General features: G+C 58.5%; 116 protein-coding genes and 5 pseudogenes (1 of these 121 running past the window's edge). 74 read left to right on the top strand and 47 right to left on the bottom strand.

Going from position 1 to position 113333, the window contains the following annotated elements; translation table 11 throughout:
* The 4 genes from ABVQ20_RS35640 to ABVQ20_RS35625 all read left to right on the top strand — a co-directional run.
* Nucleotides 1–234: the 3' portion of a DUF3085 domain-containing protein gene (locus ABVQ20_RS35640; protein WP_354464509.1), read on the top strand. It extends 147 nt beyond the left edge of the window; only the last 234 of its 381 coding nucleotides appear in the window; its start codon lies beyond the left edge, outside the window; it ends in the stop codon at nucleotides 232–234.
* 25 nt (nucleotides 235–259) lie between these two features.
* The gene (locus ABVQ20_RS35635) at nucleotides 260–445 is read left to right on the top strand and encodes a hypothetical protein (protein ID WP_354464508.1); all 186 of its coding nucleotides are present in this window, start codon (nucleotides 260–262) and stop codon (nucleotides 443–445) included.
* 14 nt (nucleotides 446–459) lie between these two features.
* Complete coding sequence (locus tag ABVQ20_RS35630) at nucleotides 460–765, top strand: hypothetical protein (protein ID WP_354464507.1); 306 nt, start codon at nucleotides 460–462, stop codon at nucleotides 763–765.
* A gap of 126 nt (nucleotides 766–891) precedes the next feature.
* The gene (locus ABVQ20_RS35625; RefSeq protein ID WP_354464506.1) at nucleotides 892–1260 is read left to right on the top strand and encodes a hypothetical protein; all 369 of its coding nucleotides are present in this window, start codon (nucleotides 892–894) and stop codon (nucleotides 1258–1260) included.
* Between the two features lie 23 nt (nucleotides 1261–1283).
* Here ABVQ20_RS35625 and ABVQ20_RS35620 read toward each other — a convergent pair whose 3' ends face one another.
* A complete protein-coding gene (locus tag ABVQ20_RS35620) occupies nucleotides 1284–1595 on the bottom strand; it encodes a hypothetical protein (RefSeq protein ID WP_354464505.1) in 312 nt (103 codons plus the stop codon).
* Nucleotides 1596–1958: 363 nt separating this feature from the next.
* Between ABVQ20_RS35620 and ABVQ20_RS35615 the strand changes: the two genes are divergently transcribed.
* The 3 genes and pseudogenes from ABVQ20_RS35615 to ABVQ20_RS35605 all read left to right on the top strand — a co-directional run.
* Nucleotides 1959–2144, top strand: coding sequence for a hypothetical protein (locus ABVQ20_RS35615; protein ID WP_354464504.1), 186 nt, complete (start codon nucleotides 1959–1961; stop codon nucleotides 2142–2144).
* A 287-nt stretch (nucleotides 2145–2431) separates the two neighbouring features.
* Nucleotides 2432–2863, top strand: coding sequence for a DUF6878 family protein (locus ABVQ20_RS35610; protein ID WP_354464503.1), 432 nt, complete (start codon nucleotides 2432–2434; stop codon nucleotides 2861–2863).
* Nucleotides 2856–3065 (top strand): annotated as a pseudogene (locus tag ABVQ20_RS35605) (antitoxin of toxin-antitoxin stability system); the annotation flags it as partial. The gene ABVQ20_RS35610 and the pseudogene ABVQ20_RS35605, both read left to right, overlap by 8 nt.
* A gap of 31 nt (nucleotides 3066–3096) precedes the next feature.
* On the opposite strand, the gene ABVQ20_RS35600 reads toward ABVQ20_RS35605, so the two are convergent.
* The gene (locus tag ABVQ20_RS35600; protein ID WP_354464501.1) at nucleotides 3097–3645 is read right to left on the bottom strand and encodes a SprT-like domain-containing protein; all 549 of its coding nucleotides are present in this window, start codon (nucleotides 3643–3645) and stop codon (nucleotides 3097–3099) included.
* Nucleotides 3646–4341: 696 nt separating this feature from the next.
* Here ABVQ20_RS35600 and ABVQ20_RS35595 point away from each other — a divergent pair.
* The 11 genes from ABVQ20_RS35595 (at nucleotide 4342) to ABVQ20_RS35545 (ending at nucleotide 14045) form a co-directional block, all read left to right on the top strand.
* Nucleotides 4342–4668, top strand: coding sequence for a DUF736 domain-containing protein (locus tag ABVQ20_RS35595; protein ID WP_354464499.1), 327 nt, complete (start codon nucleotides 4342–4344; stop codon nucleotides 4666–4668).
* 158 nt (nucleotides 4669–4826) lie between these two features.
* Nucleotides 4827–5111 carry a hypothetical protein gene (locus ABVQ20_RS35590; protein WP_354464498.1) on the top strand — a complete coding sequence of 95 codons (285 nt, stop codon included), beginning with the start codon at nucleotides 4827–4829 and terminating at the stop codon, nucleotides 5109–5111.
* A 114-nt stretch (nucleotides 5112–5225) separates the two neighbouring features.
* Nucleotides 5226–6212: a Fic/DOC family protein gene (locus tag ABVQ20_RS35585; RefSeq protein ID WP_354464497.1), complete on the top strand. Its 987-nt coding sequence runs from the start codon at nucleotides 5226–5228 to the stop codon at nucleotides 6210–6212.
* Between the two features lie 377 nt (nucleotides 6213–6589).
* Nucleotides 6590–6787, top strand: a complete 198-nt coding sequence (locus tag ABVQ20_RS35580) for a hypothetical protein (RefSeq protein WP_354464496.1) — start codon at nucleotides 6590–6592, stop codon at nucleotides 6785–6787.
* 359 nt (nucleotides 6788–7146) lie between these two features.
* Nucleotides 7147–7539, top strand: a complete 393-nt coding sequence (locus tag ABVQ20_RS35575) for a DUF2958 domain-containing protein (RefSeq protein ID WP_354464495.1) — start codon at nucleotides 7147–7149, stop codon at nucleotides 7537–7539.
* A gap of 2 nt (nucleotides 7540–7541) precedes the next feature.
* The gene (locus tag ABVQ20_RS35570) at nucleotides 7542–7835 is read left to right on the top strand and encodes a hypothetical protein (protein ID WP_354464494.1); all 294 of its coding nucleotides are present in this window, start codon (nucleotides 7542–7544) and stop codon (nucleotides 7833–7835) included.
* A 757-nt stretch (nucleotides 7836–8592) separates the two neighbouring features.
* Entirely contained in the window at nucleotides 8593–8766 is a 174-nt protein-coding gene (locus ABVQ20_RS35565; RefSeq protein ID WP_354464493.1) for a hypothetical protein, read from the top strand.
* Nucleotides 8767–10459: 1693 nt separating this feature from the next.
* A complete protein-coding gene (locus ABVQ20_RS35560) occupies nucleotides 10460–11227 on the top strand; it encodes a ParA family protein (RefSeq protein ID WP_354464492.1) in 768 nt (255 codons plus the stop codon).
* A complete protein-coding gene (locus tag ABVQ20_RS35555; protein ID WP_354464491.1) occupies nucleotides 11227–11676 on the top strand; it encodes a hypothetical protein in 450 nt (149 codons plus the stop codon). The genes ABVQ20_RS35560 and ABVQ20_RS35555 overlap by 1 nt, the downstream gene beginning before the upstream one ends.
* A gap of 4 nt (nucleotides 11677–11680) precedes the next feature.
* On the top strand, nucleotides 11681–12076 hold the full coding sequence (locus ABVQ20_RS35550) for a hypothetical protein (RefSeq protein ID WP_354464490.1): 396 nt from the start codon (nucleotides 11681–11683) through the stop codon (nucleotides 12074–12076).
* A gap of 109 nt (nucleotides 12077–12185) precedes the next feature.
* Nucleotides 12186–14045, top strand: coding sequence for a relaxase/mobilization nuclease domain-containing protein (locus ABVQ20_RS35545; RefSeq protein ID WP_354464489.1), 1860 nt, complete (start codon nucleotides 12186–12188; stop codon nucleotides 14043–14045).
* Nucleotides 14046–14123: 78 nt separating this feature from the next.
* Here the strand turns inward: ABVQ20_RS35545 and ABVQ20_RS40705 are convergent, their stop codons facing one another.
* Both ABVQ20_RS40705 and ABVQ20_RS35535 read right to left on the bottom strand, forming a co-directional pair.
* Entirely contained in the window at nucleotides 14124–14372 is a 249-nt protein-coding gene (locus ABVQ20_RS40705) for an HVO_A0114 family putative DNA-binding protein (RefSeq protein WP_494337959.1), read from the bottom strand.
* 23 nt (nucleotides 14373–14395) lie between these two features.
* Nucleotides 14396–14539 carry a hypothetical protein gene (locus ABVQ20_RS35535; protein ID WP_354464488.1) on the bottom strand — a complete coding sequence of 48 codons (144 nt, stop codon included), beginning with the start codon at nucleotides 14537–14539 and terminating at the stop codon, nucleotides 14396–14398.
* Nucleotides 14540–14777: 238 nt separating this feature from the next.
* Between ABVQ20_RS35535 and ABVQ20_RS35530 the strand changes: the two genes are divergently transcribed.
* Nucleotides 14778–15755 carry a 6-hydroxy-3-succinoylpyridine hydroxylase gene (locus tag ABVQ20_RS35530; protein WP_354464487.1) on the top strand — a complete coding sequence of 326 codons (978 nt, stop codon included), beginning with the start codon at nucleotides 14778–14780 and terminating at the stop codon, nucleotides 15753–15755.
* A gap of 747 nt (nucleotides 15756–16502) precedes the next feature.
* Nucleotides 16503–17678 carry an IS110 family RNA-guided transposase gene (locus ABVQ20_RS35525; protein ID WP_354464486.1) on the top strand — a complete coding sequence of 392 codons (1176 nt, stop codon included), beginning with the start codon at nucleotides 16503–16505 and terminating at the stop codon, nucleotides 17676–17678.
* A 333-nt stretch (nucleotides 17679–18011) separates the two neighbouring features.
* On the opposite strand, the gene ABVQ20_RS35520 is transcribed toward ABVQ20_RS35525, so the two are convergent.
* From ABVQ20_RS35520 to ABVQ20_RS35445, 16 genes are all read right to left on the bottom strand, one after another.
* Complete coding sequence (locus ABVQ20_RS35520; RefSeq protein WP_354464485.1) at nucleotides 18012–19421, bottom strand: ISNCY family transposase; 1410 nt, start codon at nucleotides 19419–19421, stop codon at nucleotides 18012–18014.
* 249 nt (nucleotides 19422–19670) lie between these two features.
* The gene (locus ABVQ20_RS35515) at nucleotides 19671–22574 is read right to left on the bottom strand and encodes a type IV secretory system conjugative DNA transfer family protein (protein ID WP_354464484.1); all 2904 of its coding nucleotides are present in this window, start codon (nucleotides 22572–22574) and stop codon (nucleotides 19671–19673) included.
* The gene (virB11, locus tag ABVQ20_RS35510) at nucleotides 22537–23586 is read right to left on the bottom strand and encodes a P-type DNA transfer ATPase VirB11 (RefSeq protein WP_354464483.1); all 1050 of its coding nucleotides are present in this window, start codon (nucleotides 23584–23586) and stop codon (nucleotides 22537–22539) included. Before virB11 ends, ABVQ20_RS35515 begins: the two co-directional genes overlap by 38 nt.
* On the bottom strand, nucleotides 23583–24953 hold the full coding sequence (gene virB10, locus ABVQ20_RS35505; RefSeq protein WP_354464482.1) for a type IV secretion system protein VirB10: 1371 nt from the start codon (nucleotides 24951–24953) through the stop codon (nucleotides 23583–23585). The genes virB11 and virB10 overlap by 4 nt, the downstream gene beginning before the upstream one ends.
* Nucleotides 24954–24961: 8 nt before the next feature.
* Complete coding sequence (gene virB9, locus ABVQ20_RS35500) at nucleotides 24962–25807, bottom strand: P-type conjugative transfer protein VirB9 (protein ID WP_354464481.1); 846 nt, start codon at nucleotides 25805–25807, stop codon at nucleotides 24962–24964.
* The gene (locus tag ABVQ20_RS35495; RefSeq protein WP_354464480.1) at nucleotides 25804–26541 is read right to left on the bottom strand and encodes a VirB8 family type IV secretion system protein; all 738 of its coding nucleotides are present in this window, start codon (nucleotides 26539–26541) and stop codon (nucleotides 25804–25806) included. Before ABVQ20_RS35495 ends, virB9 begins: the two co-directional genes overlap by 4 nt.
* Before the next feature lie 117 nt (nucleotides 26542–26658).
* Nucleotides 26659–27744: a type IV secretion system protein gene (locus ABVQ20_RS35490; RefSeq protein WP_354464479.1), complete on the bottom strand. Its 1086-nt coding sequence runs from the start codon at nucleotides 27742–27744 to the stop codon at nucleotides 26659–26661.
* Between the two features lie 221 nt (nucleotides 27745–27965).
* Nucleotides 27966–28757: a conjugal transfer protein gene (locus ABVQ20_RS35485; protein WP_354464478.1), complete on the bottom strand. Its 792-nt coding sequence runs from the start codon at nucleotides 28755–28757 to the stop codon at nucleotides 27966–27968.
* 24 nt (nucleotides 28758–28781) lie between these two features.
* On the bottom strand, nucleotides 28782–29960 hold the full coding sequence (locus tag ABVQ20_RS35480; protein WP_354464477.1) for a lytic transglycosylase domain-containing protein: 1179 nt from the start codon (nucleotides 29958–29960) through the stop codon (nucleotides 28782–28784).
* On the bottom strand, nucleotides 29935–32457 hold the full coding sequence (locus ABVQ20_RS35475) for a VirB4 family type IV secretion/conjugal transfer ATPase (protein ID WP_354464476.1): 2523 nt from the start codon (nucleotides 32455–32457) through the stop codon (nucleotides 29935–29937). Before ABVQ20_RS35475 ends, ABVQ20_RS35480 begins: the two co-directional genes overlap by 26 nt.
* A 3-nt stretch (nucleotides 32458–32460) precedes the next feature.
* On the bottom strand, nucleotides 32461–32787 hold the full coding sequence (locus ABVQ20_RS35470; protein ID WP_354464475.1) for a VirB3 family type IV secretion system protein: 327 nt from the start codon (nucleotides 32785–32787) through the stop codon (nucleotides 32461–32463).
* A 3-nt stretch (nucleotides 32788–32790) separates the two neighbouring features.
* Nucleotides 32791–33141: a TrbC/VirB2 family protein gene (locus ABVQ20_RS35465; RefSeq protein WP_435528485.1), complete on the bottom strand. Its 351-nt coding sequence runs from the start codon at nucleotides 33139–33141 to the stop codon at nucleotides 32791–32793.
* A 17-nt stretch (nucleotides 33142–33158) separates the two neighbouring features.
* Nucleotides 33159–34172, bottom strand: coding sequence for a lytic transglycosylase domain-containing protein (locus ABVQ20_RS35460; RefSeq protein WP_354464473.1), 1014 nt, complete (start codon nucleotides 34170–34172; stop codon nucleotides 33159–33161).
* Between the two features lie 789 nt (nucleotides 34173–34961).
* A complete protein-coding gene (locus ABVQ20_RS35455) occupies nucleotides 34962–35741 on the bottom strand; it encodes a hypothetical protein (RefSeq protein WP_354464472.1) in 780 nt (259 codons plus the stop codon).
* 25 nt (nucleotides 35742–35766) lie between these two features.
* A complete protein-coding gene (locus ABVQ20_RS35450; protein WP_354464470.1) occupies nucleotides 35767–36033 on the bottom strand; it encodes a hypothetical protein in 267 nt (88 codons plus the stop codon).
* A gap of 82 nt (nucleotides 36034–36115) precedes the next feature.
* A complete protein-coding gene (locus ABVQ20_RS35445) occupies nucleotides 36116–36403 on the bottom strand; it encodes a hypothetical protein (RefSeq protein ID WP_354464469.1) in 288 nt (95 codons plus the stop codon).
* Between the two features lie 412 nt (nucleotides 36404–36815).
* On the opposite strand from ABVQ20_RS35445, the gene ABVQ20_RS35440 reads away from it, so the two are divergent.
* The 3 genes from ABVQ20_RS35440 to ABVQ20_RS35430 all read left to right on the top strand — a co-directional run bounded on the left by ABVQ20_RS35440 (nucleotide 36816) and on the right by ABVQ20_RS35430 (nucleotide 38173).
* Nucleotides 36816–37277, top strand: coding sequence for a hypothetical protein (locus tag ABVQ20_RS35440; protein WP_354464468.1), 462 nt, complete (start codon nucleotides 36816–36818; stop codon nucleotides 37275–37277).
* 10 nt (nucleotides 37278–37287) lie between these two features.
* Nucleotides 37288–37521: a hypothetical protein gene (locus tag ABVQ20_RS35435; protein WP_354464467.1), complete on the top strand. Its 234-nt coding sequence runs from the start codon at nucleotides 37288–37290 to the stop codon at nucleotides 37519–37521.
* Nucleotides 37522–37708: 187 nt separating this feature from the next.
* Entirely contained in the window at nucleotides 37709–38173 is a 465-nt protein-coding gene (locus tag ABVQ20_RS35430; protein WP_354464466.1) for a hypothetical protein, read from the top strand.
* Nucleotides 38174–38207: 34 nt separating this feature from the next.
* On the opposite strand, the gene ABVQ20_RS35425 is transcribed toward ABVQ20_RS35430, so the two are convergent.
* Nucleotides 38208–38702, bottom strand: a complete 495-nt coding sequence (locus tag ABVQ20_RS35425; protein ID WP_354464465.1) for a hypothetical protein — start codon at nucleotides 38700–38702, stop codon at nucleotides 38208–38210.
* An 18-nt stretch (nucleotides 38703–38720) separates the two neighbouring features.
* Here ABVQ20_RS35425 and ABVQ20_RS35420 point away from each other — a divergent pair, with 18 nt between their 5' ends.
* The 6 genes from ABVQ20_RS35420 to ABVQ20_RS35395 are packed head-to-tail and all read left to right on the top strand — an operon-like array spanning nucleotide 38721 to nucleotide 41973.
* Nucleotides 38721–39416: a thermonuclease family protein gene (locus ABVQ20_RS35420; protein WP_354464464.1), complete on the top strand. Its 696-nt coding sequence runs from the start codon at nucleotides 38721–38723 to the stop codon at nucleotides 39414–39416.
* Between the two features lie 17 nt (nucleotides 39417–39433).
* Nucleotides 39434–40069: a thermonuclease family protein gene (locus ABVQ20_RS35415; RefSeq protein WP_354464463.1), complete on the top strand. Its 636-nt coding sequence runs from the start codon at nucleotides 39434–39436 to the stop codon at nucleotides 40067–40069.
* 5 nt (nucleotides 40070–40074) lie between these two features.
* The gene (locus tag ABVQ20_RS35410; RefSeq protein ID WP_354464462.1) at nucleotides 40075–40695 is read left to right on the top strand and encodes a thermonuclease family protein; all 621 of its coding nucleotides are present in this window, start codon (nucleotides 40075–40077) and stop codon (nucleotides 40693–40695) included.
* A gap of 1 nt (nucleotide 40696) precedes the next feature.
* A complete protein-coding gene (locus ABVQ20_RS35405) occupies nucleotides 40697–41026 on the top strand; it encodes a hypothetical protein (protein WP_354464461.1) in 330 nt (109 codons plus the stop codon).
* A 9-nt stretch (nucleotides 41027–41035) separates the two neighbouring features.
* The gene (locus ABVQ20_RS35400; protein WP_354464460.1) at nucleotides 41036–41404 is read left to right on the top strand and encodes a hypothetical protein; all 369 of its coding nucleotides are present in this window, start codon (nucleotides 41036–41038) and stop codon (nucleotides 41402–41404) included.
* 26 nt (nucleotides 41405–41430) lie between these two features.
* Complete coding sequence (locus ABVQ20_RS35395; RefSeq protein WP_354464459.1) at nucleotides 41431–41973, top strand: hypothetical protein; 543 nt, start codon at nucleotides 41431–41433, stop codon at nucleotides 41971–41973.
* A 10-nt stretch (nucleotides 41974–41983) separates the two neighbouring features.
* Here the strand turns inward: ABVQ20_RS35395 and ABVQ20_RS35390 are convergent, their stop codons facing one another.
* The 5 genes and pseudogenes from ABVQ20_RS35390 to ABVQ20_RS35370 all read right to left on the bottom strand — a co-directional run.
* Nucleotides 41984–42337: a helix-turn-helix domain-containing protein gene (locus tag ABVQ20_RS35390; protein ID WP_354464458.1), complete on the bottom strand. Its 354-nt coding sequence runs from the start codon at nucleotides 42335–42337 to the stop codon at nucleotides 41984–41986.
* A gap of 339 nt (nucleotides 42338–42676) precedes the next feature.
* Nucleotides 42677–43075, bottom strand: coding sequence for a hypothetical protein (locus ABVQ20_RS35385; RefSeq protein WP_354464457.1), 399 nt, complete (start codon nucleotides 43073–43075; stop codon nucleotides 42677–42679).
* A gap of 15 nt (nucleotides 43076–43090) precedes the next feature.
* The gene (locus ABVQ20_RS35380; RefSeq protein ID WP_354464456.1) at nucleotides 43091–43252 is read right to left on the bottom strand and encodes a hypothetical protein; all 162 of its coding nucleotides are present in this window, start codon (nucleotides 43250–43252) and stop codon (nucleotides 43091–43093) included.
* Nucleotides 43253–43482: 230 nt separating this feature from the next.
* A complete protein-coding gene (locus ABVQ20_RS35375) occupies nucleotides 43483–44160 on the bottom strand; it encodes a hypothetical protein (RefSeq protein WP_354464455.1) in 678 nt (225 codons plus the stop codon).
* Nucleotides 44161–44394: 234 nt separating this feature from the next.
* Nucleotides 44395–44959: pseudogene (locus tag ABVQ20_RS35370) on the bottom strand (adenosine kinase); the annotation flags it as partial.
* Between the two features lie 220 nt (nucleotides 44960–45179).
* Here ABVQ20_RS35370 and ABVQ20_RS35365 point away from each other — a divergent pair.
* The 3 genes and pseudogenes from ABVQ20_RS35365 (at nucleotide 45180) to ABVQ20_RS35355 (ending at nucleotide 46167) form a co-directional block, all read left to right on the top strand.
* Nucleotides 45180–45338 (top strand): hypothetical protein, encoded by a 159-nt coding sequence (locus tag ABVQ20_RS35365; RefSeq protein ID WP_354464454.1) that lies wholly within the window; start codon nucleotides 45180–45182, stop codon nucleotides 45336–45338.
* Between the two features lie 494 nt (nucleotides 45339–45832).
* Nucleotides 45833–45949, top strand: a pseudogene (locus tag ABVQ20_RS35360) (cold-shock protein); the annotation flags it as partial.
* Nucleotides 45950–45981: 32 nt separating this feature from the next.
* Nucleotides 45982–46167, top strand: coding sequence for a hypothetical protein (locus ABVQ20_RS35355; RefSeq protein WP_354464542.1), 186 nt, complete (start codon nucleotides 45982–45984; stop codon nucleotides 46165–46167).
* A 34-nt stretch (nucleotides 46168–46201) separates the two neighbouring features.
* Here ABVQ20_RS35355 and ABVQ20_RS35350 read toward each other — a convergent pair whose 3' ends face one another.
* Nucleotides 46202–46429: a hypothetical protein gene (locus ABVQ20_RS35350; protein ID WP_354464453.1), complete on the bottom strand. Its 228-nt coding sequence runs from the start codon at nucleotides 46427–46429 to the stop codon at nucleotides 46202–46204.
* Nucleotides 46430–47005: 576 nt separating this feature from the next.
* Here ABVQ20_RS35350 and ABVQ20_RS35345 point away from each other — a divergent pair.
* From ABVQ20_RS35345 to ABVQ20_RS35335, 3 genes are all read left to right on the top strand, one after another.
* A complete protein-coding gene (locus ABVQ20_RS35345; RefSeq protein ID WP_354464452.1) occupies nucleotides 47006–47716 on the top strand; it encodes a thermonuclease family protein in 711 nt (236 codons plus the stop codon).
* 70 nt (nucleotides 47717–47786) lie between these two features.
* A complete protein-coding gene (locus ABVQ20_RS35340) occupies nucleotides 47787–48959 on the top strand; it encodes a hypothetical protein (protein ID WP_354464451.1) in 1173 nt (390 codons plus the stop codon).
* A 480-nt stretch (nucleotides 48960–49439) separates the two neighbouring features.
* Nucleotides 49440–49793, top strand: a complete 354-nt coding sequence (locus ABVQ20_RS35335; RefSeq protein WP_354464450.1) for a hypothetical protein — start codon at nucleotides 49440–49442, stop codon at nucleotides 49791–49793.
* A 361-nt stretch (nucleotides 49794–50154) separates the two neighbouring features.
* Here the strand turns inward: ABVQ20_RS35335 and ABVQ20_RS35330 are convergent, their stop codons facing one another.
* The 8 genes from ABVQ20_RS35330 to ABVQ20_RS35295 form a co-directional block, all read right to left on the bottom strand.
* Nucleotides 50155–50532, bottom strand: a complete 378-nt coding sequence (locus tag ABVQ20_RS35330; protein WP_354464449.1) for an XRE family transcriptional regulator — start codon at nucleotides 50530–50532, stop codon at nucleotides 50155–50157.
* A complete protein-coding gene (locus ABVQ20_RS35325) occupies nucleotides 50529–50795 on the bottom strand; it encodes a helix-turn-helix domain-containing protein (RefSeq protein ID WP_354464448.1) in 267 nt (88 codons plus the stop codon). Before ABVQ20_RS35325 ends, ABVQ20_RS35330 begins: the two co-directional genes overlap by 4 nt.
* A gap of 240 nt (nucleotides 50796–51035) precedes the next feature.
* Entirely contained in the window at nucleotides 51036–51797 is a 762-nt protein-coding gene (locus tag ABVQ20_RS35320) for an ABC transporter ATP-binding protein (protein ID WP_354464447.1), read from the bottom strand.
* Nucleotides 51798–51814: 17 nt separating this feature from the next.
* On the bottom strand, nucleotides 51815–52813 hold the full coding sequence (locus ABVQ20_RS35315) for an ABC transporter substrate-binding protein (RefSeq protein ID WP_354464446.1): 999 nt from the start codon (nucleotides 52811–52813) through the stop codon (nucleotides 51815–51817).
* Between the two features lie 47 nt (nucleotides 52814–52860).
* The gene (locus ABVQ20_RS35310; RefSeq protein WP_354464540.1) at nucleotides 52861–53706 is read right to left on the bottom strand and encodes an ABC transporter permease; all 846 of its coding nucleotides are present in this window, start codon (nucleotides 53704–53706) and stop codon (nucleotides 52861–52863) included.
* Between the two features lie 25 nt (nucleotides 53707–53731).
* Nucleotides 53732–55096 (bottom strand): LLM class flavin-dependent oxidoreductase, encoded by a 1365-nt coding sequence (locus ABVQ20_RS35305; protein ID WP_354464445.1) that lies wholly within the window; start codon nucleotides 55094–55096, stop codon nucleotides 53732–53734.
* 34 nt (nucleotides 55097–55130) lie between these two features.
* The gene (msuE, locus tag ABVQ20_RS35300; protein WP_354464444.1) at nucleotides 55131–55688 is read right to left on the bottom strand and encodes an FMN reductase; all 558 of its coding nucleotides are present in this window, start codon (nucleotides 55686–55688) and stop codon (nucleotides 55131–55133) included.
* Between the two features lie 248 nt (nucleotides 55689–55936).
* On the bottom strand, nucleotides 55937–56101 hold the full coding sequence (locus tag ABVQ20_RS35295; RefSeq protein WP_354464443.1) for a hypothetical protein: 165 nt from the start codon (nucleotides 56099–56101) through the stop codon (nucleotides 55937–55939).
* Nucleotides 56102–56779: 678 nt separating this feature from the next.
* On the opposite strand from ABVQ20_RS35295, the gene ABVQ20_RS35290 reads away from it, so the two are divergent.
* From ABVQ20_RS35290 to ABVQ20_RS35190, 21 genes are all read left to right on the top strand, one after another.
* Nucleotides 56780–57196 (top strand): Ros/MucR family transcriptional regulator, encoded by a 417-nt coding sequence (locus ABVQ20_RS35290; RefSeq protein ID WP_354464442.1) that lies wholly within the window; start codon nucleotides 56780–56782, stop codon nucleotides 57194–57196.
* Between the two features lie 683 nt (nucleotides 57197–57879).
* A complete protein-coding gene (locus tag ABVQ20_RS35285) occupies nucleotides 57880–58071 on the top strand; it encodes a hypothetical protein (protein ID WP_354463403.1) in 192 nt (63 codons plus the stop codon).
* 424 nt (nucleotides 58072–58495) lie between these two features.
* The gene (msuE, locus tag ABVQ20_RS35280) at nucleotides 58496–59053 is read left to right on the top strand and encodes an FMN reductase (protein ID WP_354464441.1); all 558 of its coding nucleotides are present in this window, start codon (nucleotides 58496–58498) and stop codon (nucleotides 59051–59053) included.
* Between the two features lie 176 nt (nucleotides 59054–59229).
* Nucleotides 59230–60555 carry an LLM class flavin-dependent oxidoreductase gene (locus ABVQ20_RS35275; protein WP_354464539.1) on the top strand — a complete coding sequence of 442 codons (1326 nt, stop codon included), beginning with the start codon at nucleotides 59230–59232 and terminating at the stop codon, nucleotides 60553–60555.
* Nucleotides 60556–60623: 68 nt separating this feature from the next.
* Nucleotides 60624–61544, top strand: coding sequence for a TauD/TfdA dioxygenase family protein (locus ABVQ20_RS35270; protein ID WP_354464440.1), 921 nt, complete (start codon nucleotides 60624–60626; stop codon nucleotides 61542–61544).
* A gap of 28 nt (nucleotides 61545–61572) precedes the next feature.
* Nucleotides 61573–62664, top strand: coding sequence for an ABC transporter substrate-binding protein (locus ABVQ20_RS35265; RefSeq protein ID WP_354464439.1), 1092 nt, complete (start codon nucleotides 61573–61575; stop codon nucleotides 62662–62664).
* Between the two features lies 1 nt (nucleotide 62665).
* The gene (locus ABVQ20_RS35260; protein ID WP_354464438.1) at nucleotides 62666–63508 is read left to right on the top strand and encodes an ABC transporter permease; all 843 of its coding nucleotides are present in this window, start codon (nucleotides 62666–62668) and stop codon (nucleotides 63506–63508) included.
* Complete coding sequence (locus ABVQ20_RS35255; protein ID WP_354464437.1) at nucleotides 63505–64329, top strand: ABC transporter permease; 825 nt, start codon at nucleotides 63505–63507, stop codon at nucleotides 64327–64329. The genes ABVQ20_RS35260 and ABVQ20_RS35255 overlap by 4 nt, the downstream gene beginning before the upstream one ends.
* Entirely contained in the window at nucleotides 64326–65159 is an 834-nt protein-coding gene (locus ABVQ20_RS35250; protein WP_354464436.1) for an ABC transporter ATP-binding protein, read from the top strand. Before ABVQ20_RS35255 ends, ABVQ20_RS35250 begins: the two co-directional genes overlap by 4 nt.
* 166 nt (nucleotides 65160–65325) lie before the next feature.
* A complete protein-coding gene (locus ABVQ20_RS35245; RefSeq protein ID WP_354464435.1) occupies nucleotides 65326–65688 on the top strand; it encodes a DUF3088 family protein in 363 nt (120 codons plus the stop codon).
* A gap of 177 nt (nucleotides 65689–65865) precedes the next feature.
* A complete protein-coding gene (locus ABVQ20_RS35240) occupies nucleotides 65866–66852 on the top strand; it encodes an MsnO8 family LLM class oxidoreductase (RefSeq protein ID WP_354464434.1) in 987 nt (328 codons plus the stop codon).
* Between the two features lie 24 nt (nucleotides 66853–66876).
* Nucleotides 66877–68226: an LLM class flavin-dependent oxidoreductase gene (locus tag ABVQ20_RS35235; RefSeq protein ID WP_354464433.1), complete on the top strand. Its 1350-nt coding sequence runs from the start codon at nucleotides 66877–66879 to the stop codon at nucleotides 68224–68226.
* Entirely contained in the window at nucleotides 68226–69455 is a 1230-nt protein-coding gene (locus ABVQ20_RS35230) for a M20 aminoacylase family protein (RefSeq protein ID WP_354464432.1), read from the top strand. Before ABVQ20_RS35235 ends, ABVQ20_RS35230 begins: the two co-directional genes overlap by 1 nt.
* On the top strand, nucleotides 69452–69976 hold the full coding sequence (locus ABVQ20_RS35225; protein ID WP_354464431.1) for a GNAT family N-acetyltransferase: 525 nt from the start codon (nucleotides 69452–69454) through the stop codon (nucleotides 69974–69976). Before ABVQ20_RS35230 ends, ABVQ20_RS35225 begins: the two co-directional genes overlap by 4 nt.
* A 185-nt stretch (nucleotides 69977–70161) precedes the next feature.
* Complete coding sequence (locus ABVQ20_RS35220) at nucleotides 70162–71964, top strand: amino acid ABC transporter permease/ATP-binding protein (protein ID WP_354464430.1); 1803 nt, start codon at nucleotides 70162–70164, stop codon at nucleotides 71962–71964.
* A gap of 93 nt (nucleotides 71965–72057) precedes the next feature.
* A complete protein-coding gene (locus ABVQ20_RS35215) occupies nucleotides 72058–72999 on the top strand; it encodes an ABC transporter substrate-binding protein (protein ID WP_354464429.1) in 942 nt (313 codons plus the stop codon).
* A 131-nt stretch (nucleotides 73000–73130) separates the two neighbouring features.
* A complete protein-coding gene (locus tag ABVQ20_RS35210; protein WP_354464428.1) occupies nucleotides 73131–74069 on the top strand; it encodes an ABC transporter substrate-binding protein in 939 nt (312 codons plus the stop codon).
* Between the two features lie 39 nt (nucleotides 74070–74108).
* Nucleotides 74109–75155 (top strand): LLM class flavin-dependent oxidoreductase, encoded by a 1047-nt coding sequence (locus ABVQ20_RS35205; protein ID WP_354464427.1) that lies wholly within the window; start codon nucleotides 74109–74111, stop codon nucleotides 75153–75155.
* A 1260-nt stretch (nucleotides 75156–76415) separates the two neighbouring features.
* On the top strand, nucleotides 76416–77102 hold the full coding sequence (locus ABVQ20_RS35200; RefSeq protein WP_435528484.1) for a DUF6946 family protein: 687 nt from the start codon (nucleotides 76416–76418) through the stop codon (nucleotides 77100–77102).
* A 29-nt stretch (nucleotides 77103–77131) separates the two neighbouring features.
* Nucleotides 77132–77623, top strand: coding sequence for a hypothetical protein (locus tag ABVQ20_RS35195; protein ID WP_354464538.1), 492 nt, complete (start codon nucleotides 77132–77134; stop codon nucleotides 77621–77623).
* Nucleotides 77624–78233: 610 nt separating this feature from the next.
* Complete coding sequence (locus ABVQ20_RS35190; protein ID WP_354464425.1) at nucleotides 78234–78803, top strand: hypothetical protein; 570 nt, start codon at nucleotides 78234–78236, stop codon at nucleotides 78801–78803.
* A gap of 235 nt (nucleotides 78804–79038) precedes the next feature.
* On the opposite strand, the gene ABVQ20_RS35185 is transcribed toward ABVQ20_RS35190, so the two are convergent.
* The 3 genes from ABVQ20_RS35185 to ABVQ20_RS35175 all read right to left on the bottom strand — a co-directional run bounded on the left by ABVQ20_RS35185 (nucleotide 79039) and on the right by ABVQ20_RS35175 (nucleotide 80012).
* Complete coding sequence (locus ABVQ20_RS35185; RefSeq protein ID WP_354464424.1) at nucleotides 79039–79302, bottom strand: hypothetical protein; 264 nt, start codon at nucleotides 79300–79302, stop codon at nucleotides 79039–79041.
* Between the two features lie 245 nt (nucleotides 79303–79547).
* Entirely contained in the window at nucleotides 79548–79751 is a 204-nt protein-coding gene (locus ABVQ20_RS35180; RefSeq protein WP_354464423.1) for a hypothetical protein, read from the bottom strand.
* Nucleotides 79752–79811: 60 nt separating this feature from the next.
* Entirely contained in the window at nucleotides 79812–80012 is a 201-nt protein-coding gene (locus ABVQ20_RS35175) for a hypothetical protein (protein ID WP_354464422.1), read from the bottom strand.
* A 543-nt stretch (nucleotides 80013–80555) separates the two neighbouring features.
* Between ABVQ20_RS35175 and ABVQ20_RS35170 the strand changes: the two genes are divergently transcribed.
* Nucleotides 80556–80975, top strand: a complete 420-nt coding sequence (locus ABVQ20_RS35170; RefSeq protein ID WP_354464421.1) for a Ros/MucR family transcriptional regulator — start codon at nucleotides 80556–80558, stop codon at nucleotides 80973–80975.
* Nucleotides 80976–81259: 284 nt separating this feature from the next.
* Nucleotides 81260–82915: an MFS transporter gene (locus ABVQ20_RS35165; RefSeq protein WP_354464420.1), complete on the top strand. Its 1656-nt coding sequence runs from the start codon at nucleotides 81260–81262 to the stop codon at nucleotides 82913–82915.
* A 259-nt stretch (nucleotides 82916–83174) separates the two neighbouring features.
* Here the strand turns inward: ABVQ20_RS35165 and ABVQ20_RS35160 are convergent, their stop codons facing one another.
* Entirely contained in the window at nucleotides 83175–83525 is a 351-nt protein-coding gene (locus ABVQ20_RS35160) for a DUF2958 domain-containing protein (RefSeq protein ID WP_258581186.1), read from the bottom strand.
* 910 nt (nucleotides 83526–84435) lie between these two features.
* Nucleotides 84436–84586 (bottom strand): annotated as a pseudogene (locus tag ABVQ20_RS35155) (2OG-Fe(II) oxygenase family protein); the annotation flags it as partial.
* A 656-nt stretch (nucleotides 84587–85242) separates the two neighbouring features.
* On the opposite strand from ABVQ20_RS35155, the gene ABVQ20_RS35150 reads away from it, so the two are divergent.
* The 4 genes and pseudogenes from ABVQ20_RS35150 to ABVQ20_RS35135 form a co-directional block, all read left to right on the top strand.
* A complete protein-coding gene (locus tag ABVQ20_RS35150) occupies nucleotides 85243–86292 on the top strand; it encodes a polysaccharide biosynthesis/export family protein (RefSeq protein ID WP_354464419.1) in 1050 nt (349 codons plus the stop codon).
* A gap of 324 nt (nucleotides 86293–86616) precedes the next feature.
* Nucleotides 86617–88431: a capsular polysaccharide export protein, LipB/KpsS family gene (locus ABVQ20_RS35145; RefSeq protein ID WP_354464418.1), complete on the top strand. Its 1815-nt coding sequence runs from the start codon at nucleotides 86617–86619 to the stop codon at nucleotides 88429–88431.
* Nucleotides 88432–88551: 120 nt separating this feature from the next.
* Nucleotides 88552–90375: a glutamine--fructose-6-phosphate transaminase (isomerizing) gene (glmS, locus tag ABVQ20_RS35140; RefSeq protein WP_354464417.1), complete on the top strand. Its 1824-nt coding sequence runs from the start codon at nucleotides 88552–88554 to the stop codon at nucleotides 90373–90375.
* Between the two features lie 1112 nt (nucleotides 90376–91487).
* A pseudogene (locus tag ABVQ20_RS35135) lies at nucleotides 91488–91718 on the top strand (hypothetical protein); the annotation flags it as partial.
* Between the two features lie 154 nt (nucleotides 91719–91872).
* Here ABVQ20_RS35135 and ABVQ20_RS35130 read toward each other — a convergent pair.
* The gene (locus ABVQ20_RS35130) at nucleotides 91873–92091 is read right to left on the bottom strand and encodes a hypothetical protein (protein ID WP_354464416.1); all 219 of its coding nucleotides are present in this window, start codon (nucleotides 92089–92091) and stop codon (nucleotides 91873–91875) included.
* Between the two features lie 686 nt (nucleotides 92092–92777).
* Between ABVQ20_RS35130 and ABVQ20_RS35120 the strand changes: the two genes are divergently transcribed.
* The 9 genes from ABVQ20_RS35120 (at nucleotide 92778) to ABVQ20_RS35080 (ending at nucleotide 101380) form a co-directional block, all read left to right on the top strand.
* A complete protein-coding gene (locus tag ABVQ20_RS35120; protein WP_354464415.1) occupies nucleotides 92778–93875 on the top strand; it encodes a sugar phosphate nucleotidyltransferase in 1098 nt (365 codons plus the stop codon).
* The gene (locus ABVQ20_RS35115) at nucleotides 93866–94894 is read left to right on the top strand and encodes an NAD-dependent 4,6-dehydratase LegB (RefSeq protein ID WP_354464414.1); all 1029 of its coding nucleotides are present in this window, start codon (nucleotides 93866–93868) and stop codon (nucleotides 94892–94894) included. Before ABVQ20_RS35120 ends, ABVQ20_RS35115 begins: the two co-directional genes overlap by 10 nt.
* Before the next feature lie 2 nt (nucleotides 94895–94896).
* Nucleotides 94897–96096: a DegT/DnrJ/EryC1/StrS family aminotransferase gene (locus tag ABVQ20_RS35110; protein ID WP_354464413.1), complete on the top strand. Its 1200-nt coding sequence runs from the start codon at nucleotides 94897–94899 to the stop codon at nucleotides 96094–96096.
* Complete coding sequence (locus ABVQ20_RS35105) at nucleotides 96093–96869, top strand: acylneuraminate cytidylyltransferase family protein (protein WP_354464412.1); 777 nt, start codon at nucleotides 96093–96095, stop codon at nucleotides 96867–96869. Before ABVQ20_RS35110 ends, ABVQ20_RS35105 begins: the two co-directional genes overlap by 4 nt.
* Nucleotides 96866–97480: a hypothetical protein gene (locus tag ABVQ20_RS35100; protein ID WP_354464411.1), complete on the top strand. Its 615-nt coding sequence runs from the start codon at nucleotides 96866–96868 to the stop codon at nucleotides 97478–97480. The genes ABVQ20_RS35105 and ABVQ20_RS35100 overlap by 4 nt, the downstream gene beginning before the upstream one ends.
* Before the next feature lie 238 nt (nucleotides 97481–97718).
* Complete coding sequence (locus ABVQ20_RS35095) at nucleotides 97719–98990, top strand: tetratricopeptide repeat protein (RefSeq protein ID WP_354464410.1); 1272 nt, start codon at nucleotides 97719–97721, stop codon at nucleotides 98988–98990.
* A 26-nt stretch (nucleotides 98991–99016) separates the two neighbouring features.
* The gene (locus ABVQ20_RS35090) at nucleotides 99017–100063 is read left to right on the top strand and encodes an ABC transporter permease (protein WP_354464409.1); all 1047 of its coding nucleotides are present in this window, start codon (nucleotides 99017–99019) and stop codon (nucleotides 100061–100063) included.
* Nucleotides 100064–100344: 281 nt separating this feature from the next.
* On the top strand, nucleotides 100345–100788 hold the full coding sequence (locus tag ABVQ20_RS35085; protein ID WP_354464408.1) for a hypothetical protein: 444 nt from the start codon (nucleotides 100345–100347) through the stop codon (nucleotides 100786–100788).
* A gap of 97 nt (nucleotides 100789–100885) precedes the next feature.
* Nucleotides 100886–101380, top strand: a complete 495-nt coding sequence (locus ABVQ20_RS35080; protein ID WP_354464407.1) for a hypothetical protein — start codon at nucleotides 100886–100888, stop codon at nucleotides 101378–101380.
* A gap of 209 nt (nucleotides 101381–101589) precedes the next feature.
* Here ABVQ20_RS35080 and ABVQ20_RS35075 read toward each other — a convergent pair whose 3' ends face one another.
* The 4 genes from ABVQ20_RS35075 to ABVQ20_RS35060 all read right to left on the bottom strand — a co-directional run bounded on the left by ABVQ20_RS35075 (nucleotide 101590) and on the right by ABVQ20_RS35060 (nucleotide 106404).
* Nucleotides 101590–103098, bottom strand: a complete 1509-nt coding sequence (locus tag ABVQ20_RS35075; protein ID WP_354464406.1) for a hypothetical protein — start codon at nucleotides 103096–103098, stop codon at nucleotides 101590–101592.
* Between the two features lie 78 nt (nucleotides 103099–103176).
* Nucleotides 103177–104427 carry a UDP-N-acetylglucosamine 2-epimerase gene (gene neuC / locus ABVQ20_RS35070; protein WP_354464405.1) on the bottom strand — a complete coding sequence of 417 codons (1251 nt, stop codon included), beginning with the start codon at nucleotides 104425–104427 and terminating at the stop codon, nucleotides 103177–103179.
* Between the two features lies 1 nt (nucleotide 104428).
* Complete coding sequence (locus ABVQ20_RS35065) at nucleotides 104429–105304, bottom strand: LbetaH domain-containing protein (protein WP_354464404.1); 876 nt, start codon at nucleotides 105302–105304, stop codon at nucleotides 104429–104431.
* Nucleotides 105305–105312: 8 nt separating this feature from the next.
* Nucleotides 105313–106404, bottom strand: coding sequence for an N-acetylneuraminate synthase family protein (locus tag ABVQ20_RS35060; protein WP_354464403.1), 1092 nt, complete (start codon nucleotides 106402–106404; stop codon nucleotides 105313–105315).
* Between the two features lie 210 nt (nucleotides 106405–106614).
* Between ABVQ20_RS35060 and ABVQ20_RS35055 the strand changes: the two genes are divergently transcribed.
* The 3 genes from ABVQ20_RS35055 (at nucleotide 106615) to ABVQ20_RS35045 (ending at nucleotide 111271) form a co-directional block, all read left to right on the top strand.
* Entirely contained in the window at nucleotides 106615–107529 is a 915-nt protein-coding gene (locus ABVQ20_RS35055) for a hypothetical protein (RefSeq protein WP_354464402.1), read from the top strand.
* A complete protein-coding gene (locus tag ABVQ20_RS35050; protein ID WP_354464401.1) occupies nucleotides 107526–108533 on the top strand; it encodes a hypothetical protein in 1008 nt (335 codons plus the stop codon). The genes ABVQ20_RS35055 and ABVQ20_RS35050 overlap by 4 nt, the downstream gene beginning before the upstream one ends.
* 338 nt (nucleotides 108534–108871) lie before the next feature.
* Nucleotides 108872–111271, top strand: a complete 2400-nt coding sequence (locus tag ABVQ20_RS35045) for a CDP-glycerol glycerophosphotransferase family protein (protein WP_354464400.1) — start codon at nucleotides 108872–108874, stop codon at nucleotides 111269–111271.
* 203 nt (nucleotides 111272–111474) lie between these two features.
* On the opposite strand, the gene tnpC is transcribed toward ABVQ20_RS35045, so the two are convergent.
* Complete coding sequence (tnpC, locus tag ABVQ20_RS35040) at nucleotides 111475–112953, bottom strand: IS66 family transposase (RefSeq protein WP_354464537.1); 1479 nt, start codon at nucleotides 112951–112953, stop codon at nucleotides 111475–111477.
* 109 nt (nucleotides 112954–113062) lie between these two features.
* Nucleotides 113063–113333, bottom strand: a 271-nt coding sequence (gene tnpB / locus ABVQ20_RS35035) for an IS66 family insertion sequence element accessory protein TnpB (protein ID WP_354464399.1), incomplete at its 5' end; no start/stop codon positions are given.

The raw sequence follows: 113333 nt of genomic DNA, 5'->3' as shown, positions 1-113333 counted from the left end.
AACGGCATGGCGACCGATGAAAAGCAGATCGTCGTCTACGCCCTGGAGTGCAATCCCGACTCCATGCCCTTCGATCAGTGGTGGGCCGCCAAACAGGCCACCTTCGGCGGTGATGACGGTTGCGAATTCATCGACGCCGCTGTCGTGCGCGATGCCATTGCCGCCAACAGCCCGCTTGTCTTCGAGTTCACCGAAACCACGATTTCGGTTTTCACCGAACAACGCCGGCATTGACCGGCTTCCTGGTTGGAGCATAACCATGAAACGCAAATACACTGTCGTCGAGAACGCCGGATATATCGGCGAGACAGATATAACATCCTTCCCGACATTGCGCGAAGCCATCGGTTGGCGGGATCGGCACTATGAACCCGACGAACTGGAAACGCTTCACGTCCAGATCGCTTGCGATCTGCCCGACGGGTCCCGAACCTACGAATACTAGAGATTGGAGAGAGCATGAGCCGACATATTGCTACTGTCACCAAGGGCGGAAAGTCCGATCCCGAAGCCGTCATCGGCTATGACCCGCCCTTGCGAACCTTTTTCTTGCAGGCGTTTCCCGACGAGGAAACGGACATGTGCGAACTATGGCTTGGAACACTCCTCGAAGAGTTTCCATCGCTGGAAAGCATTGTCACCGCTGCGCGCGCACAAGGCTATGACCTTTCCGGACTGTCGCGCGAAGCCGTCGTTTCCCTGATCAAGGAATCGAGCAAACCGACACCCCCGAGCATCGGTGAACAACTCGGCATAGTCCGATAAGCCTCACGGGCTCCTGACGTCGGTTCGACAGGGCCGCCCTTCTGCTCAAAGGGGGGCCCTTTTTTCCGTGACGGTTCTTCAGACCGCGTGACAGGCACGCGGCCGCTCGTCGCGGAGCACGCAGCCATGACCGACTATACCCCCTATATCCAGAAAGCCCTTGCCACCGAAGGCGGACACTTGTCGATCGGCCGCGGCGGCTTCTCCCTTCACTACGGCCTCGGCTGGCTCAGCGGCTATGATTGCGACACCGTCAAGGCCGAAGCCATCGCCGCAGGGCTGCCCGTCTATGACAGCCGCAAACTCGATTTCGGCGTCGTCGCGAAACTTGCCTGCAACGGGCCTATGATTGCCGTCGGTCGCGCCCCCGATCCCGCGCCCTGGAACAGCCTCTCCTTCGTTCCGCTCTATCACGTGATGGATGCCTACCGACGCGCAGGCGCTGAAATCCACCACATGCCGCCCACGCCGCTCAATTCCGGCCCTGACGCCTGAAGGAGCGCCGCCATGATCGCCTATCAGGACGCCAAGAGCGAACTCCTGCGCATGGAAGAGGCCTGCCGTATCAACTCCGGCATCTGAAGATCATCGATCGCCAGATACTCTGCGCCGCCGAACGCATGACGATCAGGGACCGGAAAAAAGTCCGCCAGTACGGTCGCCATGCTTCCACCTGGACCCCGGCCGATGAGCGGCACTATCGCGATTGCATCGCCACGATCTTCGAAGGTCGACGCAGCGAAGTCGAAGCCTTGCGACGCAAGATCGAACGCCAGACTGACGCGATCAATCGCCTGCGTGCACGCCTCGGCATCAACGAACCCTGCCAAACATCGTCATGATCAGCGGTTGAAGCCCCTTTCCCACTTCATTCCGGATGCCCCGCCATCGAGCAGGCATCGAAGAGATTTTTGCCCTCGACCGGCAACAGCCGCCAACCGAACGCTCGTTGCCCTGGAAAGAGACCCGCAACGGCGTCACCGTTGTCGTCGAGCCCAAACCCATTGGGCCATCGACCTGCTCGCCTTTGTCATGTCGGCGCGATCCTACTGCTACTACGCAGACTGGTGCCTCCATGGGGTCAACGCCCGCTTCTTCCCCCATATTTCGATAAGCGGCTCCGACATCTTGTTCAAGGCTCACGATCTCGTCTCGCAAGAAATCGACGACGGGCGATGGACCGGAGGCCGACCATGAGCGTCGTTTACAGAAAAATCGCCGCCATTCTCTCCGGCTTTGCCGGCGAGCACGGCCTTCCCAACGCAATCGGCGTCACAGAACTCGCTTCAGCTGATGAACGCTGCGAGCGAGTCTGGTTGCAAGCTGATGCTTGGCAAGATTTTCCGCAACGAGCGGATCGGGCTCAACCGGGAGCTTGAGGCATGGATTGGTCGTAACCGCCTACGGCCCATCGAAAGATGGCTCCCACATGGTCGCTTGGCTTGAAGCCACCCATTCCAGGTCGGGCGTTACGCCCGACGAAACGGCCGCCTGACGGCGCCCTCCCCTCCCCACGCGATATCGAGAGCAAGAGGCAGCCCGAAAGAGGTCGGACCGGCGCGGTCGAAAGAGAGCGCCCGCCGATTCCCCTTCATCCGGCTCTCCGGAGGCCTGCCCCATGTCAGCGATAGCACTGCTACAGCGCGCGCCGGCGCGAGATACCGCGTTGGACGAAGCGCTTGCCCGATACGATGCAAATTTGGCCGCGTATCGCGTCCTCTCCGCCAAGATGCGCCTGCCAAACCGCGCCGCACTATTCGAAGCGCTCGCCGCAGCGCGCATCTCTCTCATTATCGTCACCGTCGACCGAGACGACGATGACGGTCGCATCGAGCAAATAGCGCTCATCACCGACGATCGGTCGACGCGGCTTCCCCACGGTCCCATCACCCTCTCAATCCCTCAATGGGGATTGCCGGACCCTGTCCCCCTCGAACTGTCAATTCCTCATGCGATCGCGCGCATGGCCTATGACTGCCTGGAGCAGGCCAACGGCACTTGCGAGGCCGACCTCTCCAGTCCGGACAAACTCGTTTTCAACGTTGCAGCCCGTTCGATCGTGCTCGTGCCCCGCCATGGAGGAAAAGCCAATGCCTGATATCATCGAGACCACAGTGTATCGCCTCGACGAACTGTCCGACGCGGCCAAGGAAAACGCGCGCGCCTGGTATAGGGAAAATGGCTTCGATCATGACTGGTTCGAATTCGTCTATGATGATTTCGAGACCATCTGCGCCATCCTCGGCATTCGCCTCAAAACTCGCCCCGTTCAGCTGATGAGCGGACGATCTCGTTCGGATCGCCCACGCATTCAGTCCGCATGCCGGGCAGCTATAGCATGTCTTGCTCGCCGCCTTCTTGCGACGCGCCGCCTGCTTTTTCGCGTCGTCCCCAACTCGACATAGAGCGCGTCGAAGCCTTCCTTCTCCAGCTTGGCATAAACGGTCTGGAATGGTCCTCACTGAGCAATGAGTGCGTGACACGCTGTCCGGTCTCGTTGCCGCCAGGCTCTCCCGTCGATGACGGAGCGAGCCCCACGGAATGCATTTTCTCCGCCCATTCGCGGTTGTGATAGCCGCCGCGCGACGGCTTGCCGAAATGGTGCTGCCACAGATGCACCATCTCATGCACGAGCGTCGAAAGGGTCTGTTCTGTCGGGCGGACGCTGAAATGCGAGGGGTTCAGCGCAATTTCGTCGGTCACGAACGCGCCGTCCTTCGAGCCGAAACGACCGCCAGCGAAATAGCCGTAGGCCTTTTTCACACGCTGGATGCTTATGAGGTACGACGGCAACTCGTCCCCAAACAATTCCGCATTGAACACCGCATAGGCATGATCGAGCCCGCTATAGGGTTTCTTCGTCGGATTGATCTTCATCATGAGGCCAAATTGTCTGGTACGATACAATTCGGGCGTTTGAGGTCATGGTTCAGCAAGCCCGCCCTTGTGGCCAAAAGGGTTCAAGCGGGCTGACCGGCAGTCGCATGGATTCCAGATCGAGGTGACTTCGCCGCTAGCCTCACGCCATGGCCGTCGCAACGATGCTGGCGAGGCTGATTCACGGGAAACACGGAATGAGCAGGATCCTGCGAGCCGGCGCAGGGGCGAAGGCAGACACAGTCGCGCAGATCGATCGCGCACGAATGCGAAACTCTTCGAACTGTCGCCTGTGCCCGCGCTGCTGCATGGTGCGTTGGCCCCACACCGGCCGCTGCCTGAGATCGGCGAAAGCCGGTCCTACGGCCCTTCCGTTGAGAGGCAAACACGAGGAACGGAGACAACGTTCTCCGTGTCTAATCCGAATTCATCCCCAGTGACGCCCCTTATTCGAACCGCCGCCGTCGGCCGGGTCAACCCACGCCTGACCCTAAAGGGCAAGCCAGCGGGGGGTTCCCCATAATCGCTACGCGATCACGGCGCGCCGGCGCGCCGCCCTTCGGGTGGGTGATCCCCCTCCCCCGCTGGCACAGGCATGGGTCGAGCTCCGGGATAAATCCCGTCGTGACCAGTCCGCCGTCTGGCGCTTTGTCATGGGGCGTTCACGGGAATGATCCCGATCAGCTAAGGAGAACCGCAATGTCCGCCACCATCGCTCGCCTCACTGCCAACGAAAAAGGCTTCACCGGCACCCTCGCCACCCTCGCGATCCGCTGCCCGATCTCGATCGTCGAAAACGTCAAGAGCAGCAACGAAAGCCAGGAACCCGACTACCGCGTGGTCGCATCCCGCAACGGCTTCGAACTCGGCGCAGCCTGGGTTCGCACCTCGCAGCGCACCGGAGCCGAATACATCTCCGTCTCGCTCCGCGCCCCCGAGTTCGGTACCCTCTACGCCAACATCGCACCGGCCCCCGGCGGCAAGGAAGGCGAATTTGTCATGATCTGGAACCCGCCGGCCAACTAATCGGCGCGCTTTGGAAAACCCCGCCCGCAAGGGCGGGGCTTTCTGCGTCGGTGCCCCTCAAACAACCGAAAGGAGTGCTCGCAATGTCCGTCAACAGGCTGCAAAACGTTGAAATTCATGGCAGAAATGTCTATATTGAACGCCGAAAGAGAGGTGCCATGCTCGACAATGTTCCCGACATCATCACCACGCGCGAACAAGCCGACATGGTGATCAATGCCTTCTTCCAGACCGGCGACCTCGACGTGTTTTCGCGTCATCGTCAGGCTATGCTCGATGACGACGATCACGGCAGCCTCGCCATCATGCGCGGCTCTGGCAACGAACTCGGTCCGTTCGAGGAATTCCTCTCCGCGCTCGAGGAGCACGGCGTCCTGACCATGGACGAGGCCTTCACCGTCGGCGATCGCTACCTCGCTTACAAACGATCAAAAGCGGCCTGATCGGCCGTTTTTCTTTTCCCGACCAGAATTTCGAGCAGATCCCCGGCTGTTGACCGGGGGACGCGAGGCGATTCAAATCGCATCTGATTGTTCTAGTTTGGTTATTCGGTGACCATGTCTGATCAAGACCCCTATTGCTATCCCGGCACATCGGTACTGATCAACAAATTCGGTGCGCGCGATCAGGATACGCTTGATCTGCGTGAGCAGGTCACCACGAAGAAAGCTCTCCGCGATCTAGCGAAGAACCCGGTGAAGGGCAATTTCGATACCGAACACCTTATGGAAGTTCATCGCCGAATCTTCGCCGATGTCTATCCCTGGGCCGGGCAACAGCGCATCTACAACATGTCAAAGCCAGAAGCGGTCCTCGGCGGCCATTCGGTCGTCTATGGTGATCACAAGGACATGAAGCAGCTGCTCGATCGCGACACAAAGGATCTCGGCAGGTTACGCTGGGACGACAACAACAAGGCTCAATCCGCGGCTCAGTTTACCAAGCTGATCAGCAACGTCTGGCAGGCTCACCCCTTTCGAGAAGGCAATACCCGCACAATCGGCGTATTCATGCACCAGTTCGCCAAGGAGCGCGGTTTCGAACTCGACCGCGAAACAATGTGGCCGGCTGCGAGCGAAACGCGTGATTTCCTGGCCAAGGCCACCGTTGGCGATGGCAAGGACTTTGCGAAACGCGTTCTGCAGGCTCACCAGATCAACAAAGAGCGCAACCACCCCGAACTCGGACGCATCACCAGCATGACCGCGCAGGCGCTTAGGATGATGGGCAAGCCCGAGATCCAGTTCCCCAAACAGGGTGACGAACTCAAGGGGCAGGTCCTAACCGTCAGCTACAACACCGCACTTGTCGCCAATGCTCGCGGCGTCCACGCCTTCGACGTGAAAAACTTCGCCAAGACGCCGCAATCCAATGATCGCGTCAACGTCTCCATCGAGCACGCCATCACTGCCAGAAGCAAGTCAGATCGTGGCGACGAGAAAGATCGAAGCGATGACAAATCGCAGCGCGCTCAGGACAAAATACCTGCCAAAACGGTCAAGCTCGCGCCTCCGAAATTGTCTGACCGCGACCGCTCCCGCTGATTCCTAGCAAAGCCCCGTATTCACGGGGCTGCCGGTCATTGCGGCTTGTTGTCGTTGTCCCCGTCAAACGACAATGGCTTCGTTCCCGCCCACTACAGTAACAGGGCGACGGAGATCGACCTGGCGGCCGATGGCAATTTACCGATTGATGTAGCGGCAGGCCACTTGGGCTACGAAGCCCGCGGTTCCCCCGGCATCTCCGAAATGGCAGTTCGCAATCCTAACGCTGCGCACGATACCGCTGGAACGGCCAAGCGCAACCCTACGGGTTCTCCTCTCCGCAGCGCTCCGTTCCGACCGCTGCGCGGTGCTGCTTGGCCGTTCCAGCGGTCTTCGAGCTACGCGATTGCGCACAACCACTTTGGAGGATCTACCTCATGAAAACGCTCGTAAGCTTCTGCCAGAAAACCGGTCGCCGTCTTCGCCACTACATCAATCGGCAAATCGCCAAGCTGTCCCATAAGGGCCAGCTGAGAATCTCCGTCGCCTTCTCGCTTCCGCTCCTCGCCAAACTGGAAGTCAGCTACCGAGTCGACTTCGATCGCAAGGCCGACAACGACAATCGACCACACTGACCGACGACGCCTCGCCCTGCGTGAGCAAGGCGAGGCTTGCTGCATCATCTCCACCGCCTGGTGTGCCTTGCTGCTGTCTATGACCGGCCTGCCGGCCGGATGCGGCCACGCCCGCTCGGCGCGGGCGTGCTTCCCCTCTCTCCATGACTTCCCATTTTACTTCTCACTCCTCCCGCCTCAAGGATGAGCGGTCCCCCCGATTTTCTGGCGCCGACCCTCGCTGCGCCCGGGCCGCTTCGCTACGGCGCCAGAAAATCGGTTCCCCCGCTCCCCGGCTCCGCCGGCCGCTGGTGCGGTCCTTGACCCGCTCGTCGGCTCAAAGTGGCCACCTTTCGTCATAGAGACGAAAGGTGATCATCATGACTTACAAGATGTTCTACGAACTGATCCCGGCCGAAGCGCTTGAACGGCTGAAGGAGAACTATCGCAAGAACCTGGCGCGTGAGCGCGAACGCCTCGCGCCGATCGACTTCCATCCGGTCCTGAAGCTTTGGCTGCCGACCGGCCGCGCCATCTGGCTGGTCACGGAGTACGATGAAGACACCGCCTCTCTATTCGGTCTCTGCGATCCTGGCTTGGGGTTCCCGGAATTAGGCTACATATCGCTGGATGAGCTTCAAACCATCGTAGGCCCATGCGGCGTTCATGCCGACCGCGATTCCACATTCATCGCCTCGCGACCCCTCTCGGAATACGCCGAAGAGGCTCGTTGCCGGGGCTACATCGAAACCTTCGAAAAGAAAGGAGCCTGATCATGAAACGCGCTCTCATCATCCTCTCGCTTCTCGTTGTGCCGTCCTGTGCGTTGGCCGGCCAAGCGCCGATCGCCGTCTCCACTTCAGACCGTTGCGGCGCTGGTCACCGAGGCTGCGTTCCGCAGCTCGTCCGTGAGTTCATGCATGTCGGCTATACGCTGCTGCCCGAAACCTCGTCAGCAACCGTCTCGCAATACGCTCATGCCTGCGCATCGCGACCAGACTGGCGTCAGCTGTGCCTCGCCGATCCCGCTACGGTCCTGTCACGTCTCGGATTGACATCGGAGGACTGATATTTGCGATCTCGACACTAAGGCCCCTGCTCACAACGAGCAGGGGCCTTTTTTACTTATGTCGATGTGTTGCTTCACTGCGGTCCGGCCGGCCTGCCGGCCGGATGCGGCGTCGGCGCCTGGTCGGCGCCGACAGGCTTTCCGTCTCGACACTCCAATTATGCCATCCGGCCAAACGCGAGCGTCAAGGACGAGCGGTTAGAATGCATTTCCAAGAAGTGTCCTGATTGTCTCGTTACCGTCTCGTTCACAGGGTAATCTGTCGCCAAGGTGATGGCGTTTGCACGGTGTCCATAGGAGGGACCCGCGCATCGCGGAGTGACCACACGAGTCTGACGCAGCGATGCGCGGGAGGTACCTGTGGTCACCGTCTGGCACACAAGAAGGAGAATGCCGTCGATCTGACAAAGGAGAAAAGCATGGCAACAATTGTCCGTGCGAAGTCCGTCGGCTAAGCTCGACATGATGATCGGGTGCTGAAGAAGGGTCGATGCGGAAATGCCTAGCCCCTCGATTAGCATCTGAGCACTCGGTTGGCGTTCTTTATGTCCGAGCCCGTGGGAACCGAAGGTCAGTTACTTCAGATATCCCATTATACCATGCCGGAACAGCCCGCCTCGAGCACGAGCGGTACCCCCAAAATGCTGCGCATTTTGGCTCCCCCACTCGCCGGCTCCGCCGGTCGCCTACGGCGATCCTCGACCCGATCTGCTCCGGCATCGTGCACGTCTCTCGTCTTCAAACAGAGGAGAGACACATGCTTACGATCTACGACGAAATCCAACAGCTGCGCACCGAGCTTTCCGCTTGCATCCTTACGCCCAACGAACGCGCAGCATCTCGGGCGGAGCTCGCAAAGCTTATTGCAGAGCAGGCAGCGATTGATCGCCAGTTCGACGCTATGATCGCCGAGGAGGAGCCGCCCGAATGACGGCACCTTCTTCCAACAGGACACTTGACTAAGACCTAAGAGCGGTCCCCCCAATTTTCAGCCGTCGCCTTGTGGGCGCCGTCAGAAAATCGGCTCCCCCGCTCGCCGGCTCCACCGGTCGCTTCGCGATCCTTGACCCTCGCTATCCGGATGCCGGGCGTTTCCCGTTCTCGACGAGGAGAACGGATCAACAATGAGGTTCGACCATGTCCATCCAGATCAATTCCGCCGACGACATCATCCGCGTTGAATTCTGCGGCCACTTCTACGCCGAAGAGAGGAGCTGCGCGAAGCGATCTGGCTCATCAACATCGAACTCCGCAACGGTCTTCCGAAGAATGAGCGCGTCGAGGCTCAGAAGCAGACCGCAGAAATGGAGCTGGCCCTGGAGGCGCTGCTCTCTGCGGAGGGTGCGGGGCGGTGACACCCCCTTCCCCCTCCATTCCGCGTCCTCGTCCTTCTATCGCCCCTTGCCATCGAGGCTGCGGGAGCGATTTGAGGGGAGAGACTAGCCGCCTCTCCCCTCAAACTCCCCTCTCCTGTCGGTGCGGGTAAACACCCGCCCGGCCTTTCGGGCCGTTAGATTGACGCTGCCGCGACTTTCCAAAACAATACGGAGGCCGAGCCGGACTCTTCACTTCGCCCTCATTCTTCGGGCTGCGTTCCGACGGCTCTTGCTCTCCTGCGGTGTGCTCGCCGTCTCATCCTTCGTGCGTATCGGCGTCCTTTCCCTTCGGTTCAGGGCGCCTCAACGCACTCACGAGGACGGCTCGCCTCGGCATTAATATTCGCGCGAAACGACTCGCCGTGCTGATCCTGCGCCCCCGATCACAGGCTGCGCCGGTGATCGCTATTGCTATGTCTGAAGACTCGCAACAGCATTGGGGGCTTGGGCACGAGCGGATCGTTTCGCGCGATTATTAATGGCAGGATAGGCTGGCGGTATACCGCCAGCCGTTTCGCCCGAGGGGCGAGTGCGCTTCGCTGTTTTGAGTTAGCTGGAGATTTGGAACGGCCTCTATTTCGGCCAGACCGCTGAGGCACGTCATGGCATGTTGCCCTGGCTTGGAGCGGCCTGCTCGTTCCGGGCGCTGTATGGCCGTTTGTTGGCCAGCAAGGGAAGGTGATTGCGGTGCTAAAACTAGTGAAGTCGGAGCCAAAAACAGCCGGCAGAACTGGAGACCTAGCGTCGTCCATAATGCACGTCGCTACGTCGCTTCGAGTGCCACTCTGCCATTCTGCCATATTGGCGGAGTGGCAGAGTGGCAGAGTGGCAGAGTGGCAGAGTGGCAGTCGCGACAACGCTACAACGTTACAACGCCGCGATTGCACAACTGGCGCACGTGCATTATGGGCGACGCTACGTCTCCACGACTGCCATTCTGCCATCTTGTCACACTGCCATAACGCCACTCTGACATAATGGCATAATGGACAACGCTACGTCGCGATAACTGGCAGAATGGCAGTCGCCACAACGCTACAACGCTGCGATTGGACAACTGGCACATGTGCATTATGGACGACGCTACGTCTCTACGACTGCCATTCTGCCACAATGGCAGTCGCTACCACGCGACGTCTGGCAGTCGCCGCGACTGCCACTTTGTTAATCGTTGAGGGGTAGGGTTGAAGACAGGCTCATTTTCCATGAGCGTGATCGAACCATGGCGTGTGAACACAAGGATCAGCGATGCGACCTCTTTCACTGGCAATATCGACTTTCAAGGGTGGGGCAGGCAAGACAACGTTGTGCGTCAACCTGGCCGCTGAATTTGCCCAGCAGGGACACCGCACTCAACTGGTTGATTGCGACGACCAGCAAACGGCGACCCGTTGGTACGAAGTGTCAAAAAAGCGAAATATGCTTCCTGATGATGGACGGATCTCACATCTGCAGATTTCGTCCGAGGATGACTTCCATGGGAAATTGAAATCGGCCCCGACCGTCGACATTCGCGTGTTTGACGTTGGAGGCTACGTGCACGGCCGCGCCGTCGACGTCTATGAAGAATGCGACGCCGTCATCATTCCGATCATTCTGGAGCCCACCTCGGCCACCCAGGCAATCAATGTGGCAAATATCCTTGAGGAGATATCGAAGAAACGAGGCGGCCGCCGAATTCCGTATGCGGCAATGTGGAACAACGTCGACATGATCGCCCTAAAATCGAACCGCTCGTTAGGGGAGGTGATCAAAATCCTAAACTACGGCAAGATTCCGATCGTCAATTCAATGATCAAGAAGAGCAACCATTATAGCGACGTCGTGGCCGGATACGGTTCGCTCTACACCAAGCTGGAGACTATCCGGAACAATCCTAAACTCACGCCTTCGGCACGTATCCGCGCCTCGGAAAGCGTTCTGGACTCAATCGACTCGATCAAAATGGTCAACAACGAATTCATCAACCTTCTTGCGTCCGAGCAACCGGGCCAGAAGAAAGCGAGTAACGCCTGATGTCCAAAGCACCCAAGGAACGCGAACCCGTTGCAGGCAACATCGTCAGCATGGCTTCATCGAGGTTTCAGGCGGCAGAACCCGTTGCCGACGACGACGCAGCTGTCGCTTTTATGCCGACCGATGTTACGATCGAAAAAGCGAGGCGCACTACGCCGGTGCCTGCCGGAACATCCTCCCGGTCCGAGGCTGAGCCCACCGATCAGGCTATTGGTTCGCCGGTTGGGTCATCGACAACGACGCCAAAGCCAAAAGCCGCAAGCACGCCGCCGCCTCGAAAGACGCAGTCGCCTGAGCCCAAGCCCAAAGCCGGGACACGCCGTGTTTCATTATTCTTTGACGATGAGATGATGCTCCGCGTTTTCAAATACGCTGTCGATGTTGGGCAGGATCCCAACAAAGCACTCCACCGTCTGATCAATGAAGCCTTGTCGGAGAGGGGGTTCTGACTTCATGCGGGAACCAGCCGTTATGTTTCGGCTGCCTGGGCATGTGTTGGCAAATGTCGACGCATTGGCGAGCCGACTGAATTTGTCCGTCAACATGGTCGCAAAGCTGACCGTGATCAGAGAGATCATGAATACGCCAGCCATGCTTGAAGAACATGACAAGCAATTGGCGAATATGCATCAGTTCCTGCGTGAGATGGCCTTCCACAATGAAGAGTTTCTAGCCGATAATGAAGATAGGCGGGATGAAGCGGCGAAAGCCATAATGGCGAAACTTAATGAAGTCATAAACACAATCGACTCTATTCGCGACGCCGCTTTTGTGAGACCATCGACTTATATCGAGGAACTAATTCGACAGCACGATGAACGACCTATCCAAGGGTCGCTCGGGGCCTAGGCCGGAAGAGCGACGACTACCGACATATTTCGATCTGATAGACGACGAGCTCCGCCGCCGCGGTGGCGGGGGAGGGGGCGGAGCGCGCCGCTCTCCCACGGCACCGAACGTGCACAGCGGCGCCGCTACCGCCCTCAGCCGAGCAACTGGCAACAATGCCGTCGTCGTCAAGGTTCTGTCCTACGGTGCTGGATCCGGATCGGCCCGGAACGTTCTTGCCTATCAAAGCAAAGAAGAACGGGCACACGACCAGGACGGCCGTGAAGTTTCGGATCTGAACCGAGCTGTCAGGGAGTGGGAGCGAGAATTCGGAAACCGAAAAGGCAGCAAGGATATCGTCCGCTTCAGCTACGAGCTTGAAAAAACGGATCGCGGAAGTGTCGCTCGAGCCCTGGACTCATTGGCAGGGGAGGGGTTCCGTCACGCCGGCGACACCGATCGAACATACGCATTCAGTGTGAGCGCTGGCGTCAACGGACAGACCCGGCTCCACCTGGCGCTTGTCATCGCTCATGAAAAGAAAAGCCGAGCCGACCGGAGCAGCGACAATCGGATCCCGGCCGAGCTCGATGACATTCGGGCCATCGATGCTCGTCTAGACAGTGCCTTGCGCAAGGAGGGTATCAAGCCGATTTCCCGCTATCCCGTCGACTTTGCATCAGGCCCCAAAGGACTGACGGCAACCCTGCACGCCATGCAGCGCGACGGCGCTGATGTCACCCTGTCGACAAAATCCCATATCAAGCAGCGCGGGGGAAAAAGCGGGGTCTATGAGCGATCCGACGATCGTCGCGAAATCACGACCACGGATCACAAGGAAATCACGACCGAGGGCAAGACCATCGCCGCTCTGATGCAAACGCGCCAACCTCGTGATTTCATGCACCTGTTGCTATCAGGCCCCGCCAATGTCGATCGCGATCAATTCGTCCTGGCCGGCCGAGACTTCTTGAAAGAGCAATTCGCAGGGCACCGATACGCCTATGCCGTTCATAACCGACATGACATGGAAAAGCACCCGCACCTCCATGTCATTGTCTCATTGCGCCATGCTGGCGGGAAGATGATCAACCCAAACATTCGTGACTTTACCGAATGGCGGCTCCGTTTTGCAGATAAGGCGCGCGATCGCGGAATTGCGATCGACAGGCAAAAGCGCGTCGAGAGGGCAGGTCCTCCTCCCGTCAAAAGATGGGAATGGGAAATGTTCCGGCGCATGGGAGCTACTGCGCCGACCAATGTCATCGACAAGGTGATGTCAAAGGTCCGAGATAAGCCGACAGCTCCGAAGCTGGAGATTGCGAGAGAAAAATTCGACCAGACTAAAAGATCTATCAACCGTGTTATTGATATGCTCGAGGGGCTGGCAAAAGACAAAACAGCGCCAAGTACAGCACGTGAGCTGAGCCAAGACCTGTCCGTAGGACTTCGACGGGAGTATAATCGGCTAGAAGCTGCAATTCGCGAGGGCAGGGACCCTACACAAGAGAAAGGTCACGACCACATGTTGAGATCCACACCCATCAGCACCGGACAGGCAAAGACCGCCAAGGAGGCTTTGGCGCAAACGGCAGTCAGCGTTGCCGCAAAAATCGCGAACCCTGCCGATCGGATTATCTTTGAGCAGGCCACCAAGGTGATTGGCAAAGTTGTCGGCCTGCAGCTGGATGCGCGTGCGGCGAAGGAGAAGGATCGCGGCCAGGACAATCGGAAGTCCACGTCGCTCGAGACAAAGTCCGCCGCCGGCCGCGACCACGTCGCGGAGCAGGGGACCCTGAACAAAACCTCGAACAATCGAACAATCGACGCAGCGCGCATCGCCAGCGCCAACGCCAGCCACGATGTTCGCGAGAACGACCGCGAGGAACGCGGCCGCGATCGGCAAGAAGAGCAGCAGCGCGATCGTGAAGTCGCGAAAACCATTAAGTTGCGCCCGCCGCAGGAAAAGGATCGCGACCGGAGCCGGTGAGGAGAGGGCGGTGGCAACTCCCACGCGTCTTGTCGATACCGTCAAGTGCACGCATCAACTGCCGTTTGGAAATTGTCTTCAAGCTTGTTGAGTTCCGCGGCCATGGGGAAACTCTACCCCTTCGGCGTCCGGTCGATCACGCCGCTGTTGATGAGGGTGGGTCATGTCGCGATGCACGGCCTGCACGTCACGACCAACGCGGCGCGCTACCTCGCGAATCGAAAGCGCGCCCTTTCCGGCGAGGGCCTTGACGATGGCAAGGCGGGGAGGGGCACAATACCTTGTGCATATCGTCGTAGCTGGCGAACTCGATGGAGGGAGTTGCATCGACTGCTCCACCGGCCTCCGCGCTACGGATCGCCGTAGCGAACCTCGCCCTTGATGTCAGCCAGGCGCCCATCGGGGTAGTCGCAGACGATGACCTTCTTGCCGGCGAGCCTCTTCGGCAGATCGGTCGGCTCAAGGCTGAACAGCAACGTCTTGAGATCATGCATGATGGTATCGCCCCCTTCAACAGGATTGCGGATGTCGCGTAGATCCGTATTTTAGGTGCATTGAGAACGAAATTGCGCATTGCGGAACAAGCGCGACCCCGTAAACCCGTTGACGAGAGGGTCATCCAACACTATGTTGTGTTCTAACAACTAACCCAGCATCCTGAGAGACACGGGCTCCGGGCGGTTGGGGAAAAAAGCCGGCGCAAGCCGGTTTTTTTATGTCTTGGGGGCAGGGGTGGCGGCGTTACGAACCCGAATCTATATCGACGGTTACAATCTCTACTACGGTTGCCTGCGAACGACCGCCTTCAAGTGGCTCGACGTGCTCACCCTATTCGAGACGCATATCCTGCCCACTATCCTCTACCGGCCCGCGCCTGACGCCGATCCGGCGACCATGATCCTGCATCCAGACTGCGCGATCAAATATTTCACGGCAAAGATCATTGGAAGTGCGGCAAAGGGCGAGGACTCGGTGTCGTCTCAGGCCCAGTACCACAATGCGCTGACGACACATTGCGGTGGCCGGCTGTCCTTCGTGATGGGTCACTACTCGCTCTACAAGGCCAATCAGCATATTGTTCCAGCCGACGATCCGAAGCGCTGGCCGCGCGATTGCGACAAGATCCAGGTCTGGAAGCTCGAGGAGAAGCAGTCCGATGTGAATCTGGCGCTTCAGCTCTACGACGATGCTCTTAGTGGGGAGGTCGATCAAGTGGTGCTCGTCACCAACGACACCGACCTCGCGCCGGCGTTGGACATCCTGAAGGCTCGTTGCCCGCACATCGTCCGCGGCTTGGTGATACCGACGCGCAAAGTCGGGGTGGGCAGTGACCTTGAACGCGAAGCAAACGCCTCGCTGGCCCAACTCGCCCATTGGGTCAGGCGGCATATTTCGCAGGATGAGCTGCGCGCCTCACAATTGCCAGATATCGTTCCCGGCCGCCGCCGCGCCAGCATCAAGCCGCACTCATGGTATGCGAAGCCGCATCACCTTGCGAAAATGCTGGAGATGGCCCGGCCGGTTCTGCGCACCGAAGGCGAAATCCTGAAATGGGCGCGTAAGGAGAGCGACCATCTCGGCTGCCGTCGCCCCATCGATCTGATCGAGACTGATGAGGGTGCGGCGGAGGTCTTCGACTACATAGAGGCATATATCCGCGACCGGCTCGGAAAGGTCGGCGACCAAGCCGATTTATCCTCCAAGTCCTGAACCCGGGGGTCCGCATAGAGTGCGGCCGACCAGGATGGTCGATGTCCGCCAAAGTACAGCCGACACATTTTCGCATAGGTTGCCCCTCGTAAGCCGCGCACCGCCAACCTGTCGCGATTACCCGGTTCTGCAAGCCGGGCTACGCTCTCATAGCCGCCATTGTGGCGACTTTGATGTCCCCCAGCAGATCGACAGTCGAAAACTTCCGCGTGAGCGGCTCCCGCGGATAAAAGAAGAATACCGATGATCTGACTGGGTGGCGAACGCTTGCCGCGACATCTTCCCAGTGTGCCACTCGCGCAAATCGCCAAATGAAACGTCCAACCCCGCATGAACGCTGCCCTCGACCGTCGGCTCCCCAGGCGTGAGGATTTTCTCCATCACATGTCGGCTATTGTAGTGAATCAGCAGCATCCCCGACCGGAGCAGCAACTATGCCAGATTGCTTGCACACATACATTCAATCTATGTTGCAACCAAGTTCGAATGTCGCTTGGCCAGCAAAGTAGAAATGTCGCAACGGGGTAATTCGCACAGCAGGTCGCAGCAATTTAGAAACGCGACAGTGACGCGCTTCTTGGCGCCGACGTTAGCGCCCGATCGGGCGTAAGCTGGTCAGGGTTGCGCAGCCCGATCGGGTGCGGCTCAGCCAAGCTCCCCGGCTTTAGATCCCATGAGGAGTGAACCGCGGTCGGCGCTCTGTCAGAGTGAGGCTGCATAGAAGCACTCGCTCAACAGGAGACGGCCATGGAGAACATATCCTTCCAATCCGAATTGCCGACCGCGATCCGTGTCGATCTTGGCGCAATTTTTGTTTCCCTGGAACTCAGTCGATCGACCTGGCTGATCACGTCGTTGTCGCCGGGTGGCGGCGAGAAGATGTCCAGGCATGTGGTGAGCGGCGGCGATGTTGCCGAGCTGATGAATCTGTTCGACCACATACGGAAGAAGGCCCACTCTCGAACCGGGTGCTCATTTCCGATTGTGACAATTCAGGAAGCAGGGTTGGACGGTTTTTGGATACATCGCGTGTTGGAGGCGAACGGGATCGAGAGCCATGTTGTCGATGCGGCGTCGATTGCCGCTTCGCGTCGCCGCCGGCGTGCGAAGACCGACAGGATCGATGGAGAGGCGTTGGTTCGGGCGCTTCTCGCGTTCAAACGCGGTGAGCCGCGTGTGTGCGCGATGGTCAGAGCGCCGAGCCCGGAAGAGGAAGATCGGCGTCGCGTCTGCCGGGAACGCAAAGTGCTGATTGCGGAGCGGGTGGAGCATGTCAATCGCATAAAGGGCCTGCTCTTTGCCCAGGGCGTCAGCGGTTACGTACCGCTTCGCAAAGACCGGCGCAAACAGCTGGAAAGCCTGAGGACCGGCGATGGCCGTCCGTTGCCGAAGCACATCAGCGCTCAAATAGAACGGGAACTTGATCGGCTTGAATTACTGCTGGAGCATATAGTTGCGGTGGAGCACGCGCGCGATGCGATGATAGCCGTGACCAAAGATGTGATGACCACCGCGTCGACGCCCGCAGCAAGGCTATGCGCCCTCAAGGGCATTGGCGCCGAGTTTGCCGCCATCCTCTGGGGCGAGGGACTGTCTCGCCATTTCGACAACCGGCGCCAGGTTGCTGCCTATGCAGGATTGGCGCCGACACCCTGGCAGAGTGGAACCGTTGATCGCGAACAAGGTGTGTCGAAGGCCGGCAATCCTCGGCTACGCACGACAATGATCCAACTGTCGTGGCTGTGGCTGCGCAATCAACCGATGTCGGCGTTAACCGGCTGGTTTATGGAGCGGGTCCAATCGAATGATGGTCGGATGAAAAAGAGTGCCATCGTGGCGCTGGCGCGAAAGCTCCTGATTGCGCTTTGGAAGTATGTGACTTTCGGCGTTGTCATTGAAGGGGCGGTGATGAAGACCGCATAATGGCGAACGCTCAACCCAATTCAGCAATCTTCCAGGACTGATCAATCCTGGCGGATCCAGGTGAGCGAACCGCCTCAAAGTTTGGCTTCAAATGCCGCGCTTTAGAATGGTCCCGTTCTCCTGAGCCTTTGCCGCAACGCAAGCGGGATGTTGGTGCTGCCGTACAATACGGCAACCGTATGTGAGTTTGAACCGGCATCGGAGACGAGCCGGGTCACGCGAACCGGCTCAGACCATGGACTCCGAAACAATAGAACAAGGAGAAGCTCGTGCTCGCCTGAAACACCTTGACGCCAAATTCCTCATGTGAGCTTTGAGTGCCGGACTGGACGTCTACTCCGCAGCCAACAGCCCCGCCAATGCCTGTTCTCGCCGAGCGATGACGGCGGGATCGTTCATGAAATCCGTCCGTCGACCAGGCTTGCGGCCACGCTTCTGGTAGCCATTGCTCTGGCTGCCATCGGGAATGCCGAACAAGTGGTTCGCCTGGCCTGTGCGCCGCGGTCCGTGTTGGCTGCGTGTCAGCTCACGGCCGGCCTGCATCTCGGCCACCATTGCAAGCGCTTCATCCAGGCGTTTGTTCTCGACGATCTCCGATCTGTGTACCGAGCGCAGCTTGTCAAAAGTTCTATAGGGTAGGGACGTGCTGCCCTCCATGATCTCGAGGCGGCCATCGGGATAGTCGCAGACGACGACCTTCTTACCGGCCAGGCGCTTAGCGAAGACGCTCGGATCGAGAATGAACAGCACCTTGTCGTAGCGCAGTGTCAAAGCCTGGGACAGAGTCCGCATCTCCTTGCGGCACATCGCACTGTCCAGATTCTCATGATCGGCAAGGGGGCGATGCATGTCCTTCGGATTGCGTGGTTCCTTGCCAAAACGGGCATTGAAGTCGGTAGCAAACTCAGCCGCATAGGCATTGGCCGCCTCGATCGTGCTGATGCCGCGAAGGCGCAGCTCCTTCACAAGCCGGTCCTGCAGCGTCTGATTGGCGCGCTCGACGCGACCCTTGGCCTGCGGGCTGTTGGCGCAGATGATGTCGATGTTCAGTTCGTAGAGCGCGCGACCGAACTGCGTCAGGCCAGTCGTTCGATCCTTCTCCGAACCATGCGTCGTGCGAAACACGCCATGCTTGTCGCTGTAGAAGGAGATCGGCTTGCCCCATTCCTGCAAATACGCCTTGGTGGCGATCAGATAGTCGAACGTGTTCTCGGAACCGGCAAAGCGCAGATGCAGCAGCTTGCCGGTGGCGTCATCGATGTAGACGAGCAGGGCGCACTTTGGCCCCCGGCTCTCGAACCACCAATGGTGCGATCCGTCGATCTGAACCAACTCGCCGAAGCAATCTCGCCTGCCACGCGGTTGATGAATCTGGCGCTTGCGCTCACGTCGCGATGTCCAAATGGCGGCTTCGGTCATCCACTTGCGCAGCGTCTCTTTGCTGACCGCTATCTGGTGTCGCTCGAGCAGCTTCTCGCGGACAAGCGTCGGACCAAAGTCGACATAGTGTTCGCGGATGAGCTCCAGGACAAAGTCGCGAACGTTATCGACGATGCGATTGTTCGAACATCTGCCGCGCGCCTTGTGCCGGAGAGCCGCGGCACCGTCGTCTTGGAATGTCCTCAATAATCGTTGGGTCTGGCGGACCGTGAGCCCCAGGATCTTCGCGCCCGACGCAGTGGAGATGCGTCGTTCAATGACCTTCGACAAAACCTCGATACGCTTCAGCTCGCGTTCGCTCATCAGAACAAGTCCCAAGTTGCAATCTCCCGCACCGTCGAAGGCGGAGAGATTGGCAGCGCACAAGCAGGAGCGACATTCCTACTTTGCCAAACCCGGACATTTTAACTTAGCCCCTACAATCTAGAGTTGCATAAGATAGTTTATGGAACTTGAAGCGATTGATATTGCTATCTAATTATGGTTTTCGCTCTCTTTGTTCGTCGGATAGATCGCTGACAAAGCTCTCGCCATCAGCTGCTCCCTCTATCCCTATTTTTCTGCCAATGGATCACGCGCCATCTCCGCATATTCCTCGAGATAGCTGCGTGAGGTTTTGTCGGACATTCTTTCCGATAGCTTTTGCACCATCAGATCAACGTCAGCGTTCAAGTCCGTAGCGTCGACTTCGCTGGCCGCATTCACGCTGTCAAAAATCACCTGATTAAAGGCGGTAACGTCGGAATCAAACGCGTCGCGGACTTCCTGCCGCCGAAGCACCGGCGAACGAATGACCTGCATATCTGGCGCATCCTCGCGCGCCAAATGCCGCTCCCGAACAGGATCCCGCTTTGTAAGGATGCTGGCATATTTGTTACGATCGAGCTTCTCAAGGTCGATCTCCAGGTCGTCTTCGTCGGCTCCGTCCTTCTCACCAATTTCCTGGTTTGCGCGCTGTGTGGTGGCTTTATTCAGCGAGCCGCGGTCACCGGAATTCATCTCACTAATTGGGCGTCTTTTCCGGCTTGCTTTTGTATCGGATTCCGATTCATCGTCGGTTTTAGGGCGCTTGTCGTTATGGCTGAGGGATACCGTGTTGACGTTTGCAATCTTTTGAGGCGGCTGTTCCTTCTGCCGCTCTTTCCGCAGATCATCTTCAGTCACTCCGACTGAACGCTTCTCATCGAGATCAAGCCGATGACGCAGCTCATCGAGGGACGAGATATACACCTGGCGGATACCATCCTTAACCGAGAAACGAACCTCATGAGCGTTCTGTGGCCGCTCAACGGACGCAAAATCGACCTCCATCGCTGCCTTGACGCGCCGGTCTTTCACTTCGCCTGTCGCATCCTTCGCGGAAGGTCGGGAGCCGTTGAATTTGACGGTATCCGCAACGGTCCATTCTACCGGCTCCATGCGTGGCTTAGGCAGAGGCTTGAACTTGCGAACCTTCGAGAACATGCGTTCGCCGCCCGAATCCAGCTTCATAATCCGCATCAGCGGCATTCCGGTCACCTGCAGGATGGCTTCTTCGGGCTTCATCATCATCAGCGTGTTGACCGGGAGAAGATCAACGGCCACCGGCACCTTAGAAACCGAGCGATCACGACGACCATGACGATGCGTGTATGACGACTGATCAATCCATCCCGTCGTCTTGCCGGCCGCTATGGAGACCGCAGTTGCGTCCTCCTGGTTCTGGAAGTTCATAAAGAGTTTGATGGTTGAAGCCCCCATGAGGATCTTTTGGCCAGATTTCTGGTACAACCGCTCGAGCTGCGCGCCGTCCTGAAGAATGAAGACGAAGCGCACGCCGTTCTTGCGGATCAATGGCGCCAGGGTCAAAACCGTATCGATGCGGCCGCCATTGCCGAACTCGTCGAGCATCATGAGGATTTCGTGCTCGCCATCCCGCAACTTGCCCATCTGCACCAGCTTGTCCGCCATCTGCTGGAGGAAGATCGAGATCAGCCGCTCGTAGATCTGGATCGCGTTCCAGTCCGCCTGGATGTAGATCACCATCTTACGCTTCCGGATGGTGTCGACCGGGATCGTCGTTATGGAGGTCAAGGCCTCGACGAGAGGGTTCTGCAGGAAGTTGAGCTTCGCGACGATCTCGGCCGCGATGCCCTCCCCGAGCTTTTCATGCCGTCCGGAAAATTTGGTCAGCTGCATACGGGTCTGATCGGAGAGAACACTTTCATAGTTCTCAAGCAGCTGCACGATCGCCTTGCGCTCGTCCGACATCGAGTTGAGGATGCGATAGAGCTCGCTCAATGATTTTCGCGTATCCGGGCATTCGAGGACGAAACCCAACATGGCTGTCATCAGGATACGGGCGCTTTCCTCCCAAAAATCCGATGAATCGGAGCGAAGACGCTCCGGAAGCAGCATTTGCGTCAGCTTCTGGAGGTCGGTGATCCGCTGATTTGGGTCCTTGCTGATCAGATCGAGAGGATTGTAGCCGTCAGTGAGCTTGGAACCCGGCGCCAGCAAATAGACATCGTACCCCTTGTCTTTCATGTAGCCGGAGGTTTCCTCAAACAGCTCGCCGCTCATATCGAGAACGAACTGGGAGCCCTGAAAGCTCATCATCGTCGGGATCACGAAACTGCGCGACTTACCCTGCCCTGGCGAGCCGATGACCATGACATGCTGATCGCCGTCATTGCGCAACAACAGCCCCTGCTTCAGCCCAAGCACGATCCCGTGCTTGTCGCGCAGCCGGAAATCCGCCGCATCCTTCAACGTCGCGAGACGGGCCTTGCCCATGACCATACGCTGACGCTTTTGCACCGCCGCTCCGATTGGAAAGCCTACCAGAGCGCCGGCCGCCGCAAGCCCCGCCAGTGCAGCCAATACCGTTTGACGCGATGGCCGCTGATAGGCGCCGGCCGCATCAATCGCGCCAAAGGGCGCCTGGTACATGGCCGCGAGATGATTGCCAAAATATTCGGCCGCTGCGGCATTATGGCCGAACTTCGTCGCGACCAGAAAAAAACCGATGCCATAGGCGATCACACCGACATAGGCGGCCGCGAAGACAAGGGCCGTATTCGCGATCAGGCTGAACATCGATCGCACATGCAAGAGATAAAGAATCTTGCGCGAAAGCGCTCGTCCTCCTTTCATCATCCAGAGACAAAACCAGGCGAAGAGGAAAGGCGCCGCCAGCACGACGGCGAGAACCGACAAGCCAAAGGTGTTGCGGATGCCGATGATCGACCAGGTGTATCGAACACCATCCGGAAATGGGGCCTTGGAGATATAGTCGAAGAAGGAGGTCGAGCCGAACGACGTCACATAGAGGTCATAGATGAGCGTGAAAAAAGCAAGCCACAGCAAGATCGCAGCGACAAGCGCCACCGGGAAGGTGAAAAACGATACTTTCTGGAGACCAGTCCACTTCGGGCGGTCAATCTCCTCGTCCGTGTACACGCTTGCCATCTTCATCTACCTCATCGGCGAAATAAATTTCGCTGACGCCGCGGCCGCCGGCAGCATCGCTCTTCTTCAACTGCACCACGATCGGAATGATCGACCGGATGTAACGAATGATATCGTCGCGCTCCATGCGAACATTGCTGTTCAAAACGAGTGTCGACAACCGATTAAAAGCATGATGCGGCGAATTGGCGTGAATGGTCGACATTGACCCTGGATGGCCGGTATTGATCGCATTCAGGAAGTCGAATGCCTCTTCGCCACGCAACTCGCCCATAAAAATCCGATCCGGCCGCAAACGCAGCGCGGTGGCCAGCAGATCCGTCATCGTCACACGCGCTTCGCCCTGCCCCCCTTTCGAAACGAGCAGAGAGACGACATTCTCTTGACGCGGCTCGAGCTCGGGCGTGTCTTGCATCAATACGAAGCGTTCATTGTTCGGAATAGCCGTCAGCATCGTGTTGAGGAATGTCGTCTTGCCAGTCGACGTTCCCCCGGAGATCAGCATACTGCGATGGTTCTTCGCCGCCATTTCAAGAAAGGCCCTTGCCTTTCCCGCCCGCAACACGTTCGATAATTCGACATCGACATCGTCGATATAGTCGTCACCCGTCACCTTGGTGAATCGGAAGGCGCCGGCTTTCTCATAATCGTCAAGGTCGAAGCGCCGGATAAACTGCTTTCTGATCGACAAGGCATGGCCGGTTGCCGATGTCGGGTTCAAGACAAACTGGACGCGCTCGCCATTGACGAGTGTGGCCGACAGCAAGGGTTTTTCAGCGTTGATGTTCTGCTTGGTGAAGGATGCGGCACGAGACGCCATATGGCGTATCGCCTCTTGCTCGACCCCTTCGACAATCACCTTTTCCATTGCCAGCGTGCCAATACGCTCGAGCCACACTTCGTTGCTTCGCTGGCACGAAATCTCGACGATGCTCGGATCGTCGAGAAAAGTCTTAATTGGCTCTAGCGCTTCCGAGAGAAAGTGCTGCTCAGCCGAAATGGACGGACGCGCATTCATTTGTAGACGGGCTCGTCTGGCACGCGGGTAGCACTGTCCCGCTGTTCCCTCTTGTGCAGAAGCCGCTCGTACTCTTCCCGCACCGGGTCGGGATAAAGGTCCGCAAAGTCCAAATCACGGGTGACGAAAACAGTGATATCAGATCCCTGGGCAATATGGATCGTCGGACGGATGCTACGGGTGTCTTCGAACGCTTGAGAGGCCATCTGCTGAATCCCTGACGCGATGGTTTCAGCCGCGATTTTTCGCGCCCGGGTTTGGGAACTGTCGCCGTTATCCTGCGGGGTGCGCGTGACTGAACCGTCCGAGTTGACGATCGTAATGTACTGCGTTTCCTGCTGGCCAAGTGAGGCAACGTATTGTGCCGCGCCGCCGATCATCGTCATCAATGCTGGCGGGCCGAAGCGTTCCCAATATTTTTTGTCCACTTTGCCCGTCATGCCCGAGCGGCCGAGCCGATCAGTACCATACGAGCCCAACTGCACAGACACGCCGTCGCCACGGATCATACGGGTCCACACGATGAAAACCCGCTCCTGCCCGCGTTCAACGCCAGACTTGTAGTCGCCGATCAGTGACGAGCCTGCCGGGATTAGAATGCGACGACCATCGAACGAATAGACGTCCTCACGCACGATGCCCTTCACCATGCCGGCTAGGTCCGAATTGATGGCCGTCTCAAGCGTGCCACGAATCGTCGTTCCTTGCGGGATCCACGCATCGGTGCGGAGATTTTCCGTCGCCGTCGAGACTTCAACACCCTGCCCGCCCATGGCCTTCAGGAACGCGCGATCATTGTCGACAGCGCCACCGCCACCGCCTGCAGCTTGTCCTTCAGCAGCAGACGGCTCGCCACCGCCAAAGCCACCCTGCCCGTTTGCTGTCGGCTGAGCTGCTCCGTTGGTTTGATTCGACTGATCGAAAACCATGGACGACGAACGCACACGCTCGAGCAACTTCGCTTGCCGAGCAAGTTCGACGCATTTCGGATGTTCAGGATTCTTGCCGTTGGAGCAATCGACGTCTTCCGGCGTCGCTACCGGCATAGCTGCCGGAACCACGGCGGCCGGTGGAGGCGGCGGCGGCGGAGGTGGGGCCTCTGGAACCTGCACGGTCGGCAACGGTGGAGGCGCTGGTGTCGTAAACCCGTCATTCCTCGGGGCCTGGATCGGCTGAAACTCCTCTCGCGGCGTTGTATCGACGATCGGCGCTTCCTGGCGACCGGACAAAAGGAAATAAAGCACGACACCTACGCCCGCGATCGCGGCCGCAACCGCGACTGGGCGCATGATGCCAATGCCCACTTTTCTGACTGGACCGCCGATCGCTGTATCGCCTTCGATCGAATGATAGTGAGAATCGGACATCTTGCCCCCTACCTTGATCGAGTTTGCGGTTGGAGAGGGCCGCTGCGCGATCCGCCCTTGCCAATCCTCTTAGGACCCACCACGCCTTCGATCGGCGCTGGCGCATCGGCCGGTGCGGTCCGCAAATTGAAAAGGCACGTTTCTTCCTCCGTGCCGTAGCGTAGCGTCCATTGCCGCGAAACTGTATCGATGACGATATAGTCCTCTTCCCTCCGGTAGTTTATGAGGCTTTCGCGTCGCTTTCGGTCAACGATAAAAATCGCTGGAACGTCACCAGTGAACTTCATGAAGGTTTTCAGCCCATCGTCGAACACCCACAAAGGCTTGGCTGAATCGCTGCCTTTGAAACCGTAGTCGTAGTTGACCTTATCCCGGCGGATGTTCTTGATATTAGGGTTTTTTTGGGCGTCCTGTGCCTGCTTCCACATCTCCGCCGTGCCCCTCAGTCCTGCGTCCTCGGGATACGTGAAGCGTAGCTTGTAAGTCTGATTGAGCATCGAGCGGGTGTCGTTAACGCGAAGATCAAAAGAGTAGGTCCGCTTTGATGTAACCACCGACAAATTCGTCGGCGCATCTTTTTCCATCGGCTTCAACGTCAGCGACCGCCGGTCTGCTGATGTTAGTATCTGCCATGACACGGTGTCGCCGGCGACGACCTGGGTGATTTCCTCATCAGCACCGAACAGGATGGTCGTCACCATCCCGTAGGTTCCTGTGACCAAAAACACCTGCTCTGACGAATAGGGCAACGTCCGCACACGCGGATCGAGCCGGCCAGGCCGAGCAACCAGTTCCGCATGAGCCATTGATATGGTCAAAAGCAGGCTCAAGAGGATAGTCGTCGTTCTCTTCATTGACCCACCAACCCGGACGGCATGTTTTCAGGCACCTTTACATACTCGGTCACGACAAAACCGAGCGGGTTGTAAAGCCGCACCCTGTTGCTTGCCTGCAAATTGATCTGCTTATAACGAACCGTGGCAGACCACCTGTTCACCACCTCGCCACCACGCTGGCGCTCTCTCGTCTCGAAGCGCACATTCATGGTGTTAGCGTTGAGAGGATTGACTGAAAGGATCTCCGGGCGAATTTCACCGGTTGATCCCAAAGTCTTCACCGGCCCCCGTGGGTTCGATGGATTCATCGACTCCTCATAGTCCTTAAAGGCCTTCGAGCCCGGCTCGGACCAGAGAGCAATCATGTCGAAATTGTCTGACAGATAACGTGGATCGTAGGTCTCGCGCCGGATGGCATAGTTGCCAACAAAGGCGGCTCTAACAGCCTGCATTTCCGCGACGTTTGTCCGGTCCTTCTCGAGCGTCGTCACGGTTTCCATATAGCCGGTGTTCTTATCGACGATGAGGGGCACGACCTCGGTGCGCACCAATGGAAATAGCTGTGCAACCGAGAAAGACAAAATTCCCGCTACTGCCCATCCAGCCACGGCGAAGAACAGCAAAATGAGGCCAATCAGCGTCCTCAATGATTTGTTCTTCTCGCCCCATGAAAGGTGCTGATCATAAGTCTCTTGCGGACCTGGCGCCTGATCGCTTGGCACCTCGTTCTGCCGCTTCTTAAAGAACGCCACTTTCCAACCTCATATGTCCCAATCGACACAAACTTTGTGGCGTGTGAATCAATCACATGCACCATAAATTACACTCAAGTGCAAGAAAATGGGTTTCCTTACGGCAACAACCGCCAATTAGCCGCCGTTGCGCCGTCTGTTTGTCAACATCCGCCCTAACGCACCCGCACCAGCACCCATGCCTCGGCCCATAGCCCCCCCGGCAGCCATTGTTGCCAAGAGGGCACCCTTCGGCCCGCCGGCCATGGCAAGCGCTGCCCCTGCGGCTTGTGCCCCTCTGCTGTTACCCTTGGAAAGTCTGCTCTGAGCACCACGATAGAGTTCCGGCACATACCCGCCGCCTGAAACGCCGCTCATAGCCGCACCAAACGCAAAGGACTTCGCGAAATCCGGCACCTGCAGAATGAAATAGGAAATGATCGCAAGATACAGAACTATGGCGATCGCGATCGCAAGTGCATTCTCCTTAGTTGCCATGCTATCGTTCACCGTCTCCATCATTCCAGCAAGAAAGCCGAAAGCCAGGCCCGCCATGATGTAAGTGAAGAGGAGCATGAACATGCCGTAGGCAATTCCTCTCACCCAGGCACCAAAGACGAAATTCGTGATGTGAAAAAAGTAGCAAAGGATCGCAATAGGACCGACAGCCAACATGATAGCCGTAATCATCTTGGAGAAAAGCGTCACTCCCGTCAGGATCAGGAGCATTGGCAATAGACCAAAACAGAACACGATAAATACAATAACAGCGCCGGTCACATTCGGCATGATGCCAGACTCGAACGAGTTAAATAGCTTCATCGTGAAATTGTAGATCTTCAAACACATACTGGCGACTTGCTGCGCCAAATTCGCACCAGCTACGTCTCCTCCCATCGCAGATGATATTGCTGACCCCAACTGCTGGGGAGTTTCCAAGACAAACTGCGCGATGTTGTCGTAAAATATCGCCCACGACATGATTAGCGCATATGCTAATGCAACCTTGAATCCGGTTATGGCCATGTCCTGCAAGGTCACGCTGGAAAGCCCGAGCGCTCCCCACAGAAAATACAGGATCAAGAAGAGCGCCAAGATGGCAGAGATCAAATTGCCGTTCTCGGCGAACAATCCCCAGGCTCTCTCCAGGGAGGCAACATTGATCTTGTCGAAATAGCTTAGCGCGTCGCCATAAAAATTGACTGCATAGCTGACCGCGTCCATCGGTCCCCCTTAGAATGGATTCACCGGCCTCATGGGACCGCAATCGTCTTCATTTGTCACAGCCAAAAACACGTCACCAGGCTCAGTGCTCCCTTTAGCTTCCGAGCCATAGGCCATACTCGGCACGGGGTTTTCATCGGCCGAACACCTTGCCAACTGCTCATATTTGCCCGCGCAACCGGTTATGGCCGCGCAGGCCAGTATCAAAAAACCCACAACCTTCACTGGTTCTGATCCTCGAAGGCCTTCAATTGATCACGTACCGACGATCCTTGCGGCTGTTGACTGCCACTGCGGATGACACTGTCGGGAAGCGGAGCAAATACCTTCATATTCTGTGACGACGTTGCCAACCCTGCTTTGTACTGCTGATTGAGCAGCATGACTTGGTTGTTGAGCGATCCGACTGCCTCGTTGGCGGTCTGGTTGCCCTGCAGCACCATTTGCGTGTTCTGCTCAAGCGCGCCCTTAAGATCTTTCGCCGTGCCGATCTGCTGTGTTGCCTGCTGGAACGAATTCTGACGATCCTTTGACGCAGCGTTCATCGCGTCCGTTAGGGCTGTCATCGTTGTGAGGGCATTAATACCCTGAGAATAGGCTTGATTGGCGCCTGACAGGCTTCCGCCATTCACCGTATCGGTAACCATCTTCACCAGATTGAGCCCATTAATGAGCTTCGCCGCAGCGTTCTGGAATTGGCCACCAATTCCCCCGAAAACTGCCGAATTACCCGACAGGATGCTGTCGAATCCAGGCGCCTGTCCCATGCTGAAACCGTTGCCAGCCGCAAGCGATGCGAACTGACTGGCGTCCTGGGTTCGGTCGCCGGTAATGGCCTGCAGGGTCTTTGTCGTGTTGTCCTTGACGACCGACGTATCCTGCTGGATCTGAGCGGATAGCCGCTGAATTTCCTGGTTGATTTTGATATTTGCAGCGTCCGTGACAGGGACCTGCGCATATGCCGACGACATCGCGAGAACGCTCAATGCGCCTGCTATGATGAGTTTCTTCATTTCGCCTATCCTCTTTTCCAACTGCTACTGCGCGATCGGCCGGTTATCGACCACCGTTACTAGCCCCAACGCGGGATCTTCCATGACAGAGAAAGTTGCCGCCTCCCCCTTCAAACGGGCCTGCTCTTGCAAATTCATCAACCAGCCCTGAATGTCCTTCGTGGATGCAGGCGACGGGACGGCATAGCAGCGCGTTCCTCCGGTATTGAATACCGCTGTTGGGCACTGAACCTCCGGCATCACAAGGGATCCATCGCCAAATCCCTTGTCACCCCCAGCACCACTCGATCGCAACCCCGCCGATGCAGCAGTCAATCCGGCCTGCAAGCGCTGCAAATATTGCTGATTTGCTTCCGTCGATTTCTGCACAAACTCGTTCCAGATCTTGCCTCGCTCGAGCTGCGCTTCTGTGTTCCGGTCCAGCGCCTTTTTCAGCGGCTCTCCGCATGCCTGATTATAGCCAACGGTCTCCGGGTCGGGCGTGCTTCCACCCTGTGGTGCCCGATCGCCGTTGTGTGCTTTGTTTTGATTGTAGTAGCCGGAGACCTTTTTGACGTAATCCTGAGTTTCTGGAATGTTCGGGACTCTGCCATTCAGGAGCGACTGCCGATATGGCCCGGCATTATAGCCAGCGGCCACAAGATCGGTACGGTTGCCGAACATGCCTTGCAGCTTCTTTATGTACTTCACGCCGCCGCGGATATTGTCCCGCGTATCGTACGGATTGACGTCCAACTCTGCGGCTGTCCCTGGCATGAGCTGCATCACGCCAATAGCCCCAACGCCCGAACGAGCAGACTGCCTGAAACGCGATTCCTGTTCGGCAATTGCCATCGCGAAATTAGGATCGACACCCTGACGGATGGCTTCCTCCTCCACCATTCGCGCAATCTCTTGCTGGCTATGCGTGCGCTTTGCTGCTGGCGCCCGTGTCGTATCGCCCGACATGCCCTCAGCCGAGCAGTCCATTGGCGATCCAGATCCCTGCCCTGGGGCAACGCTTTCAGTTGTGCCACCTGACGCGCCCTTCACCTTCTTGGTGTCGGCCTCATAGGTCGTATACCAGTCCATCGTCTGCGTTTGGATTTTCACTCGCGCGCCGTCGATAACCGGGACCTGCGCCAGCGCGACCGAGGACGACAATGCAGTAGCCATTGCCAACGCAACGGCCAATGCCCTATTTGGTGACATTGCGTTGTTCATCCCCTTCTCCCTCGTTCCAATCACAGAATTTCGACAGCCAGTTCTTCGGATCGTCTCCATATTCGTCGCGAAGAATCTCGACCTCGCGCACGGTTTCCTCGCGACCCGACAACACCTTGATGAATTCCGGCATGTGAGACATGTCCACACGGGCGATCACGCTGTCCTTCGCGTGCTTGATAAGCATGAATCGCGACTTTGGATCGCCGTTCTTCACCCAATCGAATTCGGCCTGCGAAAGGCCGAAATGATTCATGTAGGAGCTATCGTCAGCCTTTGGGTTTGCAAAGAAAATGTTGGTGGACGTCTGCTCGATAATGGTCCGGCTCACGCTCGACTGCACGACGTCATCGGCCGACTGCGTTCCGAAGATGACAAGACCATTCCGCTTACGGATGGTCTTGAAGTAGTCCTTCATCGTGCGCTTGAATTCATCGTCATCGAGCAGCTTCCACGCCTCGTCCATAAGGTTGATGATGGGCGATTTGCCGTCATAAATGGCATCCAGCCGATGGAACATGTACAAAAGCGCTGCCGTGCGGACCGTCGGATCGTCAAGGATTGACGTCATGTCGAACCCGATCATCGGCTTCGTGACGTCCAGATTGTCCTCCGCATTGTCGAAGAGCCAAGCATACGGGCCTTGGTCAACCCACTTGTCCAATCTCGCAATGAGGCTTCCTTCGGTTCGCTCGCTACCAGCTAGCAGCGCGCGCAGCGACGATAACCTACGATAAGACTTATCCTTGGTCTTCAAGACCGACTTGATCGCATTGCGGATGATGGACTCTTCCTGGGGCGTGAGGTTTTCGCCCTCCTTCGCCGGCTTGAGCATGAAGCTCAAAAGCCGGTATAGAAACACCCGGTTCCTCTCCGTATCCTCGAGAAGAAGCGGGTTCCAGCCCGACGGCTCACCCGGTTCCAAAGTCATATACGTCCCGCCGGCAGCGCGGACCATAATGTCAAGGCCGCGATCCTTGTCGAACACCACTGTCTTGAGCCGCGGGTTAACCCTGTACGCCTGCAGGATCATGAACGCCATGATCACCGTCTTACCGGAACCGGTAGGACCAAACACGGTCGTGTGTCCGACATCGCCCTGATGGAAGTTGAAGAAGAACGGCGTGCCTGATGTCGTTTCGAAGATCGTGATTGCCGGTCCCCAGTGGTTACCGTCCGGCTTGCCATAAGGATAGGCGTGGAAGCTGCTCAATCCGGCAAAATTCAGCGTGGAGATCAACGCCCGACGCGCAATATAAGCCTGATTGCCCGGGAGCTGAGCCCAATAGGCCGGTTCGGCATTGAGATCCTCTCGCACGTATGAAGCGCCAAGGGCGCCCAACTCGTTACCGATAAGTGCCACAGCATCGTCAAGTTGCGCCGTGGTCTTCGCGATCGGCATGACCGTCAAATGATGTTCAGCAAAAGCCACCCGCTTTCGCGCCAACTCGTCACGGGCGATATCGAGATTTGCATGCACACTGGACCCGCCCTCGTCCGCCTTGGAGAGCTGCCGGTCCAACCGCTCAATTCGGTTGCGTGCGGCCATGTCGTCGACGAACGACATCGACTGTGTGACAACCATCTCAAAGGGCAGCTTCAAGATGTAATCGAGCATGCCCGCGCCAGTCTCCGGAGGGTACTCCTTAAGCGAGACTATACCGGCGTACCGATCATCTTCGGGCGTATCGCCCTGCAGATGAATTATGCGATTGCCGATCGATGTGCGCCGTGCGGGCAGCAATTCATCAATCGGAGTGTTACCCAGGCGGATCGGCCTTACCCGACCGCCGTTCAGCAGTGTGTAGAAGAACTCGCACTGCTCCGAGAACCAAACCTTCCTCGCGCCCTCTTCAAGAACCATGTCCTGGGAGATATCGCGGTAAATCCGCTTGCCGTTGCCAAGATCGACCTCGACGCGCTGCACGTCGTGCAGCACCTTCGGCCCATAGGCATCCAGTGACTTCTCAATCGCGCGCGTGGCCTCGACGAGCTTGTCCCGCATTAGACGGAACTGCTCTTTTCGAACGACATTACCGCCCACGCCCATGACGCGCGAAAGCGCAGATCCCTTCTTGAAGAAAGGGCGCACGACTAGCGACACATAAGTGTCGTTCACGAACATTTCGTTCTTCGAAATGCTCGCCTGATAGATGTCGTCCATCTTTTTCATAAACGGATCGGCAAAATTCGACGGCAACGACGGCGCAACCTTGTGCCGAATGACATGCGTGTAGAGTGAAAAATTACCAATCGAGGAGATCGCGCGGAACGCAGAATTGCGTTGACGCTGAAGCATGTTGATCGTCTCGATGTCAGCGGTCTCGAACGAAAAACCGTTCAGCCGAAGCGTCGAGACAAGACAGTCATTTTTCAGCCGAATGATGCCGTTTTCAATCGGCACGTAGAAGGGGATGTGGGTGGAGATGCTCTTGTCGGCGAAGATCTCCCAACCCTTCGTCAATGATCCCTTCAAGGAACGCGCCATCGTATTCATCGATCAAACCCCGTACGTTCGAACCCCGCCCCCAAGCTTGCGGCCCAATGGGTTCACGCCGCACATGCTGAGACGACCGACAATGTCAAAAAACCAAAGATCGAGCTTCACTGTCAGCACATACAGAATGCTGTGGCAGACAATGAAAGAAACCGGGAACCATAAAATGGAACCTAGGATCATGAAAACCATCAGCGAGATGAGGCATTCCGCAAGAAAATATGTATACGGAATGCCCATCACTGTCGGCGGTCGCGTCAGTGCCAGTATGACGGGGTAAGACTCAATATATTCGTCTTCGCCGCCGTGGCTGTTGCTTCCAGCCACCATGGATCACTTACCGCTACCGGCCAGGAAATCGACCAATTCAGCAGCAGCAAACATGCCGGCAAGGCAGCCTGCCACCCTGAGAAGAGCGCCCCAATTCCAGTAGCCAAAAGCAGCCGCAAGGAACATGCCGATAAAAGCGATCGCGCCGACCGAACGGCCGAACGGACCAACGAAGAACTGCACCAGCCGATCGGCCGCCTGCTGCAGAGCATCAAGGTTCTGCGCAGCTGCCGGCTCGAATTGGCTTACCAGCAGGACCATGCTGGATACGGCAAGCATCGCGCCGTTAACCATCCACTTGCGTCCCTTGGCCGAATACCAGGCGGACCGGCCATATACGGCAAGCGCCTGCAACGTCCCCACAATCATATTCATTGAAGCACCTCTTCCTTTTTGATCTTCACAGGGCCACTGACGGGAACCTGTCCACTCTCCTGTTCCACACGGCCGCTTTCGTCGCCCGTGCTACCAACCGAAAAGACCAGCATTGGCGACTTCGCCCGCTCTGCCCGTCCCGATCTTCCACCCGCTTTCCTTGCCGTCGGCGCAGCCCTAGCACCGCGACCGATCGCAAAAACCTCGTCGGTCGAGCTCGTATTAGTGTAGAGCCCCACCACGCGCGTCACGTAATCCGCCGTCTCCTGAATCAACGGCAGAGACCGACGGACATCCACTCTCGGCTCACCGGCGTTATAGGCTGACGCGATCAGCACGAGATTTCGGTACTTGTCGACGAGAACGCGAAGAAACCGCGCCCCTGCCCTTATATTCTGCGAGGGCTCCGTGAGGTCCGCCGCGCCAAAAGCCTCTCCAACCTTGGGCATGACCTGCATAAGTCCAATCGCGCCTGCGGAGCTAACAGCCTGCGGATCGAACCCGGCGTCCTCCACGCGCATGATTGACAACATCAAATTCGGGTCGACACCCTCTTCCGCGGAGATCGTCGTCACCAATTTTGCGTACTCGGCCGGAACGCCTTCCAGCAAATCCGGCCTTGGCTCGTTCCATGACGGAGTCACGGCGCCCTTCAGCGCAGTAACTTCGTCAACGGATGGCCCGTCCACCATTTCCTCTTGCATCTCCCCATGTGAGAAGACCTCTATGGAGGAGCGCACGGCTTGCTCACGCAGACCAAGTGCTGTTTCTGCCTCCGGCGCATAGGCAACGACCAAACTGCGATCAACCACCCCCGGCGCTCCCTTAGCTGACACAGTATTGTCAACTACATCGAAACTATTCCAACCCCCGCCAAATCGCTCATTAAAGCGGTCTCCTCCGAGCGGCAGAGCGACCACCACGTCTGCCCGTACAACCTTCCCGACAGAGCCAGATGCCAGTTCTTCCGGTGAAATCTTCACCTTTATCGGCTGGTAGGCTGTCGCCATAACCGGCTTCAAAGGCTCGTCGCTCCTGCGTGCTGCCGATGCGGAATCGCCGACATTCGACACTCCAGCAAAGCTTGTCAGGACAAAAGCTGACGTCGCGGCAGCCAACCCAGTGACCCGCGACCATCCTTTCCCGGATCCTTCCACATGCACTAATGAGCTGCAAATCATCGACTGTGCTACCGTGAGTTCTTATAGCGTAGTAGAATAATTTGGATCTCATTCCAAGCGAAAAATCAACGAGAATCCTTCGTACCCCTAGGCTTTCATGCCCTAGGCTGGTCAATGCCTACATTCCAATCTTCTAATAGAATCAGTCACGTACCCGAGACCAGACGTCTGATGTCCAACGGTAACGTTGCTGCTCACGGTCCCCCAGGACCTTTGCCAGACGCACGGCAGTTCCTCCCTTTATGAAAACTGAACCCGCGTCCGCACCGGACCGAACTCCATAAATTTCGCACAGATAGATCGGCAGTTGCTCCTGCACTCTTTGCATCGGCAAACACGACGACACCTGGTACTGATAGTCCCCACTGCTCGCCACATATGCCCGCGACCTTTGCTGCACAGGCCCAAGGCGCTGGTGACCAAAGCCGCCCCCATATTCCAACTGGCATTCGACGATGTTGCTGCCATAGGCCTTGCAGGAATTCAGCCTAAGATGGGTGTAAGGTGCAACCGGCAGTGGTCGCATATGATGAACCCCGCTTGCGCAACCTGCCAAAAACAGTGCCGCTCCAACCCCGCCGATGAAAGTCTTTCTAATAATCAATGGAATAGCACTCCCTATTCGTCTTGCTGATACCCCGCGCGGCTCAACGCGCTGAGAAAAATATTGCGGGCAAGCTCACAATATGGCGATTCGTCTTGCGCCAGACGTAATTGGGTCAACACGAGCCCCAACCCCGTCACATCAGCCACAACCTGCTCCAGATCATCGCTGAAGCCGCGGCGCAGCATCTCGCGATCACCGTGCCCCTTGATAACAACGGCGTAGTCGTTGCGCTCGACGCTGTGCCACAACTCGACCACGCCTTCCCCGCCACTCGCATCTTCAGCGTCACATAGAAGTAAGAGCGAATAGCCACCGCCCTCGATCCCGCTCTCTTGGATCCACGTGCCGCCATGAAACTGCGTTAGAACAACGTTGGACGAGAAGAACATCAGCCCCTCGTTTTTGAGGAGCCTCCGCTGTCCGAGGCGAACAAAGCTGTCCATCGCAGCGACCCGGATTAGCGCCCCCGGCAGGCTGTCGCTGCAATGCTCGCACACAGCCTTCAGCCCGTCCTCCTGCATTGCGAACGCGCTGTGATAGCGCTTCACAACAAAGCGCTCGACATTCTCCGTTCGCCCTCCAAGCTTCTCCACCAGACCGAACGCCTCCAATGGCTCCCATGGTTTCTCGAAGACATCACTTTCAAGGTCGAAATCGGCGGCATTGGTGAAACTGGACGGCCCGACGATAATCCCGGCCGAACGCGTCTGTGCACCACATCCGGCGCAATCGACCGAAATCGGAACCACGTACCATTCACTGGTCAGCAACGACCGATCATGCTGCGTCACAGAGTTGTCCCCGCCTGGCCGTGGATCACTCGCCTTCGTCCTCGGCCCCCGCTGGCTCCGGAAACACGCTCAGCGTACCTCTTGTTATTCCCACCGACGAGAAAGTCCGCCAAGTCAACAGGCGTTCGCTCATGAGAAGCAAGCCCACGACCGGATCCCCTCCGCCGGCATTCAACCAAGCGCTGGCTACATCAAGAATCTCTGGCGCAACGCCATCGGCGCTGATTTGCCAGCTTTTCTTCGTACCACCCTCGGCTTCGTCCCCTGATGACTGCCTGTCGTCCTGCTCCATCAAAACCGCTTCGGCTCAAAAACATATCACTGCAGTGTAATTTTCTACCGACGTATAATTGAAAACTCAAGCTTCAAACGGATCAAAACCAACGATGGAAGATCATCTGAGAGATAAGTGCCCCTACAAGTGCCGCGGCGACTGCAAACGCCCACACCATTCCGCGGCGGTGCGCCTCGAGCCATTGCCAGATTTTGCCCGGTCTCGTGGTTTCGTCGGTTCCAAGATGATCCTCCTGCATCCACATGGAACTTTCACCAGGCCATTGTTCGGCAGCCTTCGTCTCCGCCCTCCATTTACTGACGCGGAACGTTTCTTCCACACGGCGCTGAACTTCCTCATAGCTCAATTCGATCGCACCGTCGGTCACCATCTCCTCATACCAACTGCCCCTCGCGAAAAGGTGTCAGTTCGACCCTGTACTCACCGATTACTGGCCGCGTCGCATGAACCACACGCTCGATGAAGCACCAGGTTCAGTTTCAGAGCAAAGTGTTTCGCGCATTCCTCCGGACATAGTGCTTCAGTCCTATAGCTTCTTCCCGTTAGCGGCTTTATGCGTCTCCGTTCGACTGAGAACGCGACCCAAGGGGGCCTTCCCCCCTTCCCGTCGCAAAGCGCCTGCCTGCCGGCCCGGATGCAGCAAGTCGGTCGCACCCTGACGGGTGCAACCGCGTTGCGCACCCCGTCCGGCAACCGGGCGCTTTTTGCCATCCCCCGCGTCCCTTCAACAGGCGGGAGCAGGCCCAAGAGCCTGCCCCCTTCCTATTCTGGAGCGAAAAATGAAACCTGTCCGCTACACTGGATTCCTCATAGACCCCCTCAATGCGACCATCGGCCCGGTGTACATCGTCGACCCTGTCGATGAGCATCAGCATCAGCCGAAAACGCAGTTGCGCCAGCTTCTTGGCGCACGGGCGCTGCACACCCTTGAAATCGAGCTCGGAGGCCGTCGCCATCTGGTCTGGCACGACGCCCAGGACACGGAGCCATATTGGACGGCTATGTTTCAGATCAAACAATCGCAGTTCCTCGCTAGCCACGCCATTGTGTTCGCTGACGACAACAAAGATGAGTTTGACGCTGATGCCTCTCCTTTTGGCATCGAGCCGACAATCACCATGGCCGAACTCGCTCAGTTGACGACTTGCATTCAACCAATCCTCGTCCCACGTATGCAAGAGGATCAGATGACAGGTCTTGATCTGGCTATCGTCCGCAAGAAACCCACAGTAATTTCCTAGAAGAGAGGATATGAACAATCACCCCTATGCTCATTGTTTCCTTCCTTTCTCAATTTCCATTGTTAGTGTTACTGAGTCGGACGCCAACGCGTCCATTCCCATATGCGGTTACGCGAAACGCCAGCAACGCGTCGTTGACGGCGATACCTTCTGGTTTGTTGGAATCAAGTACCGTTTGTACGAGATTGACGCCCCTGAATTGCCGGGTGTGCAAAGTGCCAACAAGAGTACGAAACCGGTGTAAAGGCAGCCTACCTTCTGCAATCCCTCTTGCAGTCTGGCATCATCAGCGTGGCGCCGCACGGAGAGGGCCGTTATGGGCGCACGTTGGTGAGCGTCCAGACCAGAAAGGGCGATGCAAGCGAATTGCTGAAAGCCGGTTTGGCCGAGCGGTCCGGCCGCAAGTACGCTGCAGGTTGGTTCTCGAACTGATGAGCAAGGCAGTGTCCGCTCCGGCAACGGCGTGGATCTTCTTTCTAAGGCTGGCATTGTTGCTACACGCGCTCACCGGAACAATTAGGCTGGCGCGGTGGCTCTTCACTTGGCCGGACATCGACCTCTGGTCGTATGCGGTGTTCGGGATTCTGTTTGCCATGAGCCCGCTCCTGGTGACCGTTCTCGCCTATGATGCGATCACCACTTTCCTCCCCGCCCTTGGGCCTCGATATGGCAGTGGGATTAGCAGCAGCGTCAGAAACTTGGACGGGAGCGCAACCGCGGTCTGCCTGCCTACGCTGCCCCCCACGACACTCCTGTTCGTGGTTCATCGTCTTGCACAAAAAGAAGCCGTCCGTGATTACGTGGGCGACTTGATCGATTGGATATTCTGGTTTGCCCTTCTGAGCCTCGCCATGGCTGCCCTTGCAGGATTGATCGGCTTGGCCCTCGCCCTCTAAATCGGCTGCCCAAAATTGGCTCCTACCGGAACGGCTATCGTGGCAGACCAAGCCCTTCCCGAAACCGCTGTGCCGCCAGGTCATCATTGAGTTGACGACGCCGCTCTTCTTCGTCTCTCCGCCGTTCTTCCGGTGTCCGGTCATCCTTCAAAAAGGCGAAGGGTAATCCTACGAGAAAGGCAAAAGGCGCGATCGTCGCGACGCGGAACCATAGATGTCTATCATAACGACCTGACGCCCACGCCCACATAGCCTCGGTCCATGCATCCGGCAGGAAGATGTATGAAAACGTCAGCGCAACCCAATAAGCCACGAAGGCGCCGAGCCACAAGCAGAGCACACTGCTAATCAGGAACCCTACGACCTTCACGCTCATCCAGGCAATCCGGAATGGCAGAATCAGAAGTCTGATCGCCTTGGTTAAGGCGGACATTTCGCTGTTCTCCTTCGCTTTTTCAGCCAGCGCTCGACCTAAAATATCAAAATAGTAGAATTTCCGATACTTGCACTGCACTATCATTTCGTGCATTTTCGTCGCAGTCAACAGGTGACGATTGCGATCATGGGCTACCCTGTCTGGCGGCCACGCCGCCTCTCCTATCTGGCGCTTGCGAGCTGCCTCTTCCTCCCGCCAGCCATGTCGCAGGACGATGCCGTCTCGAAATTCATCTCCTATTACCAGAACGCCTATGCGCAAGGCCGGGATTTGGTCCCTGAGCCACAGGCCGCGCTTGACACGTCCTCGATCGCAACTCAGCTCACGTTGAAGACGGTCAAACCCGTGAGCGCTCTCACAGGCAGTGCGTTTCTCGATTCCAACAGCGCGGTTATTAAACTCGCCGGTGTCCAGGGCTGCCTTTCAACTGAAATGGTCCAGTTCATGGGCAATCAGGTGTCATGTGTCATGGTCTCGTTAGCGGGGCTGGCCTCCAGTCTCGACCTGGCGAAAGCCGACGCCGGCGACGCCTTCCCCTGCCACTTCGTCGGACAAAACCCTGGAAGTCCGACCGTCCGCTTTGCTGAGTGTTTTTTCACCCAGGACGACATGGTGCAATCTCTATCTGAAACCATGATCCGGAAAGGGTTTGCCTTTGCCGCCCGTGATCGCGCTGGCAAGCCGATCTTTCCGGAGTATGCGAAAGCGGAGGATGACGCGCGGCGGTCAAAGGCTGGCATTTGGGTGAATTCCTATTTCACGCACCCTTACGGTGAACGTTATCGAACCAATCCTTCAACGAATTGATGCGGATCCGACTGTTCATGTTGATTACCACGATTGCAGCTTCCGGCCTTTATGCAGGCATGTACGTCATGCCAGAGTTTCTTGCCGAAAAATCCTTGAGAGCGACGCCCGCCCCTCCAGTGGTTCCAGTGCAGGCGTCGCCAAATCAGACACCGCCGGCTCAGACGCAAGACGGGGGCGCTCGGCAATTAAACTTTACTCCATTTCCAGCTACAGCCCAGTTCGAGACCGGTGACACGTGGATCTCCGACGGACGTCGTTATCGCTTATATGGACTGCAAACCTGCCTCCGGGGAACCAATGTCACCCTGTCCGCTGGTGTCGTCCGTGATTGCGGGGAATTGAATCTGATCATGGCTCAAGCTCTCATCCGCGATACCAAGCCCGTCTGCACCACGGTCAAGGATCTCGATCAGAACAACGCCGTCGTCGTCTGCCAGACCACGACTGGCGAACGAGGCTACGACCTAGCCACCTATATGATTGCTCAAGGATGGGGCTTTGCCGCCGTCGACGGCGCGGGCCAGCTGATCGTTCCTGGTTACCGGGTGGCAGAAGAAAGCGCGCGAACGGCGCGCGCAGGCTTATGGGCCTATTCTGATATGCCGCACCCCGTCTCGGTACTGATGCAGCAACAGAAGGCACAACGGTGACAATGATGCGAACAGCTGCCATCACCTTCGCTCTTCTCGCCGGGCTCCTATCGCTTTCTCTGGCGCAGAGCCGGCCGGCCGACGTACCGCGACAAATCTACGGTAAGGTGCAGGTGATCGATGGCACGACAATCGACTTCAAAGATCGCGGTCAGATTGTCCGCCTTGCTGGATATGAGGCTCCTCGCCTGGAGCAGACTGCCGTCAGCGAGGGTATTGAATGGCCAGCCGGACAAGTTGCCAAGGCATGGATGATCCTCCGGACACTCGAGCGAGACGTCAACTGCGCGCCGGTCGCACGGGACGCCAACAAAAATCTCATCGCTCATTGCTTCGTCGGAGAAACCAATCTGGCTGCCACCGCAATCGCGGAAGGCATCGGCTATGCGTTTAATTACAAGGATGAGCCGCAAGTCCCGGCTTATTTCGACATAGAGAGGAAAGCCCGCGGTCTTGGTTACGGGGTCTGGTCTTCCAAGGATCTCCTTCCGCCATGGCTCTATGTTTCGGCGCGGGATAAAAAGACACCCGAGCAGGCTCCGGATACGTTCGACCCCGGTCTCCCCTTGCCCCCTCCGGTCACTCCAGACATTCCAGCATCCTCTGCAGAATCCCAAGGAGGCTAACATGAACCGTTTGCTCACATACGCACTCGCTACGGCGCCGCTGCTCCTCGCTGCGGTCCCGATCGCAGCAATGTCGCAGTCCGCTACACAAGATGGCGCCACGCAAAAGCAGGTGGAAGAACGCGATCCCAACTATTGCGGTGCTGGCGGCGCCGGTTGCGACCCGCAGGACGTTCAGCAATGGAAAGTGATCGGCAACAAGCTTGCCGATCTCTCGTCAGCCGATCTCAGCCAATACGCCTATGCCTGCGTCAAACATCCCGATTGGAAGAAGGATTGTGAGAAGGATCCCACCATCATTCTGAAGCGGCTTGGCATTGAAGGATACTGAGGAAGCATCATGACCAATCCGTATATTTCCGCCGGTGTCGCCGCCGCCGTTGCCGCCCTCGTCGGCTTCGGCGCCGGCTATCAGGTCAACAACATGACCACGAGCACGAAAATCACTGAGCTCGAGGCGAAGGTCACTGAGCTTGAGACAAAAGTGGCCGAAGCAGCGAAGCTGGAAGTTCCTACCGACGAGGAGGCCACGGCGGCACTTCAAAAAACGACCTTCAAAGGGAGCTCAATGCGGATAACCGAATGTCAGAAGCACCCCGTGATTCCTGGCGTGATTTGCAACGGCACAGTCTCGGATTCGTCCGGTTGGTCTATGCCTAAGTCGCTTCCATTCGCAAAAATCGATGGCGCTTGGGCCTATGCAAACTGATCGTTTTAATTTCACAGGAGAGGGAAATGAAATCTTATGGCTTGTTTTCTGCTGCATTGATCGCCACCGGCACACTATGGGCGGCAGCGCCCGCCCAGGCGCAGGACGCGTCGTGGGGCTGCCAGGTTCTTCTGTGCGCAGCATCACAAAACCCATCCTGGCACGGCGTTTCCTACTGCGTTCCGCCGATGACGAAACTGATCACGGCCATGGCAGAACCCGGCTTCAGCTGGCCAATTTGCGAGCAAGCCAAGGCCGGCAAGCCCGGGCGGGAAAATTACGAGCAATGCCGTGAAGGCACAAAGGTCGGCTACAGCGAGCACGGCCGCGACGGCAATCGCCGTGAGCCCGATCGCTGCGTAACGACGGTCAACGTGTGCAGAGACCGTCTCAGCAATAGGCGCACAGGTAACAACCTTGATTACCGTACAGTTGCCGGCGGTCGCGACGGTAATAGCTGTATCCAAGAAACTTCATCACTGCGCCCCCGCCGCGCCGACCCGTGGTATTTCGACATCCCAAACGAGCAAGGGAAGAAGCAACGCTTCTGGTTCAATCTCAATTACTGATGAAGCCGATCTAGAGGCTTGCCCGGGATATGCCCGGGCAACTTTTTTTTGACTTTCGCCTCTTTTCCTCCTGCCGTGGCGGCTGGAGGTCCTCCTCGCTGACCTCGAACAGATCGCCAATCGAGACCTCGAGTTCACGGGTCATTTTATCGAGCATCGTCAGCTTGACGTCGCGCATTCCGCGGGCCACCTGCGACATATATCCTTCAGTCACATCAAGCTTCGCGGCGAGATCCTTGTTCTTCCAACCCCGCTGCGCCTTGATCCGTTCCAGGCCAAATACGAGTCGCTCCTGAAACGTCAATTCCTTCAAATCCTTGATGGTCGTCTCTTCGCCTTTGTTTTCGCCCTTAAACCGAGGCATGAGCGTATTTCACCTTCTTAGCCCGACAATGATTCGGGTGTGTTTTTGACTCGCCGCCGCTAACCTGACTCCAATGATTGGAGAATTAAGAGTCTTGGTTCATGGCACGCCCCCTCCGCCCCATCGTATTACCCCAATTTTCCGCCTAAGAGTCCCGATCAGCCGTGATCAGGCGTCCCAATACGGAACGAACCTCTTTCGGTTCGATTACGTTTGTTTAAGCGTTCCCTCTTGCGCCTATCTATAGACTTCGAATGTCGCGCACTTCAAAGAATGCACCGTCTAGCTAATTGAAGTGGTTCAGCTTTTTCCCAATCCCTTAGGGCTACCCTTTGTGAGTTACCTTATTTTAGGTAACCCGAATGCACAAGAATCTTTTACCATTTTGACATGAAATGCACCGTCACCGCGCAGCGACGAACGTGCGGCTACTTGCGCTTGCAGGGAATGCAACGGAACCGATTTGTGAGGGTGGAAGGAGCCCGCGCGGAGCCAGCCCGCGCCACCGTGGGAAGATGGGCTGAGGCGGTCGGCCGCCGCGTTGGCGCTTTCCCATCGCCGGCGAATCCGATCGTCGTTCAGCAGCAAATCAAGGTTCCGCTCACCCGCCGGCGACAGATCGTAGAGGGTGACGCCCACCCGGAATATCGTCAGGCCGCGCGGATAATTCTGCCGAACCTGGACCCACAGTTCGGCCAGCGCCGAGAGGATCGCATGATCGTCATTGACGATCGGCAAATGGCGCTTGCCGAGCTACGACCCGTCTCGGATAGAGAGCCATAGCCACAGCCCACCAGCATAGAAACTCTCTCGCCGCAGGCGCCGCGCCGCCTTGATCAGCAGCAGGCGCGAGATCTCGCGCGCACCGCTGATCGTTCGCGATTCCGGCGGCAGCACGCGACCATGGCCGAACATTCCGCAGCTCGACGGGGGAGCCTGAATGTCATAGCCGTGCAGCGCGTACCAAAGACGCTGCGGCAAGGGCACAGTATGCGACCGACGTTGTTGGATCCCGTGTGCTTGCCGTGTCCTGTCGGCCGACATACTTGCCGTTCGCCTTACTCGATACCTTGGCGTTGTCGTTCGCGCCGATCCTCGAAATCATCACAGGGAACGCAACGGCCTGCTTTTGCGGGAGATGCTGCTCATCTCCTCGCGCGGTCTATCGCCCTCTCAGTCGCGCAATTGGCAGAGCTGCTCTTGAGGCGTGCGCCGGCGAGCTCGAGGAGCGCGCGGGCTATCTCGTCCTCGGTCCAGCCGGATTCCGCTGCGCGCTCAACCAATTGCTGGACGGCCGGTTCCAAGGCGAGCTGGCATTGAAGGCCGCGGTCCGGATGGTCGACCGGGCAGGTTGGTTGCACGATCGCAATGCTTGATCGCTTCATTGCAGGCCATGGGCTCTCGCCCTTCTCCTTTAGCCACACGAGGCGCACCAGCTCACGTGTTGTTCGTGCGCGGCTCGGCAACCGCTTCATCATGTCCACCAACCGCTCCAGCGATCCCGCGCGTTCCAACTCCGTAAAGAAATGGTGCGGCGTGACGCTACCGAGCCGGTGCATCTGGGCCAGGTTCCACACATACGGATAATCGACCATGAATTCGGTTCGAGGCGAGGCCTTGGACGGTTTAGCCTCGGTCAGGATGCCGCCGCCCACGAGTCGATCGGCCCTCTCGATGATTTGGCGCACCCTCGATGTCGACAAGTCATGTTCCTGCGCCAGGTCGGCGAAGCGCATGCCCTTCAGAAAGCCTTCGACCAGGGCGACGTTCCTATCGACGGTCGGGGTAAACCCCCAACATGCCCGCAGTTTTTCCAGCATCATGCCGTTTGTTCATCCGGTTGTTCGCGCCCCTGCAAACTCTACCCGGCCAAATCGGCGCTTGGAAGACCCACCAGACTCACGTTGGGTTCAGGCCGTATGTTTTCGAGTCTGCCTTAGCTTTGTCAAAAGCAACTACCCCGTCCGTGCAGCGGACGAAAAGGCACTTGCTTGGCTTTTCGATGTCAAACACCTTGAGTGCCTGCGAGCGCTTGGTCGCAAGCCTGCCGTTCGCCTCAGCAGCCCGACCTGCTCGGCCTCATGGCGCAGATTCTGCCTGGGCCTCGGCCCCATCTGTTGGATCACCAGCCCGGCCGCCAGCGAGCCGAGATCGCCGCAATCCCTGAGGCTGCGCCCGGTCGTGCAACCATAGAGGAAGCCGGCAGCGTAGACGTCGCCGGCGCCGGTCGTATCGACCAGTTCCCTGATCGCGGTCGCCTGGATGACGACGGTCTCGTCGGCCGCGCACGATGACCGAGCCTTTTTCCGACCGGGTCACGGCGGCGATCCGGCAATCCTTGCGGATCTGCACCAGCGCCTCGTCGAACGACGAGGTCTGGTAGAGCGACTTGATCTCGTGGCTATCGCGAAGACGATATCGACGGTGCCGGAGCGCATCAGCTCGAGGAACTCGTCGCGGTTAGCGGTCGACACAGAACGAATCCGACAGCGTCATCGACACTTCGCGGCCCGCCGCATGGGCAAGCTTCGCCGTTTGCCGGATTGCTTCCTTGGCGCGCGGCGGGTCTCACAGATAGCCCTCGAAATAGGGGACCTTGGCGCCTGAAGCCTTGTCGGCCTCGTTCGCGATGGCAGCCAGGTCGATGCCGCCCCAGATCGACTGTGGCCGCTTCACGAGCCCACGCTTCTGTTTGATCTCGACGACAAAGGGCGCCCCCACGCATTTTCCCACGGTTTTTGAAGACGTTACTGCCGTCCAAGCCACGACTCAAGCGGTTCGCCGACAAACAGATCGGCGCCTTCTTGCTGGTTGCGACGTCTCTCTACCGGGACGGACGCCTATGCTTCAGACTATCACCACCAACAACAGCCTGATCCTGGTCAAATGCGCGCCAACCGCCGCGCCGGATTGTGGACCTCTCGCGGGTGGTTTCTGCAACAAACACCAGGGTCATCAGATCAAGCAGAAAGTCGTCGGTCGCTCGGGCGAGTGTTTCTGACTTACCTCTGAACTGATCCAGCAAAACGCGCGCATTATCGATCGCGTCCGCGCTTGGCCGCATCGATTAGCGCCATCCTCTCGAAACTATCCAATTTTCGAAACTCCCTCAAAGCTCTTGCCAGGGTGGCTATGCACGAAGGTGGCTATGTGAACCACTCGCTCAATCCCGCGGCCGTGAGTAAGGCGTTACGCGGTGCGTCAGTGTTGGCTAGCGCAGGGAAGCTCGCCGTCCCTGAGACCCTGACCGCGGCTCCTCATTGCAAGAGTTTACCCCCTGGTCCATTAGCTTCATCTGCCTTCGCGTCGCCGCTTGGCGTCGCTGGTCCAGATGAGTGCACAATGCGCTAACCAGGTGTGTCGCTCCGGGCCTTGCGGTCTTTCGCGTTTGCTGCGCCTATATTAGCGCTCAATAACAACCGGTCCGGCTTAATCGCCGAACCAAACGCGTTGCGAACTTTACAAGGAATACGCATATGGCGACTGGAACCGTGCGCTGTCGAACGCGCGGGCCTCTCGAGCCTGGCTGACGGCCAGAAGATCAACTACGAGGTCGAGCAGGACCGCCGCACTGGCAAGTCTTCCGCTGGCAGCCTCAGCAAAGCTGGTTGATTTTTCGGCTGCGTCCCGCAAGAGCCGGAAGCATGCGGCAGGTCCCGGATGGCCTGACCGATCAGCAAAGCGAAGATAGAGCAGTTCGAACCGCCAAGGCGCTGGCGGGCAACCATGTGGGCGTCATAGCTTGGAGCCGCGACGCCGATCCAGCGCTAGGCGACTACGGGCCGCCGACGGTGCTTTTCGCTCAGGGCGAAGTGCCCGACATGGAATAGCGCGACCGACTCATCGGTCAATGCGTCCGGCCGATTATGTTCCAGACGGGCGGCGATCAAACTTCACGGCAAGGCCGCGCGAGCCAGCCATTTCCACAACAAGTTGCTCAACCTCGTCATCGCTCAGCGCCGTTTGTTGCAGCTTTCGAATGTGGGTGACTGCAGCGGCGAGCGAGACCGACGCCATTCTTGCGTGGTCGTCGAGCATCTCGCCGATCGCGAGCACCACATCGGCGTCGATGTTTCGCGGCAGTTCGCGCATCGATCTTTCCCTCCCGCAAAAACTATTGCGCCTTAGAAGGAAGATGACAAGCAACGGCTACGAGCAGAGTTGAGGCGACGCGACTCCCGTCGGAAATCGTGCGCGGGGCAAGCGTGGCACGGTTCTTGCGCCCACAGCTTCAGGCATGCCGGGCACAAAGACCCTGTTCCCCATCGACACCGGCGTATGACGTTGGGACAATGATGTCGCGCAAGCTTCTGTTTGGCCTTCCCGCAGCGTTCCTAGCAGCCGCCATGGGACGTTCGGCTTTGATCATTCGGTTGGCATCAACCTTTCGCGAATTCGTTACACCGCGCTACCGGCCGGAGCTCCACTATATGCGCGGCCCCGGGCCGGCCACCGCGCGCCGTGTTAGCGGGCGTTGAAGCCGATCTGATGACATCTGGACTCTCTTCCGCAGCGGACGCATTCTCTCGTTGGGGAGTGAGGGGCTTGGACAAATACCGATACGACAATCAGTCTGACCAATGGCGCAAGCGGACCGGCGCCAAGCTTCGGCGTGCACGCCTCCTGGCAAGTGTTCCGAAGCGGCTTGTGTTCGTGACAGTTGCAGCTATGGCCGCCTACGTGACGCAGTTTGTCGTGCAGCACAGCGAAGGCGCCCCCGACCTGAACGTATCACACTGGATTGGACGATCGCCGGCGCCGATCGCCGGCGTCGCTTCAGTCATCGACGGCGACACGATCGAGATCCATGGTCAACGCATCCGCTTCAACGGCATCGACGCACCCGAGTCCGCGCAGCAGTGCGACGACGCCAAGGGCTTTCGCTACCAGTGCGGCGTCAAGTCGGCCGCTGCTCTCGATACGTTCCTGACGCTTTCCAGGCCCACTCGTTGCACGTTCATGTCATGGGACAGGTACGGCCGCTATGTAGGCGATTGCTACCGTGCGGACGGCAAGAGCGTCGCCGGATGGCTTGTCGAGAATGGCTTGGCGCTGGACTGGCCGAAGTACAGCCATGGCGCCTATGCACCGCAGCAGGCAAAGGCGGAGACTGCGAAGGTCGGCATGTGGGTCGGTAACTTCCAAGCGCCGTGGGACTGGCGCGCATCGCACCCCGACGGTGCGGCGCCGCTGAGCCAGCCACTCGGCATCGTCAGCCGCAAGCTGGTCATGCAGAGCGGCGGCTATTCATGCGAGCTGCGGCGCACCTGTTCGCAGGTCGGCTCATGTGATGAGGCCCAATGGTATTTGCACAACTGCTCTTGGGGCCGCAAACTGGATCGCGATAGCGACGGGGTGGCGTGCGAGACACTTTGCTGATCTGGAGAGGTTGGGATAGGCACAGTTTCGCGTTTTCCTTTTGGCTAGTGCCTAGGATATCGAGGAAAGAATGAGCAGCAACAAGAGGATCGCATCTCCAGCGCCCGCGTCAGCGTCTGCACCTGCCCCGGAGTCCAAGGGCCAATCCTACAAAAGCTTGGGAGTGTTGCTGACGATCCTGGTTTTCGCTGCGATATTATTCATGTGGCTGAAGCCGCTCTGGTGCGGTACATGTTACTACGTCGACAGCATACAGATGAGTGCCGCCTTCCAGAAGTTTGGGTTTCAGTCAGATTACCTGAAGCAACAGTTAGCCTATGCGGATGCTTCTGTGGCTCCGGACGCCCTAGATCTATCTTTTGATTTCGACGAGAGCGGCCGCAATAGATCGGTAGGCTATCAAGGTAGGCATTTAGATCCGGACTTCAAAGATATCGGCACTATCCGCTTCAAGCTGAATCCCAATGAGAAAGTCTCTCATATTCTTTACTTCAGCGGTATAGACTACAAAATTCCCGTAGTAGATATTAGCGTTTCCGATGTCATACAGATAATCCAGTACTATATGGGGATAAGGCGCAATACGATAGATATCTATCTCGACTGCGAGAGCAACTGTTCAATTATAGACGTCTCTGCTCGACTTGTTTTTAACAAAGACTCTGGAAATTCGATGGAGATAACCGGATCAGATATGAAATTGTACTTTGACCACGGTGAAGAGACAGCTTTCTTGCCGATAATGATCCCGTCCAGAACGCAACCAATTCCGTTGGATCTTGTTAGATTCATCGCATTCAAAGCGAAGAGCGTTCTTGATAGTTGTGCGTATGATGTGATACAGCGATCACATTTTCCTACAACCGAAGCTCTTGATCACAAAAGTGAACCAGTTATCCTATTTAGTTCTATGCCGATTCCACAAGACTATTGCACACTTTCGATGCTTTCGATGAGATACTTCGAGGGAGGGGATTTTTCGGATGTTGCCGGTTATATATTCGAGTTCGGCGCAATGATGCACGGAGAAAACCGACTTCAGTTCGATATGCTTGACGAATTTGCTCGGTGGAAAACAGACCCGAAATACGATGGTGAAGGGGCGACATGGCTCAACGAAAGGATATGTGAAGAGAACTCAGAGCTGATGGATGTGGGAACTCTACATCGATTTCTATTGGTGAAGTTGGGCCTTGCAAAACAATGGCCATTGTATGAATGCCCCAAAAAGAAGGAGAAGTAGGAGCGCGCTATATTCCCTCAATATCAGGAGCGAGCCGCCTGCGCATAGTGCTTCTCGGCCATCCTGATTTCACCTGCCCAAGGGCTTCGGCCACGACGATCATCGGCACCCCGTTGCGCACAGGCTCGCGAATGAACAGTAAGACTCCGATCGATTCCAGTTGCAATCCTTAAATTAATCCACCTCACAATCCAGATCGAGGTGTTGCCGGCGATGCATTTAGCAGCGTATGTCGACACACAATGATGCATCGCCCTGCTCTCACGGCCAACGTATTGGTAAGTTTCGGTTGCTATTATCGGTTCCCATATGGATACCGAAACGAGCCCTATCCCTACTGTCGACAACGCCCAGTGGCCTCGGGCTCACATGGCTGCAAACGCATGGCGTGGACGTTGCCTCGATATATTTGCGCGAAGCGAGGCAGCCGTTAGTGAGACGCTTTTGGTGCTAGCGAATACATCGCAGCGTGGCACTGTCGTGAAACTGCCCCATCTCGTCGGGCAACGGTTCGAAGAATTGGCAACTTTGACCGCACCAGCCGGAGCTTTCGCTTTGGAAGGAAAGGCATCCGCAGCAGCACTATCGGCCTTCCGCACCCATGAGGGCCTGCGCACGTCGCTGGGCCACGGTGTCGGCAAAGTCGTGCTCGACCAACGAGGGGGTTGGTTGCTCGTCTTGCGAACGCTTGCCTTCCGATCAAAGCAACCGCAACGTACGGTCCTTGTTATCGAAGAGAACGAAGCCGAAGAAACAGTCAAATCACTCCAAGCCGCTGGGCAGCGGCTCCTTTCGGAACTAGGAAATTTGCGGCATGCCCTCGGCCCGAGCTGAATCCTCGGGCGGAAAAAGGTGCCCGCATGGTTCCGTAAACGCCCAAGCGATTCTCTCGGCGAGCCGGCCATCTGCCAGTCTCCCGCCGTTCCGTTCTCGATCGCGTTGACGATGCTGTCGGTGATCGTCTGATGAATGCTCCGCGTCTGTGCCATTTCGGTCTCGAGCGTTGTCCGATGGTTGCCGAAACGGCCGCAAGAAAACCGCTTGGCGTCGCCAGTGATGCCGAATGGGGCAACCGCCGTTGCGGCTTCGCCACTGCACCGGGCGCGATGGCACGGCATAACGGCGCGCGTCCGAGCATGCCTCGCTCGATTCTCTCGCAGGCCCATGCGAAAAGACGATGGCCGGCCTGTTTCTCTTAGCCCGATAGCTTCTGCGACCGGGTCTTCCGCGCTATTCGCCGGGTAGTTTCATCTTTTTTCCGGATGGCTGAGGTCAACTCATCATAGTCGACGCCGCGCTTCTTCAGCGCTCTGCGCGCATCGTCGATCTCGAAGCCCAACAACTCGAATACGGTCATATTGAGCCTGGAAGCGATGCGCTCCATTGTCTTGAGGGTCGGATTTCCGATACCGCGCAGCATCGTGTAGTAGGTCCCTCGCGCCAATCCCGTCTTGGGGAGGAAGGCCTCCATCCCACCATTCTCGATCTCAAGCTGCTGGAGGTGCAGCGCCAGCATTTCCTTGAGGATGGAATGACCGACGGGCTGGGGCTTAAACCTCCTCAGCTTCGTCATGCGCAGGCTTTTTCAATTCGCCCCGCGTCGGGTCGGCTACCGCCGTGTTTGCGAAGCTTGTGACGCACCACCACATCGACCTTGTAGTCGAGCCGGTCCAGGCAGCGAACCAGCCTGTCTATTGAAAACTTCCCCGTGCGCCCGGTGACGATCGCGGAGATGTCGGGCTGTTTCATCCCGAGCAGCTCGGCCGACTTCGCCTGGGTCAGGCGCCGGCGCTTGATAATGGCGCGGATCTCGCGGGCCAGCTTGGCCTTAAGCAATTCCTCTTCGGGTTGTCAAAGCCGAGGTCCGCAAACACGTTGCCGCTGCTCACTTCGGCGGTGATGTCTTCAGTCATGACTTTGGTCCTTTCCCATGCGAGGCGTTCGTGCGTGAAAGCCCGGCACGTCCCGGATGCGTGATTGCCGGCCACATTGGAGTGCAAGGGGGTGCAAGTTTCTTTATCCGTTCGCTTCCGCGGCGTACCGAGGCGGCCTGCAGCGTCGTCGAACAGCCGACACTCAGTGCAGGCCGAACTCGCGCAACAGTTCCTCGCGATAGCGCACGAAGCGGCTTTCGCTGCGTTCGCGGGGGCGTGGCAGGTCGACGGTGATCAGCCGTGCCGCGCCGCCTTTGTCCTTCGGCAGGATCAGCACCCGGTCGGCGAGATAGATCGCCTCCTCCAAGTCGTGGGTGACCATGACCATGGTGACGTTCTCCTCGCTCCAGATGCGTGCCAGCTCTTCCTGCATGGAGATCTTGGTCATGGCGTCGAGGGCGCCGAGCGGTTCGTCGAGCAGCAGGATCTCGGGCTGCACCGTGAGCGCCCGGGCAATGCCGACGCGCTGCGCCATGCCGCCTGAAAGTTGCCGTGGATAGGCATCGCTGAACTCGGCAAGGCCGACCAGCGCGATGTAGAAGCGCGCCCTCTTCTCGGCCTCCGCCTTGGGCACGCCGCGAACTTCGAGACCGAAGGCGACATTGCCGAGCACGGTGAGCCAGGGCAGCAGCCGCGGCTCCTGGAAGATCACCGCCCGTTCCTCCCCGACACCCTCAATCCGCTTGCCGTCGATAGCGACAGCGCCGCCGTCGGCCTTCTCCAGCCCGGCAAGGATGCGGAGCAGCGTCGTCTTGCCCGAGCCGCTGGCGCCGACGATCACCAGGCACTCGCCTGAGCTGATGTCGAGATTGAGCGAGCGCAGCACGGCAAGCTGGCGCCCGCCGAGTGCGAAGGATTTCGACAGGTCGCGTATCGTGACCTCGCCGCCGCTTGCGACAGCCATGGCGCGTGCCTCCATATTCAGTTGATTTTGGTTTCGCCTGGGCGGTAGAGGATGTCGGCGGCCTTGAGCTTGCCTTTCGGCAAACGGCCGTCACGCTCGAGAATGCTCACCCAAAAGTCGACGTCGTGGTCGGTCGCCACCGCCTTCTCGCGCAGGCCGAAGCCGGTCCAGTAACGCGCCAGATCGCCATTCTCGCCGCGTTTGTTCAGGACGTCGGCGAGAACCTTGCGCGCCTCGTCGGGATTCTGCCGAGACCAGTCGGCGGCGCGCGCCGACTGTTCGACGAAGTTGCGGGCAGCGTCGGGATTAGCGGCGATGAAGTCCCGCCGCAGCACGACGAAACCGCCGGCGATTTCGCCGAGCACATCGGTGTCGTTGAACACGCCGCGAACCCCGCCATTGCTGACCAGGGCGCCGGCGAAGGTCGCCTGCCAGTAGCCGAGCCCCGCGACGTCGACCTGGCGCGAGCGCAAGGTCTGTTCGAGCTGCGGCCCCGGCACCACGACGAGCTTGGCGGCATCCGGCGGCAGGCCGACGCTGTGCAGTGCTTCGCGCACCGTATAGTCGAGATGGGCGCCGAGCGTGTTGACCGAGATGGTCTTGCCAGCAATGTCGGCGATCGATTTGATCGGGCTGTCTTCGAGCACATAGAAGACGCTTTTCACGTCTTTGTTGATGCCGTTGCTTGGATAAGCCGCGATGAAGTCGTTGCCGCCTGCGATCGAGTTGATCACGGCTGGCGTAGCCGCCGAACCCAGATCGACGCTGCCGGAGGCCAGCGCGAACAGCGATTCCGGACCGCCGCCGGCATAGCCGACATTTTCGAGCTCGATGCCGAGGCCCTTGAAATAGCCGAGCGCGTCGGCGAGCTCATGCGGAGAGATGCCGCCGCGGCCGGCGAGATAGCGAATCTTGACGGAAGCAGCCTGCGACCGCGCGATGGTAGGCAGCCCGGCGGCGATGATGCCGACGGCGATGGGAGCACGCAAAAGAAGCGAACGGCGTGTGATGGTCATGATCCGGTCTTTCATGGTTCGAGAAATAAGGATTTAGAGACATCGTCTCAGACGGAAGTGTTCCAGCGGCAGAGCCGCCGCTGCAAGCTGATCAGAAGCTGGTTGGCGATCAGGCCAAGCGCTGCGAGGATGACGATCGCCGCGAACATCAGCGGGATCTGGAAATTGTACTGGGCATTCATCACCTGGAAGCCGATGCCCTTGTTGGCCCCGATCATTTCCGAGGCGATCAGGAGCAGCAGCGCCGTGGTGGCGCCGAGCCTCAGGCCAACGAAGATCGAAGGCACGGCCCCCGGCAGCACGACGCGGCGAAACACGGTCATCCGCCGGGCGCCGTAGACGCGCGCCATTTCGAGCAGCTTCGGATCGACCTCCTTGACCCCGCTGATCGTGTTGAGCAGCAGCGGAAACAGCGTCGCCCAGAAGATGACGAATACCTTGGAGGCCTCGCCCAGCCCCAGAAGCAGGATGAAGACGGGGTAGAGCGCCAGCGCCGAGGTCTGGCGGAAAAGCTGCACGATCGGATCGAGCGCGGTTTCGACGGCGCGGACCTGGCCCATGACCAGACCGAGCGGGACGGCGACAACAACCGCCGCGGCGAAGGCGAAGCCGGCGCGCTGCAGGCTGATGGCGATGTCGCCGAGCAGGCTCCCGCCGGCGAGGCCCTTCCAGAGTGCCACGACGATCGCGTCGATCGGCGGCAGTACCGCCGCGTTGACCCAGCCGCTGCTCGCCGCCACCTGCCAGAGCGCCAGGAAGCCGAGAAGCACGCCGTAGCGCGACAGGATCCGCGCCGAGGTCCGGCCGGCCAGCCGCAAGGCCTCCTTGCCGAAGCCGTTGCCGCTTTCATGCCTGCCGATACCGATCGACCGTTCGATGTGCTGCAAAGTCATCGTCATGCCTTTCGCTTCAAACGGGTCATTCGGCGGCGAGCACGGTCGAGCGCGCAACCGTCCACGGGTTCTCCGGCCGCCTGAGGCCGAGATTCTCGCGCAGCGTCCTGCCCTCATAGGCGGTGCGGAAAAGGCCACGGCGCTGCAGTTCGGGGATCACCAGGTCGACGAAATCGTCGAGTGCGCCGGGCAGCCATGGCGGCAGGATGTTGAAGCCGTCGGCGGCTTCGTTGGTGAACCATTCCTCCAACTGGTCGGCGACCTGGGCGGCGCTGCCAATCACCGTGTAGTGGCCTCGGGCGGTTGCGACCCATTGATAGAGCTGGCGGATGGTGAAGTTGTGCTCGTCGGCGATCTGGCGGATCAGCGCCTGGCGGCTCTTCATGCCTTCGGTTTCCCTGCTCGGTGGCAGCGGCCCGTCGAGCGGATAGCCCCTGATGTCAAGCGTCTGGCCGGCAAGTGCATTGAGCAGCGCCACGCCATCCTCGGGCAGGATCAGGTCGTTCAATTGCTGGTATTTGGCGCGGGCCTCCTCTTCGGTGCGGCCGACGAACGGCGCTACGCCTGGCATGATCAGCACCTGTTCGGGATCGCGGCCGGCCGTCGCCACACGCGCCTTGATGTCGCGATAGAATTCCTGCGCTGAGGAAAGATTCTGATGCGCGGTGAAGATGACTTCGGCCGAGGCCGCCGCAAGCCCGCGCCCGTCTTCCGACTGCCCAGCCTGCACCACCACCGGATGACCCTGCACCGGGCGCGGCACGTTAAGCGGCCCCTTCACGCTGAAGTGCTCGCCCTTGTGGTCGATGTCGTGGAGCTTGTCCTTGTCGTAGAAGCGGCCCGTCTTCTTGTCGCGGATGAAGGCGTCGTCTTCCCAGCTGTCCCACAGCGCCTTGACCGTCACGACATGCTCATGCGCCCGCGCATAGCGCTCGGCGTGGTTGGGCTGGACGTCGCGATTGAAATTGCGCGCTGTCTCGTCGCCCGCCGAGGTCACCACATTCCAGCCCGCCCGGCCATTCGACAAAAGGTCGAGAGAAGCGAATTTACGGGCGAGCGTGTAAGGCTCCTCATAGGTGGTCGAGGCCGTGGCGATGAAGCCGAGATGGCTCGTCAGCGGGGCCAGCGCCGCAAACAGCGTCACCGGCTCGAAACCGGCGATCTTGCCATTGCCGCCCTCGCGGGCGCCGAGCCCGACCGTCAGATTGTCGGCGAGAAAATAGGCGTCGAACAGGCCGCGTTCGGCAGTCAGCGCGAGCTGCTTGTGAAACTCGAAATTGGTCGCGCCGTCGGCCGGCGCCTCGGGATGGCGCCAGGCGGCGACATGCTGGCCGCCACCAGGCAGAAAGGCGCCGAGCTTGATCTGTCTGGACTTGCTGGAGCTGGTCATGGGTGGGTCCTTGTTCGAAACGGCTGCTTGGCAATTAGGCGGCGAGACTGACGGCGCGCGCCGCCCCGACGATGCGGGAAACCTCGGCGACCGCTTGCTGGGCGCGGGCGTGGATGGCCTCTGAGACGAGGATGCCATCGGCGAAGTCCTTGTCCGATGCGTAGATCGCGGTCGGCATGGTGAGTGCCTCGAAGAAGCCGAAGAGCGGCCGCAGCTGATGCTCGACGAGCAGCGAATGGCGTTCGCCGCCGCCGGTCGCCGCGAGGATGACCGGCTTTCCACGCAGCGACGCGGGATCGAGCAGATCGAACAAATGCTTGAAAAGGCCGGTATAACTGCCTTTGAAGGTCGGCGACCCAGCCACCAGCACGTCGGCGCTGGCCAACTGTTCGATGATGGCGCGGGCCGCCGGATCGAGATCACCGAGGCGCCGTGCGGTCGGGAGCGACGGACCGAAATCTTCAATGTCGAATATCGCCGAGGTCGCCCCGATGCGGTTCGCCGTCTCGCCGGCGATTTGGCTGATGAATGCCTTGGTCTTCGACGGACGGGTCAGATTGCCAGATATTCCCACCACCAGCTTCTTCGACATGCCAAGCTCTCCTCGCAGATGTTTATTCATTAAGACTACCGATTTTGTAGAATTAAATGAGCGAGAAGATTTCAAAACTGGCGGAATAGGGGGATTGAGTTTGCGTCGTCGCGCCGTTCATTGGTTCAGCTGATGCGGGTTTTCGAGCGTTGGTGTCGTCACCGCAGGCGTCGAACACCGATCCTTTCCGGTTTAGACTGAGGGGTCCCGCGCGCGAGGAAATCCTCTCCGGCAATCACGGACCAATGTTAGTTCGGCTCGGCCTGGCTCCTCGCAGGACGCAGTTCTGGCGCATCCAGCCCGTTGAACGGGGTCGCGTGAGCGTCGAGCTGGCGATACCAGCGGCTGACCGACGGATAGCGTAGAGCGAGCGGCAGCCTGCCGACATTGTTGAAGGGCAGGAACGTCGCCATTCGGAAATCGAAGCAGGACCGAATCTCCGGCCAGCCATTTCCGCTGGAAAGCTGCGCCTTGAGGACTGCCGCCGCTGGTACGGCGGCATGGGCCCCGTGGAGGCGGGCGCTCTCTGGCCCCCATCTCGGCGCATCCGCGGACGCGGCCACATAAAGGAAGGGCGTACAGGCGGAAGCACCGAATCGCTGGCATTATCGTCCCACGCCTATAGCTAAGTCGTGTGGACAAACCTGATCCACACGACTTAGGAACCTCATTAGGTGGTGAGATGTTTTTCGTAAGCGGTTAGGCAGCCTGCCTAGCGACCTTATGTAGCAACAGCAATGGCTTTATTAGGAATTGTCGATCTATATTCAATGATATCCAGCCTTGCGTAATCCCGAGGCAGCCTTCGACGCTTTAGAATATCGTCACCTCCCGTAATTTCAACATCCTTTGCCGTGCACGACCCAGGAGGTTGTTTGGCGTGCATTCGCTCTACATGACGTGATGGTTGAAAACCACGCCATGCAATCGCTACAAGGTTGTACTCACTGCCGTCGCGCAGAAATGTTAAATTCCCGGATTGATCAGACAAAATCCAAATGGCATAGGTTGGATGCATATCGTCTCTTTGACGGATATGAGGACGTTGTGATTGAAGGAGCACGCTGATGCCCGGGGAACCTAACAATAATATGATCGAACTTACTGCAGATATCGTTGCCGCTTATGTGCAGAAAAACGCGGTGCCAGTCTCTGGATTACCGGATTTGATCGCGAGCGTGAATTCGGCATTGTCGAATATTGGCCCGCCGTCTCGTACCCCAGAGCCCGCCCCCAAGCCGGCAGTTAATCCTAAAAGGTCGGTGTTTCCGGACTACATCATCAGCCTTGAAGACGGGAGGCAATACAAGTCGCTTAAGCGCCATCTTGCGACCAGCCATGGGCTGACGCCTGATGAATATCGGGCGAAATGGGGTTTGGCGAAAGACTATCCCATGGTTGCGCCGAACTATTCGGCGACCCGATCGGCTTTGGCAAAGTCGCTTGGCTTGGGAAGGAAGGCGCCTCCAACCAAGAAACCTGTGGCGAAACGCAAGGCGAAGGCCTGAGGTGCGGCCGCTGTCGCCTTCGGCATTCAACGCTACCCCGATGGGTGGCGTTGAGTTCCGTCGCGAACGTTACACGTGGATACGGCCGAGGTGGCGAGCCTCGCTGGCATAGGTCGACAGTGGCTTGATCCGAGATTTCACCAGCGACGATCAGGTTGACCCAGACATGCTGGATTGGAGTGTGTGGAAGCAGCCAGGCGGCGCTTCCTAAAAATGGGGTTCGGCGGCGTCTTGATCAGGACCGTAGCGGTCGAGGCTCTTCACCGGCGTGCTACGAAAACCGCCAAGGAAGTGGCTGCCATGCTGGCGAAGGCCGGTTTACCTCTGTCTCGGCGGTATGGTTGAGTACGAAAATCAAGGAGCGTGTCCACGCAATCGCTGCGATCCTTCCCCTTCTTTGACAGGAGCGATCGCATCCGTCCCAGCGCTCCCTTGCAAATCTTATCCTGAGGCCATCTCGTCGGCGGGCTCGAGTGCGGCATCATGTCAGGGGCCCCCGGCCTCGAGGCGCGCGAGGAACGCCGAGACCTCGGCCTCGATGTCAGCCGGTTCAGTCACCGTGGGCGACGTCCTGGCTACTCCCCCGATGTCCCCGATTTAAATCAAATCCGTCTGTGGATATTGACGATTGCGCGACCCTCACCTCGTAGACGACTGACGCGGGCGGCTACTGAAAGGGTCACATGACAAGCGATTTTTCCGCCGCCCGAGTGCATTTAGATCGAGCGTATCACTACCTTCGTGGCGATGACCCGATGAGCCGGAGGGGACGCGAAGCCTTGGACCTGTTGATTGAGGCGGTTGCCGTCGAAGAGTTCAAGCAGCCACGCCAAAACGCCAAGGTGCTAAGGTTTCCGATTGGGCGCCGCTTCTGAGGCGATCTCCATGGCCGCCGTGTAATCCCTCAGGTGAGGCGCTCACCGGACGGTTGCGTCGCCACTATGAACCATGGTGAGCAAATCCTCCCAGAACGCAAAGAAGCCCGCCCCGCATGAGCCGAGACGGGCAATAGAAATTGGGAGGCCCAAGCGCGCGTCCACGAAACAGCGCCGGCAGGTGAAATTCAGCAGAATATCCATCCTGGCGCATCATGAATGCTCAAGGCGCCTACGCGTCAGCAGCGCCAGAGACGAGATCGCGGTTGCCTCATCCGTCTCAATCAGCATCGAATGAACCAATTGCAGTCGATGTTTCGCAAACTCCATCCGATTGGCGCCTTGTTTTTGAAATACGCTCTCTCTTCCAATTCTACTAAATCGATAGAGTTAACTGGCGCTAATCGCTTTGAGGAGCCAGGTAATGTCGAAAAAGTTCGTGATTGGGGTGTCGGGCAATCTTACTCGTCCTTCCAAGACGAGGGTATTCGTCGACCACATAGTTGGGCAGGTGGCCAAGAAGATTGGCGCATCTTCAGCGACTTTCGATATCGAGGATTTCGGCCCCTCCTTCGCACAGGCCAGGCGGCTTAGCGATCTTGATCCATCGGCCCGAAACATCGTCGAACAATTGACGGGCGCCGCTGTCCTGGTGATCGGCTCGCCGACGTTCAAAGGCAGCTACACTGGGCTATTCAAGCATTTCTTCGATCTGCTGGAGCCGTCCTCGCTTAAGGGAAAGCCAGTCATCCTTGCGGCGACTGGGGGCGGCGAGCGCCATTCCCTAGTCGTGGAACATCAGCTTCGCCCGCTCTTCGGCTTCTTCGAGGCGTTGACCATCCCGACAGGTATCTACGCCTCCGACCGGGACTTTGCCGACGGCGTTATCATATCCGAAGCCATCCGCAACCGCATGGAACAGGCGGTAATCGAAGCGTGTCGGCTGGTCGGAGAGACCGGCGGGGTCAGCCTGGCCGCCTAAGCGTTGTGCGGCGGAAAGGATGACGCCGGCAAGGTGTTGGCCGACAGCAACATCGCTGAAATCCTGACAGATCGCACACTCCCGTAAAACGCCGTCCTCATCGTGAATTTCTATTGTTGACCGAAAAAAGGAGATCGAAGGTGAGCAAGGTTGGAAAGCTACGGCTTGGCGCCTTTATGTATCCAGCTGGCCACCACGTGGCGGCATGGCGTCACCCGGATACCGCCGCGGATGCCACGACGAGCCTCAGGCAGCGCATCGCATTTGCCCAGGCGGCCGAACGTGCGAAATTCGACCTGATCTTCCTGGCTGATGGGGTCGCGGCCCACACGGATGATCTCAAATCCCTCTCCCGGACTGATGAATGGGCCGTCGGCTTCGAGCCATTGACGCTCCTGTCAGCGCTCGCCGTGGTGACAGAGCGCATCGGCCTGGTGGCCACAGCCTCCACCACGTTCAATGAGCCGTACAACCTGGCACGCAAATTCGCCTCGCTCGATCAGATCAGCGCCGGCAGAGCCGGCTGGAACCTCGTGACCTCGTCCAATCCGCTCGAATTGGCGAATTTCGGCAACATCAGCCAGTTCGCCCATCAGGACCGTTACGCACGGGCGGAGGAGTTCGCTGATGTCGTGCTTGGCCTATGGAACAGCTGGGAAGATGATGCCTTCCGGCGCGACAAGGATAGCGGGCTCTTCTTCGCCCCGGAGAAACTGCATGTCCTCGGGCATCGCGGACCGCATTTCCGGGTGCGCGGGCCGCTGACGGTCTCGCGCTCGCCGCAGGGTCACCCGATCGTCGTCCAGGCGGGCTCCTCCGAAGCAGGCAAAGAGTTGGCGGCCCGCACCGCCGAGGTTGTCTTCACCGCCCAGCGGACGCTCCCGGAGGCCCAGAGCTTCTATGCCGACCTCAAGGGCCGCCTCGAGAAGTATGGCCGCCATCCCGATGATTTGAAGATCATGCCGGGCGTCTTTCCGGTGGTGGGGCGAACCGAAGCCGAGGCGCGCGAGAAGTTTGAGGAGATCCAGTCGCTGATCCATCCCGACGTCGGGCTGGAGCTCCTGTCGAACCTCTCGGGCGGGGTCGACCTTTCTGCCTATCCGCTCGACGGGCCGCTGCCGGACTTGAGCGAGACCGAGCGCGGCAAGAGCCGCCAGCAATTGATCATCGATCTCGCCCGGCGGGAAAATCTAACCATCCGTCAGCTCTACGAGACCATCGCCGGGGCGCGGGGCCATTGGCAGCTTGTCGGAACGGCTGAGACCATCGCAAACGAACTCGAAGAGCGCTTCAAGAAAGGCGGAGCCGACGGCTTCAACATCATGCCGCCGACGGTGCCTGGCGGGCTCGACGATTTCATCGAGCTGGTCATCCCCGAGTTGCGCCGCCGCGGCCTGTTCCGCACCGAATATGAGGGCCGTACCCTTCGCGAGAACCTCGGGTTGAAACATCCCGCTCATCGTGCCCCTCACCGCGAGCCCGGCAGTCAGGCGGCCGAGTAACCATTCCCAGTCAACCAACCCGGCAATGGGCCGAGCGACGCCGGCGGCCAACCAAGGAGCAGTCCGTCATGACCACATCACAAGCCACCGTATCCTCACTGACGATCAAACCCGTCGCCGCCCGGATCGGCGCCGAGATCGCCGGCATCAAGCTTTCGGGCGGCCTTTCCGACGAGACAATCGCGGCCATCAATGCCGCCCTGCTGCAGCACAAGGTGATCTTCTTTCGCGACCAGGATCAGCTGACCGATGCCGAGCAGGAGCGTTTTTCCAAGCGCCTCGGCAATCTCGTTCCACATCCGACCGAGCATGTACGCAACGGCACGACGTCGATCCTTGAACTTGACGCGTCACGAGGTGGCCGCGCCGATGCCTGGCACACAGATGTCACCTTCGTCGACGCCTATCCCAAGATCTCGATCCTGCGCGGCGTGACCATTCCCGAGGTCGGCGGTGATACGGTTTGGTCCAACACCGTGGCGGCCTACGAGAGCCTGCCACAGGCGCTCAAGGCGACCGCCGAACAGCTGTGGGCAACCCATAGCAATGCCTATGACTATGCCGCACAGCGCCCGCATGCCACCGAGGCCGATCGCCGCCACTACGAGGAGGTTTTTGCTTCCACCGTCTACGAGACCGACCATCCCGTGGTGCGCGTCCACCCGGAGACCGGCGAGCGCTCGCTCGTACTCGGCTCTTTCGTGCAGCGCTTCGTCGGCTATTCGAAGAGCGATTCCGAGCAGCTCTACGCCCTCCTCCAGTCTCATGTCCTGCGGATTGAAAACACGGTGCGCTGGCGCTGGCAGGCAAACGATGTCGCCATCTGGGACAACCGCGCCACCCAGCACTACGCCGTCAACGACTACGGCGACCGCGCCCGTGTCGTGCGCCGCACCACGCTCGACGGCGACGTACCGGTGAGCGTCGACGGCCGTCGCAGCGTCACCCGCAAGAAGCTGGTTCGCGACGCCGTCACCCGCGCCGCCTGACCCTTCCCTCAAGCAAGGATCCTCACTCATGAAATTCGCGCATATCGCAGCCCTGATCGGCGGCCTCCTCGCCATCGCTCCCGCGTCGGCCGAGACCCTCATCCGCATCGGCTATCCCGGAACCGGCATCGACGACCGGCCCTATGCCTATGGCGACTATGTCGCCGTGGCCAATGTGCAGCAACTCGTCGAAGCCGAGTTCAAGGACGTTCCGGACGTCAAGGTCACCTGGACTTTCTTCCGCGGCGCCGGGCCGGCCCTCAACGAGTCGCTCGCCGCGGGCCAGCTCGATTTTGCCGCGGGCCTCGGCGATCTGCCTTCGATCGTCGGCCGCTCGCGCGGCCTGCAGACGAAATATCTGGCCTCAGCCGGCAGCCATGATGCGCTTTATCTCGCGGTGCCCCCGGATTCGCAGCTCAAGACCGTGGAGGACCTGAGGGGCCATAAGGTGGCGCAGTTCCGCGGTACCAATTTGCAGATCGCCACCGACCGCGTTCTCGAAAAGCACGGCCTCACCGAAAAGGATATCCGCTTCGTCAGTCTCGACTCGAATGCCGCCACGGCGGCGCTCGTCTCGGGCAATGTCGAGGCTTCCTTCGGCGGCTCTGAATATCTCGACCTCGCCAAGCGCGGCGCGGTCAAGATCATCTATTCGACCAAGAACGACGACCCGACCCTCGGGCGCAACTCCGGGCTCCTCGTCACCGCGGAGTTCGAGAAGGCCCACCCGGAATTCACGGCCAAGGTCGTGCGCGCGTTCGTCAAGGCCGCGCGCTTCGGCTCAGACGAGGCCAATCGCCAGGCAGTCTTCGAGCTCTGGTCGAAGGCCGGCCTGCCGGTCGAAAGCTTCGAGGCCGATTTCAAGGACGAACCGCTGGCCCATCGCCTGTCGCCTGTCGTCGATGACTTCATCATCGCGCGCTACAAGGACCAAGCCGAGCGCGCCAAAGCCTATGGCCTGATCAAGAAGGACGTCGATATCGATAGCTGGTTCGAGACCAAGTACCTCAAGCAGGCCCTGCTAGACCTCGAGCTCAAGAACTACTGGTCCACCTTTGACGCGAAGGGCCAGAAAGTCACCGAGGGCCAAGTCGAACACACCAAAGCGGCGAGCAACTAAGATGCGCGGCGGGCAAGCCGCGGCCCAGACCGGCCATGGGGACAGCACCGCCGGTGCTGCCCCCACTCGCCGGCGCATTCTCCCCGCGGCCGGCATCCTGGTTCTCGGCCTCGTGGTGCCGCTGGGGCTTCTGACGGCCTGGACCGTCGCCGCTCTCCTCGGCCAGTTGCCGGAGCAGATCCTGCCGCCGCCGTGGATCGTGTTCGACACTTTATGGGACGGCATCCAGGACGGCTCGCTGCTGTCCAGCACGGTGACGAGCCTTGAGCGCGTTGCGGAGGGATTCGCCGCCGGTGCGCTGGTGGGTCTCGTCTTCGGCACGGCGGTTGGCCTGTCGAAGACCCTTCGCGAATTCGTCGATCCGCTGTTCCTCGCCCTCAGCCAGGTCCCGACCCTCGGCTGGATGCCGATCGTCATTCTGATCGTCGGCATCGACGAAGGCTTGAAGATCATCGTCATCGGATGGTCAGCCTTCATTCCTGTCGTCCTGAACACGTCCCAAGGCGTGCGCGACGTTCCGGAAGCTTATGTGGAGCTTGGCCGGGTCCTTTCGTTCAGCCGCTGGTCGAAACTCACGATGATCGTGCTGCCCTCCGCCGTGCCCTCGATCTTTACAGGGCTGCGAGAAGGCCTTGCCAACGGCTGGCAAACCTTGGTTGCGGTAGAACTCATCGCATCGTTCGAAGGGCTCGGATACCTGATGGCCTATGGCCGTCAGCTCTTTCAATTGGAACTTGTTATTTCGGCCATGATCGTGGTCGGCCTGATCGGATTGGTGATCCATGGCCTGCTCACGCTTGTCGAAAACCATCTGCAACGCTGGCGTCCGGAGATCCCCCGATGAGCATCATTACGATTGACGGTCGGGAGCGGCTGTCGCACAGCGCTCCCATCGCACCGCCGCCCTTCCGCTTCATCGGCCGACATTTGCGGCCACTTGCGGTGCCAATTGCGCTGCTCGCGATTTGGGAGTTGCTCGCGCATGCCGGCGCTGCCGACCCGCGTTTCCTACCGTCACTCGAAGAGGTGGTGGCCCGCGGCGTGGCCGAGTTCAGCCACGGTGGTCTCGGCGTCAATCTACTGGCGAGCCTGGAGCGTGACCTGATCGGTTTCGTGTGTGGCAGTGCGGCCGGAATCGCGCTTGGTCTGGCGATCGGTTTTTCCCGCCTCATCGAACGCCTGCTCGGGCCAGTGCTGCTGGTACACCGCCAGATCGCTCTCTTCGCGTGGGTTCCCCTCATCTCGATGTGGTTCGGCGGCGGCGAGGCCGGCAAGGTCGTCTTCATCGCGCTCGCAGCGTTCCAGCCCACCTTGATCAACACCTGGCAGGGCGTGTCCGGCATCCCGCGCAGCTATCGCGAGCTTGCCGACGTGCTGACCTTCAACTGGTTCGACTTCGCCCGGATTATCGCCATTCCGGGTGCGCTGCCGCAAATCTTCACGGGCCTTCATTCCGCTCTGATCTACGCCTGGACCGCGACGGTAGGGGCCGAGCTTCTGCTCAACATCGCACCAGGTATTGGCGGGCGCATGAACGAGGGCCAGCATCTGTTCCACATGGATCTATTGCTGCTGTGCGTTCTCCTCCTCGGTGGCGTCGGCGTGGTCTTCAATGTCATCGCCGGCTCCCTGGAGCATCGCTTTCTGCGCTGGAGGATCCCATGAGCGGCCCTGTCGCCATTTCCGAACGGGGACGTGGCCAAAGCCACGCTTTGGAGATTGCTGACGTCAGCAAGAGGTTCAGTGTCGCCGGCCGTCAGGTCCAGGCTCTGTCGCATATCCATCTTGCAGTCGACGAGGGCGAGTTCGTCAGCATCGTAGGATCCTCCGGTTGCGGCAAATCCACCTTGCTGCGGCTCATCCTCGGCCTCGACACTGACTATGACGGCGACATCCGGGTCGACGGTCGGAAGGTGGAACGGCCGGGTCTCGACCGCTCGATCGTTTTCCAGGAGCACAGGCTTTTGCCCTGGCTCAATGTCGAGGCTAATGTCGCGGCGGCGCTGCGCCAAAGTCGGTTGGGCGCTGCCGAAAAGAGCGAACTCGTTCGCGACCATCTGCATCTCGTCGGCCTCGATCAATTCGCCAAAGCCTATCCTGCCCAATTGTCGGGCGGCATGGCGCAGCGCGTGGCAATCGCCCGCGCGCTCGTGACGAAGCCGCGCTTCCTATTGCTCGACGAGCCGCTGGGGGCTCTCGACGCGCTAACCCGGCTGCGCTTGCAGGACGAGCTTCAGCGGATCGTCCGGCACGAGGGCACGACCGCCGTGCTCGTCACGCACGACGTCGATGAAGCAGTCTATCTCGGAAATCGGATCGTCATCATGCATCCCCATCCTGGGCGGATCGCCACGATTCTGCCCGTGACCGACGCAGTGTCTCGCGACCGCTCCGATCCGAATTTCATTCGGCTTCGCGACGAGGTGTTATCCTGGCTCGGCGTGTCGCGGACTGGAAACGATGCTGACGCCGAACTCGCTCGCCGCAGCGCCTGACCGCCGACATGGCTCAAAGCAGCGCCTCAGCCTCGTTGACCGCGGGATGTCGCGGTCCGACCCGGCAACTGCCCTTGTTTTCTATAGTGCAAGACAACCGTCTCTATACCAAGAGGCCGCCTAGGTTGTCGGCCGCCCGAATATAATGTTCGAAGTGGAAAATCCTTTGACCTCTGCCAATTCAGACAAGGCCGTCCTGTTCCTGCTCGCCCCTGACTTCGAAGACGCCAAATTTGCGGGCCAGCGTTTCTTCTGCCGGCACTCGGCGCTTGTGGAAGGCGTGCTGACCTCGTTTCCGGCAGTTCTCGATGCGATTGACGTTCGCCGCATCGCCTTCCCGCGACCGCGCGCCGAGGTGATCGAGCTTCTCGGCGAAGCCAATCAGGCGCTTCCGGTCCTGGTGCTGCCGGCCGGCCAGCTTTCAGCCCATGCAAGCGGCGAAGCCAATGGCCGCAAATTCGTCTCCGGCGCGGAACCGATCATCGATGCCTTGGTCGAGCGCGGGCTCATCCCTCCACCGCATCCGTGAGTTTCAACTGATGGGCCTTGGCATGACCGAACGTTTCAAAGCCGGAAGGTCCCGAGCAAGGTTTTTTCTCCTCGCGATCTAAATTAGGGATAATATCTATAAAGTTTATAGACTAAATAGATTAATCTCTGCGAGTGATGGCAGTCGGCCTTCCTGCGATCGCGATGCGGAGATCCCATGGCTTATGCGCTCGGCCTTCTCGACAAGAGTCCCCTTTCCAAAGGTGAAAGCGCGACCGATGCGCTCAAGCGCACCGTAGCGCTTGCGCAATTGGCCGAGAAGCTTGGCTATCGCCGGTTCTGGGTGGCCGAGCATCACAATGTCGCGGAGCTCGCGAGCTCCTCACCGGAGATACTGATCGCCCATCTGCTGACGCAGACCAGTCGCATCCGCATTGGGTCCGGCGGCGTCATGCTGCAGCACTACAGCCCCTACAAGGTGGCCGAGAATTTCAACCTGCTGGCCTCGCTGGCGCCCAATCGTGTTGACCTCGGTATCGGCAAGGCGCCAGGCGGCCTGCCGCTTTCGACGCGAGCCCTGCAAGGGGACCGCGATCCCGCCCGCAAGCCGGATTTCGGCCGGCAGGTCGCCGAGCTCGGCGCCTATCTCGATGGCGCCGGTCCGGTCGCCGGTCTGAGCGCGACGCCTCGTCCTTCGATCGCGCCGCAGCGCTTCCTGCTGGGCGCTAGCGTCGAGAGTGCACAGCTTGCCGCGGCGCATGGATGGGATTTCGTCTTCGCCCGTCACCTCAATGGCGACGACGCTCTTCTCGACGACACCGTTGCGGCCTATCGGGCCGCGACCGGGCGCGCGCCGATCATCGCGGTCTCGGTCATCACCTCCGACTACGGGGGCGAAGCCGAGGCCGAAGCCGCCAAGATCAAATTGTTCAAGGTCCACGTTCCAGGCGCGCAAAGCGTGACCGTCGGCAACGAGGACCAGGCGAAGGATTATGCGCGCCAGTTGGGAGCGAGCGAGTATCGCATCGAGCCCAAGCAGCCGAGCGTAATCGCCGGGACGCCAGACCAGGTGCGTTCCGAACTCGACCGTCTGCATGCGCGCTCGGGAGCGGTCGAGTTCATCGTCGAGCCAGCCGTCGGCGGGTCATGGCGACTTGCAACCGTGGAGGCGCTGGTGCGGCAACGGCCCGCCGCCGCCGCCTGAATGATCAGACCAAGGAGCTTGCCCATGATCAGCCAGCGAATTCCCTTCGGTATCATGCTGCAAGGCCCCGGCGGGCACATGAATGCCTGGAAGCATCCGAGCGTTCCCGCCGACGCAAGCATCAATTTCGACTATTACGTCGGTATCGCGCGTCAGGCTGAAGCGGCCGGCATAGCCTTCGCCTTCGTCGCCGACGGCCTCTACATCAACGAGCAGTCGATCCCGCATTTCCTCAACCGCTTCGAGCCGATCGTGCTTTTGTCGGCGCTGGCGGTGGCGACAAAGAGCATTGGTCTCGTCGGCACGCTGTCCACCTCCTACAGCGATCCGTTTACCGTCGCGCGGCAATTCGGATCGATCGACGCTGTCAGCGGCGGGCGCGCCGGCTGGAACGCGGTGACCTCGCCGCTCGAAGGCTCGGCGAAAAATTACGGCCGCGACAAGCATCCCGAGCACGCGCTGCGCTACGAGATCGCTGCCGAGCATATCGAGATCGTCAAGGGCCTGTGGGATTCCTGGGACGACGACGCTTTCGTGCGCGACCGGCAAGCCGGCCACTATGCCGACTTCTCCAGGATGCACCGGCTGAACTTCAAGGGTAGGTTCCACTCAGCCGAAGGGCCGCTCAATCTCGGCCGCTCGGCGCAGGGACAGCCTGTGCTGTTCCAGGCCGGGGGCTCGGATGACGGCATCTCGCTCGGTGGCCAGCATGCCGATGCCGTCTTTGCCAACGCTGCAGCCTTCGAGGAAAACCGCGACCTGTCGCGCCGGCTCAAGGAAAGCGCGGTGGCGCACGGACGCAGTGCGGACCATATCAAGATCTTCCCCGGCATCGCACCGATCGTCGGCTCGACGCAAGAGGAGGCCGAGCGCAAGTATCGCGAGATACGCGACCTCGTCAGCGTTCACGAGGCGCTGCTCTATCTCGGCCGTTTCTTTGATCATCACGATTTCACCGCCTATCCGGTCGACGATCCGTTCCCTGAGCTCGGCGACATCGGCAGGAACAATTTCCGCTCCACCACCGACCGCATCAAGCGTGTCGCCCGGGAGAAGAAGCTCACGCTGCGCGAGGTGGCACTGGATGCGGCGACGTCGCGCAGCGCCTTCATCGGCACGCCCAAGAAGATCGCCGACGAACTGATCCGCTGGGTGGATGGCGGAGCGGCGGACGGTTTCGTGCTGGGCTTCCAGGTCATCCCGGCCGGGCTCGACGATTTCGAGAAGCATGTCCTGCCCATTCTGGAAGAGCGCGGCCGCCACGTCCGCGACCAGATCGGCACGACGCTGCGCGACCATCTCGAATTGCCGTTCAAGGAAAGCCGTTACGCGCAGCACGCCGCTTCCACGACGACCACCGAGGAAGCAGCCTGATGACGGTCCGGCCTGCTCCGTCTTCGGCCGCGATCGCCGAGGCGATCCTGGAGAGCGCCGACGAGTTCGTCGCGCTGCGCCGCAAGCTGCACAGCGAGCCGGAGCTGGCCTACCAGGAGAAGAAGACCAGCGCACTGGTTGCCGAGCGCCTGCAATCCTGGGGCTATGAGGTCGCTGAGAATATCGGCGGCACCGGCGTGGTCGGCACGCTGCGCAACGGGCTCGGTGAAAAAAGCATCGGCATCCGCGCCGACATGGACGCCTTGCCGATCGTCGAGGCGACCGGCCTGCCCTACGCCAGCACCAGGCCGGGCGTCATGCATGCCTGCGGGCATGACGGGCATACCTCGATCCTGCTCGCCGCCGCCAGGCATCTCGCCGAGACGCGAGATTTCTCGGGAACGGTCCGGCTGATCTTCCAGCCCGCCGAGGAAGGCGGCGCCGGCGCCAAGGCGATGATCGCCGACGGGCTGTTCGAGCGCTTTCCCGTCGACGCGGTCTTCGGGCTGCACAATTGGCCGGGCGTGCCGGCCGGGCAGTTCGCTTTCCTCAGCGGTCCCGCCATGGCCTCGGTCGACCTTGCCATCATCAAGATCATCGGCAAGGGTGGCCATGGCGCGCGGCCGAGCCATGCCGTGGACCCGATCGTCGCCGCCGCCTCGCTTATCATGGCGCTGCAGACAATCGTCTCGCGCAATGTCGACCCGCTTGAAACGGCGGTCGTCACCGTCGGTACCATCCATGGCGGCATCGCCGCCAACGTCATCCCCGACAGCGTCGAGCTGAAAGTCACCATCCGGACGTTCACTGAGGCTGTCCGCGAACAAATCCGCGCGCGCATCATCGCGCTGGCCGAGACGCACGCGCAAAGCTATGGCGCAACTGCGGAGGTCGCCTATCCGCGCGGCTATCCGACACTGGTCAACCACCCCGAGGAGACCGAGTTCGCCCGCCAGGTGGCGCTCCGGCATTTCGGCACGGAACGGATCGAGACCAATTTCCCTGTGATCACCGCCAGCGAGGATTTCGCCTTCATGCTCGAGGCGCGACCGGGCAGCTACCTCTTCATCGGCAATGGCGACAGCGCCGACCTACACAGCCCCAACTACGACTTCAACGACGACATCTTGCCTGATGCCGCGCGCTACTGGGTGGCGCTGGTCCAGGACTATCTCGCCGCGAACGAGGCTCCGCGGACAAGTGAGCCGGCAACAGGGCCCACGCCATGACAGACAGTTTTCTCTACACCACGCCCCTCGATCCGCGCGCGGCGCCGCTCATCGAAGCGCTGACCTGGGAATACACGACCCGCTACGGCGACCACTTTGGCGAACCCGGCGAGGAGATGCGTCGCTACCCCGCCGAGCTGTTCGCGCCTCCCAATGGAAATTTCCTGCTGTTGCTGCGCGCCGGCGCGGCGATCGCCGGCGGCGCCTTCAAGCGCTATGACGAGCGCACCGCCGAGCTCAAGCGCGTCTGGACTCATATCGATCTGCGCCGCCAGGGATTGGCGCGCAAGGTGCTCGCCGAACTCGAATTGCAGGCGGCGCGCCAGGGCTACATCAGGCTCTACCTGACCACGGGCTTCCGCCAGCCGGAGGCCGCAGAACTTTATCTCAACAATGGCTACACCGCACTGTTCGACTCCAAAGTCGATCCGGAAATCCACGGCACGCTGCCTTTCGTGAAGGACATCAGCGCCCTGGCATTGGAATTCGGGCCGAACGCGTTTGACCGCAAGGCAAGCTGATCGAAGCGCGTCAGCCACAGCAGCTCGCCCACGAAGGCAGCTATATATAGACGATTTAACTCCGGAGCACCGTAAATATAAAAACAATTGTCACGCTATAGTCGCGATATCGGTTAATGTATAATAGGTTTACTTGTAAAATATACAGTATTCCGCGCATTATTCCATTGGAGCGACGGCGATCCATGACAGTGACGGCCGACATAGGCGAGGTAGCCTCCCCCAGAAATGTACCGTTCAGCCCCGACCGTCAGGGATACAGGGTGGTGCCGGCCAGGCATCCTTGGCGCGTGGTCGGCACTGTCGTCGCCGTCGTGCTGATCTTCTTCACGCTGCAGTCGATTCTGACCAACCCCAGATGGGGCTGGGATGTCTTTGCTCGCTTCTTCCTCTCCGAACCTGTGCTGGTCGGCCTTGCCCGCACGCTGCTTTTGACTGTGCTCGCCTCGGCACTCGGCTTTCTTCTGGGGACGCTGCTTGCTTTCGCGCGGGTTTCTCCGTCGCCGCTGCTGTCGGGCGTGTCCTGGGCCTATATCTGGCTGTTGCGCTCCATTCCGCTGATCGTGCTTCTGCTCGTCCTCAACAATCTCGGCTATCTCTATCCGACCATCGATGTCGGTGTGCCTTTCACCAGCCTGCTGTTCGCGCAATACAACACCGTCGAGATGTTCACCCCGTTCTGGGTGGCGGTGGTCGGGTTGAGCCTCAACCAGGCCGCCTTCTCGGCCGAGATCATCCGCGGCGGCATTCTTTCGGTCGACCAGGGCCAGCACGAAGCCGCTGCCGCGCTCGGCCTTTCGCGGCGCCGGCAGGCGCTGAGCATAGTCCTGCCGCAAGCCATGCGCGCCATCCTGCCCAGCGGCTTCAACGAGATGATCGGCTTGGCCAAGTCCACCTCGATGGTCTACGTGCTCGCTCTGCCCGAGCTCTTTTACACCGTCCAGGTCATCTACAAGCGCAATCTGGAAGTCATCCCGCTCTTGATGGTGGCGACCATATGGTACCTCATCATCATGAGCGTGCTGTCGATCGTCCAGCTCGGCATCGAACGACGGTTCGCACGCGGCGCCGTGCGCACGCCGTCCGGCCCTCTCCTGCCCAACGTCCTTGCCTTCCTATCCGGCCGTGGCGCGGCGCCGGCAGTGAAATCCCCTCCTCCGGCCCCTGCATCGACCACAGCGGTTCGCAAGCCACTGGTTACCGCGGGCGAAAAACTGGCGCGGCGCGGTGTCGGACGCATCGAAATCCGTGACGTCTCCAAGCGCTTCGGCGCGCTGACGGTTCTCGACGGTGTCGACCTCGATCTCGCGCCGGGATCGGTGACGGCGATCATCGGCCCGTCGGGTGCCGGCAAGTCGACGCTGCTGCGCACCATCAACCATCTCGAGCGGACCGATACCGGTTTCGTGACCATCGACGACGAGTTGGTCGGCTATCATCGCGACGGGCAGACGCTTTACGAGCTCAAGGAAGCTGCGATCCGCCGACGCCGCGCCGCGATCGGCATGGTGTTCCAGAACTTCAATCTCTTCCCGCATCTGACGGTGATCGAAAACATCATCGAGGCGCCCGTCTCGGTGCAGGGCGTTGCGCGCGCCGAGGCGGTAGAGCTGGCCAAGGATCTGTTGGCCCGCATTGGCCTGCCGGAGAAAGCCGATGCCTATCCGCGCCATCTGTCCGGAGGGCAACAGCAGCGTGTCGCCATCGCCAGGGCGCTGGCGCTGAAGCCGAAGGTGCTGCTCTTCGACGAGCCGACTTCGGCGCTCGATCCCGAGCTCGTCGGCGAGGTGCTTGATGTCATCAAGGAGCTGGCGACCTCCGGTACGACGATGGTGATCGTCACCCACGAGATCGGCTTCGCCCGTGAAGTCGCCGACACCATCGTGTTCATGGAAGGCGGGAAAATCCTCGAGGTCGGAACGCCGTCTCGGGTCTTCACCACCCCCACCCACCAACGCACGCGCGAATTCCTCGCCAAGGTTCTTTAGCTCGATCCGGCCGGCGGCTTGTGCAAACCGCCGGCTTTCCAGGCTCCCTGCCGGGAGCGTCAGCCCGCACGTCCATCATGCAAGGAGAGACCCATGCCATTGTACAGGAAGCCGCTATCCCTCGCCTTCGGCGCGGTCCTGTCGGCCATCGCCTTCACCTCCGTCGCCCCGGCGGCGGAATTCGACCTCAGCCCGGAGCAACCGGGCCGAATTCACACCGAAAAGAGCGACAAGGCGGCCGCAGCGATCTCGCCGACTTTCAAATTCGCCAAGGAAGGCTATCTGACCATCGCCACCAGCCCGTGGGATCCGCCAGTTGGCACCTATGCGACCGACGCCAAGACCGTCGTCGGCACCGACCCTGATATCACCGTGCTGATTGCCGAGACGCTGGGGCTCAAGCTCGACCTGGTTCCGGTCGCCTGGGCCGACTGGCCGCTCGGCCTCGCATCGGGAAAATATGATGCCGTCATCAGCAATGTGACGGTGACGGAGGAGCGCAAGGAGAAGTTCGACTTCTCGACCTACCGGCAGGACGTTCTCGGCTTCTACGTGAAGGCCGACAGCAAGATCAGCTCGATCAAAGAACCGAAGGACATCGCCGGCCTGAGGGTGATCACCGGCGCGGGCACCAACCAGGAGAAGGTTCTGCTGGAATGGGACCGCGAGAACGTCGCTGCCGGGTTGAAGCCGATCGAGGTCCAGTACTATGACGACTCCGCCGCCAGCCAGCTCGCCATCCAGTCGGGCCGCGCGGATGCCGAGTTCAATCCGAACGCCACGCTTGCCTACTCTGCCGCCGTGAACGGTAGGACCAAGCTGGTCGGCATCGTCAGCGGCGGCTGGCCGCTGACCGCCGAGATCGCGGTGGCGACGCGCAAGGGCAGCGGCCTGGCCGACGCCATCACGCTCGCCATCAACGAGCTGATCGCGTCCGGCAAATATGGCGAGGTGCTGAAGAAATGGAGTCTGACCGCCGAGGCCATCGACCAGTCGCACACCAACCCGCCGGGCCTGCCGAAGCCCAACAGCTAAGCTTCACCTTGAAGGCGGACGCGATCGGCGTCCGCCTCTTCAGTCATGCAGGCGTGCGAACGGCTCTCGGGCAAATCTGGCCGGGAGGCCGGCGGCGTGCCCGGACAACATCACGAAAAATTGGAAATCCAATGTTCTTGAGAACCAAAGCGATCCCTGCCGTCATCGGCATTTCGGCGTTTCTGGCGGCCTCCCTGGTGTCGCTTGCATCGGAGCCTTTTGACCTCAGCCCCGAACAGTCCGCTCGCCCTCGGACCGAGAAGGATCCCGCCCTCATCGCGTCGATCCCGCAGCGTTTCAAATTCGTCGAGGACGGCGTCTTCACGGTTGGCATCGCCCCTGGCGGAACGCCTCCGATTGCCACCTATGCGACCGACGCGGCAACCGTCGTCGGGGCCGATCCCGATATCGCCCAGCTGATTGCCGACAAGCTCGGCAGGAAGCTCAATCTCGTCGCGGTCGCCTGGGAGGACTGGCCGCTGGGGCTGGTGTCAGGGAAATACGACGCCGTCATCAGCAATGTCGGCGTCACTGAAGAGCGCAAGCTGAAGTACGATTTTTCGAGCTACCGGCAGGGCCTGCACGGCTTCTATGTGAGGAACGACAGCCCGATCACCTCGATCAAGGAGCCAAAGGATATTGCCGGACTGCGCGTCATCACCGATGCCGGTGCGATCCAGGAAAAGATCATCCTCGAGTGGAACAGGCGCAATGTCGAAGCCGGGCTGAAGCCTGTCGAGATCATTTATCTCGACGACACCGCCGCATCGAGCCTGGCAATCCGGTCCGGTCGCGCCGATACGATCTTCTCCATGAATTCGGTTCAGGCCTATCAGGCGGCACTTACCGGCGAAACCAGATCGGTCGGAACCGTCAACGCCGGCTGGCCGCTGACGACGGATGTCGGCGTCGTGACGAAGAAAGACAGCGGCATCGCCGACGCGGTCACCGCGGCGCTCAACGAAACCCTCAAGGAGGGTACCTATGCCAAGGCGCTCGCAAGATGGAGCCTTTCCGCCGAGCAGATCGCGCAATCACGGACCAATCCGCCTGGGCTAAAGAAGTACTAGGTGCGGCATGGAACGGCCAGCAACCGGGAGACAGCGGCCTTGACGACAATCTCGCACAGCATCCGCAAGCTCGCCTTCCTCACGCCCGGCAACTACCCCGACAGCGACCCGCATTCAGGGCTCGAGAAGACGCTGCAGCTGTTCGAGCTCGGCGAGCGGCTCGGCTATGACGGCGCCTGGGTGCGGCAGCGCCATCTCGAGCCGGGCATCTCCTCTGCCGCCGCGTTTCTGGCCGCCGCCACGCAGCGCACAAGCCGCATCGAACTCGGCACGGCGGTGATCCCGATCGGCTACGAGAGCCCCTACCGCCTGGCCGAAGATCTGTCGACCGTCGACGTGCTGTCACGGGGCCGGTTGAATGTCGGCTTGAGCGCCGGCTTCCCGCCGCATGCGGAAATCCTCGGCCCGCTTGTCTTCGACGGCGACTGGCGGAATTTCGATTTCTCCCATGAGCGCATCTTGCGCCTCGTCAACAATCTGCGCGGCGATCCGATCGGCGAGCCCGGCGCGATCATCGAATTTCCCGGAGGCCGCGTGCGTCCTCGCCTTCAGCCGCACGCGCCCGGTCTTCCGGACAGGATCTGGTACGGCGGTGGCTCGCTGAAATCCGTGGAGTGGACCGGTCGCAATGGCCTCAATCTTCTGCTCGGCAACGTCACCTCCGGCGAGGGCACGGACGACTTCTTCGAGGCACAACTGCACCAGCTGGAGACGTTCTTCGCCCAGCAGAGCGAGCGGCCAAGGCGCGCCGCGCTGGGCCGCGTGATCGTCCCCTTTGACAGCGCCGACGCACGGACACGAAAACGCTATGCCGACTATGCCGCCGGACGCCACGAACGCACCCTGAAGGCGCATGGCGAGAGGCGGACGCTGTTTGCCCAGGACGTCGTCGGCACGTCAGAACAGATACTGGAGCAACTGGCCAGCGACCCGGTCCTGGTCAAGGTGGACGAGTTGCGGCTCGAACTTCCCTATGAATTTGAGCAGCACGAATATGAGCAGATCATCACAGATTTCATCGAGACCATCGCGCCGGCACTCGGCTGGCGGCCGCGTCCCGGCCTCACCGCTTCGGCAGCGGAGTAGAAGCACTGTGATTGGGGCGGTCGAGCGACCACCCCAGATGTAGGTCCGGTGGAAGTCAGCCACTCGAAGAGAATGCCGGCGCGTTCCCGTGATCGTCCTCGTTCCTCAGATCAAGCCGTGATTCTGTGGCTTGGCCCCATTCATCGTAAAGTTGCCGATATCGAGATATTTGCAGCAGTTTGGATCGCCAAAGGGATCAGGCACCGCGCCACCGGCAGCTCGAAAGACACAAACAAGCTAGATTCGGTGCTCCATCGACACCGAGTTCCTGCCGCACGAAGGTGCATTTTTCAGCGCTGCCGGCGATGCCAACGGAAGCCCGCTGGGCATCCGCATGACCGAAAATCGTCGCGACCTGTCCGCGTCGCGCTATTGCCAAGAGTTTCCAATGCGTCAGGTGCCCCCAGCGGCAAATGCGAACGACCCTCGCTTGATGTTGGCAATTCCAACGACATGCCGGCCTGTGAAGCGCTGAAATGCCGGCTTGCGGACATACTATCCCCAGAACCGTATCGGTACCGTCTGCGTGTTCATCCGCGTCTCGCGCAAGCTGCGGCGGCGCTAGGCTGCGAAATCGAAGTGACCGACATCCGCCTTGTCTGTGGCGGCGGCAAGGGCTGATGGGCATGAGAGCTGTCGCCAAGTTGCCAATTGGAGATTTGGGACAATGAGAACGGCGAGCCCGTCATCCATCGCGGTCGGCTGCTCTCACTCGCCACGGCAAAGTCTGCAGCAAGGATCGCCGAAGTTCTAAATTTGGCAGCAGGAGCCGAGCTGAGCTTCGAAGCTGATCGCGTAGCCTCCCTTGGACTCGACGGCATCGCCGCCCCCCTCTTCGATAGCTGCGGAATACAGCGCTGTCTCGAACTCCCGGCAGGCAGGGCTGGTGAACTGAAACTCGGCAGGTTTCCCGTGCGGGCCTTCCACGCGGCAGAGTCACTGCCATTCTTCCGGCCAGTCTGGCAGATTCGCGAACCGCGATTTCGCACGAAGCCCTGCAAGGAGGCGCACGGACTGTCCCCGAGTTCACCGGGGGCAAGCAGAAGGCGGCTTCAATAGAACAGTCGTCCATCACTGGACACCGCAGCGAGGCCGGTCTTAGCGCCCCACCTGCGCACCGTCGACCTGTTCGAGGACAGCGCGGCGGCTCTATCGTCAACCAAGATGCCCCCCATATGTCGAGACTTTTAACCGAAGTTCACTATTCACCCGATAGAATAGGCGTGAGCAGCAGGTCGAACGTGCTAGCGGGGTATTCCATTGGGCATTCTGAGAAATATACGTGGGACGCGGATTCATATCCCCAGCCAAGGTCCGATGAGTTGGCAAGCATTCCTCGCAGAACCGGAGAGGCAATGGCGAACCGGCTACTCGGCAAAGACGCTTGCTCACTGTTGGGAAAGTGCTGATGGCTTGCCACACGAGGTCGCGCAGATGTTCGACGGCCCGGCCGAGTTACTACTGGCCTTGCCCGAGCACAGGGTGCGACTCGACGGTGGCAACCGTGACAGCCAGAACGACGTGTTTGCGCTAATCCGGTTCGGCGAACAGACCTGTGCTGCAACCATCGAAGGCAAGGTAAGCGAGCCATTCGGCCCGACCGTGGGCGAGTGGTATGCCGATCCGTCGCAGGGAAAGCGAGTGCGCATGCGCCACCTATGCAGCTTACTCGGTTTCGAGGAGGTCCCCCCATTTCAAATCCGTTATCAGCTGATGCACCGGACCGCTTCCGCGCTGATCGAGGCTCGGCGGTTCAAGACTGATGAAGGCGCCATGATTGTCCACTCGTTCTCACCAGCCCGAATGTGGTTTGAGGATTTCGCCACTTTCGCAAGCCTTTTCGGTGCCGAAGTTAAACCTGACCTGTCGAGCACGGTGATCCTAAAGTCAGGGCAGCGGCTCCGCTTGGGCTGGGCCACCGGCAATGAGGATTTTCTCAAATGCTAAGAGCTCCACTGGACGCCAATTTGACCAGCATGGGGACGACTTCACCAAAACGGTATACGACTAAGCAGATGGGCGACGCTTGTGAAATGATCGTTGCCGCGGAACTCACGCTTGCGGGTATCCCCGCCTTGAAAGTTCCCGACAACTGGCCCGGCTACGATGTGATCGCGCAACCTTTCGACCGGCCAGCGCAACGTGTTTCGGTGAAGTCGCGGACATTTAAGCGGGGTGCTGCCTATGTCGGCTACAACGACTATGACCAATTCGATTGGCTGGCGATTGTTCTGCTGCCATCCGAGGGGTTCAAAGCTCGCGCAATCTACCTCGTCCCACGGCCAGAAGCCGAGCGGTTGGCGCGACGTGACAAGGCAACCAGTAAGACCGCCGCGGAACGATACTTTCGTGTCGATCAAGTCCCTGAACTATTTGCAGAGTGGAATGCCAATTTCGAATTAGCGACGCCTGCCCGCAAAGGTTGCTCCTTAGAGACCGTTCCGAAGCCAGAGCCTTTCACGTTTTGACGGAAGCGTATCCGGCGTGTGCGAAGTAATTCTTGCATTCGCCGGGTTTGATGGTTGCCGATGTAGCGCAGGTCCTTCGCCAAGATCAAACACTGGAGGCGCCAGGCCCAAAAGCGCTCCGTCGAGGCCACTTGGCGGTGCCACATCGACATGCGAACGCAGTCGGCTTTTCAGGACACATAAGCTATCCGGCAGGCGATCAAGGCCGCCGGCGCCCCGGCGCCATGCCGATCTTCTCGAAACCGGATGGGCGCTCGCGAGGTTTTGCGGGATATATGGAGCACGAAATTTCGCGCGTTCTTTGGAATGTCATTCGTAGCGAAAGCCCTGAAATGAGCTCAAAAAGGTATAATCGTTAGGTTCCCGCATCCGCGCCGCGCGAGCTGATGGCGCCTTGCGGGATTGACGTCGACCTTCGAGCGGGATGTGTCCCGTTTCGCGGCGGCATCGCCTCCGCGGTCAATCCCATTATGCACTTCACCGTTGCATTGCAGGTCCCCGGCGCGATGAGGCCCCTGTATGCGCCGAATATCCGAACGCAATTCGCAGGCCATCAAGGAACTGTTGAGATATCGGAGGATAAATGGGGATGGGCGGCGGTCGAGTTTGGATGGACACTAAGGAATTCAGAGGCTTCGGAAAGCGTGCGGACAACGTCGGCATGGCGAGACAAACCAGGCCCATTGCCCCTCCACCTCCAAGTCAAACTTTAGCGGACTACGGCTTCTACGCGGCGCTTGGTCTGCTTGTCCTTGCCACCAGCGGGTTCGTTAGCGTTATGCTGAACCGTCCGCCCGTCGCCGCAGACAAGACGGCTGCCGCCAGTGCCGCCGTGGAACCGCCATATGACGGCGGTTTGATTACAGAACCGACTCGCGTCGATCGGGCGGGGGAGCCTGATGCGACGTACATGGTCCAGAAATTGGCCTATGAAGGTGCTGGCGTCGTCAACGTGATTAGCTCACGCAGTAGCGCCAACACAGGCATCTGGTTCACGCAGGCCAAGTACGACTGCAACAAAGGAACGCTCTTCAACCTTGCCGGTGGCGAGAGTCGGTCCGCTATGTCGGCCAAAAGCGCGGACTACAACTGGAGCTATCTGGTGGTCGGCTCCTCTGCAACGATGGTAGCGCGATTCGCTTGTTCCAAGGCTGGGTTGAAGCTTTATGTCGCGGGTTGAGCGATCGGTTGGCGAGGGGTCGCGGCTCGGACGCCGAGATCGTGGACGCGGTGAGACGCCGCCGACTTCCGTCATGTATGACGCGGACGACCGCCGTTCCTCGCCGCGCCATGGCTTTGCCGCGGCCGACGATAGACCATGCGACAGGCAATTCCGAAACGACGTGGGCTTCCTTCGTCACTATACGGGAACGCGGGGCGACTGCTTCAGCCATAGGCTTTTAGGTGTCATTTCCTCATAGCGGAGTCGACCCTCCCGACAAAAGCCTGACCTTTGCCAGTCTTCTACGGGCAAGCGTTCGCGCCAAAAATTCAAAGCCGCGTCCGTAACATTCAACAATGAAAGCCAGCGTCATCAGATCGAGCAGAAAGTCATCGATCGCATGTCTGAGCGCGTCTGACCTTTGTTCAAGCTGAAGCAGCAAGGCGCGCGCCTCTTCGATCGCGGCCCGGCAATCGTCTGCGTCAATCAGCAAATCAATCCTGTCAAAGATCTGCAAGCCCTCACCCCCAAGCCACACTCAGCGCATCGAACGCCGCCGGCGAGTAAGTTTCCGACGAAGGAACGTGGTCGCGTCTCCCGAAAAGGCATCGCTCAGCAAAGTGCCCGTTGATGAAGCATGCTGCGTCAAACGACAAGCGGGAATCCGGGGCTCGGAAGCACGTATGGGAGAGCCTCCGGTCCAGCATCGAAGGGATGAGAACGGTAGGCCGCACGCAGGTGCTGGGATTTTCTCGACGAAAACTAACGCGCCGGTTGTTTTCTGGCGTATGCGGCGACGGCGCAGAGGAAAGCCAAAGCGGCGGTGTCACACGCCGTTCGAGACGGACCTTTTGCGAACAGTACGGCGTCCGCAATCGGGATCGTCAGACCATGCTTTTTGGCAAAAGAGGTAAGCTCATACGGCTGATCCTCATCCTGATTGCGAATACCAAAATCGTAGTCCATCGATCATTTCCTCCCGTGTTCGCGAACCATCCCCTCTTTGAGCCCAAAACGATTAGCTGCCTACGCCAGGTTCTTGTAAAGAGCATCTTCTTCGAAAATGCCCATACCAAATAGGTCCATAGCTCGCATGGCCAGATGCTCCGCTTCAGCAGAGCCGGCACGGATTCCTCTTTCCTGACAGATCCGGTCATAGACTCGCTTCAGCAATGCGAGGTCATCAGGGTAGGCTATGCCGCTTACGGATTTTTCGGAATTGGTCATCGCTCCCTCCATATTTGAGCGCGGAAGCGCGATAATCACTCTCAGCCGACGATGCCGTTGGCTCCTTATCGCCGGTGCAAAAGTCGTACTCCGTTTTGCGCCAAAGGCATAGAAACAAATGGCAATCGCTCGAAGAATCATCGCGCAAAGAGGCACGGCTGCAAGCGGAGTTCGCGTGTCAATCGGCTCGGAATGGGGACCCTGGATCGGCGCGCAGGGCGCCCCTTCATTGATCTGGTGTGAGTGCTTGCCGGCGGAGCTGGTGAGGGTTGCGCGGCCGAGCGAGCGCGAGGCTTGGCGAAACCCTGGCTGCACTAAACCGCGCGGGCGGCGCGACTGTCTCGGTGGGATGGTGTACCGACGTCTCACATCATTGGTGGTTCGAGAACTGCGATTATCGATGGCGCACGGCCGACCGCCGCGGGTGATCGCAAGCACTCGCGTTTACCGGTCAACAGGAGGCTGTCGAAGGGCGCGTATCCAAGGTGAACATCTCTCAAAAGCGGGCTAAGATACGTTGCGGGACAGATGAGGAATTATGGGATGTCAGAAGAAAATTCCGACGCGCGAGGCCTTTTGATCGAGCTCACGGCGGACATTGTGTCTGCTTACGTCAGCAAGAATGCAGTGCCAGTTACGTCCCTCCCTGAGCTTATCGAGAGTGTGAATTTGTCGCTTGCGAAGATCGGCCATCCGGCGGAAGCCGAGAAGCCGGCTCAAGCTCCTGCGATCAATCCCAAGAGGTCGGTGTTCCCGGACTACATCATCTGCCTTGAGGACGGAAAGAAGTTCAAATCATTGAAGCGACATCTCGACATCCACCACGGTCTGTCGCCCGACGCGTACAGGGCCAAGTGGGGCCTGCCGCGGGATTATCCCATGGTTGCCCAGAATTATTCTGCTTCGCGATCGCAGCTTGCGAAATCAAGCGGGCTCGGACGCAAGGCAATTGCCAAGGCGTGAAGGCGTCCCAGCGTCTCAGCGCATGGTCGATAGGCTCGGCAACCGGAGAACTCGGGGATAATCTGGTCCGCTGGATCCGCTCCGTCCCCAATGCCTTTGCGATCGGCGGCTGCTGCTCGCGTGGGCATTCGTCGGCGGCAAGAGCTCGATGTCCCGCTCGAGGGAGCGTCGACGCGCAATAAATTCGCGATTGGCATGGTCTCTCAATTACCAGCCGCCACGATGCAGTCGAGATTACGTGCGATACGCCGCTGCCAATAACGGAAAGCAAAGGCTCGCAAAAAATGAGTAGGGTGGCTGGATCAAATGAAGATTTGGCTGCACCAACGACCTTTGCGCCACTCATGCAGCCGACCTTTCGTTCGATCTGGCTCGCCACGCAGGTCTCGAGCCTCGGTTGGTTGATGCAGACTGTTGCCATCAGCTGGCTGATGGCAACGATTTCGTCTTCCGATCTGATGGTTGCGCTGGTCCAGGCCTCGTCGAACCTGCCCGCTTTCATTTTGTCTGTGTTCGCCGGGGTTCTCGCTGATAATTTCAGCCGTCGCCGGGTCATGTTCGCCGGCCGATGCCTTATGGTGATAGCCTCTGCGATGCTGACCGCTGTTGTGGCGCTGGGCTTTGTCAGTCCGTGGATGATCCTCGGCTTCAGCTTTTTGATCGCATCTGGAGGCGCTCTCAACGATCCCGCCTGGCAGGCTTCGGTTGGCGATATCGTGGACCGACGCGATGTGCCCGCTGCCGTCACCCTGCTCTCCGTCGGCTTCAACACTGTCCGGACCGTCGGCCCGGCGCTCGGCGGCATCGTCGTTGCCTCCTTCGGGCTTCTCACGGCTTTCGCCGTAACCACCCTCACCTATCTGGTACCGCTGGGCACCATATGGCGCTGCAAGTGGAAGGTTCGCTCGTCGCCTCTTCCGCGCGAGTCGATGAGGACGGCGATCTATGACGGGCTGCGCTTCACGGCGATGTCTTCCGAAATCAAGGCGGCGATCGCCCGCGGAACCCTCTTTGGCCTGGCAAGCATCGCCATACTCGCGCTGCTGCCGCTGGTTGTCCGCGATCATTTGGGAGGGGGGCCGCTCGCCTATGGCACGCTCATGGCCGGCTTTGGAACTGGCGCCGTCTTCGCTGGCATCTCCAACAGCACATTCAGACGTAGCTTGTCTCAAGAACGACTGATGCGGCTTGCCTGCGTCGCGTGCGCGGCATGCTCCCTCTCCCTGGCACTGACCTCTTCGATTACGGTGGCGGCAATTGCGCTTGCCTTGGGCGGCGCGGGTTGGGTCACCGCCTGGTCCGGGGTTGGCATAAGCGTGCAGCTGGCGAGCCCGCGCTGGGTCGTGGGCCGCACCATCTCGATCTACTATGCTTTGATAGATGGCGGCATCGCGGCCGGCAGCTGGGTTTGGGGCACGGTGACGCAGAACCATTCCCTGACCTTGGCGCTGGAGGGCTCCGCTGGAGCGCTGCTGCTCGTCGCTGCAGCCGGCGTGCTGTTTCCTCTCCGAGAACGTCGAGAATCTGAGCCGGATCCTTTGGAGGAATTCAACGCCCCGGCAGTCGCTCTCAATTTGAAGCCAAGAAGCGGCCCGATCGCGGTCAAGGTCGAATATCTGATACCCGAGAGAAATCTCGAGGCCTTCCTCGACCTTATGCGCGAGCGCCGGCACGTCCACAGCCGCGTCGGGGCTCGGAACTGGACGCTTCAGCGCAACCTTCAGAAGCCTATGCAATGGACAGAAACGTTCCGCACGCCGACCTGGACGGACTACCTTCGCCTCAACCATCGTCTCACGGAAGTAGACAAGGAACTGGACGAGCGTGTCTTCCAGTTGCATGAGGGAGAGTGCCCTCCTCAAATGACGCTTTCGATTGAGCGGCCGACAAGCTCGGCCCGCAAACCCTACCAGTCAATCCTTCACCTTCCCCGCCATTGAAGCCTGGCCCTATGGAACAGCTGGGAGGATGATGCTGCCTTGCCGCGAGAAGGGCCATCATGTCCAAAGGCAGGGCGAAACCGACACGGAACAGCCATTGCTGGATCCGCAGGCGGGGTTTCGTCTAACGGTCGTCTGCCGACACCGATGCCGAAAGGGGCCCTGCCCAAGGGTCCGACGGATGGGAACGCCTCCGGAGGAAGGGGGTCCAGCGTCGGTGGGGCCACGGCGAAAGGGCGGCCATAGCCTCCCCGTCTATTTATGGTTTCGACGGTATTTCGCCGACGAAACGGACCTCGGGGGCTATCGCCCCGATCGGTCTGGACGGGCGGTAGTCCGGGTCGAAGTCGAGCAGCCTGCCCGCCCTGGATCGGTTGTAGATGAGCCCGGGGATTGATACCCAACCCATCAGCGGCACACTGCCGTCGCCGGGGAAGAAAGCACCGAAGGCGAGCATGTCATTGTGTGGCGATCTTTCGGAGAGCAGCCACTCCGATCCCGTGTCCAGCGAAATAATTCGAACGACGGGGAAATGATCGAGAGAGCGTCCGCGCTCTGCTGAGGCTCGGCCGTTTTCGAGCAATTTTTCCATTTGTGCGATCGGGATCATTTTGCCTGTCCAGAGAACCAGTCGTTCAGCGTGCTTTCCATCAAGAGGCATGCTGCAAGGTGAGCGGCCATGTAATCCACCCCTTCGCGGCGTGTCGAAGCGGGATTTCGCGCCGGCCCATGCTCGTCTGACGGACCGCCTCTTTCCGAAAAGCCCGCCAGCGTCTTGAAGTGAAGGGGCCGATGCCGTTGAGTGCCTGCAGGCTCTCCGCAAGGACAGTGCCGCAGATGTGCATCAGGGTCGGACATAGCCAGAGGGCGAAATAGACCAGTCCTCGAGATCTGCGCGGGAGACATAAAGCGGATTGGTCTCGATCGCCGGGCCGATGTCATGAGCAGTGCGCAATACTTGATCGTTCGGGATTCATGTAAGTGTACACGAGTTCCAGATTGACGGAATATCCCATTTTTATTAGTGGCTGCTAATATTGTATCGTGAGCTCCATAGCCATCCTCACGTTTACCCCTTCCTCCAGTCGCCCTATGCTATCATTTCTGATTGCGCCGAGGTTATGGCAATCCAGATTTGCTAAGTCAAGGTTGTTTCGAACAGGATAATATGAGATTTGTGTGCCGCCTAAACTGTAGTCGCGGCACTACTTTTATCGTTAAAAGCAGTGGAAAACGAGAGCAGTATTATAATTGCGTTTCATAGGCGAATTACTTATTTCTTCGATTCCGTGACGGGCGGCAAAAAGGGGTTATTGGCGATGGTTCAATCGATTGAGACAACATTCGATATCCCGGGGCTTCTCCGCGACTTTTTAGAATAAGAAGAAACTAAATCAAATACTTACCTGACGCTAGTTTTCGGAACGCTTTGCCATAGATATCTAACGCAGACGCAGGAGGGCGACGATGGCTATTCGAGAGCGGTGATGTCGGTGCCGTTGAACTCGATCTTGCCCCCGCACGGTGGCCCGCAATCCATTCGATGCCAGTTCGAGCAGTTCGCCAATGTTGACAATAAGCGTTCCGGGGAGCGGGGCCACTCGACCCAGCTTCCGTCATACTTGACCTGCAACCCCTTTTTTTGTCGTCCTGCAGCACTAGGGTCAGGAAGACGATGGCGGCTGTCGAGACCGCCTCGACACTTGCACATTTCACTGTATATTTGCTCACCAAGTCCTCGCATACCAGCCCCCATTATAAGAAAATTGCAACTGTAATACTAAGAGCATGGCTTGGAATTCAGCATGTTGAGCCACCTGTTTTGGGGGATGTATTGGCCTCATATTGTCGCAATCCTGTCATGTTTTGATAGGGAGCGAAAAATTTATTGACAAGGGCTCTAGCGATGGTTCAGAGCATGTCCCAGTTAGCATTGGGGAGCTACGGAATGCAGCGAGGTAAGGACCTCTTCTCGGGAGGCTAACGTTAGCGCCTGTCAACTCAAGCGAAACCTCACCCGCCTGATGAGATAACCGCACCGGAGAATGTTTCCGTACGTCCTCCGATGAGCGACGGGTGCGTTTAATCCGTGTTTGTGCGAATGGTTCATGACGTTGACATGGAAGAATGGATACGAATGGATCAATGTTGCTTAAAATTGTAATTCGGCCTTTCGCATGATCGCCCGGCGGACTCTTATTTTTGGACTTTTCTTTGCGACCGGGGGCTGCGCTTCTCTCCCAGCGTCCGGACCAAATGCGTCGACAATAGACCCGAAGGGACGCCGCGCAAACCAAGGCTATCAAGTTGTCGACCTTGACGCTGACGTGGCTTCGATCCTTGAGCGCCTATCGGGTTCCTCCTTGGCAGACGGGTTTGGCAGCCATCCAGGGGCTCCTTCGCAACAACTCGGGATCGGCGACACCCTCTCCGTCACTGTATTCGAGGCAGGCCCAGGTGGCTTGTTCACCGCGCAGACCGACGGACCCTTCGCTACGGGTGGGCACCAGACGGTGATCCCTAACCAGACCATTGACCGAGACGGATTGATAACCATTCCTTATGCTGGAACAGTACGAGCTGCCGGTCGTACGCCGAAGGCGGTTGCCGCCGACATCCAGAAAAAGCTTGGTCCTCGCGCGCTTGAACCGCAAGTTATGGTTTCCGTAGCCAACAATGCAACGGCCACAGCGTCGGTGCTCGGTGAAGTTACGAGTGGAGGCAAGGTCAATCTTGGTATCCGCGGCGAACGAATTCTCGATGTTATCGCTGCGGCAGGCGGGATTAAGGCTCCGGAGCAAGAAGTAATTGTCCGTCTGATGCGTGGCCAGCGCACGGCCTCAGTCGCACTCCACACGATAATTTCGCGACCTAGCGAGAATATCTATGTGCAACCCCAAGACACTATTCTTGTGATCCGGCAACGCGTCACTTTCACGGCGTTAGGCGCTGTAGTCCGCCAAGGCACGCTGCCGATTCCGTCAAATGATTTCACTTTGTCGGAAGCCTTGGGAACTGCAGGGGGGCTAAACGACAGTCGCGCAGACCAGTCGGGCGTCTTTCTTTTTCGCTTCGAACGCCCCGAACTCGTTCGGGCGCTCGGCAATCGCATCGATCCCTCCGTGATCGGTTGGGATATCATGGGCAAAGCGCGAGGAAACGCGGAGTCGCAGGATTATGTTTTCCCATTAGTCTACCGCATTCGCTTGTCGGATCCCGCCTCGCTATTGGTCATGAGCCGAGTACGCATTCTGGATCGAGATATCCTGTACGTAGCCAACGCTCCTTCAGTCGAGATCGACAAGTTCCTCGGCCTTGTCAGCCAAACTTACGGCATCATTCGGGGGCCGATTTCGATCGCTCAGATCGCCGGCTGATATACATTGACGAATACAGCAAACAGCCATAGATCTCCCCGCCGGCCATCGCTGCCCTGGCGGAGTGGCGCGAACATTCTTGCGGGCTCCAGAGCGCTGTCGCGCGACACGCAAATAAGCTTACTGCTAGACGCCCGCCTCATCCGGAGGGCCGGTGACGCCCGAGGGATTGAAGGTGGCTGTGGCTGGGGTCGAAATCCGCGCAATGAGTCGATAAGCACCCTTTGTGCGATGCGCGGACTTCCCTTCTTATTCCTCGAGGATCCCTATTTTCGCTCTTGGGGGCTTTCGAAACAGTCCTACGCGACGCCTTCGGTGGGCGTTATGATCGATGCTAATCAACCAGCTTATGACTGTAGCGGAGCAGGGTCTGCCGCCGAACGGTTGATGGTCGCACGCATTGCCGACCAAGGAGACCTGCCGAAAACGGATTTGCGGGAATTAATAATAGGGGCACGGCTAAGCAAGTATAATCTTCCCTCCAACTACCTTCGACCGATCCGCCAGCAAGGCCGGATTAAGCTAGGGATCATTGACCAAGTTAAGCATGACCGTTCTCTCTTGCACGGCGGCGGCAGTGATAGTGCTGTGATAGCCATGGCCAAGCACGCGATTGACCGGTCGCTCAGCGAGGGTGCCGAGCTCGTACTCAGAACCCACCCAGACGTTGCCGCTGGAAGGGGCCATTCAGCGCTCGCCTCCATCTTGCCGCGTATGTGCGCGGCATACGGAATACATATCACAACGTCAGATTGCTCCTCCGCGCCCATCTTCTTCGACGAGATTGATGAGGTTTTTACGCTCACCAGCAGTGCGGGCTTCGAGGCCCTGGTAAGGGGCATTCCCGTCACATGCTTCGGTGCGCCATTCTATGCAGGTTTCGGCCTAACAACCGATCTCGCAGGTTCCGCGGACGCTATCGTGGCTCTGGGGCGACGGGCTTGCCATCCGCCGCAATCCAAGGATGAAATCTTAAGACGGACGGACATAATCGTCTCCGTTGTGCTCGAGGAAATGACCTTGTGGTGGGACCCAGTGAAGCGCGAGCGCTGCGATGCGCTACAAGGCCTGCATCGACTTGCCTCGTGGGCTGCGGCAGAACGTTTCGACGACAAGCCCATTACCATCTACGGAACGGGCAGATGGAAACGGGCAGCCGTCCGAGCGATGGCAGCCCATCCTGGGGCTTCTGTGTCGTTCTCTATGCGACTTCGCCCTCGGGCACTCAATAGCTGCCGGAATAACCTGATCTGGGGTGCCTTCGGAAAGGACTTAGGTGGCGAGCAAGGTTACATAAGCGTCGAAGACGGCTTCATTCGGTCGGTGGGTCTTGGAGCCGCCCTTGTGAGTCCCGCATCGCTCGTCTTTGATCCCATCGGGCTTTACTATGACGCATCGCGGCCCAGCCGCATCGAGACCATCATAGAATCAGGCGATGGACTGACGGACCCACTCGTGGACCGCGCTGCAAAGCTCCGAGCGCGCATAGTGGGGTCAGCAATCGAGAAATACAATGTCGACGATGGCACCCGACCCGTGCTGAACGAGTGTGTGCATCTTGTCATTGGTCAAGTCGTCGATGACCAATCTGTGTTGATGGGCGGTGCGCTCGCGCGACCCGGCGATCAGCTTGTGAAATTGGTCCGAACTTTTTATCCAAGAGCTAAGATCGCATACCGCGCCCACCCTGACGTCGCGGCGGGGCTAAGGAACGGCGATCGTACGAGCTTACATGCCGATATTCAATCCGCGGGCGGTTCGCTCTCTAGTTGGCTGACAACGACCCAACGGATACATGTAGCGACTTCGCTCGCTGGGTTTGAAGCCTTGATGCGTGAGGTGCCAGTTTCGACCTATGGAATGCCCTTCTATGCTGGTTGGGGCCTGACTCAAGATTGCCTTTCCTGTCCGAGAAGAACGCGGCGCCCGACGCTTGACGAAATGGTGGCAGCAGCGCTGATCCTGTATCCTCGCTACCTTAGTATTAAAAGCGGGCTGCGTTGCGAGGTCGAAGACGTCCTAGATGAGATCGAAGCGATCCGTGCGGGTGTGCTAGCACCGCCACGACTTAACCAGCTTACAGCTCCATTACTGAAGATCATGGCCGGGCTTGCCAAACGATCCGGTCTTCGCTTTTGAAAGTATTCAAGCGATATTGTTGAGGTCGAAGCTAACTTAAGTATCTAATATGCGGATTCTATTTTATATCGTCGGCGAATCTTTTCGCTGGTTTTCCATGGGGAATTGGGGGCTGTCTGCATGTGCGGTATCGTTGGAATCGTCGGCCACTCGCAGGTTGCACCGCTCATCGTCGACGCGCTGAAGCGGCTCGAATATCGCGGCTATGACTCGGCCGGTGTCGCCACCATCGAGCATGGTCAGCTTGCCCGCCGCCGTGCCGAAGGCAAGCTGATCAACCTCGAGCGCCGGCTCAAGGACGATCCGCTCGACGGCACGATCGGCATCGGCCACACGCGCTGGGCAACGCATGGCGTGCCCAACGAGACCAATGCCCATCCGCATTTTTCCGACGGCGTCGCCATCGTCCACAACGGCATCATCGAGAACTTTGCTGAATTGCGCGACGAACTGAAGCGTGATGGCTACGAATTTTCTTCGCAGACCGATACCGAGGTCGTCGCCCATTTGGTGGCGCGCGAACTGGCCAAGGGGCTGAAGCCGGTCGAGGCCGCGCATCAGGCGCTGAAGCGGCTGCAAGGCGCCTTTGCGCTGGCGATTATGTTCAAGGGCGACGAGGATCTCATCGTCGGCGCCCGCAATGGCCCGCCTCTGGCCGTCGGCCACGGCGATGGCGAGATGTTTTTGGGTTCCGACGCCATTGCGCTGGCGCCATTCACCAATTCGATCACCTATCTGGAAGACGGCGACTGGGCGGTGGTGCGCCGTGGCGGCGTCGCCATCTTCGACATAGACGGCAGACAAGTCGAGCGCAAGCGGCAGCAGTCGCTGTCGACCAGCTTCATGGTCGACAAGGGCAACCGGCGCCATTTCATGGAGAAGGAAATCCATGAACAGCCCGAGGTGATCTCGCACACGCTGGCGAATTATATCGACTTCGTCGGTGGCGTGTCCAAGCCGCTCGACCTGCCGTTTGATTTCGCCAAGATCGACCGGCTGGCGATTTCGGCCTGCGGCACCGCATATCTCGCCGGCCTGATCGGCAAATACTGGTTCGAGCGCTACGCCCGGCTGCCGGTCGACATCGATGTCGCCTCGGAGTTCCGCTACCGCGAAATGCCGCTGTCTGCGAACGATGCCGCCTTCTTCATCTCCCAATCGGGCGAGACCGCTGACACGCTGGCCTCACTGCGCTACTGCCGCAAGGCCGGGATGAAGATCGGCGCGGTCGTCAATGTCCGCGAATCGACCATGGCGCGCGAATCCGACGTGGTGCTGCCGACGCTCGCCGGCCCGGAGATCGGCGTTGCCTCGACCAAGGCCTTCACATGCCAGCTTTCGGTGCTGGCATCGCTTGCCGTGCGCGCCGGCGTGGCGCGCGGCACGATTTCACGCGAGCAGGAAAAGACATTTGTGCGCGAGCTGTCGGAAGCGCCGCGCTATGCCAACCAGGTGCTGAAGCTCGACCATCAGATCGAAAAGATCGCGCGCGACCTCGCCCATTACAAGAACGTGCTTTATCTCGGCCGCGACACCAATTTCCCTCTGGCCATGGAGGGGGCGCTCAAACTCAAGGAAATCTCCTATATCCACGCCGAGGGCTATGCCGCGGGCGAGCTGAAGCATGGGCCGATCGCCCTGATCGACGAGAACATGCCTGTCATCGTCATCGCGCCGCATGATCGCATCTTCGAAAAGACCGTGTCGAACATGCAGGAAGTGGCGGCGCGCGGCGGCAAGATCATCCTGATCACCGACAGCAAGGGTGCGGCACTTACGAGCGTCAAGACGATGGAGACGATCGTACTGCCGGACGTGCCGGAAATCATCTCGCCGATCATCTATGCGCTACCGATCCAGATGCTCGCCTATTTCACTGCCGACTTCATGGGCACCGATGTCGACCAGCCGCGCAATCTGGCGAAATCGGTGACGGTGGAATAGCTGCGGCAACACGCCGTCTTTAAAAACTTCGCAGTTCCAAACCGGGCTGCGGTTCACTAATGTTGCGCTGCAACCCGCGTCTCCAGTGGGGCTAGCGGATCGCCTGGGGCTAGCGGATCGCCAAAGGTCGGAAAGGTGTGGCGGCGCAACAAAGGCGCTGTTCTGCCGTTCCAGCAACCATGGGCAAGCGCTATACCAATTCGACCGCAGGTTATCCGCCTCGCTGGCCAGTCCGATGTGGTCGGGGTGAACCATGCTGGAGGCCGTTAAAGCGTTCCATGCGGCCGAAGACCACGCCATGCTCGCCCTGGGCATCGCCTTTTCAAGGTAAGAGGCACGGGCATGGGGCAGGGCGTGGGAGAAAGTCAGCGCGCGATCTCTTGGCGGATCCATATCGAACAAACCAACGGCCAACTTCTGCGCTGACGAGTCGTGATTTTGTGGGGCCAAGACCGCGTAGTAAGCCTGCCCTTTCGCATTCTGGCACATGCCGTCGCATACCCAAGCTTGCCGCGATCCGTATCCTTTGCGAACTGAACAGATCGGGGCAAGCGCATGCTCCGCCCGACACACCTAGATAGACGTCATGTTCCGAGGGCCTGAGATCGGTGGCCCGCCATTACGGGCGATTAAGAACGAGGGAAGCTCGGATAGGCCGAGCCGATCCTCACGCACGGAGGACGACCCATCGGAGAGTATAACGAAGCATTTGTCGCGTTTGATGTAGCCAAGAAGAAGCATGCGGTGGCGATCGCCGAGGGCGGCCGCACGGGTGAAGTCGGGCGAGATGGCCGCCTTCCTGTGGGTCATTGGAGTCTCCGATCCAGCCCGCTGTACAGGGCCTGGGGGTGGTGCCACGGTGGGGAAACTCCCGTCGCTAGTTATGTCGCTGAGCCCAATCCGCCCGACGCCCGCCCTCTAGACCCGAGGAAAGCCCCGAGCCGAAGACACGGAAGGCGGTATCCAACCCGCGGATGAGAGTCTGATGAACCGTCGTCTCTGAGCTCCACCCCCGGCCCCTGTGCAGTTCCAGCCAATCTGACTGCTTTGCACACTCGCGCCAAGCAGTTGTTCCCTCTCGCCTTCAGCCTTGACAGGGAACATTAAGACCGTTCAAGAAAGAATGGCGCAAGTTCGTGACGGAGCGGATAGCAAGATCAATCGCCGCCTCTACGGAAAGTCTACCCTGGCCCATCTTCGTAACAAGTTGCGCGCTCGGGCGATGTCCCGGTCACGCGGTCATCAGCATGCCGTCGCTTCGATAGCTACCTGTTGCCAGAAACGTCCGCCGCTGCGATCGCGTCTTGCCGGCGACCGCCGATGAGTGGCTCGATCGATCAGGATAATCGGACCCCACTGAAACCGATTACGGCATTTTGTCGCATGACCATCTCCTCATTTCTCCCGATCCAGACGAATCCGGCTGCTTTCCGGCCTCCATTCAGAAGACCACTGGGAGCCCTTTTTCACGGGCAATTTCATGATTGAAACATGAGGTTACTGTTGCTGTTTGGTCGGCAGGGTGCTCGGCAAGGGCGTGCGGGGGCATTTGCCGTCTCCAGGACTCTTGAGCTGACGCGATGCGAACCAGGTTCTCTTTTCAACATGGTTTCCAGCGCGGGGACCAACATCGAAACACTTATCCCAGTGCAGCAATGTCACAGGATTATCGAGCAAGGCCTTCTTGCGGCGGAGAACAAACTGCGCCTCGACCATAACGAAACCCGTCCTTGGCAAGGGGGCAGCGTCTGCATCCCATTTGACCCTTCCGAGAATGGCCTATTGGCGCGACGGCCCGGGGGCAGCCGCAGCCTCGGCGCGCGTCCAACCGGTCCTGCGATGCTCGTCCCGGAGCAGGCCTTCAGGGAATAGTCCGGCCGAAATCGCCACGTGTTCCTGAGGGCAAGCCCCTGATCCGGGACTTCACCTCGTAGTGACGAGGCTCATATCTCCAATGTCATTTCAATCGATTCAATCATCGCCAATAACCCCCTTTAGTCTTCCGTGGAGGAATGGGAAAAATGGCAAGAAATCATGAAACGCAACTGTAATACTGCTTCCACTCTCAGTTGTTTTTCCTGCCGATAAAAGTAAGATCGCGCAGACAATTAGACGGCATACAAATTGCACATTCTATTATTCATGACAAGCTTGACTCAGCAAATATGAATTGCCATAAGGCCGGCGCAATCGCAAATACAAACAAGCGTCTGAAGATAAGCCTGAGGATGGATTTAGAGACAACGCTGTAATATTAGATATGCGTAATAAGCTCTGAATCATAATGAAAATCGGACGGCATGTATTCTTACGTGATCCCGAAGCAATGAAGTATTGTCTGTGATTAACCTTAACCCGCATGGGAGCTGGTCGATTGACCAGCAAATGTTATGGGGGAGCTTATGCTTGGTGTTGTACGGGCTGATCAGAAGGCTTCGAGCGTAACTGCGTTTTTCGCCGAGACGACTTTCGAGAACATGTTCGTCGTCGACGAAGAGCAATGTCTGCAGGCCGAAATCCACCATCATGAGTGGCGCCGTCTGCTCGCGCTAGGCATTGACGACCAAACCTGCATCGAGCTTTTGCTATCTTCTTATGACGAGATAGAGCGCAAGTGCCGAACGCCTGCGCGCGTGGCTCTTAAAAGCCGCTTCCCACACATTGAGGCGAAATATGACGAGCCTGGGCATCGTATTGTACACACAGAGATTCGCATGCCGAGCCCCACGAGGCTCGACGCGCACGGACTAATAATGGCAGGCGGCTTCGGACGCAGGCTCGGCGATTTGACAAAGACCACACCTAAGCCAATGCTGGATGTTGGCGGCAAGCCCATCGCCGAGCATTTGCTCGACAATTTGGTAGACAATGGCATCAGCGATATTTTCGTGTCACTCTTCTTCGAAGGGGATGTGGTAACGAACCATTTTGGCGATGGATCTTCGTTCGGTGCTCGCGTTCGCTATCTCAAGGAAACCACGCCATTTGGTACGGCGGGCTGCCTTTCGCTGCTACCTCGCGAGATCAAACACCCCCTCCTCGTTGTCAACGGCGATGTCATAACCACTGCGCAGTTCGGCCGCCTTGTCGAGTTCCACAACGCGGCAGGTTATGACATCACCGTTAGCGTCCGTCCCTTTCCTATCCAGATGCAATTTGGCGTCATCGATCAGGTCGACGGGCTTATCTCCCGCATTCGCGAGAAGCCAAAAATCATCCACCAGATCAACGTCGCGATCTATGTCTTGTCACCGTCGGTCCTGGAGCACGTCCCAGCGGGTAAAGTCGATATGCCGTCTCTGATCGAAACTCTAATTCCACTCGGGTTTCGAGTCGGCGCGTTTCCGTTGATCGAGGACTGGATTGACGTCGGAACGCTGCCAGATCTCGAGCGCGCTCGAATTAAAGTCGAGGCCGGCCACCACCGTCACGAGCTATCCATTGAGAGCGCCAAGGTCATGGTACTCAAGGAGACTAAGGCTGCTGTACTATGCGGATAGACGACATTTTAACAATTTCAGGCAAAAGAGTTCTGGTGACTGGCGCGGACGGATTCATCGGTTCGCATCTCACCGAGGAGCTTGTTCGCCAAGGCGCAAATGTCCGGGCCCTCACAATCTACAATTCACTTGGTACGAAAGGATGGCTCGACCATGCTGCTCGTGACATCCGCGAGGCGATTGATTACCGTCCGGGCGACATCCGCGACCCATTCTTTGTGAACACGATCACGAAGGACATCGACGTGGTCTTCCACCTCGCCGCGTTGATCGCTATACCCTATTCATATGTAGCTCCACAGGCCTACTTGGAGACTAATGTTGGTGGGACCGCCAACGTTGTTGAAGCGGCGCGGTCTAATTCTGTCGAACGTTGTATAGTCACATCGACTAGTGAGGTTTACGGCACCGCACGTGCCGTTCCGATAACGGAGGACCATCCGCTGCAGGCGCAAAGTCCGTATTCAGCCTCTAAAATTGGGGCAGATATGATAGCGCTATCCTACCACAAGAGCTTCGACACTCCAGTTTCGGTGGTTCGCCCGTTTAACACATACGGCCCTAGACAATCGGCTCGAGCCGTCTTGCCGACGATTATCACGCAAATTGCTGCTGGGATCACATCGATCAAGCTCGGGGATACGCGGCCGACGCGGGACTTCAATTATGTAAAGGATACAGTTTCTGGCTTCATAGCACTCGCCAAATCGGCGAAATCGATTGGGCATGTGACCAATCTCGCATCAAATTATGAGATCTCGGTCGGTGAAGCGGTGAAACTGATCGCCCACAAGATGGGTGTAGAGATTACGATCGAGATTGACGCGGCCCGCCTGCGTCCAGAAGCAAGCGAGGTCGAGCGCCTCTGGGGCGACAATGGTCTTGCGCTTACCAGGGCAGGTTGGAGGCCGATCTACGGTGGTCTTGACGGCTTTGAGCGCGGTTTGGAAGAAACGATCGCCTGGTTCCGCGATCCCGCTAATCTCGCTCTTTACAACCCTGGCCGCTACGAAGTCTAACGATGCAAACCGTCTCCACTATCCCGCTCGCCGTACCTAATATTGGTCCCGAGGACATCGCATCTGTCCATACCGCAATGACCGATGGTTGGGTGTCTTCCGTTGGCCCCGATGTTCCTGCATTCGAGCAAGCTGTTGCCGCTGCTAGCGGCACCTCCTCTGCCGTAGCGGTTGCCTCTGGGACTGCCGCTCTCATGATCGCGTTGAGGGCCTTAGGGATCGGCCGCGGCGATCTGGTGCTATGTCCGACATACACTTTCGTTGCTACCGCCAACGCGATCCACTCAGCGGGGGCTGACCCGATCTTCGTGGACATCGACCTGGCAACTTGGGCAATTGACATTAATCACGCGGAACAGATGGTCAGCCGACTGGTTGCGGTTGGCCTGCCCAAACCGAGGGCAATCATAGTTGTGTACCCAATGGGAAACCCGATCGACATGACCGATGTCAAGGTGTTCGCTGAACGCCATGGGATCCGGATTGTTGCCGATGCGGCCGCGGCAATCGGTTCGACCTTTGATGGGCGCCCAGTCGGAGGGCTCGCCGACGCAACGACGTTTTCCTTTAATGGCAACAAGACCATGACCACGGGCGGCGGCGGGGCCATCGTGGGTGACGACGGTTTCATCGCAGCAGCAAGAAGCTTGGCGTCGACTGGGCGGTTGGGAGTCAATTATGATCATGATAGGCCCGCTTTCAACGAGCGGATGACCAATATCGAAGCGGCTCTCGGGCGTTCGCAGATCGCACGCCTAGATAGTTTCATCGCAGCCAAGGCGAGAATACGGGCGCGGCACGATCTTTTTGCGCACAAGCACGATCTGGACGTATTTCCACGACACCGCTTGGCGGAGCGCGGCGATTGGTTTTCCGGTGTAGTCTTACGGCCTGAAACAGATATTCGCGATGTCGTTTCCGTGCTCAACTCCCGTGGTATTGGCGTTCGACTCTTTTGGAAACCGATGCACCTCCAAGAGGCCTATGCTCCGCTTCTCAGCTCGTTGAAGCAGGCAGGTCTCTCCACCGATGATCTTTACCCCGTGGCGGACGCCCTATGGCGAAGGGTTCTACCTCTCCCGTGTTCGACCAATATAACCGATCGACAGATCGATGAAGTGCATGCCGTTTTGGCCTACGCTCTAGCCAAAACCGAAGGTGCCAATGATATTCTGTTGACGCGACTGGCGGCAATCGCTTGACCGGACGCATCGGCATCATACTTGCGCGGGCCGGCTCTGTCCGTCTTCCAGGCAAGAATACTCGCGAGTTCGCGGGCAAACCAATGATAACTTGGACCTACGAACGCGCGCTCGCTCTAATCAACCTGGGCCATCTCGATCATGTCGTGGTCTCAACCGATGATCCCGAAGTCATCTACCTCGCGCCCGAAGGTATTGAGGCGATCGAGCGCCCTATGCACCTGGCCACGTCATCCGCCACATCGTTCGATGCCGCGGTTCATGCACTTTTGAATGCCGAAATGCGGTTTGGACGAATGGACATTGTCAGTCTTCTACAACCCACTTCGCCGCTTGCATCCGTTGCATCAGTCGCGAGTGTGATCAGATCGGTGTCTTGTGGCTTTGCCGGCTCCGCCATTACAGCTTGCGCCATTGGTGAACGTGACCCTTCAACTGGATGGACGCCCACACTGAAATCAAACGGCATGCGGCGTATCACCGAGATCGCGACAGGCCTAACCATCCCGACCAAAAATCCTGAAGGTCAATTCAATATCGTGAGTATGAAGAGGGCTGACGATTTCGATAATCCGACGCATGTGATCACAGGAGCGGCTTACTCGGTGGAACGGAATGCCTTCGTCGAACGCGGGGCTTTTATACTGTCCCGTTGCGCCGGCACACTTGTCCCCGCATCTGAGGCTATTGACATTGACACGATAGAGGATTGGGACGCAGCTGAGAAAATTGCCTTAGCCGGGGCGATCGATAACGTGGCTCCAACTGAATGAAAGATGCAGAGCCAAAACAGAGGGATGCCCTGGTATCGGAGGTCCTGACGAAGGTCACGACGTCCATGCGCAAGGGCGACCTCGGAATGGCTGCCAGGTTGCTAGGCTCCCTGGATCGAGACCGTGTGCCGACGGCAACTGAAGTTACTCTGGTTAGCCGATTGTCGCGAATGATCGCCGCGGCCCTTCGTGGGCCGCTAGACGAACAGCGTCTCGTCGAACTCATTGCGATTGCCATCCAATTGTCGCCAACCAACGAAGTGGCAGTCGACCTCTCAAGGGCGCTTGCTCAAGGATTGCGCACGCAGGTTGCGTCAACCATCGCTCAGGGGGAGTCTATCCCTAGCACATTCGACCTTCTCGTAACGACGTTACCGCTCCTCTCAAGCAAAAGAGTCGACGGCGAGTTGTTCGACGCCGTTCTGTTCGTGGCTCAGCATATCCCCGACACATCAGAACTAACGCAATTGCTTTGCGAGATGGCGGGACAATGGCGAAAGGTCGGATTTGACAGCCTCTCATCGGAACGTATCGAGGGCCTCACCCAGATAGCCTCAAGACATCTAACTTCGCTGTATCCCGGAACCACACAGGAAGAAAACCCTCCTTAGGGGGCAACGCTGTCGGCAAAGTCTAGACTAGTCTCACATGCAATGCAGAACTGCCCTAAAATCCCAGATAGAAGGCTATTCCATGTCAAATGAAGTAGGTAAGGACCAGCCACAGAGGCAGAAACAGCCGCGGAGCCGTCGGACACCGGCTCGCCTCGATACACCCAAGCTCGCTGTATCCGACGCGTCAGTCAGTGTTGGCCGACGCGAAGCGAGCTCAGGACGTGGGGATTTTCGCATGATTTCGGCGCAGACCATAACCCGTATAGGCGATCATGAATCCGCGATAAAAATTTATATGGATATCCTTTCTGAGCGACCCAAGGACAAGCCCGCCCTTGCGGCACTTGCCCGTATTGGCATTTCGCGCAAAAACATTGATATCCTTGGCACGGTGGCCAAGCAAGCTGGCCTTCTCGATCAAGCTACATTAGCATCGGTGGTCGGTCTTCTTCTAAGAGCTGACGCTGTATTCGTGTTGCGTGATATGATCCTACGAGAAGGAATTCTTGCTGCTGATTTTGTTGCCCCAACCGTCCGCCGTTGCCACTCTATGTTGCGCAATACCGCTGGTGGGAATGATGAAAGTCGTGCTCACAGGGCTCTTCTTTGCCATTGTATTCTCGACATCGCTCCCGACGATGCGTCCGCCCGGAGCGGTCTCGCCCGTCTGTTCGAGAAAGAGCTCGTTGCCGCCCGTAAACTTTCGGGAAGCGAACTGAGGAAGGCCGCGGCGAAGGTACTCGATGAAGACCCACGAAATGCCGAGGCCTTGCGATTGCACGCGGCGGCATGCCTTGACATGGGCGACCTTGCTTCGGCTTATGTTTCGCTGGCGCGGCTTCCCAATGCCGATCTGACACAACCTAGGATCTCGGCGCAATTCGTCGTTGCCTCGTCTGCGTCGCGCTCACTAGAGGAGCAAGTGGACGATCTGCGTCGGCTCGATGGTAGTAAAACAGATAAAAATGCGGTGCTCGTACATCGCGCGAGCAGAATAGGTCTCAAAGCAGCGTCCACTGCTGGGAATTACGCGGCTGTTATCGCCTTCGCGGATCTTGTGCTAGCGCAAAATGAAGGCGACGTTGTTGCGGTTAAGCTGCGTTCCGCTGCCATTACACAGCTTAATCGAAGCCTCCAGAAGGCCATAAGAGCCGGGGTAGTTTCCCAGGTTGAGGCCTTGTGGGACAGTATCGCCAATGTCGCTGACGTTGAGGTGAGTGGCGCCGCTATGCGGTTTTTTCTCCGCACGAAGGACTACGGGCGGGCAGAGGCTATCGCTGAGAATCTGTTGCTGATCGAGCCTGAAAACTCGATAGCTAATGGGGTCAAGGCAAAACTACACCATGAGCGCGGGGAATATGGTCAGGCGCTTCACCGGGCAATGACCGTTCTCAAGAACAACCCACAAGATTTAGCCATGATGCGTATCATACAATATGCTGGTGCAAGGCTCACTCCTGCGCAGCGCCCGAAGAGCATATCCGCGAATAATGTCAGGAACCGATGAGTCGGGAACCACAGGAGCCTGCCGTCATGGATGTATCGGCGCTCTCCATGGCTGGAGAGGCCGAAGCATCTGCGCGGATCGAGATATATAACAGATATGTGGAGCAGGCGACTGGACCTGTCGAGCGTCTCCGGCGTGAGATCGAGGTCCTTGTTTTTGAATCGGGACGCAGAAAGAAAATTGCCGAGTCACAGGCTCGCAAGGTCCGTACTAGTGTCGGCAGTCCACGCGCGGACGCAATCCTGATACAATCGATCAGTGGAATTGTCGGGGCAGTGGATGTGCCGCGTCCGCCCCGCCGCGCGCCTGCATTGGCAGTTTGGTCTGCGTTATGGGGGTTAAGATTCCATACAGATATGAATAGTGACCGGCTCGGTATGTTCTGGTGGCTTGTTGAGCCCCTTCTGCACGTAATCCTGATCACGTTTGCTACACTTCTCTTGCACGGTGGAGAAGTGTTCGACATGCCGGCCTTTCCATTCGCAGTTATTGGGGTCATTGTCTGGCTTACCTTCCGTACGACCTTCTTAGCAGCACTAGCCGGGCCAGGCGCGTTGGTACATTTAATTGATCACCCCGACGTTTCGCGATTCGATGTGATCGTGGGAACTTCGGTCAAAGGTGTGATAGTCAATAGCTGCATTGGGATTGTCATGCTTGGTGGGTGCGTGGCGGCCGGGGTGACCCGCTTGCCGGAAAATCCGCTGATGTTTGCGGGAGCACTCGCGTCGACTGCCGCCCTTGGGCTTGGTAGCGGTCTAATTGCATACCACGCTTCTCTTTATTATCCAGGGCTTAGAAAAATTTACGTAATGATTCTACGAATCATAGCGACATTCTCGGGTTTGTTCTTTGTGAGCGAACAGGTCCCCGGGGAGTATGCGGCGTATGTCTTATGGAACCCCATCCTGCACCTATCGCAATTTGCGCGGAGTGGCTGGTTTTATACGTATGATAGCACGGACGCATCGTTTGTTTACGTCTTCTCTTGCCTTTGCGCTACGCTGGCTATCGGATTTGGCTGTGCCGTGATGAACCGCCGTGCCCGCGCACGACACGGGGAATACGCATGAGGTCAGCAGGGCGTATAAGCTTAAGGGATGTCCACCTTGTTGAGCGGGTTTCGCCGGTAGGGCGATCTTCTCGCCGCAGAATAGTATTATCGGGTGCCAGCGTCGACATCGCCGCGGATCGCTATATTCTCACAGGCGAGGAGAACGATCGGCGGTGTCTGGTCGATCTGATCGTTGGACGCAGAGACCCAGCGCTGGGATCCATTAGCAGAGAGGGTCGTTGCTCCTATCCCGTGGGGAGGACCAGTCCCTTTGCGATCCCGGTACGTGGGGCTGAAATCGTGAATTTCATGGGGGAGATATATGGTTTCGATGCGAGCCATGCATTGCGCGAACTCCACGGTATCCTGCCATGGCCCAACATACTTGAAACCAGGCTCGACAAGGCTGAAGCTCATCAGCGTCTTGCATTATCGATAGCCATGGCAAGGTTTATCGATGTTGACATTCTTGTCATCGATGGCGCTTTGGCCCACCCGGCGTTTCCTGAGCGATTCCTTCGCTATGTCGGGGGACTGCTGTCGGAGCACGTTGCAGGGCGTCTCATTTTGTTTTCTTCACGGCAGTTCAATGTGGCGCGCGCGTTTGCGAACCTCGCTGTTAACATCACAGACGGCAAATTGTTCATAAGTAACGAGATCATGGCGTCTCAATTACCTAGCGTTGGTGAAGAGGCACCGGCGGATGAACCGGAGTTGGTGTACGAAGACGTTGATTTGATTTGACGATCTGTAGAGACTTATGCTGAAGCGTGGAGCGCTCTAAATCAATCGAACGGATTGGCATGGCGTTGCGACGAACATGCCGAGAGAAAAGCTATAATTGAATATTATGTTGGCCGAATGTTGTTCATCTACGGATACGCCGGCTTTGACTTCCACTGTCATTACTCGTTCTTTATTGTCGAAACGGATCGCGGATATGGTTATCGGAGAACCGAATGACGTTCGATTGAAAAGTGTCGACGGCCAATGGATTGTTCAGGTCGTCGAAAATGGCAACGTAACTCGGCATTTATTCAACGCTCAAGACCTTGCCGAGAGCTACGCCGAACTCCAGCGAATGAGACTCGGCCTGCCCGGAAAGCCACCAATTTGGGAGGAGAGCCCGGTGGATGAGCGCTCTAAGAGGCTTCGAGAAATACCAGACTTCATCATCGACGATGTCCTCGAGCTCGCCGAGTACTCTGATCGCGGTATTGTCACTACCCTAGTTGATACACACGGAGTTCGCCTCCGTCTCCACCTCACAGTCGTGACCTCGGAATTGCTTTGCGAGCGAATTGCCGACGCGCTGGAGCGCCGGTACGGCGGATAGGGACCTAAGGCCAAAAAATCCGAGATCACGCTACGCTGCGGCTCCTCAACTCTTCCTAGCCTCCTAGTTCGGACGCCCTTACTCCGCCTGGACGGCGCTATCAGACTTCGGATGGCAGGGCGTCCTTCTCTTTGCAGCGACGATACAGTGCTCTCTTCTAACTCGGAGTTAGCGTGAAATGCAGGGATCTTCGTCCGCCTGCCAGACGGTCAAGCTTCCTCGGAGGCAACAGGAATATGGAATACCGGAAGCTTTGTATAGTAATCGATAAATGATCGTGTCGCCTGGAAGGCGGAGAGAGTGATATTAGTGATATCCTGGGTTGAAAGTGCTAAGAGTCGTTCTGGCGCGATATGGAGCCCTGGAGCAGGATGCCTGCCCCAGATAGCGTAACGATCGAAGTCCGAAGCAACGAGCACAACTGGACAGCCGGCGAGGCAAGCCTCGATCGCAAAATTGCTTGTTCCAGTCACCACAAGGCTTGCTGTCCCCGGCGTCACATCGAAATCTTCGACCCAAGGCGGAGCCATCTCTCTCCAAACGACTAGTCCCTGGGGCGCGCGTCTATGGGCGGGGTGAGGGCGAACGATGACGTTATGCCCAGCCTCAGCCGCTATGCGGCCGAACCTCGACAGATTCCGCAAAATATCCAGTTGGGGCTGAAGCGCTAGCATGACAGGGCCGCAAGATTGCAGCATACGCGGCTCAATGGCGCTTCTACCGCGGAATGCCTGCGAATTTCCAAGCGGCTGTCCGGTTCCGACCGAAAGGATAGCATCGAAGACATCGCAGATGTAACGCTCCGATTGCGTCATTAAAATTGTGTGTGCAGCGATTGTAGGCAGTCCTAACAACCGGCGCTTAGATGCATGGAATACGGATCGCAATGACATATTCGTCCAATAGACGATCGGGTGGGCGGCAAGATCGCAAGGCTGCAGAGGGGTTCCCGCCAATTGCTCAAGGCGGCCGTTCAGGATGCGATGAACGACATGGCTCAATAGAAAAGATAGAGCCGGCGGCACGCTTGCCTGCCGTAAGAGACGGAAAGCCGAAATGAGACCAATCGGGCGAAATGACTGAGGAAAAGTGGTCGTCGGCTCGATAACGATATCCGGGCGCAGGCCATCCGGCAGGCCCAGCATTGACGAAGTATCTACGAGATGGGATTGCGCTGATCCCAAATGCACACCGTGCATCGAGGCATTGGATAGGTGACCATTGTTCACCTCGTCCCATCCCTTGATCTCCTCTGCGGCTGTCGCGGCGAGCCGCTCGTGGAAAGGAAAGGAGGGCCCTTCATAACCACCTTCACGGCAAACTTCCAGCGCATCGACAAGCGGTCGCAGCAGCCCGACAAGATCGTTCATCACGAGAAATCGGGTCGCCGCGGCGTGGCGACACGCCAGATCGCAAATCTCTTTCGGCACCCCCGTTCCGCTGACCTGCAGAAGTCGGCATAGCTTCTCCGCGACTTGATAAGCGATACGAAAGACACGTTCCTCCGAACGCCCGTTCAGCATGAGGTGCTTGCCTCTTACATAATCCGGCATCCGGCCGCCCAGTCGGCGGTCGGCTATTTCGGAAGAGTTGATAAGGACGGGTTGGCCATCTCCAGGTACGGTGCTGATTTGCGGTAATCGAAGCATGGAGAGGACTGACGTCCGTTCAAGCGCCGCGCTTGATACTGACAAAGCACGTCGTGCATGAGCACTCAATCTGATCTCCAAACGGATACTATGAACGGCTCAGATGGAACTGGCAGCCTATTCGTCTCTAAAGTCAAAACGGAAGATTTAGCTTCGGTTTAGGGATGCTGAAGGCTTACTACGAAGTGTTGCCAGATCGAGACCTGACACATGATCAGCGATGATCACCCATGGGTCTGGCGCGTCGGAACGCGCAGGTCTTGCCTCGATCCCACCCCGCGGTTGATAAACATCTCCGATGTGCCTGGATTGGAATCCCATCAACAAGCTCTCGATTTCAGGCACAATCATCGCGACATCCCAAGGAACATCCGTTACGGGGCCGTAGCGGTCCCGTCCTTCTTGGCGACTACCGATGTTGAGTACCGGGACGCCAACGGCGCAGGCCTCTAAAATGCCAGAGGAGGAATTCCCCATAACTCCAGCGGACGCCATAAGCGCTTGAATATAGAGGTGTCCAATCGACGGCAGAACATGAACATCCTCTGGAAACCTTTTCATCAAGGCGTAGAGTTCCTTGTTGATTATATCCCCGCCGGGGTCGAGGTTGGCGAGCGTAAACAAGATGGCAGGCTTAGGTCCTTTGTGTGACAGCTTTAAGTCGAGAACGGCCTCTACAACCCTTCTTGTGACATCTGCGATTTGGTCAGCTTTCATTGTGGAAGCTGTCTCGGGGTGGATGGTGGCGATCAGGATTGCACGATGTTCAGGATTAAACCCTGTAAGTGTTTCCATGTCGACTGCAGCCAACGGTTCCGCGCGACGCGCGAGCGAGGCACCGATTGGCCCTGTCGTGACGATTCGCGATTCCACCTCGCCGATAGAGCGCAGACGCTCACCCTGCACGGAAAGGGCCGGGAAATGAATGTCAGCAAGTTTACTTATCGCATTCCGATAGCGCTCGTCTACGGCCCCTTCGGTAACGTGACCGCCCTCAAGGTGGGCCAAAGGAATGCGCATTGACACAGCAGCTAGAGCTGCACTCAGGATTTCGAAGCGGTCACCAAGTACAAGGACCACGTCCGGCTTGTAACGTTCAAAGGCGTCGGCAAACGAGATGACGGCCTGCCCGATGACCCGCGTCATGGCAGTATGGTCGGATAATGCGATACTTTCATTCGGCATGAAGTCGACCTGGTGGATCGGGCATAGACTCGATGCTTCGACGGCCCGAACAGTCATACCAAAGGCCTTTTTAAGATGGGTGCCACCAGCGAGCACGAACGTTTCCAGGCCTGACCTCGTGGCGAATTCGTTGACGACCGGCTCGAGCAAGTGCCACTCTGCCCTAGTGGTCGTCACGATTGCGATGCGGCGCGTTGCTGAGGAAATCTGCACTTTAACTATCCTGGCGACGTAGTTCGGCACGCATCCGGCGATCGTCACGTGATTCGGCTACGGCATTGTCCTTGACGTCACGATCGACAACGGCTCCTCCCGGAACCAAGGCGCCACATCCAATCCTCACGCCCGGCAGAACAATAGCGCCCGCCCCTACAAATGCAGCCTGACCAACGACGACCCCACCACAGAGGATCGCGCCAGGACCAATGAAAGCTCCGGCGGATATTTGGCAGTCATGGTCAATGTTGGCCCCGGTATTGATGATCGCGCGTGGTCCCACATAGACTTGCGCGCTCAGGTTGGCGCCTATGTGGACCTGTGCGCCATGCGCGATCTGACCGTCTGTTCCACGCGATTTGAGCGCACCCATGGAAACCTCATAGGCGTCCAGTAGCATGGCGGCAGGATCGACTATCGGCGGTTCGAGAACCGTCAAACCCTCTTTGACCAACTGCATTGATTCGTATTGATCCACCGCCGTGAGCCGCGGATTCAGGCCATCGTTCATTATTGTTGCCCGCTGCCCGATACCATTGACGAGAACCATTTTGACTGGACCAGGGAGGCCGGCAATATGCGATATGCAAGCGCCATCACTTGCGTGGTGGTGGACCATGGCCCCCTTTCCGCCCATATTGGACGCGCTGTCCGGCGTATTGCCAAAAGCAACGAGCAGGACTTCGACGATCTCCTTCGTTTCTCCCTGAGAGGCAACTATATGAATAGCCTCATATCTGTATGGCAATAGTCGGCTACCGGCCTCGTTGCGCCATGCTTCAGAGTGAATGGCAGCCCGCGTTAAAATGCGGCTAACGACGCGCGCATGCCCCCCGGCCCCGAGGAATACCAAGTGATAGCTGGCCTCGCTCATCTAACTTCTTATGTACTGATTGCATCGTCAATGTTGACGTCGACAGTCGCGGTACGACCAATGACGTCAAAGATATCCCCTGCCGGGCGTCCCTCGGATGAGCGTTTGAGCGCTATATCCTTGTGCGTAAGGATCTGACCAGCCCTGATCGGGCGCGCTGCAACGATACGTTTGCGCGCAACGCCACGCAGAGCCAATTCGTTGTCAGATGGATTCTTCTGCCCGCTCCCCAGCGCATTAGCAGTAGCTTTGATACGATCCATCATGCGCGCGAATTCCCGTTCGTCAAGCGATGCACCGTGATCGGGGCCTTCGGCCAATTTGTCATAAGTGATGTGGCGCTCGATCACAGTTGCCCCGAGAGTGGTCGCCATTATTGCGGCAACGTCGTCCGTTGAGTGGTCCGAGAATCCGATTGAAACGGGGTGAAATACTTCCCTAAGTAAGACGATTGCCGACATATTCAGCGTCGGGTGATGTGCGGGATACTCACTCGTGCAATGTAGGAGGGTAAGAAAGGCCGCTAGCGTGCCATCTTCTTGCAAAGACCTGCCCGCTTCCGTGATCATGTCAATGGTGGGAAAACCCGACGCAAAGGGATCGGAGCCGCGTCTGTAGCAGAGCTGCCCATAAGCGATTGCGTCAACCGATCGGCGGATTTCATCTACGGTCGCCATCCCGGTGGAGACAATCATCTCGACACCCTTCGACGCGACAAGCAGCAGTAGCGGAAGATTGTCCATATCGCCAGAGCCGACCTTGATCGTACGGCAACCGAGATCATCTATGAGGAAACAGGCGCTATCCTCGTCAAAAGGCGTGGCTAGAAATGCAATGCCGATTTCGTCGCAATATGCCTTGAGGGTGCGAAAGTCGTCGTAGCTGAGTTGCAGGGATTTTAGCATATCAAACTGCGAACCGGCGCCGACGGTTTGTGTTTGGTACGTGGCGCGGCGCGCACTGGCGGTCACCAGCTTGGCGGCATCAAAAATCTGAAATTTAGCGTAGTCAGCTCCGAGACGCTTGCATGCATCAACCATTTTGAGCGCAATATTGACGTCGCCATCGTGATTGACGCCGATCTCGGCGATGACTTTCATGCTTACGCCCTTTCGAAATAGCCGCACCCTCCCATGCCTGCCTCCAGTCACAAAGACAACAGCAGATGCACGCCGCAACTAGCGTACCCTAGGGACACTGTGATATAGGCCAAATCCGCACTAACAGTCCACCGACATTCACATCGCTCCTATTATCATTCCCCGGCAAGGTAGTGGCCGATGCCGTTGTCCGCGTACAGGATACTGTCGTTGAGCCTCTTAGCCGTCATTGTTAGCGCGCCTGCGCCCGCGACCGTGCAAGGCTCCCGGGGAGTGTTCAATTTCCCCCTGCGAATGCTCAACGGAATGGAGACAATGCGGCTCGATGCCGACCGGATCGGTGCCTATCGTGGCTCGGCAACCGACAATAGCGGCAGATTCCTCCTCTACACCGAGCGCTCGATTATCGCCGACATTCTCAAGGTTGGTCCAGGCGGTCGCGACAATGCTCTGACGCGGGAGGATCTCGCCCAGCACGAAAATGAGACCGACGGCTTGAACGCCGTCTACGCCGTCGGCCAGAGGTTCTCGGGTCTTCCGCTCGCCGGCTGGTATACGCCGGTGTATATCGGTAAGTCCAAAGAGGGGAAAAACGGGCTTGAGGCCACGGCCCAACTGATCCTAACCCGGCATCAGTCTTCGCAACGAATCAACAGGCCAGATTCGCTCAATATCGACCCAACATTCGATGCGCGCCGGAGCGCGCCTATCGCGTATTACTTCGATCCTGCGACGGGATTCAGGCCGATGATTTGCAAGGGTTGGCCACAACCCTTTTGCATTTGGACACGGACAAACTATGGCCCACTTTATGTTGCGCGAGAGATCGTCGGTGACGACACGCTCCTCGATATCGATGCGACAGACATGGTGCCCCCCACGGGTCGCCTATTGCGGCTCCAGGTATCCGCCACGTCGACCGGCGGAACGGGTGATGTGATGATCATGACGCTGCCACGAGAATCGTCGGGGCTCAATGTCGTTACGGTTGCGCGTCAAGGAGATGTGGTGCGCGCGGAGATAGAGTTTAGTGTCAACTCTCAGCGTCACTTTACGATGCGCGTGCCGCGTGGCGTGCGCGTCGATCTAATTGCACTGGGGTTCTCAATGCTCCAGCCGACATGATTCGGAAAAACAAAGACCAACTGCGACGGTTCATCACCTCCTTCGTCCGTGATCAAGCGCGTGCGGGAGCGCTGCCAAAGCCGTTCCAGGGCGCCCTGCGCGCTATTACAACCTTTCCTTCGTCAGCCAACACCGACATTCGTCCCATTGGTGTTGTTCTAGGTGTGGAACGGTTGATTTGGCATACGGTTGAGCACGCTTATCCGGAATGGGACTTGCTTTTTGCAAGCAATCGAACCGATCCCGATGGATGCGTGAGCGAGATCATCCGCCTAGGAGCAACCGCGATCGTCGGACCGTCCGCTCGCCGCCGCCATGTGGTCGCGTTGCGCGACAGCGGAATCAACATTCTGCGTCTGTCGCCTGCACCGTTGCCGCGGCTTACCTATCAGGGCCGGCATGCCTATGGGTACGTTCTGGAACCGTCAACATCTTGGATGTCGGCCCGTCGCTTAAGCGAGATGGAAGTCGTACTTACGAATGGCTTAGGCCTTATGACATCCGCGATGAGGGCCGACGCCGCCTTTGTCGCGGCTCGAATCGCACTCCCGGATCCCATAACGCCGACCACTCTGGTTATAAACACGCCTGATACGCCGCAGCTTTCCGACCAGGGTCATATCCCTATTGACTATGAGGCTATTGGAGCGGGAGCCTCCATAGAAACATTCCAGGTTAGTCGAAACAGTTACTGGTCGGACGACTCCCTCGACCGTTTTGACTCAGCTCTCTGCCGAGCTTCTACCGTCATGACTAATAACCATCCCCTTGCCGTAGCTGCGCTACTTAGAGGATTTCGGCCGCTGGTATCCCGGCGCATCTTTATGTCAAGGCTAAATGTTTATACAAATCCGTTGATGGAGCGACGAATTTCCATGGACGATCTGTCGCTCGTGAGCCAAGAAGAACTCGTTGCTGTATGCGTTCTTTGGGCAGCTCGTTACATATGTGAGGGAACTCTAATTGATCCTGTCGATTTTTTCATAGAAAAGCCCGCGACGTGAAAAGCCCTGCTATCCGCCCATCGGGTGAAGACGGCGGGGCCGCTAGCATACGAGCCGATGTCCCTTTGCATAGGCTCGTTCATCGCGCCGCTGTCTTTGACTACGCCGTAGTAGCTCGCGACCAGGCTGCCATAAAGGCAATTGGCGAGAAACGGAAGGACAAAGGGGGTTTGTTCCTGAATTCGCCGTCACCTATCGCGCTTGAGTCAGCCGAACTTGTGTTTACTCGACGCCTCGGTCGCCTAAAGCACGATCCCAGTACAGCTTCGGCGGTTTCACCCCATCCCGCCATCGTAACTCTTCCCGCTTTGTCCGCGAACTCGGTTCGACGGAAAAGATTGGACGAAGAGGTTCCGCTATCCTCCCGGAAGCTCGTGGAAGGCGGCGGAACTCATCGCGTCGCGATGGAGAACGGTACTCTCGACGGCCAATTTCCCATTGCTTTTGCTCAGCTTTTCAATCCTTCGGCTAGCGCGGTCGACCCCTCCGAATACGACGGAATAGTCTTAGCTCCCGTCGTACGTGTAGATCAATTGATCGACACTCTGATGAACGTCGAAGACTGGGAGGCGAGGCTAGCTTTTGTCGCGGCTTCCCTTCTTCCCCAGGATCCGGCAGATCGTTTCGCTCGCGCCCGACGTATCCGTGCGGATCGGATAATCGCCCGTCTCCGACTTAACGAGGGCCGTCTGCAAACGCTGCGTGCCATGGCTGATGCTTGCTATTATTCGGAGGACCAGCGCAGCGAATTCCTGATCCTGCAGATATTGGTCATCGCGGGTGATCTGGGGTTCGTCGCCGAGCGCTATTTGCGGCTAGAAATCCAGGCGATGATGTCGCTTGTCGCGATGACACCTGAATGCTTCAATTGGAGCGAGGGCCGCATAGTCGCAGTCGACTGGAAGCCTCTTGATGCTGATTTCGTGATAGTCGACGGCCCCCTGCCTCAGGCTATGGGGGCGTCTCTTCCGATTGACACATTATTTGCTCCGCGCAGTCTGCGCGATGCGCCAGGCCTCGCGGAACGCGCGTCTCTTGTCGCCACCGTCGCCGGTCCTTATTCGGAAGCCGAGGAACTGCTGTCGGCTGAGACAGCACGGCTGTCTAAGACAATTATGGAGCGGTATACTGCAATTCTTCAGGGGACGCCTCTCGCCCCTCTCGCGGATCTCATGCGTGAAGCTGCGATACGCGTCGATGATGTTTTGTTCTCCTCTATGATTCCTGTCTGGGCGGCGCAGCAAGCCATCCTTGCACGCAGTCCTAAGCACATCACCATCGTAACCGATTCGATTCCTTTCGCGGTGTGCGTGGCGAAAATTGCGCAAAATATCGATCCCGGCGTCGCCATCGATATCCGCATGACGAAACCTGTCGAGACAGACTATGACGACGTCGACATTGCTCCGACCCATCCTGCGGAATCGGCTGCGTCTGACGCCGTCAGATGGATCTCGGACCTAGGCCTTCTAGGTGAGGCTTCGGATACGCGTCCGATATCGCCCTCGAGTGCAACTCTTTTCGCAGGCCGCCCATTTGATCGAAACTACATTGTCGATCTCAAGGCGCTAATGCCGCTCGCTCTCAACAGTGGCCCTGTGCATCTTGTAAACACAACATCTTCTCGAACACAGGCTGGCAAGGCTCCTATCTCAGTTGCAGATGTTCTTCCTTTCTCCCGTAAGATTACCCACTGGGAAGAGCCGGAGCGCCAGGCCCGATTAATCGCCGGGGAAAAAACCCCTGAAAGCCTAAAGAACCACGGATCAAATATTCTTTCCTCCCTACTTGAGGGATCTGAGGAAAATCTGCGCCCCTATATTATCTTTTCTGAGCCGCAATTGCGACGTCTACTTGAACGAGTTCTCCCTGCCACACTCATCTCAGCAGCACATGTTAGAAGTATTGTTCGCATTACCGCCCCAGCTCGACTCATCTGCTTGCCAGGACGCGACTGGCTCTCTCGTATGCTCGCCGCCGACATCCGAGCACGAATGCCATCCAGTGTGAACAGCTTCGATGTCCAGACTGTCTTTATTGGGCCAAGGCGACGCTACAAGCCAACGAACTGCGACGTACAAGTCGTGATCGACACTCATTCGGCGCAGCTCATGAGGGCGTTCTTCGGGCTACCGCCGGAACGAATCTTGATCGGAGGATCACCGCGTTACAGCGCTTCGCTCAAAGCGGCCCGGGCTGAGAAGCCAGGACCGGGACGCTACCGCATTCTGTTTACGGCCTCTCCGATTATGGATCGGTGCCTGCCCGTAATCGCTGCGCTATGCAAAATCATGGAAGTGCACCGGGACGCCCAGCTTATCATTCGCACTCACCCTAGCTCAGGACCCGCAGATATCACACGTATGTCCACACTCACCGCTGCTCTCGGATCGAGCGCCGAGATCGAGAAGGATGGATCGCTCGCAGCATCGCTTGCTTCCGCGGACATTGTCGTGACGCGCTACTCTAATACTGGCCTTGAGGCGGCAATGCTCGGAAAGCCGGTTATAGCCTCCGACTTTCACCAGGAGCGACCACCGATCCCGCTCGACGAGATGGGCGTGGCTATTAAGGCAGCAACACCGGACGCCCTGCGCGATGCGATCTTCGATATACGCAATGGCGGACCTGCCGCAATGCAGTTCTACCGTACCTGTCAAGAATACTTCAGGATGAACCCTCAGATGCTTGATGAAGACTCAGAAATATCCCTGTGGAAGGCAATCTCTCTGCCATAGTGTATGATTATGGTAATCGAAATTTGTCTTGATTGTTGACGCCCTACGTCGTTCCGAGCGACGGTGTATTCATTCATTCATTCGGCGCATGTGCCGGAATGAGGAGCCGCCCCCGGTCGCCTCCTCGGTCAATGGCTCTCGTGTGGTCAAAATGAAAGCAAAGCTATCGGTTAGCGCTGGTTGATTCTTGGTAACCGGTGTTCTCAGGCCACGGCCTTGAGTGGCGCCGGGGCATAGGCCCAGGGCAGCAGGTCGTCGAGCTGGCTTTGCGGATGGCCTGCGACGATGCGGGTGATGACGTCGGCGAGGTAGGCGTACGGGTCGACGCCGTTGAGTTTCGCGGTTTCTACGAGCGAGGCGATGGTCGCCCAGTGCTCGCCACCGCCGTCGGAACCGGCGAAGAGCGCATTCTTCCGATTGAGGGCGATTGGCCTGATCGAGCGTTCGACGACGTTGGAGTCGATCTCGACGCGGCCGTCGTCGAGGAAGCGACCAAGTCCGGCCCAGCGCGAGAGCGGGTAGCGGATTGCTTCAGCGAGCTTGCTCTTCTGGCTGACCAGGGCGAGCTTCTCGCGCAGCCATGGCTGGAGGGTATCGATGACGGGGCGGCTTCTCTCCTGGCGCGCGGTGCGCCGCTCTTCGGGCGAGCGTCCCCGTATCTCGTTCTCGATCTTGTAGAGCTCGGCGATGCGCTGGAGCGCCTCCGTGGCGATCGGCGCGGGCCCGGACTGGGCCAGTTCGTAGAAGCGTCGACGGACATGCGCCCAGCAGAACGCCAGGCTCACGGCATTGCGCTCGGCCAACGCCCGGTATCCGGCGTAGCCGTCGACTTGCAGGATACCGACGAAGCCCTGAAGGTGCCGCAGTGGCTGTTCGGCCTTGCGGTCGGGTGCATAGAGATAGGCGACGCCAGGTGGAGCGATCCCGCCCCAGGGGCGATCGTCGCGAGCATAAGCGAACAGCTGGCCCGTCTTGGTGCGGCCGCGCCCGGGATCGAGCACCGGCGCCGTGGTCTCGTCGGCGAAGAGCTTCCCGGACGCCTTCAGCCGCTCGAACAACCGCTCGTGGATGGGGCGGAGCAGGAAAGCCGCCTTGCCGACCCAATCGGCAAGCGTCGAGCGATCCAGGTTCACGCCTTGGCGGGCGTAGATTTGCGCCTGGCGATACAGGGGAAGATGGTCGGCGTACTTGGAGACCAGCACATGGGCGACGGTCGCCTCAGTCGGGATGCCGCCCTCGACAAGCCGCGGCCGAGCCGGTGCCTGCACCACGACCTCCTCGCAGCTCCGGCAGGCGTATTTCGGTCGGCGCGTGACGATGACGCGGAATTGGGCCGGCACGATGTCGAGGCGCTCGGAGCGATCCTCGCCCATGACATGCAGCATTCCCTTGCAGCACGGGCAGATCTTGTCGGGAATGTCGATGATCTGCTCGATACGCGGCAGATGCGCGGGCAGTGATCCACGGTTGGCGCGGCGCTTCCTGGCGCGAGCCTCGCGCTTGGCAGTATCGGCGGTGTCCTCCGCGGCGAAGCCTTCAGCCTCGATCTGCTCGGCCTCTTCCAGGCCCAGCAGCAGCTGGTCGACCGGCAGGCTCTCTGCCCTGCGGCCGAAGCGGTGGCGCTGCAGTTCCTTGATGATCTGGCGCAGCCGCTCGTTCTCGGCGCGCTCCGCCGCGAGCATCGCCTGAAGCGCGATCGGATCGTTGGTCTGAGGCTCGGCCGGGTTGCTCACAAAGCCGATTCAATCATGCATTCCAATGCTTTGCCAGCGCCTCTAGCCTCCCATGGAATCAACTTGCCGCGACCGGCGCGCGCGTCTCGCGGGCGTCATGCACGCGCCGCCAATCCAACCCTTCCAGGAGCGCCTGCAATTGCGCCGCCGACAACCTCACCACGCCATCGGTGATGGCAGGCCAGCAGAACTTCCCGTCCTCCAGACGCTTGTAACTCACTTGGAAATGCAGGCGGTTCATCGTCCCCGTTGCAGTTTGTGACGGTGACTCACCCCTTTCATCCGTATTCCGGGCAGCGCGGTGCCTGCGTTGGGAAGCGCGGTAACCG

Origin of the sequence: Mesorhizobium shangrilense (assembly GCF_040537815.1) — a bacterium.
In the GTDB taxonomy this organism is placed as follows: domain Bacteria; phylum Pseudomonadota; class Alphaproteobacteria; order Rhizobiales; family Rhizobiaceae; genus Mesorhizobium; species Mesorhizobium shangrilense.
This window is presented reverse-complemented; position numbering and strand designations above follow the sequence as displayed.

Excerpts from the sequence above, each read along its gene's own strand:
- ABVQ20_RS35630 (WP_354464507.1), top strand. The coding sequence starts at position 460 with ATGAGCCGACATATTGCTACTGTCACCAAGGGCGGAAAGTCCGATCCC.
- ABVQ20_RS35600 (WP_354464501.1), bottom strand. The coding sequence starts at position 3,645 with ATGATGAAGATCAATCCGACGAAGAAACCCTATAGCGGGCTCGATCAT.
- ABVQ20_RS35460 (WP_354464473.1), bottom strand. The coding sequence starts at position 34,172 with ATGGCGACAGCCTACCAGCCGATAAAGGTGAAGATTTCACCGGAAGAA.
- ABVQ20_RS35365 (WP_354464454.1), top strand. The coding sequence starts at position 45,180 with ATGCTTCAGACTATCACCACCAACAACAGCCTGATCCTGGTCAAATGC.
- ABVQ20_RS35065 (WP_354464404.1), bottom strand. The coding sequence starts at position 105,304 with ATGAGCGAGGCCAGCTATCACTTGGTATTCCTCGGGGCCGGGGGGCAT.
- ABVQ20_RS35535 (WP_354464488.1), bottom strand. The coding sequence starts at position 14,539 with ATGCATGATCTCAAGACGTTGCTGTTCAGCCTTGAGCCGACCGATCTG.
- ABVQ20_RS35240 (WP_354464434.1), top strand. The coding sequence starts at position 65,866 with ATGGCTTATGCGCTCGGCCTTCTCGACAAGAGTCCCCTTTCCAAAGGT.
- ABVQ20_RS35470 (WP_354464475.1), bottom strand. The coding sequence starts at position 32,787 with ATGGTGGCTGGAAGCAACAGCCACGGCGGCGAAGACGAATATATTGAG.
- ABVQ20_RS35635 (WP_354464508.1), top strand. The coding sequence starts at position 260 with ATGAAACGCAAATACACTGTCGTCGAGAACGCCGGATATATCGGCGAG.
- ABVQ20_RS35275 (WP_354464539.1), top strand. The coding sequence starts at position 59,230 with ATGTATCCAGCTGGCCACCACGTGGCGGCATGGCGTCACCCGGATACC.
- ABVQ20_RS35590 (WP_354464498.1), top strand. The coding sequence starts at position 4,827 with ATGCTCGACAATGTTCCCGACATCATCACCACGCGCGAACAAGCCGAC.
- ABVQ20_RS35415 (WP_354464463.1), top strand. The coding sequence starts at position 39,434 with ATGTTGATTACCACGATTGCAGCTTCCGGCCTTTATGCAGGCATGTAC.
- ABVQ20_RS35430 (WP_354464466.1), top strand. The coding sequence starts at position 37,709 with ATGAGCAAGGCAGTGTCCGCTCCGGCAACGGCGTGGATCTTCTTTCTA.
- virB9 (WP_354464481.1), bottom strand. The coding sequence starts at position 25,807 with ATGAAGAGAACGACGACTATCCTCTTGAGCCTGCTTTTGACCATATCA.
- ABVQ20_RS35345 (WP_354464452.1), top strand. The coding sequence starts at position 47,006 with ATGGCCGCCTACGTGACGCAGTTTGTCGTGCAGCACAGCGAAGGCGCC.
- ABVQ20_RS35165 (WP_354464420.1), top strand. The coding sequence starts at position 81,260 with ATGAGTAGGGTGGCTGGATCAAATGAAGATTTGGCTGCACCAACGACC.
- ABVQ20_RS40705 (WP_494337959.1), bottom strand. The coding sequence starts at position 14,372 with ATGCAACTCCCTCCATCGAGTTCGCCAGCTACGACGATATGCACAAGG.
- ABVQ20_RS35225 (WP_354464431.1), top strand. The coding sequence starts at position 69,452 with ATGACAGACAGTTTTCTCTACACCACGCCCCTCGATCCGCGCGCGGCG.
- ABVQ20_RS35480 (WP_354464477.1), bottom strand. The coding sequence starts at position 29,960 with ATGAACAACGCAATGTCACCAAATAGGGCATTGGCCGTTGCGTTGGCA.
- ABVQ20_RS35265 (WP_354464439.1), top strand. The coding sequence starts at position 61,573 with ATGAAATTCGCGCATATCGCAGCCCTGATCGGCGGCCTCCTCGCCATC.
- ABVQ20_RS35595 (WP_354464499.1), top strand. The coding sequence starts at position 4,342 with ATGTCCGCCACCATCGCTCGCCTCACTGCCAACGAAAAAGGCTTCACC.
- ABVQ20_RS35525 (WP_354464486.1), top strand. The coding sequence starts at position 16,503 with ATGGAGAACATATCCTTCCAATCCGAATTGCCGACCGCGATCCGTGTC.
- ABVQ20_RS35350 (WP_354464453.1), bottom strand. The coding sequence starts at position 46,429 with ATGCGCGAACTGCCGCGAAACATCGACGCCGATGTGGTGCTCGCGATC.
- ABVQ20_RS35570 (WP_354464494.1), top strand. The coding sequence starts at position 7,542 with ATGAAACGCGCTCTCATCATCCTCTCGCTTCTCGTTGTGCCGTCCTGT.
- ABVQ20_RS35145 (WP_354464418.1), top strand. The coding sequence starts at position 86,617 with ATGATCGATGCTAATCAACCAGCTTATGACTGTAGCGGAGCAGGGTCT.
- virB10 (WP_354464482.1), bottom strand. The coding sequence starts at position 24,953 with ATGTCCGATTCTCACTATCATTCGATCGAAGGCGATACAGCGATCGGC.
- ABVQ20_RS35575 (WP_354464495.1), top strand. The coding sequence starts at position 7,147 with ATGACTTACAAGATGTTCTACGAACTGATCCCGGCCGAAGCGCTTGAA.
- ABVQ20_RS35405 (WP_354464461.1), top strand. The coding sequence starts at position 40,697 with ATGAACCGTTTGCTCACATACGCACTCGCTACGGCGCCGCTGCTCCTC.
- ABVQ20_RS35115 (WP_354464414.1), top strand. The coding sequence starts at position 93,866 with ATGCGGATAGACGACATTTTAACAATTTCAGGCAAAAGAGTTCTGGTG.
- ABVQ20_RS35250 (WP_354464436.1), top strand. The coding sequence starts at position 64,326 with ATGAGCGGCCCTGTCGCCATTTCCGAACGGGGACGTGGCCAAAGCCAC.
- ABVQ20_RS35565 (WP_354464493.1), top strand. The coding sequence starts at position 8,593 with ATGCTTACGATCTACGACGAAATCCAACAGCTGCGCACCGAGCTTTCC.
- ABVQ20_RS35550 (WP_354464490.1), top strand. The coding sequence starts at position 11,681 with ATGCGGGAACCAGCCGTTATGTTTCGGCTGCCTGGGCATGTGTTGGCA.
- tnpC (WP_354464537.1), bottom strand. The coding sequence starts at position 112,953 with ATGCTCGCGGCGGAGCGCGCCGAGAACGAGCGGCTGCGCCAGATCATC.
- ABVQ20_RS35215 (WP_354464429.1), top strand. The coding sequence starts at position 72,058 with ATGCCATTGTACAGGAAGCCGCTATCCCTCGCCTTCGGCGCGGTCCTG.
- ABVQ20_RS35400 (WP_354464460.1), top strand. The coding sequence starts at position 41,036 with ATGACCAATCCGTATATTTCCGCCGGTGTCGCCGCCGCCGTTGCCGCC.
- ABVQ20_RS35580 (WP_354464496.1), top strand. The coding sequence starts at position 6,590 with ATGAAAACGCTCGTAAGCTTCTGCCAGAAAACCGGTCGCCGTCTTCGC.
- msuE (WP_354464444.1), bottom strand. The coding sequence starts at position 55,688 with ATGTCGAAGAAGCTGGTGGTGGGAATATCTGGCAATCTGACCCGTCCG.
- ABVQ20_RS35355 (WP_354464542.1), top strand. The coding sequence starts at position 45,982 with ATGCGGCAGGTCCCGGATGGCCTGACCGATCAGCAAAGCGAAGATAGA.
- ABVQ20_RS35425 (WP_354464465.1), bottom strand. The coding sequence starts at position 38,702 with ATGCACGAAATGATAGTGCAGTGCAAGTATCGGAAATTCTACTATTTT.
- ABVQ20_RS35175 (WP_354464422.1), bottom strand. The coding sequence starts at position 80,012 with ATGACCAATTCCGAAAAATCCGTAAGCGGCATAGCCTACCCTGATGAC.
- ABVQ20_RS35520 (WP_354464485.1), bottom strand. The coding sequence starts at position 19,421 with ATGAGCGAACGCGAGCTGAAGCGTATCGAGGTTTTGTCGAAGGTCATT.
- ABVQ20_RS35180 (WP_354464423.1), bottom strand. The coding sequence starts at position 79,751 with ATGGACTACGATTTTGGTATTCGCAATCAGGATGAGGATCAGCCGTAT.
- ABVQ20_RS35060 (WP_354464403.1), bottom strand. The coding sequence starts at position 106,404 with ATGAAAGTCATCGCCGAGATCGGCGTCAATCACGATGGCGACGTCAAT.
- ABVQ20_RS35235 (WP_354464433.1), top strand. The coding sequence starts at position 66,877 with ATGATCAGCCAGCGAATTCCCTTCGGTATCATGCTGCAAGGCCCCGGC.
- ABVQ20_RS35050 (WP_354464401.1), top strand. The coding sequence starts at position 107,526 with ATGATTCGGAAAAACAAAGACCAACTGCGACGGTTCATCACCTCCTTC.
- glmS (WP_354464417.1), top strand. The coding sequence starts at position 88,552 with ATGTGCGGTATCGTTGGAATCGTCGGCCACTCGCAGGTTGCACCGCTC.
- ABVQ20_RS35615 (WP_354464504.1), top strand. The coding sequence starts at position 1,959 with ATGAGCGTCGTTTACAGAAAAATCGCCGCCATTCTCTCCGGCTTTGCC.
- ABVQ20_RS35230 (WP_354464432.1), top strand. The coding sequence starts at position 68,226 with ATGACGGTCCGGCCTGCTCCGTCTTCGGCCGCGATCGCCGAGGCGATC.
- ABVQ20_RS35130 (WP_354464416.1), bottom strand. The coding sequence starts at position 92,091 with ATGGTCGAGGCGCAGTTTGTTCTCCGCCGCAAGAAGGCCTTGCTCGAT.
- ABVQ20_RS35380 (WP_354464456.1), bottom strand. The coding sequence starts at position 43,252 with ATGTTCGGCCATGGTCGCGTGCTGCCGCCGGAATCGCGAACGATCAGC.
- ABVQ20_RS35160 (WP_258581186.1), bottom strand. The coding sequence starts at position 83,525 with ATGATCCCGATCGCACAAATGGAAAAATTGCTCGAAAACGGCCGAGCC.
- ABVQ20_RS35255 (WP_354464437.1), top strand. The coding sequence starts at position 63,505 with ATGAGCATCATTACGATTGACGGTCGGGAGCGGCTGTCGCACAGCGCT.
- ABVQ20_RS35170 (WP_354464421.1), top strand. The coding sequence starts at position 80,556 with ATGTCAGAAGAAAATTCCGACGCGCGAGGCCTTTTGATCGAGCTCACG.
- ABVQ20_RS35585 (WP_354464497.1), top strand. The coding sequence starts at position 5,226 with ATGTCTGATCAAGACCCCTATTGCTATCCCGGCACATCGGTACTGATC.
- ABVQ20_RS35490 (WP_354464479.1), bottom strand. The coding sequence starts at position 27,744 with ATGGACGCGGTCAGCTATGCAGTCAATTTTTATGGCGACGCGCTAAGC.
- ABVQ20_RS35315 (WP_354464446.1), bottom strand. The coding sequence starts at position 52,813 with ATGACCATCACACGCCGTTCGCTTCTTTTGCGTGCTCCCATCGCCGTC.
- ABVQ20_RS35390 (WP_354464458.1), bottom strand. The coding sequence starts at position 42,337 with ATGCCTCGGTTTAAGGGCGAAAACAAAGGCGAAGAGACGACCATCAAG.
- ABVQ20_RS35270 (WP_354464440.1), top strand. The coding sequence starts at position 60,624 with ATGACCACATCACAAGCCACCGTATCCTCACTGACGATCAAACCCGTC.
- ABVQ20_RS35440 (WP_354464468.1), top strand. The coding sequence starts at position 36,816 with ATGAAACCTGTCCGCTACACTGGATTCCTCATAGACCCCCTCAATGCG.
- ABVQ20_RS35295 (WP_354464443.1), bottom strand. The coding sequence starts at position 56,101 with ATGGCGACGTTCCTGCCCTTCAACAATGTCGGCAGGCTGCCGCTCGCT.
- ABVQ20_RS35450 (WP_354464470.1), bottom strand. The coding sequence starts at position 36,033 with ATGGAGCAGGACGACAGGCAGTCATCAGGGGACGAAGCCGAGGGTGGT.
- ABVQ20_RS35310 (WP_354464540.1), bottom strand. The coding sequence starts at position 53,706 with ATGACTTTGCAGCACATCGAACGGTCGATCGGTATCGGCAGGCATGAA.
- ABVQ20_RS35100 (WP_354464411.1), top strand. The coding sequence starts at position 96,866 with ATGAAAGATGCAGAGCCAAAACAGAGGGATGCCCTGGTATCGGAGGTC.
- ABVQ20_RS35305 (WP_354464445.1), bottom strand. The coding sequence starts at position 55,096 with ATGACCAGCTCCAGCAAGTCCAGACAGATCAAGCTCGGCGCCTTTCTG.
- ABVQ20_RS35090 (WP_354464409.1), top strand. The coding sequence starts at position 99,017 with ATGGATGTATCGGCGCTCTCCATGGCTGGAGAGGCCGAAGCATCTGCG.
- ABVQ20_RS35320 (WP_354464447.1), bottom strand. The coding sequence starts at position 51,797 with ATGGCTGTCGCAAGCGGCGGCGAGGTCACGATACGCGACCTGTCGAAA.
- ABVQ20_RS35260 (WP_354464438.1), top strand. The coding sequence starts at position 62,666 with ATGCGCGGCGGGCAAGCCGCGGCCCAGACCGGCCATGGGGACAGCACC.
- ABVQ20_RS35515 (WP_354464484.1), bottom strand. The coding sequence starts at position 22,574 with ATGAAGATGGCAAGCGTGTACACGGACGAGGAGATTGACCGCCCGAAG.
- ABVQ20_RS35110 (WP_354464413.1), top strand. The coding sequence starts at position 94,897 with ATGCAAACCGTCTCCACTATCCCGCTCGCCGTACCTAATATTGGTCCC.
- ABVQ20_RS35095 (WP_354464410.1), top strand. The coding sequence starts at position 97,719 with ATGATTTCGGCGCAGACCATAACCCGTATAGGCGATCATGAATCCGCG.
- msuE (WP_354464441.1), top strand. The coding sequence starts at position 58,496 with ATGTCGAAAAAGTTCGTGATTGGGGTGTCGGGCAATCTTACTCGTCCT.
- ABVQ20_RS35190 (WP_354464425.1), top strand. The coding sequence starts at position 78,234 with ATGGACACTAAGGAATTCAGAGGCTTCGGAAAGCGTGCGGACAACGTC.
- virB11 (WP_354464483.1), bottom strand. The coding sequence starts at position 23,586 with ATGAATGCGCGTCCGTCCATTTCGGCTGAGCAGCACTTTCTCTCGGAA.
- ABVQ20_RS35220 (WP_354464430.1), top strand. The coding sequence starts at position 70,162 with ATGACAGTGACGGCCGACATAGGCGAGGTAGCCTCCCCCAGAAATGTA.
- ABVQ20_RS35210 (WP_354464428.1), top strand. The coding sequence starts at position 73,131 with ATGTTCTTGAGAACCAAAGCGATCCCTGCCGTCATCGGCATTTCGGCG.
- ABVQ20_RS35410 (WP_354464462.1), top strand. The coding sequence starts at position 40,075 with ATGCGAACAGCTGCCATCACCTTCGCTCTTCTCGCCGGGCTCCTATCG.
- ABVQ20_RS35485 (WP_354464478.1), bottom strand. The coding sequence starts at position 28,757 with ATGAAGAAACTCATCATAGCAGGCGCATTGAGCGTTCTCGCGATGTCG.
- ABVQ20_RS35285 (WP_354463403.1), top strand. The coding sequence starts at position 57,880 with ATGACAAGCGATTTTTCCGCCGCCCGAGTGCATTTAGATCGAGCGTAT.
- ABVQ20_RS35290 (WP_354464442.1), top strand. The coding sequence starts at position 56,780 with ATGATCGAACTTACTGCAGATATCGTTGCCGCTTATGTGCAGAAAAAC.
- ABVQ20_RS35395 (WP_354464459.1), top strand. The coding sequence starts at position 41,431 with ATGAAATCTTATGGCTTGTTTTCTGCTGCATTGATCGCCACCGGCACA.
- ABVQ20_RS35195 (WP_354464538.1), top strand. The coding sequence starts at position 77,132 with ATGGGGACGACTTCACCAAAACGGTATACGACTAAGCAGATGGGCGAC.
- ABVQ20_RS35330 (WP_354464449.1), bottom strand. The coding sequence starts at position 50,532 with ATGACGAAGCTGAGGAGGTTTAAGCCCCAGCCCGTCGGTCATTCCATC.
- ABVQ20_RS35560 (WP_354464492.1), top strand. The coding sequence starts at position 10,460 with ATGCGACCTCTTTCACTGGCAATATCGACTTTCAAGGGTGGGGCAGGC.
- ABVQ20_RS35435 (WP_354464467.1), top strand. The coding sequence starts at position 37,288 with ATGAACAATCACCCCTATGCTCATTGTTTCCTTCCTTTCTCAATTTCC.
- ABVQ20_RS35120 (WP_354464415.1), top strand. The coding sequence starts at position 92,778 with ATGCTTGGTGTTGTACGGGCTGATCAGAAGGCTTCGAGCGTAACTGCG.
- ABVQ20_RS35625 (WP_354464506.1), top strand. The coding sequence starts at position 892 with ATGACCGACTATACCCCCTATATCCAGAAAGCCCTTGCCACCGAAGGC.
- ABVQ20_RS35340 (WP_354464451.1), top strand. The coding sequence starts at position 47,787 with ATGAGCAGCAACAAGAGGATCGCATCTCCAGCGCCCGCGTCAGCGTCT.
- ABVQ20_RS35375 (WP_354464455.1), bottom strand. The coding sequence starts at position 44,160 with ATGATGCTGGAAAAACTGCGGGCATGTTGGGGGTTTACCCCGACCGTC.
- ABVQ20_RS35475 (WP_354464476.1), bottom strand. The coding sequence starts at position 32,457 with ATGAATACGATGGCGCGTTCCTTGAAGGGATCATTGACGAAGGGTTGG.
- ABVQ20_RS35555 (WP_354464491.1), top strand. The coding sequence starts at position 11,227 with ATGTCCAAAGCACCCAAGGAACGCGAACCCGTTGCAGGCAACATCGTC.